Source organism: Paraplanobispora siamensis, from assembly GCF_016863175.1.
GTDB lineage: Bacteria > Actinomycetota > Actinomycetes > Streptosporangiales > Streptosporangiaceae > Planobispora > Planobispora siamensis.
Map to the genome: position 1 here is coordinate 1 of NZ_BOOJ01000022.1, position 112889 is coordinate 112889.

Here is a 112889-nt window from a genome sequence, read left to right on the forward strand (position 1 = left end):
GCCCCGACTCCCGCGACTCGACGAATGCCGAACGCCCAGGGCCGCCCTCGAACATGACCCGCAGCTGATCAAGCCGGTCACCGCCTTCGGAACCCGGCTCGACCTGGGGGTTCACGGTAGGCGCAGCCCGGGTGGGCAACACCCGCTCCACCGCGGACGCGCTCCACGGGTGGGCGCCTACCACCCGAACCGATCACGAGCCCATGAACGCCCTGATCCAGCCGCCATGAGGCGCAGCCCGGGTGGGCAACACCCGTCCTGCCACGGACGCGCCCCACGGGTGGGCGAACCCGCCCGGCATGCGCCGCCGTACCCGCGCCCCCAGTGCGAGAACCCACCCCTTTACTCCCGGGGCGACCAGTAATGGTCGGCGGCGAGGATGAGGGCGGCGGCGCCGACGAGGCCGGCCTCCTGACCCAGGGAGGCGGGGACGACGCGGACGCGGCGGGCGAAGTCCATCCTGGCGTGCGCGCGGAGGGTCTCCTCCAGGGGATCGAACAGCAGGGGTCCGGCCTGGGACAGGCCGCCGCCGACGGTGACGACGTCGAGGTCGCACAGGTGGGTGGCCGAGGCGATGGCCAGGCCGAGCGCCCGCCCGGCCCTGTGCATCGCGCTCAGGGCGATCGGGTCCCCCGCCGCGGCGTCCAGGGCGAGCTGCCGCCCGTTGGCCGGAGCGGCCTCGACGTACGCCGGAGCGACGCCGGACGTACCGGCGAAGGCTCCGCTTCCAGGAGCGTCATCCCCCGCCTCGTCGGCCCCCTCCGCCCTACCGGACCTCTCCGCCCCACCGGATCCCACCCCGCCCGGGACCCACCCCTGTTCGACCGCCCACGCCGCCAGCCCGGGTCCGCGGGCGATCGCCTCAAGGCAGCCGCGGCCGCCGCAGCCGCAGGGCGGCCCGTCCGGGTCGACGATGATGTGCCCGATGTGCCCGGCGTTGCCGCTGCCGCCGTCGATCAAACGGCCGCCGAGGATCAGGCCGCCGCCCACCCCGGTGGACACGACCATGCCGAGCATGTTGGCGCTGCCGCGCCCGGCGCCTCGCCAGTGTTCGGCGGCGGCCAGGCAGACGGCGTCGTTGTGGATGCGGACCGGGACCCCGGGGAAGCGCCGGGCCAGCCGTTCCCTCAGCGGGAAGTCGCGCCAGCCCGGCATGTTCAGCGGGGAGACCGATCCCTCCGGCCAGCTCATCGGCCCGCCGCAGCCGATGCCGACCCCGGCGACCGGGGAGTCCCCCGCGACAGAGGTGATCAGCTCGTCGAGGGTTTTCCACAGGATGCGGGCGTCGCCACCGGGGGGCGTCGCGATCCGCCCCGCCGTCCGGACGACGCCGTCGGGGCCGACCACGGCGACGGCGAACTTGGTCCCGCCGATGTCGACGGCCAGTACGGGTCCGGGCATTCAACGATCATAGAGTCGCTCGGTGGAAGGCTGCGAGGAGAAGACCAGCAGGCACGCGGTGAACCCGTGCACGTGGTTCTGGTTCCCGACCGGCCCGATCTCCCCCGCCGCGAAGAACCCGGCCACCCCGATCGGGCCCAGCGTGTCGCTGACGGCCATCGTGTCGTGGTCGGCGGTGCCGAACATGGCGGAGCCCCGGCCGTTGCACGAGAACAGCAGCGCGCCGTCCACCCGGCCGAACTGCTCGCGATGGGCGTCGAGCAGCTCGTAGAGGTCCTCGTCGGCGGTGGCGGCGTCGCGGACCTGGAAGCGGACCGTACGGCCGATCTCGACGATGTCGCCGATGGCCACGCCCTCCCGGTCGGGGTCGATGCCGAGCACCCCGCGGATCAGGAAGTCGCCGTGCTCGTGGCGCTCGGCGTACTCGTTCATGGCCAGGCCGATCTGCAGCCCCGAGGCGACCAGGTCGCGGTCCTCCTCGTCCAGCGCGCTGACGATCTCCTCCAGCCGGGCGAGGGCGGGCTGCCCGGCGAGTTCGAGCAGCAGGTTGTCCTCGACCTCGGTGACGGTCATGGACGGCCCGATCGGGCGGCAGCCCTGGCTCACCACGGTGCTGACGTTGACCTCACCGCCCAGGAGCACGCCGACGGCGCCCTCGGTGTAGACCTTGCCGTCGGCGAACAGCCGTACCGCGTCCCTGCCCTGCAAGGCGTTGGCCAGCCCCCCGACCAGCGGCAGATCACCCAGGACCTCTCCCGAGCGCTCGACGAAGCCGTCGGTCGGGAAGGTGTAGGGGTCGGCCAGCAGGATGGCCACCCGGTCGTCGGGGTTGCGCTCGGGCAGGCCGACGACGACGAACTGGTCGTCGGCCCGCAGGCTGTCCAGCGCGAAGGTGTTCAGCCGGGCCCCGTCGAGGGTGGCGGCCCAGGCGCTCACCGACGGGACCACCTCGATCCCCTGCCCGTCACCGATCACGCCGGTGGAGCTGCAGCCGATCACCGCGGCACCGGGGACCATGCTCATCGCGCGCATCCCCGCCCGGGAGACCGCGTCGGGGTCGTCACCGCAGACGAAGAAACAGATCAGATCCGGTGACCCGCTCAGCCCGCTCAGGGCCTGGCCGACCGCGGACTCCGCCGCCGCGACCAGGTCGGAGCCCACGGCGAGACCATCGGCGAAACGACTTGTCAACAACGCCACCCGCCTCGCCTCCCCTCTTGTCCGAAGCCTTACATCCCAATGTCTTCCCTGAATGCCGAAGCTTTTCCCTGAGCGATTCTCCCCACTGCGAGGGTCCGCACGCATGCTGATGTTCACGCGATGGTCAAGATCCGAAACCGGGATGAGTGTGATGAGGCTGCCGGTTTCGCCTCAGGCAACGTAGTCTCGATCCCGTGCCTCAGATTCCAGAGCCACGGACTCTGCGCGAGCTTCGCGCGAGCGGCCATATCCACCGTACGGTCAAGGCCGAGATCCGCGAGAACCTCCTCGCCCTCCTACGGGAGGGCAGACCGAGGTTCCCCGGCATCGTGGGTTTCGACGACACCGTCCTGCCCCAGTTGGAGCGGGCCCTGCTCGCCGGTCACGACCTGGTCCTGCTGGGCGAGCGCGGCCAGGGCAAGACCCGGCTCATCCGCACCGTGACCGCCCTGCTCGACGAGTGGACCCCGGTCGTGGACGGCTGCGAGATCAACGACCATCCCTACGCCCCCGCCTGCGTACGCTGCCGCCGGCTGGCCGCCTCCGCCGGCGACGACCTGCCGGTCTCCTGGAAGCACCGCGACGACCGCTACGGCGAGAAGCTCGCCACCCCCGACACCTCCGTCGGCGACCTGATCGGCGACATCGACCCCGTCCGGATCGCCGAGGGGCGCACGCTCGGCGACCCCGAGACCGTCCACTACGGCCTGGTCCCCCGCAGCAACCGGGGGGTCTTCTCGGTCAACGAGCTGCCCGACCTGGCCGAGCGGATCCAGGTGGCGCTGCTCAACGTGCTGGAGGAGCGCGACATCCAGGTCCGCGGCTACAACCTCCGGCTGCCGCTGGACATCCTGCTGATCGCCAGCGCCAACCCCGAGGACTACACCAACCGGGGCCGGATCATCACGCCGCTGAAGGACCGCTTCGGCGCCGAGATCCGCACCCACTACCCGCTCACCGTCGAGGCCGAGCTCACGCTCATCCGCCAGGAGGCCGCGCTCGACCACGTGGGCGCCGACCTGCCCGACCACCTGGTCGAGGTGATCGCCCGCTTCACCCGGCTGGTGCGCGAGTCCACGGCGGTGGACTCCCGCTCCGGGGTCTCGGCCCGCTTCTCCATCGCCGCGGCCGAGACGGTCGCCGCCTCCGCCCTGCGGCGGGCGGCGCTGACCGGCGAGGAGCACGCGGTGGCCCGGGTGGCCGACCTGCCGGGCATCGCGCACACGCTGCGCGGCAAGGTGGAGTTCGAGGTCAGCGAGGAGGGCCGGGAGACCGAGGTCCTCGCGCACCTGCTGCGCCGGGCCGTGGCCGAGACCTTCCGCGCCACGCTCGGCGGCATGGACCTGTCGGCACTGCTGGACAGGTTCTCCGAGGGCGTCCAGGTCGAGTCCGGTCCGCTGGTGCCCGCCTCGGAGCTGCTGCACCGGATCGGCCCGGTGAACGGCCTGGCGAAGATCATGTCGCGTCTCGGGATCGACGAGGAGTCCCCGGGGCACGCGGCCGCCGCGCTGGAGTTCGCCCTGGAGGGTCTGTACCTGCTGCGCCGCCTGTCCAAGGACGAGGTGGACGGCTCGGCGGTCTACCGCACCTGAACGGACGCGGACGTACGGCACGGCCTCCGGAACGCGGCAGGCAGTGCCGGCCTCGGAGACGTGGCCGACGGTGTGAGTTGTGGAAAGGCGGGACGGCATGAGCTATCGCTACGGCGAGTACCGGGACGGGCCCGACCCGCTCGCCCCGCCGTACGACGTCCGCTCGGCCCTCGACAGGATGGGCGACTCCATCCTGTCGGGGTCCAACCCGGGGCACGCCCTGCGCGACCTGCTCAAGCAGGGCCTGCCCGGCGCGGGTGACCGGCGCGGGCTGGACGACCTGCTGCGTGAGATACGGCGCCGCCGCCGTGAGCTGCGCGAGCGGGGCCGGCTGGACGGGACGCTGGAGCGCGCCCGGGCGCTGCTGGACAAGGCGATCGGCCAGGAGCGGGCGGAGCTGGAGGGCGAGCCGGGCGGCCCGCGCCCGACCGACGACGACACGCTGATCCGCCTGGCGGAGCTGGAGAGCGTGCCGGACGACCCGGCCAGCGCGATCCAGGCGCTGAGCGACTACCGGTGGCGCTCCGAGGCCGCGCGGCGGACCTTCGAGGAGCTGCGCGACCTGCTGCGCCGGGAGGTGCTCGACAGCCAGTTCCGCGGCATGAAGCAGGCGCTGTCCGACTCCGACCCGGCCGCGATGGAGCGGGTCCGGGAGATGATGTCGGACCTGAACGACATGCTCGAACGGGACGCCCGCGGTGAGCACACCCAGGATGATTTCGACCACTTCATGTCGAAATATGGGGACATGTTCCCGGAATCGCCGCGGAACCTGGAGGAGCTGGTCGACCAGCTCGCCCGCCGGGCCGCCGCGACCCAGCGCCTGCTGGCCTCGCTCACCCCGAGCCAGCGGGAGGAGCTCGCGGCCCTGATCAGCCAGACGCTGGAGCAGGCCGGACTGGCCGAGCAGATGCGCCGCCTGGGCGAGTCCCTCCAGGCCCGCCGTCCCGACCTGGCCTGGAACACCCCCGAGCGGCTGACCGGCGACGACCCGATGGGGATGGGCGACGCGGTGACCGCCCTGGACGAGCTGGCCGACCTGACCCAGCTGGAGGCCGCGCTCCGCCAGGACTACCCCGGCGCCAACCTCGACGACATCGACGAGGCGGCGATCCGGCGCGCACTCGGCCGCTCGGCCGTCGACGACATGGAGGCGCTCAAGCAGATCGAGCGCGAGCTGGAGCAGCAGGGCTACCTGCGCCGCCACCGGGGCAAGCTGGAGCTCACCCCCAAGGCCGTGCGCCGCCTGGGCGAGACCGCCCTGCGCCGCGTGTTCGCCTCCCTGGACGCCGGCCGCCGCGGCGACCACGACCAGACGGACGCGGGGTCGGCCGGGGAGTTCACCGGCTCCACCCGGCCCTGGCGCTTCGGCGACGAGCAGCCGATCGACGTGGTCCGCACGGTGGTCAACGGAGTACGGCGCGGCGCGAGCCGTACCGGCACCGTGAGCCTGTCGGTGGACGACTTCGAGGTGGCCGAGACCGAGCGGCGCACGGCCGCGGCGGTGTGCCTGCTGGTGGACCTGTCCTACTCGATGGCCCTGCGCGGCACCTGGGCGGCGGCCAAGCAGACCGCCATGGCGCTGCAGGCCCTGGTCAGCTCCAAGTTCCCGCAGGACTCGGTGCAGATCGTCGGCTTCTCCAACTACGCCCGCGTCCTGCAGCCCGACGAGCTGGCCGGTCTGGAGTGGGACATGGTCCAGGGCACGAACCTGCACCACGCCCTGCTGATCGCCGGCCGCCACCTGGACCGCCACCCCGACTTCGAGCCGGTCGTGCTGGTCGTCACCGACGGCGAGCCCACCTCGCACCTGCGCCGCAACGGCTCCTACGCCTTCGAGTGGCCGCCCACCGCCGAGACCCTGGAGCTGACCCTCGCCGAAGTGGACAAGATGACCCGCCGCAGGGCGACGCTCAACGTGTTCATGCTCGCCGAGGACGAGCGGCTGAAGGACTTCGTCGACGAGGTCGCCCGCCGCAACGGCGGCCGGGTCTTCTCCCCCAGCGCCGACCGTCTGGGGGAGTACGTCGTCAGCGACTTCCTGCGCACCCGTCGCGCCCGATAGGCCACCCGCCGGGCCGGTGGGCCGCCCACCGCGCCCGGCAGGCCACGGCGGCCCGACAGGTCACGGCGGCACGGCAGGTCACGGCATGGCAGGTCACACGGCGGCGAGAGCGCCCGCGTACGCGGCCAGGCGCGCGTCGAAGCCGTCGTGGAGGTCGCGGAAGGAACGGTAGGCCGGACGCCCGCGCCGCGTCCCCGTCAGCAGGCCCGGCACCAGCCGGGGCTCGGGGAGGACGCCGCCGCCCAGATAGCGGACGTCGTCGAGCACCGTGCGCTCGCCCTTGCGTCCGGCCACGAACCGGCCGCGCCGCCAGCCGCTCTCCTCGTCCCACACCATCGCGTCCCCGCCGGTCAGCAGGATCGTCGCGTCGCGCGGATCGAACGGGTCGTCCCACCAGTCGGCGACGGTCTCACCCAGGGCCTCGGCGACCCGCCGGACGTACGGCACCGGCAGCGCCAGCCACTGTGCGGAGTACGGCTCGATCATGGCGGGGGTCCCTTCTCGGATGGAAAGCAGAAAAAGGGACGACGCTGTCCTGGAGATTCTTTAGCCGTACCGGCAGATCTCTAAACCATCTTCCGCCAGAGCTCGGCGGGGTCGAAAGGCCCGCCCTCACCGCCGGGGATCCCCCGCTGCATCAGCACCGTGGAGGGGTACTCCGGAAACCCGAGATCACGCAGGACGTCGTCCGGGATCACCCCCGCCCGCGTGAAGCCCTGCCGGGAGTAGTAGGCCTCCAGCCCGTCGTTCCCCCGCCAGATGTCCACCCGCAGGAACTCCGCCCCCGACCTCCTGCCGCACTCGGACGCCCAGTCCAGGATCCGGGCCCCGACCTTCCGCCCCCGCCACGCGGCACCGACGATCATCCGCTGGAGATAGAGGGCCGGCGCGGAGGCCACGGCCGTACCGGTGCCGGAACGCCGGAGAGTGGGCTCCCAGAACCCGCCGCGGTCCTCGCCGAAGAAGGTGACGGTCGCGCCCGTCACCCCGCCCTCGCAGAACATCCAGGTGCCGCCCCGGGCGATGGCGGCGTCGATGCGCGCGTTCTGCTCGGCCTCGCTCGGCCAGGGCTTCTCCCACTGGCCGATCCCCTCGACCGCCAGCCACTCCGACGCCTCCCGCCGGAGAGCGACCACCACCTCCCGGTCGGCCGGGACCGCCCGGCGGATGTCCGGGTTCACGTGAGGTCTCCGGTGTTCCGGCCGGGACGGTGGACGGCGGGGGTCATGGACTGCCTTCTTTCCGGTTCTTTCGCATCGTCTGGTTCGTTCACGCGTGGTTCATGGGAGGTCGTCGACCTCGTAGGCGAGCCGGGTGCTCGCGCCGTCGTAGACGGTCACCGTCAGCCGGATCGGCCGCTCGGCCGAGCGGGCGACCCGGTTCAGCACCAGCACGGGCGCCTCGCTGCCCAGGAAGTCGGCCTCCTCCCGGGTGGGCATCCGGCACTCGACCTCGTCGCGGTAGGCGATCTGGGCGTGGCCGTGCCGCCGCAGCTCCTCGATCGTGCCGTGCTCGACGTTCTCCGGTGAGATGAGCTTCGTCCCCTGGGCGATCTCCATCGGGTAGAAGGACTCCTGCAGCGACCACGGACGCCCGTCGAGCATCCGCTGCACGCTCCTCACGACGACCGCCGCCCCCGGTTCGAGCTTCAGCCCGGCCGCCACCTCGGGGGACGCGACGCGGATGGCCGTCTGCAGGTTGCGCTGCTCGGCCTGCCGGCCGGCCACCCGCACCGCCGCCACGAACGCGTCCGTGCCCTCCCCCGGCCGCACCCCCTCCTCCCTGGAGGCCAGGACGATGAAGGTGCGCTGCTCCCTGACGAAGGAGCCGCGTCCCTGCCGCTTGTCGATCAGACCCTCGTTCTGCAGGGACGCCAGAGCCTGCCGGATGGTGTTGCGGGAGACCTTCCTGCCCTCCGGGTCCAGGTGGCTGTAGTCCTCCTCCAGCGTCGGCTCGGACGGCAGGAACGTGCCCGCCGGATACTCGCCCGCCAGGATCTTCGTCCGGAGGTCGTCGGCGACCTGTTGGTACAGCGGCTCCGTTGCCACTCCAGTCCCCTCCCCTTCGAGGGTTGCTTCCGGGTGATGGTCCTGTCTCCCGTTCCCCTACCCCTCATAGGAGAGGTTAGACCTAGCCTACTCATTGGTATGAGTGAGATGAGCATCACGACGGGCGTCAGAAGATCCAGGCCGACGGAGTCCCCTTCCGACCTCCTGTCCCAGGCAGTCGCCATAACTCCAGAGAGGCAGGAAAGAGGGGAGCAGACCGTGTGGGAACTACTCATCGCCGCCACACTGATCCTGATGGGCGTCACAGCGGGCGTCTTCGTGGTCGTCGTCATCGGCATCCGCATCGAGGACACCAGGGGATCCACCACGGGCCACGCGCCCGGCAGGATGACCGCCGGAGTACGGCGGGTGCTGGGCCTGCACGTCGACCACACCGGATGCCTGTACGTCAGCAATCCGGAGCACGCCTGCCCGAGGTGCCGCCGCGCCTTCTATCCGCCTCGGATGATGCGGTGATCCCGGACGATGCGGTGAGCCCGGACGGCCCGGCGAGGGCGCGGCCTCGGCGGGGCTCAGGCGTCGGCGTAGGCCACGTAACCGTTGAGCGCGAGGTCGAAGCCGTCGCGGTAGTGGCGGTAGGAGCGGTAGCAGGGGCGCCAGGCCGTACTGCCGCCGACTCCGGCCCTGGCCTCGCGGACGGCGTCGGGGACCCGGTCGGGACGCAGCAGCAGCCCGCCGCAGAGGTAGCGCGCCTCGGCCAGGACGGTGCAGGCGCCGGGGTCACCGGAGACGAAACGCCCGTGGCGCCAGCCGCTCTCCTCATCCCACACCAGCGCCTCGCCGCCGGTCAGGCGGATGGTGCCGGCCCGCGGGTCGCACGGCCCCGCCCACCAGTCCTCGACCTCGGCGCCCAGCGCCTCCACGACGCGGCGCAGATAGAAGACGGGCTGGTGGCGCCACTCGGCGGTGTACGGCTCGACATGCTTCACAGCCACAACGGGCACTCCTTTGTGCCTTCGCGCACGATCTCGGATCAGGTGCCCGCCCGGCACGGCCGCGGTCCGATCGCCGACGGCCCCCTCACACGGGAACGAGCACTCAGTGATCCTACTCACACCACCCGGATGCTCAGGCACAAACGGGAAGATCCGCTCCGGCGCGTCACAGGGGCCCGTTTGTTCGCTGAAATGTAATCCCCCGGTGACAACATATTCCGCCCGCCCTCCGTCTTTCTTATCAAGAACCTTCCCCGCCGGCGAGCCGAAGGGAGTGAGTCGGATGATCGCGGTGATTCTCATCGTGTTGATGGTCGTCACCGTTGTGGGTTTCGAGCTGCTCCTCGGCTCGTACCCCCGGGCCGGTCAGGACGTCCCCGAGCAGGAGCGATCCGGCCTGTCTTGAAACGCGGCGATATCCGGGGAAGGGTTGAACAAGCCTTCCCCGGAGGAGCGCATGTGGATCGCGGCCGTGATAACAGCCGGAATCGTGCTCATCGTTTTTCTCGTCGTCCTCGTGCTTGTCGTGATCAGTATTCACGTCGAGGACAACCGCGCCTCGATCACGGGCCGCGCCCCGGGCTTCACGACGGCGGGCGCCCGGCGCCTGCTCGGAGTGAAGGTCGATCACAGCACCTGCCGCAGAAGACCCCGGGACGCGTGCCCGCTCTGCCTTCACCTCATGCGGCAGACGGAGCAGCCGGACACTCCCGACCCGCGCGGGTTCCCGAAGGCACAGCCGGACGAGATCATCGGGGACTAATCTCAGGCGCATGACAGACCTGCTGCTCTGGCTGCACATCGGCTTTGCGATCTTCGCCCTGGGACCGGTCACCGCCGCGACCGTGTCCACCCCGCGGTTCATCCGCGCCCAGAACGTCGACGTCCTGCGCTATCTGCACAGGACGACGCGTGCCTACGCCATCGCCGGCGTCGGCGTCTTCCTGTTCGGCGCGCTCCTCGGCCGGGAGTATCTCGGCAGGCCGTACCTGTCGGTCTCCATGACCCTCTTCATCGTCGCCGCCGTGCTCCTGTTCATCGTGGAACGCGACCAGCGCACCGCCATCCGGGTCCTCTCCAACGAGAACCCGGACGACGACGCCAAGGTCCAGACCGGCCGCATCGCCATGCTCTCCGGACTGATCTCCCTGATCTGGCTGGTCATCCTCGTGCTGATGGTCTGGGGCGACCCCGTTTAACCGCGTTTTCCGCCGTCACGGCCCCCCGCGAGGGGGCGCCGGGGAACCAGCCGAGGAACGCCCGCAGCCCCGTGACGGGGGCGGGAGCCGGACCAAGCCGCCTCCGAACCGCGACGCGCCAGCGTCGCCTAAGACAAAGCCTGGGTGAGGTCCGCCAGGAGGTCGTCGATCGACTCGATGCCGACCGACAGGCGGACCAGGTCGCCGGGGACCTCCAGGGGCGAGCCGGCGGCCGAGGCGTGGGTCATGCGCCCGGGGTGCTCGATCAGCGACTCCACGCCGCCGAGCGACTCGCCCAGCGTGAAGAGCTTGGCCCGGTTGCAGATCTCGACCGCCTGGGCCTCACCGCCCGCGACCCGGAAGGAGACCATGCCGCCGAAGCGCCTCATCTGCTTGGCCGCGATCTCGTGACCCGGGTGCTCGGGCATGCCCGGGTAGAGCACCGAGATCACCTTGGGGTGGGCGAGCAGGAGGTCGACCACCCGCTCGGCGTTGTCGCAGTGGCGCTCCATCCGCACCGCCAGCGTCTTGAGGCCGCGCAGCGTCAGCCACGCGTCGAACGGGCCGGCCACCGCGCCCATCGCGTTCTGGTGGAAGGCGAGCTGCTCGCCCAGCTCCGGGTCCGCCGCGACGAGCGCGCCGCCGACCACGTCGGAGTGGCCGCCCACGTACTTCGTGGTGGAGTGGACCACGATGTCGGCGCCCAGCGCCAGCGGCTGCTGGAGGTACGGCGAGGCGAAGGTGTTGTCCACCACCAGCAGGGCCCCGCAGTCGTGGGCGAGCTCGGCCAGGGCCGCGATGTCGGAGACGCCGAGCAGCGGGTTGGTGGGCGTCTCCACCCAGATGATCTTCGTCTTCGGCGTGATGGCGGCGCCCACCGCGTTCATGTTGTCCAGCGCCACGGGGTCGTAGTGCAGCCCCCAGCGCTCGTGCACCTTGGCGAACAGCCGGTAGGTGCCGCCGTAGGCGTCGTTCGGGATGATCACGTGGTCGCCCGGCTTGCAGACCGTGCGCAGCACGGTGTCCTCGGCCGCCAGACCCGAGGCGAAGGCCAGGCCCCGGGCGCCGCCCTCGACGGCGGCCATGGCCTCCTCCAGGGCGGTCCTGGTCGGGTTGGCCGACCGGCTGTACTCGTAACCGGAACGCAGCCCGCCCACGCCGTCCTGCTTGTATGTGGACACCGCGTAGATCGGGGGCACGACGGCCCCGGTGTGGGGGTCGGCCTCCTGACCGGCGTGGATGGCCAGGGTCTCGAATCCTTCAGTCATACGGCCAACGCTACTCCGCCCCGCGCCCCGTGGAGGTGGGGCGCCCCGCGGCACGGCCCCGGACCGCGGCGCCCGCCGCATCCCCCGCCGCATCCCCCGCCGCATGCATCCCCGTCCCGGCGTCAGGCGGCCTGCGAGCGGCGCTGCCCGCCGTGGTCCGGCCGCAGCGGCACCACGTCGGCCTCCGCGGCCTCCGCGGCGCCGTTCCCGGCCGGTACCCGCGGGACCCGGATGTGGCGGCCGCTGCCGCCCCGGGCGTCCTCCCCGTTGATGCGCGACAGCAGAACCGGGTCGGCGAGCGTCAGAGACACCACGACGACGAGCCCGACGGCCAGGAGCACGATCCCGATGACAGTCATTTCCCTCTCCCCTTCGACGTGTCCAGCATCGCTCCCGGGGCCCTCGCCGTACCTCCGCTGAACGACCGGTTCGGAACCGGACGACTCAGCCGATCGGCTGATATACCGCCTCAACCGTGGGGATTAGGCTCAACTGCCGTGGGGGAAACGAACCGGCTCGTCTACTGGATCCAGCGGCTCAGCGAGATCGCTCTGATCGGCTGGCTCGGACTGCTGTTCCTGCTGGACGTGGCGGTGACCGTCTCGCTCAACTCGGCGGGCGCGCAGTTCCTGGCCCTGATCCCCGGAGGTTACGGGATCTACGCGGTGCTGCGCCGCCGCCGCAGCCGCGTCCGGCCCTTCGTGATCACGCTGGCGCTGTCGTTCACGGCCACCGTCGCCATCGGGATGACCGGCGGCGGCGTCCCCGGATTCGCCGAGACGGGAGCCCTGCTCATCCTGACCATCGGCGGCCTGCGCTGGATCGAGCCGATCAGGAACGCCGCGCTGTTCTCCCTGGTCTCGATGTTCGTCCTGGAGTCGGCCGCCGCCCGGATCGGTGAGAGCGAGGGCGCCCTCGCCGCCAGCTTCCTCGTCTTCATCGGCTGGTCCGTCGCCGCCGGCATCGGCGCCTACCTCCGCTTCCAGCTGGAGCGCCGCAAGGAGGCCGTCGACTCGGTACGGCGCACCGAGCGCCTGGAGCTGGCCAGGGAGCTGCACGACCTCGTCGCCCACCACATCACCGGGATCGTGGTCCAGGCCCAGGCCGCCCGGGTCGTCGCCGAGCAGAAGCCCGAGGCCGTCCTGCCCGCGCTCGACGCGATCGCCGGCGCCGGGGCCGACGCCCTGACCTCGATGCGCCGCCTGGTGAGCGTCCTGCGGGCCGAGGACGAGGCGGCGCGCTCCCCGGGCACGCGCCTGTCGGACATGCGCCTGCTCGTGGAGCGCTTCTCGGCCGGCGGCCCGCAGGTGGCCTTCGACGTCGGCCAGGGCATCACCGACGACACCCTGGACCCGGAGGTGCTGACCACCCTGCACCGCGTCCTGCAGGAGTCCCTGACGAACGTGCGCCGCCACGCCCCGGGCACCGGCTGGGTGGAGGCCGACCTCCACCTGCTGGAGGGCAGCGTACGGCTGCGCGTGCGCAACTACGGCTCGGCCTCCGACTCCAGGATCTCCAGCCTCGGCGGCGGCTTCGGGCTGGTCGGCATGGCCGAGCGCGTCCAGGCGCTCGGCGGCCGCCTCATCGCCGGTCCCACCCCCGAGGGGGCGTGGGAGGTCTTCGCCGAACTGCCCGTCAAGGACGGCCGCCCCGCCTCCTGAGCGTCAGTGGTTCGCCAGGAAGGCCAGCAGGTCCTGGCGGGTGAGCAGGCCGACGGGCTTGCCGTCGTCGAGGACCACCGCGGCGTCGGCCTTCTCCAGGGCCTCCACCGCGTTGGCGATGGGCTCGCCCGCGCCGATCATGGGAAGCGGCTGGGACATGTGGTCGGACAGCGGGTCCTGCGGGCGCACCCGGCCCCGGTAGAGGGCGTCGAGCAGGTCGCGTTCCACGATCGAGCCGACCACCTCGGCCGCCATGACCGGCGGCTCCTCCTTCATCACCGGCAGCTGCGAGACGCCGTACTCGCGCATGATCGAGATGGCCGTGTCCACCGACTCGTGCGGGTGGGTGTGCACGAACTCCGGCAGGCCCGAGCCCTTGCGGCTCAGCACGTCCTTGACCAGGCCCTCCTCGGAGGAGGTGGTCAGGAAGCCGTAGTCGGCCATCCACTCGTCGTTGAAGATCTTCGACAGGTAGCCGCGGCCGCCGTCGGGCAGCAGCACCACGACCACGTCGTCCGGCCCGGCCTTCTGAGCCACGCGCAGGGCGGCGACCGTGGCCATGCCGCAGGAGCCGCCCACCAGCAGCGCCTCCTCGCGGGCCAGCCGCCGGGTCATGCCGAAGGAGTCCTTGTCGGAGACCGCGATGATCTCGTCGCAGATCGTGGTGTCGTAGGTGGCCGGCCAGATGTCCTCGCCGACGCCCTCGACCAGGTACGGCCGGCCGCTCCCGCCGGAGTAGACCGAGCCCTCCGGGTCGGCGCCGATGACCTTCACCCGGCCGTCGGAGACCTCCTTGAGATAGCGGCCGGCGCCGCTGATCGTGCCGCCGGTGCCGACGCCCGCGACGAAGTGGGTGATCCGCCCCTCGGTCTGCTCCCAGATCTCCGGACCGGTGGAGTAATAGTGACTCTCCGGGTTATTGGGATTGGAATACTGGTCGGGCTTCCAGGCGTTCGGCGTCTCCCTGGCCAGCCGGTCGGAGACCGAATAGTAGGAGTTCGGATGGTCGGGGGAGACGGCGGTGGGGCAGACCACGACCTCGGCGCCGTAGGCCCGCAGTACCGCGATCTTGTCCTGGGCGACCTTGTCCGGTACGACGAACAGGCACTTGTACCCGCGCTGCTGGGCCACGATGGCCAGCCCGACGCCGGTGTTGCCGGAGGTCGGCTCCACGATCGTGCCGCCCGGGCGCAGCTCGCCCGACTTCTCCGCCGCGTCGATCATCCGGACCGCGATGCGGTCCTTCACCGAGCCGCCGGGGTTGAAGTACTCGACCTTGGCGAGCACCTGGGCGGGGGTTCCCGCCGTCACCTTGCGCAGTCTGACGAGCGGGGTGTTGCCCATCAGATCCACGAGCGAGTCATATACGCGCATCGCGACGATCACCTCGAATTACCAAAGCTGGGTCAGCTTGTCGTGTGCGAAGCCACGGTCTCCCGAAGGTCGCCGGGACGCGGCTGGTTCTGTATAACAAACGCTACCGCCGAGCCGCAGTGACGAAGATGATCCGGTCGATCCCTGACGAACCGAGAAAGGTGACACGACGTGATCTGGACACCCGGGGTGGCCCGGACCGCGCGGCGCATCGCGGCCGCCGCGGCCCTGGGGGGCGGCGGGATAACCATGCTCGGTGTGGCGACCTACGGGCTCCTGTACGCCGAGGGCATGATGGCCCGCCGGACGATCGGGCGCCCGCACGGCATGGAGGGGCCGCCCTCCGACGGTGTCTACGGCGACTTCGAGGGCGAGCCGATCGGGCTGGCCATGCTCGGTGACTCGACCTCCGTGGGACTGGGCATGACCGACCCCGCCGACACCCCGGGCGTGCTCATCGCGTGCGGCCTGGCCGCCGTGGCCGAGCGTCCGGTGCGGCTCACCGTGGCCGGCGTGTCGGGGGCGTCCTCGGCCGAGCTCGGCGACCAGGTGGACAAGGCGCTCAGGGCCCGGCCGGACGTCGCGGTCGTCTTCGTCGGCAGCAACGACATCACCACCCAGACTCCCCCGGCGCAGGCCGTACGACACCTGCAGAAGGCCGTGCGGCGGTTGCGGGAGGGCGGGGCGGAGGTGGTCGTGGGCACCTGCCCGGACCTCGGCTCGGTCCGGCCGATCGCGCAGCCGCTGCGCTGGGTGACCCGCCGCTGGAGCCGGCAGCTGGCCGCCGCGCAGACCGTCGGGGTCATCGAGGCGGGCGGGCGGACGGTGGCGTTCGCGGACCTGCTGGGGCCCGAATTCGAGACGAACCCGGGCGAGATGTTCGGACCCGACCGTTACCACCCATCTCGCCAAGGTTACCTACAGGCCGCTTACGCGGTGCTACCGTCTGTTTGCATCGCGTTGGAGTTGTGGCCCCAGCAGCAGCCCGTGCGCGGTGAATCGATCTACATTGCGGCGGCCAGAGCCGCGGAGGAGCCCGGCGCCGAGGTGTCCGCGACCCGCGTCGCCGGTCGAGCAACGGGGCCCCACGGACGGTGGGTGACGCTGCTCCGCCGGCGGACCGGGGCGCTGCCTCACGACGTCTGAGTTCGACCACACTCCGCGGTGACGCCGTCACGCCTCGCCTCATTGGAGTGCAATGCCTGCGATCCGGCCCCACGCGAAACCGGCCCTGGTGCTCGCCGGAGCCCTGGCCATGGCCGGCTGCTCCGGCAGCGAAGCGGCCACCCAGGAGTACCCCACCTGGCACAACACCGACGTGAGCACGGTCAGCCGCACCGTCACCGGGGGCGGCGTCGCCATGGCGACGTCCATGAAGCCCGACGGGACGCTGGAAGCCGTGGCCCTCGACCTCGACTCCGGCAAGAAGCTGTGGGCCGCCCCCACGACCATGGTCGGCCGCCTGCCCGGGATGGGGGTGCCCGCCCCGGCGATCGTCGAGACCGGCGGGGGCCGGGCCGTCGCGGCCTCCGTCGACCCGTTCCGCAAGGGCCGCTGGCACGGCAGGCTCGTCGCCAGGGACGCCAGGACCGGCGCCCGCAAGTGGACCCGCCCGGTCCACTCCACCTTCGGGCCGCAGCAGTGCGGCGCGTTCGTCTGCATGTCCGAGCACACCGCGCTCTCGGCCGCCCGCGTCGTCGTGCTCGACCCGGCCACCGGAGAGGTCCGGTGGAAGATCCCGGGCATCGCGGAGGTGCAGTGGTCCGACGCCTCGCGCGTGGTGTTCCTGCGGCTGGCCCGCAACCCCGTCCTGGAGGCCTACGAGCTGAAGACCGGCAAGGTCGTCTGGCAGCAGCGGGTCGAGCGCGCCCTCGGCGCCGGGGTGGACATGTCGGGCGGCTGGGCCTTCGGCGCCACCGGCGAGGACCTCGTCGGCTACGTCGCGCCGTACACCAACCCCAGGACGAAGAAGGTCTCCGCCTTCGGGATGTTCTCCCTCAAGCTCTCCGACGGCACCGTCAACTGGATGCGCCCCTCGGTGGTGCGCGTCTATCCCAGCGGCAGCCCCGGCTACGCCCCGGTGGTCCGCCCGGTGGACCAGCAGGGCCGCTACGGCGGGTTCGCCCGCCTCGACCCCGGGACCGGCCGCGTCATCGGCCAGATCCCCGCGGGCCAGGTACCGGTCTCCGGATGGTGGCTGGCCTTCCCCTCGCGGATGGAGAAGATCGGTTTCCTGCGGCACAGCGGCTCCGGGACCACCTTCGACCTGGTCACCGGCCGGGAGCTGCCGATCGAGGAGGAGCGGGGCTGGTCCTTCTGCGTCACCGACCCCAAGCCGCTCGCGCTCAGGGGGCAGAGTCCCGGCTTCTACTCGGTGGCCTCGCTGTGCGAGTTCGACCTCGCCAAGGGCAAGCGGCTGCCCGGCTCGGCCACCCCGCCCGGGTGGTTCACCGGCAGCCACGGCGGCTGGCGGATCTGGCGCGACGAGAAGGGCGGGCTGCACGGCGTCAACGACGCCACCATCACCTCCCCCGGCATGTACGGCTAGCGGAGGGCCTCACTTGTGCCACGGTCCCGCCGTACGGTGGGACCTTTTGGCATTCCGTAACAAAGTTCTGTTTCTTCCACCCCCGGGTCGTGGCTTCGGACCTACCGCGCGGTAATCTCCGCAAAGGAGCGATTACCGAAGATCACAGGAGACCACATGCCCGAGGCAGTCATCGTCGCGACCGCGCGCTCGCCCATCGGACGCGCCTTCAAGGGGTCGCTCAAGGACATCCGTCCGGACGACCTGACCGTACAGATGATCAAGGCCGCGCTGGCCAAGGTCCCCCAGCTCGACCCCGCCACCATCGACGACCTGATGCTGGGCTGCGGCCTGCCGGGTGGCGAGCAGGGCTTCAACATGGCGCGCGTGGTGTCCACCCTCCTCGGCCTGGACGGCGTGCCGGGCACCACCGTCACCCGTTACTGCTCGTCCTCGCTGCAGACCACCCGGATGGCCTTCCACGCCATCAAGGCCGGCGAGGGCGACGTCTTCGTCTCGGCGGGCGTGGAGTGCGTCTCGCGCTTCGTCAAGGGCAACTCCGACGCCCTGCCCGAGACGCAGAACCCGCTCTTCGACACCGCGCACGCCCGCTCCAAGCAGGCGGCCGAGGGCGGCGCCGCCGCCTGGCACGACCCCCGCGAGGACGGCGAGCTGCCCGACGTCTACATCGCGATGGGCCAGACCGCGGAGAACCTGGCCGGGATCAAGGGCGTCTCCCGCCAGGAGCAGGACGAGTTCGGCGTCCGCTCCCAGAACCTCGCCGAGAAGGCCATCGCCAACGGCTTCTGGGAGAAGGACATCACCCCGGTGACCCTGCCGGACGGCACCGTGGTCAGCAAGGACGACGGCCCCCGCGCCGGCACCACCTACGAGGCGGTATCCCAGCTCAAGCCGGTCTTCCGCCCCGACGGCACGGTCACCGCGGGCAACTGCTGTCCGCTGAACGACGGCGCCGCCGCGGTCATCGTGATGAGCGACACCAAGGCCGCCGAGCTGGGCATCACCCCGCTGGCCCGGATCGTCTCCACCGGCGTCACCGGCCTGTCCCCCGAGATCATGGGCCTGGGCCCGGTCGAGGCCAGCAAGCAGGCCCTGGCCCGGGCGGGCATGTCCATCGGCGACGTGGACCTCGTCGAGATCAACGAGGCCTTCGCCGCCCAGGTCATCCCGTCCTACAAGGACCTGGGCATCGACCTCGACCGGCTGAACGTCAACGGCGGCGCCATCGCGGTGGGCCACCCGTTCGGCATGACCGGCGCCCGGATCACCTCCACGCTGATCAACAGCCTCCGGTTCCACGACAAGTCGATCGGCCTGGAGACCATGTGCGTGGGCGGCGGTCAGGGCATGGCCATGGTCCTGGAGCGCCTGAGCTAGCCGTCAGCCGTGGACGTCGGGACCGGCCCGGGTGATGTCGAAGCGCACGATCACCCGCCGGTCCCGCTCCATGGCGGCCCGGTAGTCGTCCCAGTCGGGGTGCTCGCCGGAGATGTCGCGGTAGTAGTTCACCAGGAGGTCCATCGCCTCCGGAAGCGAGACGATCTCCGCCGTCCCCTCGATCTGGATCCAGCCGCCGAAGAAGGCGTCCGTGGTCACGCAGAGGGCCACCCGGGAGTCCCTGCGCAGGTTGCGGACCTTCGCCGCGGTCTCCCTGGTGCTGATGATCGCCCGCCCCTCGGCGTCGAGACCCACGGTCACCGGGGAGAGCTGGGGCCGCCCGTCGGCGTGCCAGGTCAGCATGACCGCTCGGTGGTTGTCGCGAATGAAGGCGCGCGCCTTGTCGAGATCCATGATCCCATCATCTCCGGACATACGAAGGCCCGCACCCCCGGATGGCGGCGCGGGCTCTCGACGGAGAGGGGGGGTGTCTAGAAGTGGTGGCGGCGGCGCCGCTCGTGCTCGTGCACGATAGCGGCGGCGTAGCCGTGGGTCAGCCCGTGCTCATCCGCGAGCCAGTTGGCGCGCTCGTCGCAGCGGAGGAACGACGGACCGTTGTCGATGGCTTGAAACCACTCTGGGAGGGCGCGTCCCGTGATGTCCGGGACCCTTGCGATCAGCTTGCTATGCGTCTCCGGTGAGTGGTTCAACGACATGGGCACCTCCACGGATAGGCTCCTTTGCTCGACAGTGCATCACGAACTCGCAGATAGCAAGACCCGACAGTCATGTTCTGGTGACACTTCGTCGATCTTCAGTTGCTTTTCGTCCACCGTCGTCCCGGCTCTTTCCAAGAAAAAACCCCGCCGGGCCAGGCCCGGCGGGGTGCTTTCTCCTGACGATCAGTCGTCGCCCGAGAAGTAGCTCAGCAGGCGCAGGATCTCCAGGTAGATCCAGACCAGGGTCACGGTCAGGCCGAAGGCCATGAGCCAGGAGTACTTCGCCGGCGCGCCGGCCTTCACGCCCCGCTCGACCTCGTCGAAGTCCAGGAGCAGGAAGAAGCAGCCGAGCAGGATCGCGGCGATGCTGACCAGGTAGCCGATCGGGCCGGCCTCACGCAGGCCGAAACCGCCCGGGATGAAGAAGCTCGCGACGAGGTTGACGAGCAGCGCGGCCATCAGGCCGAGTGCCGCCGCGACCACGAACTTGGTGAACTTCGGCGTCACCCGGACGATCCGCAGGGAGTAGACCGTCAGCATCGCGCCGAAGGCGAGAGCCGTACCGAGCACTGCCTGGATGACGATGCCCGGGTAGTAGCTCTCCATGATGTGGCTGATCACGCCGACGGCGACGCCGTAGGCGACCGAGTAGCCCAGGATGAGCACCGGGTTCGCGCTCTGCTTGAAGCTGATGACCAGGGCCAGGACCAGGCCGACGAGCATGCCGGCGATCGCCGCGCCCCAGCCGAGGTTGAGCGTCCAGGCCGCGGCGGCCGAGACCACCAGCGTGCCCAGGGTGATGAAGCCACGCACGACCACGTCGTCGATCGTCATGGTCCGCTGCGCGGGCGGTGCGTACGACGGAGCGTCGTACATCCCCTGCAGCTGCTCGGGGCTCGGGGTCGGCTGTCCCCAGGGCTGCTGCCCCTTGGCCGGGGACACTCTGCTGAATACGGGGTTCTTACTTTCCATCGCTGCCTCCACGCTGCGACCTACGCGATCAGGGTATTAGATCGGTCGTCGTACGGCCGTATCGTGCTCATATCTATATTTTTGTACGCGGGGCTTCCGGGACGGCTGCCGCCGTCCCTTCCAACGCGCGGCCCGTGCCGCTAGTTCCCGCCTTTCCCGCTGATCTCATCTCGTCCCGCATCACGACGCTCCCGACCCTGAACGGGGCAGCAGATGGGGCGCGTGCTTCCACCTGCCTGACAGAACGGTAGACCGCCCGGCGGAGTTCCTCCACCACAGCGACCGCTTCACCCGATTCGTGGCGAAGATCCGGTAAAGGACCGTCACAGTTGGATAACCACCGTTTCCCGCACCCCGTCTATCCCGGAACGGACCCGCGTCCGTCCCCGGAGAGCCGGGGACCTCCGGGGGGCGGCTCCGCGCGGCCGGTCCGGGGAAGCCGATCCGCGTTCACATCACCGCTGGTCGGAGCCGGTTTCCGATGGAGAGACATGAGTGCCCCCGGCGGGACTCGAACCCGCACTACGACCCTTTTAAGGGGTATGCCTCTGCCATTGGGCTACGGGGGCGCCGCAATCATACGTAACGGAACACTCGTGCGTAACTAGTCATGTCACCTGTCGCAGCGTTCTCGAGCCCCATGGTGGACAGATCGGGTGCCGGTGACGTGGTCCAGGAAGAGTACGCCGTCGAGGTGGTCGAGCTGGTGCTGGATGCAGCGGGCCTCGAAGGCGTCGGCGTGGACGGTGACGGGGGCGCCGCTGCCGGGGTGCTCCCCGCGGACGGTGATCCGGGTCGCGCGGGAGACGTCGCCGGTGATGCCGGGGACGGACAGACAGCCCTCCCTGGCCCGCTCCCAGCGGGAGGCCGACACCAGGCGGGGGTTGGCCATCACGAACTCCCCCGCGCACGAGCGGGTCCGGGGGTGCCGGGAGACGTCGACGGACAGCAGCCGCCAGCCCAGCCCGATCTGGGGGGCGGCCAGGCCCATGCAGTGGCCGGACCGGCGCATGGTGGCGAGCAGGTCGGCCGCGGCGGCGACGACGCCGGGGTCGACGGGGTCGACGGGGAGCGCCCGGGTGGTGAGCACGGGGTGCGGGGCGCCGATCAGCTGGCGGGAGACGCCGCTGGCCAGCACGCCGAGCAGCTGGGCCGTACCGAACATCAGAGCACCTCCGCCTCGGCGGGGCGGAAGGTGATCTCGCAGCCGAGCCCGGCGCCTGCGGCGGCCAGGCGGCGCATCGCCTCGGCCACGTCCGCCTCCGGGGGCAGCCGCACGTCGGCGATCATGACGTACAGCGCCCCGCACAGGCGGGTGGTCATGCCGGTGATGACGCCGCCGGCGGCGGTCAGCACCCCGCTGACGGCCGAGACGATGCCGGGCCGGTCGGGGCCGTGCGCGGTGAGGACGTAGCCGAGACCCGACTGCTCGCACCCGTGTCCGCGACCGGCCTCGGCCGCGGTGACGGTCATGCCGGGGAAGGCCGAGGCGGGCGGGACCCGCCCGGAGACCAGCAGCATCATCGCGACGTGCCCGCCCAGGAGCGTCATCGCCGAGTCCTCGATGTTCGCCCCGTAACGGGTGAACACCGACGTCACCTCGGCGACCACCCCCGGTCTGGCGGCTCCCAGCACGGTGATCGCGGACAAGCCCATCCCCCGGCCCCCTTCCGGCTCCGGCCGGGGACTCAAGGGGGTGGGCGCGAGATCAGCCGCGAACCCCGAGGAGACCCCGGCGACTCCCTACCGTCGGGTGCCCGGGACTCAGGACGCGGCCGCCGCGCGGAACTCCGCGCGAGGCTCCTCGATCTCTCCGAGCGAGACGGTCTCCCGCTTGAAGAACAGCGCCAGAGTCCAGTCGGCCATGACGCGGACCTTGCGGTTCACGGTGGGCACCCGCGACAGATGGTAGGTGCGGTGCATGAACCATGCAGGCAATCCGCGAAGCTTGACGCCGTAGACGTTCGCCACGCCCTTGTGCAGGCCCAGTCCGGCAACCGATCCGACGTACTTGTGGCGGTAATCGGCCAGTTCCTGCCCGCGGAGGTGGCGGGTGATGTTGTCGGCGAGCACCTTGGCCTGGCGGACCGCGTGCTGGGCGTTGGGCGCGCAGTACTGGCCCGGGTTGGTCACGTCGGGCACCCCGGCGACGTCGCCGGCGGCGAAGGCGTCCTTGACGCCGACCACGGTCAGGCGGGTGCTCGTCTTGATCCGGCCGCGCTCGTCCAAGGGGAGGTCACCGGCGTTCACGACCGGGCTGGCCTTCACCCCGGCGGTCCACACGATGGTGGCCGACTGGAACTCCTCGCCGTCGGAGAGCTTGACGTGGCCGCCCACGCAGGACTCCAGGCGGGTGTTCATCTTGACCTCGATGCCGCGCTCGCGCAGCTGCTCGGCGGTCCACCTGCCCATCTCCGGGCCGACCTCGGGCAGGATGCGGTCGGTGGCCTCCACCAGCACCCAGCGCATGTCCTCGCGCCTGATGTTGCGGTAGTAGCGGATCGCGTCGATCGCCATGTCCTCCAGCTCGGCGAGCGCCTCGATGCCGGCGAAGCCGCCGCCGACCACGACGAACGTCAGCGCCCTGCGGCGCAGCTCCTCGTCGTCGTCGGTCTCGGCCCGGTCGAGCAGGCCGAGCACCCGGTTGCGCAGCGCGATCGCCTCGCCGACGGTCTTGAAGCCGATGGCCGCGTCGGCCAGGCCGGGGATCGGCAGGGTGCGGGAGACCGAGCCGGCGGCCATCACCACGAGGTCGTACTCGATCTCGTGGGGGGTGCCGACGTTCGGCTCGAAGTGCACGGTCTTGGACGCGTGGTTGACCTTGGTGACCTTGCCGTTGAGGATCGTCGCCTTCTTCAGGACCCGCCGCAGGGGGACCACCACGTGGCGCGGTGAGAGGTTGCCCGCCGCGGCCTCGGGAAGGAAGGGCTGGTAGGTCATGTGGGATTCGGGAGTGAGGACGGTGATTCGCACGCTGCCGTCGCGCAGCTCCCGACGGAGCGTGCGCTGGAGTCGCAGCACCGTGTAGAGGCCGACGTAGCCCCCACCGACGACCACGATGTGCTTGGAGTTGCGGTTCACTTCGGCGCCCCTTCGGTCCGAGTAAGGTCCGAGACTTTGTGAAATCTTTCACAAGCATACGTCCCCACCTCCGGTTCGCGCCAGGCGACCCCCTGATAAGTACGTCACTTTTTCCCGTTGAGAGCAGAACCGCCTCATATTTCAGAGGAAAATTCGGGAAAAATTTCTCTTTGTGATGGAGTTCACAGTTCTCGAAGTGTGTTTGCCCTGGTGAAGACGTCGTCGAGCATCTGGGCGGTCACCCGGCCGGTGAAGGTGTTCTGCTGGCTGGGGTGGTAGCAGCCGAGAAGATATGTGGGACTTTCGCCTCTGGTGATCTCGACCTCGGCGCCGTGCCCGAAGGCGGGACGGGGGCGGGGCAGCACGTATCCGGCCTCCTTCAGCGCGGGCCACACGGCCTGCCAGGCGAAACCTCCCAGCGCCACCACCACCCGCAGGCCGTCGGCCACCATCGCGATCTCCCGGGCCAGCCACGGGAAGCAGGCCGCCCGCTCCCCGGGCGCCGGCTTGTTGTCGGGCGGCGCGCACCTGACCGCGGCCACCATCCGCGCCCCGAGGAGGCGCTGCCCGTCCCCGGCGTGGACGCTGGTCTCCTGTACGGCGAGGCCGGTGCGGTACAGCGAGGCGAACAGCCAGTCCCCGCTGCGGTCGCCGGTGAAGATCCGCCCCGTGCGGTTGCCGCCGTGCGCGGCCGGGGCCAGCCCCACGATGAGGACCTCCGGCTTCTCGTCCCCCCAGCCGGCGATCGGCCTGCCCCAGTAGGTCTCCTGCGCGAACGCCCGCCGCCTGACCGTGGCGACCTCCTCGCGCCAGGCCACCAGACGGGGACAGGCCCGGCAGACCGACTGCCGGGCGGTGAGCTCGGCGAGCACGGGGCTCGCGGCGGCCAGCTCGGCCACCTGCGCGGGGTCGTGCGCGACGGGCGTGTCCGGCCGGGCGGGATCGTCCGGCCAGCCGGACCCGGGAGGAACGAAGGTCATGCCCCCGATCGTGCCACCCCGCCGTCCCGCGACCGGCGCCGGTCCCGGACGGGCCCGTGCGGGAGGGGTACGGCGGCGCATGCCGGGCGCCGTACCCGCTTTCAGTCCCAGGGCCTACCCCCGTCGAGGGCGGGACAGCGCGGAGAGGGGGACGGAACGGGCCGAAGCGGAACGGGGCCGGAGACGCGAGAGGCGGCGCCCGCCTGGAGCGGGCGCCGCCTGTCACTTCAGATGGGACCGGGAATCAGGTGGTCCCGGCCTCGGGCGGAACGGGGAATCAGGCGTTCTCCGCCTTCTTCTCCTCCTCCTTGGGCGCGGGGGCCGGGCAGGAGTAGTCCCAGGTGACCGTCTTGGAGGCCGAGCCCGGGTCGAGGACGGTCAGAGTGAACGCACCCTTGGGCTTGACGAACAGCTCGCCCACCGAGAACGTGCCGCCACCGTGGCCGACGTGCTTGATGACAGTGGTGGGGGCCTCGCCCGCGAGGGCGTAGCGGTACACCAGCTTGGTCGCGCCGGAGACGGTGATGGTGCCGGTCACCTTGGCCGAGGGCTTGCCGACCACGCCGCCGCAGGTGCTGTTGTCCTGCTCGACGTTGAGGGAGACCTCAGCCGTGACGGGGGCCTTGCAGAACACCTTGCCCCAGACGGTGCCGGTGGTCGGGCCGTTGTAGATCTCCAGGGCGCGGGAGGCCTTGCCGGTCTCCGTCGCCTGCCAGGAGTCGGTCACCGTGGTGGAACCCTTGACGTAGACGGTCTCCCAGGAGCCGGCCACGCCGTTGCGGATCCAGCGGTACTTCACGTGGTCACGACCGTGCGAGAGGCTGATCGTGCCGCTGAAGGTGCGGGTGACCGGGCAGCTGCCCACGTAGGTGTCGGGCTCGCTGACCGAGGCGCTCACCTTCGGCGACCAGTCCTTGCACCAGATCTTGAAGCCGACCTTGTTGGAGGCGGTGCGGACCGGGTCCACGATCTCCAGGACGGCCCAGCCGCGCAGGCTCCTGTCCGGGCGGATCACGTGGACGACCTTGCGGGAGTCGTGCACCTTGACCGCGTCGCGCTCGACGACGTGGCCGTTGACGACCCAGCGGTAGTGCACCCAGCGCGGGCTGGAGGCGGTGATGCGGCCGATCAGGGCGGCCTCACACTTGCCCTCGTCCACCCACGCCTGCGCGCCGATCACCGGGCGGATGACGTGCTTGCCGCCGTCCTCGCCGCAGGAGACCTTGAAGTAGCCCTTCTTGGAGGTCACCGGGCGGGGCGACAGGACCTGCAGGGCCTGCCAGCCCTTGACGTCACTCTTGAAGGTGCTCGTCTCCTTCACCGTGACGCTCTTGACGCCCTTGCCCACGACGAAGGTCTTGACCTTGCTCTTGGACCCGTCCCCGTGCAGCCAGCGGTAGGCCACCGTGGTCTTGGACTTGACGGCCTTCACCTTGATGCTCGCGGAGAAGGTGACCCGTACCGGGCACTCACCCTTGTGGTTGGAGGGGGAGGCCTTCGGGGTGCCCGCCGAGACGGCGGGCTTCTTCGCCTGAGCCGATCCGCTGGCCGCGGCTGCGGGCGAGGCCAGCAGACCGGTCGCCATGGTCGCCAGCATGGCCGCGCCGGCTCCCATCGCAGCTAATCTGCGTACTAATCCGGACTTCATGAGGGGGTGTGCTCCGTTTCGTTAGGAAGCGATAAGCGCTCCGGAGACGGTTGCCGCCCCGACAACAGCTGTGCCGGGCCCCACGGCAAAGCCTCACTAAAGCCTCTTTACCTAACCATAAAACGGAACGATCTCTCAATACTCCCTAGACGGGTGCTTTGTCCAGATCCAGTTACACCCCGGCCACGGACCACGCGATCCCGTCGAGGATGTCGCGCTCGCTGACGACGACGTCGGCGAAGCCGTACCTGTCGAGGATCCGGTCCAGGATGAGCGCCCCGGCCCCGATGACGTCGACCCGCCCGGGGTGCATGACGGGGATCGCCGCCCTTTCCGACTGGGCGGTCTCCAGCAGGCGACGGGAAACGGCATGCACCTGATTTACCGGAATTCGCGAGTGGTGAATTTTATGCGGATCATATTCGTCCAGCTCAAGCGCTATTCCGGCGACCGTCGTCACCGATCCCGCGAGCCCGACCAGGGTCAGCGCCCGCTCCACCGGAACCTCCTGCGCGACCCGGTCGAGCGCGTCGTCGATGTCGGCGGTCATCGCCTCGACGGCCTGCGCGGACGGCGGGTCGCCCGCCCCGCGCAGGTGCCGCTCGGTCAGCCGGACGCAGCCGATGTCCACCGAGATCGCCGCGTCCACGTGGGTGGAGCCGACCACGAACTCGGTGGAGCCGCCGCCGATGTCCACCACGAGGTACGGCGGGCAGGTGCCGTCGGGGGCGGGCAGGCCCGTCTCCGGCGACAGGCGCACCAGGCCCCGGGTGGCCCCGGTGAAGGACAGCTCGGCCTCCTCGCCGCCGGTGACCACCTCGGGCCCGACGCCGAAGATCTCCTGGACGCCGTCGACGAAGTCCTGGCGGTTGGCGGCGTCCCTGGTGGCGCTGGTTGCCACCACACGGACCGCGGAGGCCCCGTGCCGGTCGATCAGCTTGGCGTACTCCCGCATCGCGGTGAAGGTGCGTTCCAGGGCCTCCGGGGCCAGCCTGCCGGTCTCGTCCACCCCCTGGCCGAGCCGGACGATCTCCATGCGCCGTTCGACGTCGTGCAGGGAGTCGTGCGAGATGTCCGCCACCAGCAGGCGGACGGAGTTGGTCCCGCAGTCGATCGCGGCGACGCGCTTCACCGGTCGTCCTCCTCCGAGGTGGTCGTGTCGTTCGTCCCGGCCCCGGTCGCGGCCCCGGAGGGATCGTCCACCAGGCAGCACGGGCCGTCGGCCCACCACTCGCCGAGCAGGTCGAGCGCCTCGCGGCCGAAGGGGTTGACGCCGGGCACCGCGAGCTCGTGCCCGACCAGGGCGTGCAGGCACTTGACCCGCTCCGGCATGCCGCCGGCGCTCTGCATGCCCCGGGGCAGCGGCTCCAGGCCGTCCTCGGCCGCCGCCTTGTCGCGGCGCGCGACGTAGTCCTCGTGCGCGGCCCGATAGGCCGCGGCCAGCTCGGGGTCGGCGTCGAGCCTGGCACGCATCTCCCGCATCAGTCCCGAGGTCTCCAGGGTGCCGATGGCGGAGTTGGCCTTGGGGCAGGTCAGGTAGAACAGCGTCGGGAACGGCGTGCCGTCGGGCAGCCGCGGCGCGGTCTCCACCACGTCGGGCAGCCCGCACGGGCAGCGGTGCGCCACCGCCCGCAGTCCTCGGGGCGTACGGCCGAGCTGCAGCTCCACCGCCGCCACGTCGCGGTCATCCACCATCTGCGGCATCCTCCGGCACCTCTTCGCGAAACGGCGTCCAGGCTATCGGTCGTCAGCCCCCGTCCGCTTTCCTGCCCTTCCCGGTGTCGGCGGCCTCAACCGACTCCCAGAGCGTCTGGTACCAGGGCGGTTTGACGGCGACCGGCTTCTGCGGGGTCGCCTCCTTGCCCTGGGCGGGGGTGTCGTCCATGACGACGTAGCACTTCTGGCCGGGCTCGCAGTAGAACAGCCGCTCCCTGGCCTGCCGCTTGACGAAGGCGGGATCCTGCAGCTGCCTGCGCCGCTCCTCCTCCTTCTTGATCTCCGCCAGGAGCTTGTCGCGCTGCTCGGTGAGCTCGGTGATGCTGCGGCGCTGCGCGATGTACTCCCTGACGGGGTAGGCCAGGCTCATCGCGATGGCGCACACCACGACCGCCAGCACCGCCGCCCGACCCGTCAACTGCGGCCGTCTGCCCACACGCCCTCCTGCTCTCGCGTTCCGCCCCGCGGCGCTCCCGCCGTACGGCCGGCGCCCGCGGGTGAGCGCGGGCGCGGGCCGTACGGTGCGAAAACTACCGCCGGAAGCGCGGGAACGCGGCGCGACCCGCGTAACGGGCGGCGTCGTCGAGCATCTCCTCGATGCGCAGCAGCTGGTTGTACTTGGCCACCCGGTCGGACCTGGCCGGGGCACCGGTCTTGATCTGACCGCAGTTGGTGGCCACGGCGAGGTCGGCGATCGTGGTGTCCTCGGTCTCGCCGGAGCGGTGGCTCATCATGCAGCGGTAACCGTTGCGGTGGGCCAGATCCACGGCGTCGAAGGTCTCGGTCAGGGTGCCGATCTGGTTGACCTTGACCAGCAGCGCGTTGGCCGTGCCCTCGGCGACGCCGCGGGCCAGGCGCTCGGGGTTGGTCACGAACAGGTCGTCGCCGACGAGCTGGACCTTGTCGCCGAGGGCCCGGGTGATGGCGTTCCAGCCCTCCCAGTCCTCCTCGTTCAGCGGGTCCTCGATGGAGACCAGCGGGTAGTTGGCGACCAGGTCCTCGTAGAAGGCGATCAGCTCGGCGGAGGAGTGGCCCTTGCCGTCGATGGTGTAGACGCCGTCCTTGTGGAACTCGGAGGCGGCCACGTCCAGGGCCAGCGCGACGTCCTCGCCCGGCGTGTAGCCGGCCTTCTCGATGGCGACCAGGATCAGGTCCAGCGCGTCGCGGTTGGAGGGCAGGTTGGGCGCGAAGCCGCCCTCGTCGCCCAGGCCGGTGGCGTAGCCCTTCTCCTTCAGCACGGACTTGAGCGCGTGGTAGACCTCGGTGCCCATGCGCACGGCCTCACGGAAGCTCTCCGCGCCGATCGGCGCGATCATGAACTCCTGGATGTCCACGTTGGTGTCGGCGTGCGCGCCGCCGTTGAGGATGTTCATCATCGGGACCGGCAGCACGTGCGCGTTCGGCCCGCCGAGGTAACGGAACAGCGGGAGCTCGGCGCTCTGCGCGGCGGCCTTGGCCACCGCCAGGGAGACGCCGAGGATGGCGTTGGCGCCCAGGCGGGCCTTGTTCGGCGTGCCGTCCAGGTCGATCATGACCTGGTCGATGCTGCGCTGCTCGGCGGCGTCGAATCCCAGGATCTCGTCGGCGATCTCGTCGGTCACGCCGAGGACGGCCTTCTCCACGCCCTTGCCGGCGTACCGCTCGTCGCCGTCGCGCAGCTCGACGGCCTCGAACTGGCCCGTGGAGGCCCCGCTCGGCACCGCGGCGCGGCCCTCGCTGCCGTCGTCCAGAAGGATGTCGACCTCGACCGTCGGGTTGCCCCGGGAGTCAAGGATCTCGCGGGCGGTGACGCCCTCGATGGAAGCCACGAAGCGCTCCTAAAGTCGCAGGACAGTTTGCCGCAAAAGCCTATCGAGACCTACTTCTCAGTACGGCTACCGCCCTGGATCGGCGTTTCCCGGCGCGGCGTCCGGGGCGTCCTGAATGCCCGTTGCATCAGGGGTGTACGCGCGGATCCGCTCGCGGTAGGCGCGGGCGGCGGCGCGCAGTTCGGCCTCGGGGTCGAGCCCCTCCGCGTGCGCCTGCCGTACCAGCTCGAACAGGCGCCCGCCCAGACCCTCGGCGGGAGGCTCGACGGGGACGCCCACCCGTTCGGCGCGGCGCAGCAGCTGGGCGGCCAGGGAGAGGGCGGGCTGGCCCATCGGCACCCCGTCCACCACCGAACCCGCGTCACCGCCGTTCTTGGCCGCACGCTCGGCGGCCTTGATGGTCTCCCAGTTGTCGCTGACCTCTTCGGCGCCGCTGACCGCGACGGCCGCGAAGACGTGCGGGTGGCGGCGGACCAGCTTGTCCACGATGCCCCCGGCCACGTCGTCGACGTCGAAGCCGCTCCCGGCGCGGTCCTGCGCGACGCGGGCGTGGAAGACCACCTGCAGCAGCAGGTCGCCCAGCTCCTCGCGCAGCGCGCCGTGGTCGCCCTCCTCGATGCTCTCCAGCACCTCGTAGGCCTCTTCGATGAGGTACGGCGCCAGCGACTCGTGGGTCTGCCTGGCGTCCCACGGGCAGGAGGTGCGCAGGCGGTCCATCACCGCCACGAGGTCGAGCAGCCGCGCGCCCGGCAGGTCGTAGGAGCCGGGCACGATCTCGATCACCGGCGGGTCCTCCAGGGACACCGCGGCGTGGCCGATCGCGCGCATCAGCGCCTCGTCGGCCTCCAGCCACACCACCGTCCCAGCCTGGGCCTGGCGGACCAGGGAGACCGGGTCGGGCTGCACGACCTCGACGTCGACACCGGCCTCGGCCAGGTAGGGCAGGTGCGGGTGGTCCGGCGAGGCGGTGCGCACCGGGCCCTCCGACAGGGCCTGCCAGGCGCGGTGGCTGAGCAGGCCCGGGGCGACCCGGGGCGAGGTGGTGACGACGATCAGCGGCATGCCGGGGTCACTGGGCGCCGGCGGAACCGGACAGGGCGCCGAAGCGGCTGTTCTCGATGAAGAAGTCGGAACCGTCCTGGGCCTGCGGCTGCGGGTTGTTCTCGCCGTAGCGCGGGTTGCGGGTGACCGGGACGGCCTTGGCCTCCTCGCTCAGCTTCTGCGCCGCCGCCTGCTGGGAGGCCTCGTCCTGGCCCGCGCCCAGCTTGGTCATCAGCTTCTGCTCGACCAGGGAGGCGCGCACCAGCTCGTCCAGGTCGGAGGGGGGCACGCCGATGGAGACGGCCAGCTGCTCGCGGGTGCTGCCCTGGCGCTGCTGCAGGACCTGGGCGAGGAACGACTCGACCTCCGCCTGGGTCACCGTGACGCCGTGCCGCGCGCCGAGCTGGTCGAACTGGCTGATGACGATCAGGTTCGCCAGCACCGCCTGCGGGATCGACCCGCGGATCTGCAGCTGCTGACGGGTGATGCCCGCCGTGGTGAGGGCCTTCTCGTACTCCTTGACGTCGGCGTTCAGCTCGCTGTTGCTGATCCGCTGGTCGCCGACGATGGCGGCGGCGCCGACCTGCGACGGCGAGCAGGCGGTCAGCGCGGCACCGGCGGCCACGACCGCCAGGATGACGCGCACTCGAGTCGACTTCACATGCGATCCCTTCACGACAAACGCCGTATCACTTTACCGGCACGGCTTCCAGGAACATCGCCTCGACCAGGTCGCCGCACCATTTGAGCAGGTCGAGATCGCGCAACGGCTGCCCACCGAGCGGCTTGGTCTTGGGCACGGGCACCAGCAGTATGTCGGCCGCCTGCTTCAGCAGCGCCTTCGGGTAGAGCCGCTGGAGCCTGACCTGCTGGGAGTCCTTCAGGTTGACCGGGGAGAACCTGATGTTCTGGCCCTGCAGGGTGACGTCGGTGAGCCCGGCCTTGCGCGCCCTGATCCGGAAACGGGCGACCGCCAGCAGGTTCTCCACCTCCTGGGGCGGCCGGCCGTACCGGTCGGTGAGCTCCTCGCGCACGGCCGCGATGTCGTCGTCGGTGCAGATCGCCGCGATGCGCTTGTAGGCCTCCAGGCGCAGCCGCTCGGAGGTCACGTAGTCGTGCGGGATGTGCGCGTTGATCGGCAGCTCGACCTTGACGTCGGGGCGCTCCTCCTGCTCGGCGCCGCCGGTCAGCTTGGCCTTCTGCTCCTGTACGGCCTCCGCCATCATCCGCACGTACAGGTCGAAGCCGACGCCCGCGATGAAGCCCGACTGCTCGGCGCCCAGGATGTTGCCCGCGCCGCGGATCTCCAGGTCCTTCATCGCGACGTACATGCCCGCGCCCATCTCGGTGTGCTGGGAGATGGTGGCCAGGCGCTCGTGGGCGGTCTCGGTGAGCGGCTTCTCCGGCGGGTACAGGAAGTAGGCGTAACCGCGCTCGCGGCCCCGGCCGACGCGCCCGCGCAGCTGGTGCAGCTGCGACAGGCCGTAGTTGTCGGCCCGGTCCACGATCAGCGTGTTGGCGTTGGGCACGTCGAGACCGGACTCGACGATCGTGGTGGAGACCAGCACGTCGAACTCGCGCTCCCAGAAGCCCACCATGATCTTTTCGAGCTGCTGCTCGTTCATCTGCCCGTGGGCGACGGCGACGCGGGCCTCGGGGACCAGTTCGCGGATGCGGGCCGCGACCTTGTTGATGCTCGCCACCCGGTTGTGCACGAAGAAGATCTGGCCGTCGCGCATCAGCTCGCGGCGGACGGCGGCGGCGATCTGCTTCTCGTCGTACGGCCCGACGAAGGTGAGGATCGGGTGGCGCTCCTCCGGCGGGGTCAGGATCGTCGACATCTCGCGGATGCCGGTCAGGCCCATCTCCAGCGTGCGCGGGATCGGCGTGGCGGACATGGCCAGCACGTCGACCTGGGTGCGCAGGTGCTTCATGGCCTCCTTGTGCTCGACGCCGAAGCGCTGCTCCTCGTCGATGATGATCAGGCCGAGGTTCTTGAAGCGCACCTCCGGGGAGAGCAGCCGGTGGGTGCCGATCACCACGTCCACCGCGCCCTCGCGCAGGCCCTCCAGCGTCGCCTTGACCTCGGCGTCGGTCTGGAAGCGCGACATGGGCCGCACGTTCAGCGGGAAGCCGGAGAAGCGCTCGGTGAAGGTGGACAGGTGCTGCTGGACCAGCAGCGTGGTCGGCACCAGCACCGCCACCTGCTTGCCGTCCTGCACGGCCTTGAACGCCGCGCGCACCGCGATCTCGGTCTTGCCGTAGCCCACGTCGCCGCAGATCAGCCGGTCCATCGGGATGGGGCGCTCCATGTCGCGCTTGACCTCGTCGATGGCCTCCAGCTGGTCGCCGGTCTCGGCGTAGGGGAAGGCGTCCTCCATCTCCCGCTGCCACGGCGTGTCGGCCCCGAAGGCGTGTCCCGGCGAGGCCATCCGCGCGCTGTAGAGGCGGATGAGCTCCCCGGCGATCTCCTTGACCGCCTTCTTGGCCCGGGTCTTGGCCTTGGCCCAGTCGGCGCCGCCCATCCGGTTGAGGGTCGGCGACTCGCCGCCGACGTAGCGGGTGACCTCGTCGAGCTGGTCGGTCGGCACGTAGAGCCGGTCGCCCTTGGCGTACTCGATCACGAGGTACTCGCGGGTCGCGCCCTGCACGGTCCGCTGCACCATCTCGACGTAGCGGCCCACGCCGTGCTGCTCGTGCACCACGTGGTCGCCGACCTTGAGCTGGAGCGGGTCCACCATGTTGCGGCGGCGGCTGGGCAGCCGGCGCATGTCCTTGGTGGAGGCCTTCTGCCCGACCAGGTCCAGGTGGGTCAGCACGGCCAGGCGCGGGCTCACGAAGCCGTGGTCGACCAGGCCGGTGGTGACGTGCACGACCTTGGGGTCCGGCACCCGGTCCAGGTCCGCCGTCAGGCGCGCGGGCAGGTCGACGCCCTTGAGCAGCTCGACCATCCGCTCGGCGGGGCCGTGGCCCTCGCTGAGCAGCACGACGACCTTGTCGTCCAGCCAGCCCTTGATGTCGCCCAGCGCCCGCTGGGTGTCGCCCCGGTAGGCCTCCGCCTCCTGGGCGTCCAGGACCAGCGCCCCGCCCGGGTAACCGCCGTCCAGACCGTCGCCGTCCAGACCGTCGCCGGCCGGACCGTCGCCGCTCAGGTCGCTCCCGCCGAAGGGGGCGATGGACCACCACGGCTGCCCGAGCTCCCGCGCGTGGTCGCGCACGTCCTCCAGCGAGCGGAACGCCGCCGCCCCCAGGTCGATCGGCGCCTCTCCGCCGGCCGCGGCGTTGATCCAGGAGGCCTCCAGGAACTCCTGGCTGGTGCGCACGAGCTCGTCGGCCCGGCTGCGGATGCGCTCGGGATCGCAGACGAAGATCGCCGACTGCACGGGCAGGTGGTCGATCAGCAGGTCCATCTCCCCGGCGAGCACCGGCGCGAACGCCTCCATGCCCTCCACCGGCACGCCCTCGGCGAGCTGGTCCAGGATCTCGGCCAGCGCCGGGTGGTCGGCGGCCAGCGCCGCCGCCCTGGCCCTGACCTCCTCGGTCAGCAGCAGCTCGCGGCAGGGCGCGGCGAACAGCCCGTCCTCGGCGACCTCCAGCGAGCGCTGGTCGGCCACCTTGAACCAGCGGATCTCCTCGACCGTGTCGCCCCAGAACTCCAGGCGCAGCGGGTGCTCCTCGGTCGGCGGGAAGACGTCGAGCAGCCCGCCCCTGACCGCCACCTCGCCGCGCTTCTCCACCATGTCCACGCGGTGGTAGCCGTTCTCCACAAGCCTGTGGACGACGGCGTCCAGGTCGGCGTCGTCGCCCGCGCGCAGCCGGATCGGCGCCAGGTCGCCCAGGCCCCGCACGATCGGCTGGAGCACCGCGCGGATCGGGGTGACGACCACCCGCAGCGGGCCGGCCGCCGCGTCGCCCGCGACCGGGTGGGCCAGGCGGCGCAGTACGGCCAGGCGCTGGCCGACGGTGTCGCTGCGCGGCGACAGGCGCTCGTGCGGCAGGGTCTCCCAGGCGGGGAAGACGGCGACCGTGCTCTCGCCGAGCAGGCTGGACAGCGCCGCCGCCAGGTCCTCGGCCTCGCGTCCGGTGGCCGTCACCGCCAGCACGGTCCGCCCGGCCGGTCCCCCGTCCCTGGCCAGCGCGGCCACGGCGAAGGGCCGCAGCGCCGCGGGCGCGATGAGCGGGACGTCGGAGACGTCTCCCCCGCGCACGTCCGCCAGGACGGAGGCCAGCTTCGGCTCGCCCACGACAAGGTCAAGCAGTCCGGAAAGGCTCATCAGAATTCGCCCACAGCCCCACGACGGCAACACGACAGGCCCCCGGCCGGCACAGGACGGGGGTCACCGGTCCAGGGTACTTCGCCCGCGCCGCCGATCCGCAGGAACCGAGCCCTCTGAGAGATTTGTAACGGATCGACTACTCTTGGTGAGTATGACTGACGTGCGGTCGATTGCGACAAGAAGCGACCTGTTCACCCGGCGGATCCTGGAGCACCGGACCGACAGGCCGGGCCGCCGGCTCGACATCCTGATCGCCGGGTGCGGCATGCCCCACCCTCTCGGCCTCGACCGGGCGCGGGCCCGCGTCGTCGGGATCGACGAGGACATCCCGGCCGTGCGGGCCGCCATGGCCTCCCGCACCGACCTCGACTCGTGGGCGCTGGGCGACCTGAGGACGGTGCCCGTGCCGCCGCGGGCCTTCGACATCGTCTACGTGCCGTTCCTGCTGGAGCGCATCCTGCACCCCGAGCTCGTGCTCGACCGGCTGCTGGCCGGGCTGCGGCCGGGCGGCCTGGCGATGCTGCGGATACGCGACCGGGCCTCGGCGTACGGCATGTGCGTCCGGATGACCCCCTCCCCGCTGCGCCGGCTGCTGTGGCGCAGGCTCGTCCCCGAGGGCACGGTCGGCCCGCTGCCCGCGGTGTACGGCGAGGCCACCTCCCGGGAGGGCGTCCACTCCTTCTGCCTGGCCCGCGGGCTGATCGTCACCGAGGAGACGCTGGAGTCCAGCGGCCCGGCGGCGAGCAGGCCACTGGGGCGGGTGGCGTGCTCGGCGGTGCAGACCGCCTCCGGCGGCCGCTTCCCGGCCTCCCACGACACGATCAGCATGATCGTCCGCAAGCCGCACAACCATTTCGCGCGACTGATCTGACGCGACAGGTTTGATGTGGGACAACTTGAATGGCTACAGTGGTGATATCCGACTAATTCGATCGGAATTGTGGAGCAGATGACGGCGCCCTTCGAGTGGACCCCCGACGCCCGTGAACTGGCCGACCTTGAGCTGCTGCTCTCCGGCGCCTACCGGCCGCTGACCGGCTTCATGGGCGCGGCCGACGCGCACGCGGTCGAGGAACACGGCAGGATGGGCGACGGCACGTCCTGGCCCGCGCCCGTCACGCTCGCGCTTCCCGACGACCACCCGGCCGCTCCCGGCGACCGGATCACGTTGCGCGACCCCGAGGGCGCCCCGCTGGCCGTCCTGACCGTCACCGAGCACTCGCACGGCCTGGTCGCGGGCCCGGTCGAGGCGCTGGGCGCCCCCGAGCACGGGCCGTTCGCCCGGCTCCGGCGCAGCCCCGCGGAGATCCGCGGCGAGCTGGCCGGCCGGGAGACCCTGGCCGTCACCATGCGCGGGCCGCTGGACGACCTGGACGAGATCGTCGCCACCGCCGAGGAGCTGGAGGCGACGATCCTGCTGCTCCCGCTGGCGTTCGGCGAGGGCGGGCCCGCCGTGGTCCGCGCCGCGCTGAAGGCCCGCGACAAGCTCGGCGGGGACACGCGCATCGCGGTGGTGCCCCTCGCCCCCCGCGACGACCACGCCGTCGACCTGGAGCTGCGCGACCGCGTGGCCGAGGCGTACGGCGCGACCGAGCACCTGGCCGGTCCCGAGCCCGTCACCCTCCCCGGGCCCCCGCACCGGCGCGGCCTGGTCGTCTTCTTCACCGGCCTGTCCGGCTCCGGCAAGTCGACCGTCGCCAGGGGCCTGCGGGACGCGCTGCTGGAGCGCGGCAGCCGTACGGTCACCTACCTCGACGGCGACGTCGTGCGCCACCTGCTCTCGGCGGGGCTGGGCTTCTCCCGGGAGGACCGCGACCTCAACATCCGGCGGATCGGCTTCGTCGCGGCCGAGGCGGCCCGGCACGGCGGGCTGGCGATCTGCGCGCCCATCGCGCCGTTCGCCTCCACCCGCGAGGAGGTCAGGGCGATGGTCGAGGCCGTGGGGGCCGACTTCCTGCTGGTCCACGTGGCCACCCCGCTGGCCGAGTGCGAGCGCCGCGACCGCAAGGGGCTCTACGCCAAGGCCCGCGCCGGATTGATCCCGGAGTTCACGGGCATCTCCTCCCCCTACGAGGAGCCCGAGGACGCGGACCTGACCGTCGACACCACCGGCGTCTCCGTCGAGCGGGCCGTCGATGCAGTGCTGAACCCACTCATTCAGGGAGGTTGGGTGCGTTGAGGACGGACTCCACCAGCGGACGGGAAGCGGTGAGCGGCTGATGGATCTCGATCTCCCCCTGATCGGCGGGTCGTTCCTCGTCGCGATCATCGTCGGGCTGACCGGCATGGGCGGCGGCGCCCTGATGACGCCGATGATGATGCTGTTCTTCAACGTGCCGCCGCTGGCGGCGGTCTCCAGCGACCTGGTCGCCTCGGCCGTGATGAAGCCGGTGGGCGGGGTCGTCCACATGCGGCGGGGAACGGTCAACCTGCGCCTGGTCGGCTGGCTGTGCGTGGGCTCGGTGCCCGCCGCGTTCTGCGGGGTGCTGCTGATCCGGGCGTTCGGCGAGGGCGAGCAGGTCCAGCAGGCCGTGAAGTACGCCCTCGGCGTGGCCCTGCTGCTGGCCGTCGTGGGCCTGGTCGCCAAGGCCTATCTGGCCGGGCGCGAAGGACCCGTCTCGGCGGAGGTCGGCGAGATCGCCGTGCGCCCGATTCCGACCGTACTGATCGGTATAGTCGGCGGCATCGTCGTGGGCATCTCCTCCGTGGGCTCGGGCTCCCTGATGATCGTGGCCCTGCTCATGCTCTATCCCGCGCTGAAGGCCAACCAGCTCGTCGGCACCGACCTGGTCCAGGCGGTCCCGCTGGTCACCTCGGCCGCCCTCGGCCACCTGCTGTTCGGCGACTTCCAGCTCGACGTCACCGCCTCGCTGCTGGTGGGGGCGATCCCCGGCGTCTATCTCGGGGCGCGGATCTCCTCGCGGGCGCACGGCGACGTCATCCGCGTGCTGCTCGCGGTGGTGCTGCTGGCCTCGTCCCTCAAGCTGCTGGGCGTGGGCAACGCGGCCATGCTGTGGATCCTGGGCGGCGCGGTGCTCGCCGGGGCGGTCGTGTTCCGGTCACTCGCGCGGAACCGCCGTAGAGCGCAGGTAGGGGTCGTGGGCGAGGGCGCGGAAGGCGGCCGCGGCACCGGGAGTGGTGTCGAAACGGGTGTCCCCTCGCGGGGCACGCGGTGAGTCGAAGTAGACCAGCGCCTTGATCTGCGGATAGCGGCGCATCTGCCGGCGGACCGAGGCGTAGAAGGACTCCTTGAACCGGCGCTGGTCGTAGCGCTCGAAGGCGCCCCACTCGGCGAGCATGAGCGGCTTGCCGGGGAAGCGCCACTGCATCCAGCGGTAGAACCCGGGCCACTGGGCGAAGTCGTCGCGCGTCTTGTTGATCAGCTGCTCGAAGGTCTGCACCCGGTCGTCGGCGTAGGGGTCCATGGCGACCCAGTCGACCACGTCGTCACCCGGGTACAGCTGCTCGAACCAGGTCTTGGCGGCCCAGTTGGGCGCCCCCATGTAGGTCATCACGGTGACCGCGTTCCCGACGCCCTTCTCCCGCAGGCGCAGCACCACGTGGCGGTACATCTCCGCGTAGTCCCGGGCGGTCATGCCCGAGGCCGGGTCCTCCCGCACGTCGTTCTCCGGCTCGTGGTGCACGGTCAGGAAGAACCGCTCGGGGAAGGTCCGGCGGATGTGCGCGGCCAGCCGGTCGATCCGCCGGTCCAGGGCGCCCCCGGCGATCTGGGCCCAGGTGTGGTCGAAGGACGGCTTCCAGTTGATCAGCAGGAGCCTGCGGCCGTCGGGGTCGCGGGCGATCCCCCGCTCCTCGCGCGTCGGGAAGAGCTCGGCGCCCCGGTGGTAGACGTGCATGATGTCGGCCCGGCGCCCCATGCGCGCCTCGGCCCTGCGCAGCCCCACCCCGGGCCGTCGGCCCGTGAACACCTCCGGCGTCATCCCCCACCAGGCCCCGCAGGAGGGGATGAGCCTGGCGCTGACCTCGCAGCCGGGCGCGGAGGAGTCGAGCCCCAGCAGACCGCTCGACGGGACGTGGTGCGTCGTGTCCCGCGCGACGCCCGACGCCTGGGTGCACGCGCCCAGCCCCAGCATCAGGACGACACAGGAACCGGCGATTCCCGACATCTTTAGCGCTGACATTAAATCGGCATTTGTCCGATACAACGATGCCTCACACATGATCCACTTGCGCGTTTCCTGACTTTCCGCGAACCACACCTTCCCACCTACCGGACCTGCCGTGCCGCATACTTTGCCGCTCCGTTCCGCAGGGGCGGGGTGGCGAGGAGGAAATAACGGATAAACCATCGTTATCTCGCCGTGATTGCCGCGTCCGGCGTGAAGAAATCTTGCGTATTCGATCGGGAAAATGGCAACCCGGCCTATAGTTCCTAGGGTTTCCAGAGCCGTCGTCCCCGCCTCGCGGGGCCGGCCCGAGTCGTCCTCACCGCCCGAGGCCCGCCCGAGAGGGACCCGCATACCCATGAGCCTGTCGCCGGACCCGTCGCCGGACACCGCCGTCCGCCGCTCCGGCGGAGAGCTGGGGGATTACGCGGCCCTGCTCCGCCGCCGCTGGCCGATCCTCCTGCTGTGCCTGCTGGCGGGCACCGGCGGGGGCGTCGCCCTGCTGGGCTCCACCCCGCCGTCCTACACCGCCGCCGCCCACGTCCTGGTCACCGCGACCGGCGTCCAGGAGCCGACCAACCAGGTGACCAGCCGCCAGCGGGAGGCGCTCAACCTCGACACCGAGGCGCAGATCGCCCAGTCGGCGGTGGTCGCCAGGAAGGCCGAGAAGGCCCTCAAGGGCGACCTCGACCCCGTCGAGGTCTCCGTGCCGCCCAACACCTCGGTGCTGGAGATCTCCTACACCGCCGCCGACCCCAACAGCGCCGCCGCGGGGGCCAGCGCCTACGCCCAGGCCTACCTCGCCCACCGCCGGGAGGCCGCCTCCCAGGCGCTGAGCGTCCAGCTGGAGAGCCTCCACGACAAGCTGAAGCAGCTCAACGAGAGCATGACCGAGGTCGTGGCCGAGCTCCCCGGACTGGCCAGGGGCGGCGCGGAGCGCACCATCGCCCTGCAGCGGCGCAGCGTGCTCAGCCGCCAGATCTACAACCTCACCGTCAAATACGACGAGCTCAGGACCATCGCGGTCACCCCCGGCTCGGTGATCAGCGAGCCGGTCGCCCCGGACGCCCCCAGCGCCCCCAGCCCGCCCCTGTACGTCGGCAGCGGCCTCATGCTGGGCCTGCTGTCCGGGGTCGCCCTGGCCTGGCTCCGCGACCGTCTCGACCCCAGGATCCGCACGGTTCCCGACGTCATGCGCCTGACCGGGCTCGACGTCGTCAGCGGCGAGCGGGTGCGCGACCTGTCCGGTACGGCGGGCGCGGTGGTGCTGGTCCCGCTTCCCGGCGCCTCCGCCCGCGAGGTCAGGCGGGCCCTGCGCGAGCTGCGCGGCGGGCACGTGCCGGTGGTCGGCGCGGTCGTCACCGCCCGCGACAAGCGCCCCGGCAGGCGCCCCCGCAAGGACGGCCGTCGCCCCGACCCGGCCCCGGCCGCGCCCGGCCGGTCCGCCGACGCCCGGGTGGCCGCCGCGATCGAGAGCGCCGCGATCGAGAGCGCCGCGATCGAGAGCGCCGTGACATCGGCCGCCATGTCCCCGAACGCCGTGACCTCCAACGCCATGCCCCCGGACGTCGTGACCTCCGACGTCGTGACCTCCGACGCCGTGACGTCGGCCGCCACGACCTCGAACCCCGCGGCTCCGAACGCCGCAGCTCCGAACGCCGTGACCTCCGGCCCTTCGCGCGCCATCGGCTCCGGCTCGGCCACCGGCCCCTCCCCGGCCCCGGGCCGCCGCACGCCCCCCAAGCCCGCGCCTCCCGGCCACCCCGTGCTCCCCGGCTCCCCGGTCGTCGGCCATCCGGCCCTCTCCGACCCCGCCCCTGCCACCGGACGTTCCACACCCCCCGAACCCCCGCCGGCCATCGGCCGCCACACCTCCCCGGGTCCCGCATCCGCCGGACGCTCCACGTCCCCCGAGACCGCGCCCGTCGCCGGGCGGCGGGCGGGCCCCGAGCCGGCGCGCGGCTCCGGCACGGGCGCCCGGCCGGGCGGGGCCGTCGATGCCGGGGCCGGGGCCCCCACCACGGAGATCTCCGTCGACGACGTCCGGGCCGCCATGCGCAGGACCGGGCTGCCCTCCGCCGGGCTGCCCTCCGCCGGGCTGGCCGTACCCTCCGCCCAGAGTGAGCCCGTGGAGGGTTCGCCGGAGACCACGCCGCTGGTGCAGTTCCCGATGATCGGCAAGAAGGTCTTCCCGCAGTGAGGCTTCCGAGCCGGGCGGCCTGGCCGATCGCCGCGTTCCTGGTGGGCTACCCCGTGTGGTGGGCGCTGGGCTTCGGCGGGCTGGCGGTGGTCGTGCTGGCCCCGCCGATGGCCGTCATCCTGTGGCGCCGGCGGCCGATCAGGGTGCCGCGCGGCTTCGGGCTGTGGCTGCTGCTGCTGGCCGGATACCTCGTCAGCGCCGGCATGCTCGGCGAGATGCCGCCGGGCACCTACGGCGAGTTCGGCGCGGGCCGACTCATCGGCTACCTCATGCGCCTGTGCCTCTACCTCTCTCTGACGATCATGGTGCTCTACCTGGGCAACCTGACCGAGGAGGAGCTCCCGCAGCTCACGCTGGTGCGCATGCTCGGCGCGCTGTTCGTCACGACCGTCGCCGGCGGCCTGCTCGGCGTGTTCGCCCCGCGCGTGGAGTTCACCTCCCCGGTGGAGCGGCTGCTGCCCGACTGGATCGGCGGCAACTCCTTCGTCCAGAACCTCATCCATCCCACCGCCGCCCAGATGCAGAAGGTCCTCGGGCACGCCTCCCCGCGCCCCGAGGCCCCCTTCGAGTGGGCCAACGCCTGGGGCAGCAACCTGTCGGTGCTGCTGATCTGGTTCGTGGTCGGCTGGTGGGTGTACGGCGGGCGGCGCAGGCGGCCGGCGGTGGTCCCGATGCTCGCGCTGGCCGCCGTCCCGGCGGTCTACTCGCTCAACCGCGGACTGTGGATCGGGCTGGGCGTCGCGGCCGCCTACCTGGTGCTGCGCCTGAACGCGCGCAGCCGCGTCATGGTCTGCTCGGCCGTCGCCGCCGGGGCGCTCGCCTTCTTCCTCAGCCCGCTGCAGCCGCTGGTCGCCAAGCGCCTGGACAGCCCGCACAGCAACGACATCCGCTCCTTCACCGTGTCGGCCACCGTCGCCGCCGCGGGCACCTCGCCCTTCATCGGCTACGGCAACACCCGCAACGCGACGGGCAACCACAAGACGATCACCACCGGCAAGAGCGACTGGTGCGACACCTGCGGCCACCCGCCGCTGGGCAGCGACGGCCAGCTCTGGCACCTGATGATCACCCAGGGGTTCGTCGGCGCCGGGCTCTACGTCGCCTTCTTCGCCGGCGCGATCCGCCGCCACTGGAGCGACCGCTCGCCGATCGGCATGGCCGGCGTCCTGGTGATGATCCTCACGCTTCTCTACATGTTCGTCTACGACGGGCTGGTCACACCGCTCAGCCTCTATTTGATCTCCTTCGCGCTGCTCTGGAGGAACACGCGGCATGAACGACGCACGAGTCCGTCTGCGCTACCTTCGCCAGACGATCAGCCTGTTGTTTCCCGGTCCGGGTGAGTCCCGCCCCTACAGCCTGCTCCCGCACCCGCTGCTGCCCCGCAGGCTCGCCCCGCGGGCCTGGTGGCACCCCTGCGGGAAGGTCATGGTCCCCTCCGGGCAGGACACCATCGAGACCCATCTGAGCCAGGCGCTGGGCGTCCCGATCCGCGCGGTGCTCCACGTCCGCCCGGCCCGGCGGGTCAACCGCAAGCCCATCCTGGAGGCGCACGGCCCCGACGGCCTGGTCGCGTTCGTGAAGATCGGCGACACCGCCCGCACCCGCGAGCTCGTCGCCAACGAGGCGCGCACGCTCGACATGCTCACCGGGGCGCCGCTGAAGACGGTCGTGCCGCCGGTCGTGCTGCACCACGGCTCCTGGCACGGCCTGTCGGTGCTCGCGCTGTCCCCGCTCCCGGTGCCCGACCGGGCCCGGCTCCGCGGCCGGCGCGGCGCGGTCCCGGCGGACCTGCTCACCGAGGCGATCCGCGAGATCAGCGCCGTCTCCGGAGAGCGGTTCGCCTGGCACGGCGACCTGTGCCCGTGGAACATCGCGCGCGGTCCCGACGGCCGGCTCCTGGTGTGGGACTGGGAGCGGTTCTCCGTCGGGGTCCCGCTCGGCTTCGACGCCCTGCACCACTTCTTCCAGCGGGCCCTGCGCCGGATGAAGCCCGCCGTCGCGGCCCAGGCGTGCCTGGCGCAGGCGCTGCCGATCCTCGCCCCCTTCGGCCTGTCCGCCGCCGAGGCTCGGCTCACCGCGGTCCACTACCTGATCGTGCTGGCCGAGCGGCACGCCGCCGACGGCCACGAGCCGCTCGGTCCGCCCGCCCAGTGGCTCAGCCCCGTCGTCGACGGCCAGGAGGTCTTAGCGTGACGCCCCCCGCACTGAAGCGTTCCGCCCATGCCGTGTCGCTGACCACGGGCCGCCTCACCGCGGGGAGCCGGGTGCTGCCCTCCTTCCTGATCGTCGGGGCGCAGCGCTCGGGCACGACCTCGCTCTACCGGGCGCTCGCGCAGCACCCGCTGACGCTCAAGCCCGTCCTGCGCAAGGGCGTGCACTACTTCGACGTCGCCTACCACCGCGGCATCTCCTGGTACCGCGCCCACTTCCCGCTGATGGCCTCGGCTTCCCGGCTGTCGCGGCGGTACGGCCGGCGGCCGATGGCCTTCGAGTCGGCGCCCTACTATCTGTTCCACCCGCTGGCCGCCGCCCGGATCGCCGAGGACCTGCCGGGGGTGAAGCTGATCGTGCTGGTCCGCGACCCGGTCGAGCGCGCCTTCTCCGCCCACGCCCACGAGCTGGCCCGGGGCTTCGAGACCGAGCCCTCCTTCGCCAGGGCCGTCGAGCTGGAGGAGGAGCGGCTGGCCGGGGCGGTGCGCGCGCTGACCCGCTCCCCGCACGCCGTCAGCCATGCCCACCGCCACCACGCCTACCTGGCCAGGGGCCGCTACGCCGAACAGCTCTCCCGGGTGGAGCGGCTGATCGGCCGCGACCGCGTCCTCGTCGTGGACAGCGGGAGGTTCTTCTCCCACCCCGAGGCCGTCTACGACCGCGTACTGGAGTTCCTCGGCCTGCCGCACATCGGCGACCCGCTCTTCGAGCGCCACAACGCCCGTTCCCGTCCCGCGCCCATGCCCTCCGGCCTGCGCCGGGAGCTGAGCGAGCACTTCGAGCGATCCGACGCCCTGCTGACCCCCTGGCTCGGCGCCGTCCCCTCATGGCGGCGCTGAACGATCCGGCGTCCCACCGCGGACTGGTCAGGCACGGGCTGGCGGGGCTGGCCGGGGCCGCGGTCTCCGCGGCCGCGCAGTTCCTCACCGTCGTGCTGCTCACCCGGTTCACCGGCCCGGAGACGGCGGGCGCGTTCTTCACGGCGACCGCGCTCTGCCTGATGGCCGCCGGGATCCTCCGGCTGGACACCGGCAACGCCCTGGTGCACTTCCTCTCCCGCTCCCGCCGGACCGGTTCCCCGCAGACCGCCGCCTACCTCCGCGCCGCGCTCGTCCCGGTCCTCGTCCTCTCGGCGGTCGTCGCGGCCGCCGTGGCCGTCGTGGCCGTCGTGGCCGTCGTGGCCGTCGTCGCGACCGCGCCCGCCGGAGGCGTCCTTCCGGCGGGCGCGTCCGGCGCCGTCCTCGTGGCCGCCCTCGCGCTCCCCGTCATCGTGTGCTCCGACGTCCTGGTCGCGGCGACCAGGGGGTTCGGCACGATGCGGCCCACCGTGCTCCTGGACGGCGTCCTGCGGCCGCTGGGCCAGCTGGTCCTCCTCGCCCTGGTGCTCTCGGCCGTCCTCGGAGACGTCTCCGCCGCTTCCGGCCCGGCCGCCCTGCTGGCGGCGTGGGCGCTGCCGTACCTGCCGGTCCTGCTGCTGGCCGCGTTCTGGCTGCGCCGCAGAGCGTCCGCCGGGACTCCGTCGGTGCGGTACGGCGCCGCCCGCGAGCTGTGGCGGCACACCTGGCCGAGGTCGGCGGCGGCGGCCGTGCAGGCGGTGTTCCAGCGGCTCGACATCGTGATCGTCGCGGCGCTGGCCGGGCCCGCGGAGGCGGCCGTCTACACCGCCGCCACCCGCTTCAAGGTCGTGGGCCAGCTCGCCGGGCAGGGCCTGGCGCAGGCGGCGCAGCCCCGGCTGGTCCGCGCGTTGTCGGAGGGCGACCTGCCCCGGGCCCGCCGGCTCTACCAGACCACCACGGCCTGGCTGGTCCTGCTGACCTGGCCGATCTGGGCGGGCTACGCCGCGCTCGCGCCGTGGCTGCTCGGCCTGTTCGGCGACGGCGGGAGCGGAGACGGCGGCGGGGACTACACCGCGGGCGTCCCGGTCGCGCTCGTGCTCGCCGCCACCATGATGGCCGCCACCGCCTGCGGCATGGCCGATGTGGCCCTGACCGCCGCCGGGCACACCCGCGCCGGGCTGGCGAACCTGCTCACCGCCGTGGCCGTGACCGTGGCGCTCGACGTGGCGCTGATCCCCTCACTCGGCACGCTCGGCGCGGCCCTCGGCTGGGCGGGGGGCGTGCTGACCAAGAACCTGCTGCCGCTGTGGCGGCTGCACCGCCGGTACGGCCTGCGCCCCTTCGGCCGCCACACCCTGCCCGCGTGCACGCCCTGGCGGCGCGGCGGTGACAGCACCGCCGGGCACGACGACACCGATCCCGGCGGCCACGGCGGCGACGGTCCCGGCGCGGCCCTTCCCCTCGCGTTCAGGAGGTCATGATGACGCCCGTACTGGTGACCGGACTGCCCAGGAGCGGCACGAGCTGGGCCGGGAAGATGCTCGCGGCGAGCGGCGAGCTGGTCTACGTCAACGAGCCGCTCAACCCCTCACACCGGCCCGGCCGCTCCCCCGGCGTGCTCGACGCCGAGGTCACCCACCGCTTCCAGTACATCAGCGCCGACGAGGACGCGACCTGGCTGCGGGCCTTCACCGACACCGTGGCGCTGCGCTATCGCTTCCTGGCCGAGCTGCGCCGCAACCGCGCGCCGTACGATCTGGCCCGGATGGTCCGCTACGGCACCGCGTTCACCTTCGGGCGGCTGACCGGCCGCCGGGCGCTGCTCGACGACCCGTTCGCGCTGTTGTCGGCGGGCTGGTTCGCCGAGCGGCTGGGCTGCCGGGTGATCGTCCTGGTCCGTGACCCGGTGGCGTTCGCCGGCAGCTGGCGGCGGCTCGGCTGGACGGTCTACTTCCACGAGCTGCTGGAGCAGCCCCTGCTGGTACGCGACCATCCCCGGGTGGAGGAGCTGCGCCCCCTGGTGGGCTCCCAGGACCGCCTGGCCAAGGCCGCCGCGCTCTGGCGGGTCACCACCGCCGTCGCCGCCGACCTGGCCGCCCGGCATCCGGAGATCCTGCTGGTCTCCTACGAGGAGCTGGCCACCGACCCCCTGGCGGGCTTCCGCCGCCTGTACGACTGGGCGGGACTGACCTGGACGCCCACCGCCGAGTCCCGCATCTGCCGGGCCTGTACGGCCCCGGCCTCCCCCGGCCGCGGCTTCGCCTGGCACGGCCTGTCCCGCACGGCCTTCCGCCCGACGGACTCCCGCCGCGCCGTGACCGAGGCACGCTATCGCCTGACCCCGGCCGAGGCCCGCCGGGTCCTGGAGCTGGCCCACGCCTGAACCGGACCGGCGCATCCCGCGCCGGCCCGGGACGACAGGCTCAGGAGAACAAGCGCCGGACGAGGCAGACGGTCAGGAGCTTGATCGCGAACGGCAGGTCCCCGGCCAGATAGCGGCGGGCCAGCCGGCCGGGCTCGCTGTACAGCCGGAACAGCCACTCCAGGCCGGTGCGCCGCATCCACTTCGGGGCACGGCGCACCGCGCCCGCGGCGAAGGAGATGGCCGAGCCGCAGCCGACGAACCAGGTGCCGGGCATGTCCTCGCGCAGCGCCGCGATGAGGCGGTCCTGCTTGGGGAAGCCGAGACCGACGAAGACCAGGCGGGGGGCGGCGGCCAGCACCGCCTCCTTGACCCTGGCGTAGTCGTCGGGGCAGTCCTCGAAGCCGTACGGCGGGGCGTCGACCCCGGCGACGATCAGCGCGGGGTTGCGGGCGATGAGCCGGCCCGCCGCCTGCCGGGCCACCCCCGGGGGCCCGCCCAGCAGATAGACCGGATGGCGGTAGAAGGCCGCCGCCTCCGACAGGGACCAGATCAGGTCGGCGCCGGTGACCCGGCCGGGGACCGGGGTGCGCAGCAGCCTCGCCGCCCACACCAGCGGCATGCCGTCGGCGACCGCGAGGTCGGCCCCCTCGACGAGCTCGCGCAGGGCGGCGTCGCGGGAGACGGCCCGGCTGATGTCGATGTTCGGGGTGACGATGTGGCCGCCCTCGCCGCGTTTGAGCGCGGCCACGACGTGATCGACGACCTCGCTCTCGGTCATCGGGTCGATCGCGACCCCCGCCACGCGCACCCGGCGGCGCAGCCGCCTGCGGGTGGCCTTGTCCGGGCGCGGGCGCGGGCGCGGCCGCTGCCGCGGGACCGGCGGCGCCTGCGACGATGACGGCATCGACGACGCCGCCGGCACCGCGGTGGAGTCGTGTCCGGTGACCCGCATCTTGCGGACGAGGATCCGGGAGCGGGCGCCGACGGCGGTGAGGCCGCGGCCGATCTCCGCCCGCATCAGATGCCGTGTCCGTAGTGGTGCAGCCGGGCGAGCACGACGCCCGCCGGCAGCAGCCCCATGGCCACGGCCAGCGCCAGCGGCGCGCGGGGTTCGGTGAGCCTGGTGGTCAGCGCCCGCCAGGCCCAGCGGCCCGCCTCGCGGCGGTGGCCGAGCGCCGCGTGGTGGAAGGCGAGCTGACCGTAGATCCGGCCCGCGCCGCGCGCGTCGGCGGCCAGGCCGGGGTGGCGGGCGAGCATCCACTCGAGCCCGGCGATCCGGTCGGCCCAGCGGGTCGCGTAGGCCGAGCCTCCCCAGCCGACGCGGACCAGCGGGCGGTCGACGTGCACGATCGGGTGGCGGCCCGCGGCGCGCAGCGCCAGGTCCCAGTCCTCGTTCTGGCCGCGGGGGGCGCTCTCGTCCACCCACAGCGTCCCCCGGCGGAACAGGAACGTCGAGGAGTGGACCATCATCATGCGCGAGCGCACGAGGTGGCCGTGGGTCACCCGGTCGGTGCCCGCCAGGCGGGGGGTACGGCGGGAGCCGTACTCGACCTCGATGGCGCAGCTGGCGAACTCCGCCCCCGGCTCGGCCTCCAGCGCGGCTATCTGGGCGGTCAGCTTGTCCGGCAGCCACCGGTCGTCGTCGTCGCAGAAGGCCACCAGGTCGGTGCCCAGGGCGGCGATCCCGGTGTTGCGCGCGCCCGGCAGGCCGGGGCTGAGCCGGTTGGCCAGGACGCGGACCCGGCGCGGCGCCGGCGCCTCCTCACGCACCGCCATCGCCCGGCCGGCCAGGAGATCCGCCACCTGGTCGGCCACCGGGGCCGGGTCGCCGCCGTCGACGACGATGACGACCTCGACCGGGCCGGGATGGTCCTGCGCCATCGCGGAGCGCGCGGCCGTGCGCAGTTGCTCGGGCCGACATCCTCGCGTGGGGATGACCACACCCACCGATGGACTCACATGAGCCTCCCGCAGTAGTCATATCTGATCATGAGTGGCCAGGTCAGTGCGGTGACCAGGCGCCGGTGACGTGACGGCGCGGCGGCGCGCCATCCGTCGTCGCGGGTCAGCGCGATGCGGCCGACCCTGAAACGCATGGGGTTGCCCGAGGCGGTGTGCGCCGTCGACAGCTCGGCCTCCCCCTCGCCGAGGAAGTCCAGGCGCGGATGGACGCCGAGCCCGGCGACCAGGCGCCTGAGCGTCCGGGAGGGATCGGCCAGCAGGTCCTCGTAGCGGACCCGGGTGACCGGGATGCCCCGCCGCGCCAGCAGTTCGAGGCCGAGGTTCTGCACCAGCCAGTGCAGCGAGGTGCGGGCGGGCGACCAGTGGGTCATGGGGGCGCCGTCCTCGGGGCGGGTGACCCGCCGCTGCCAGGAGTGCGCGACCGCGCGGGGGTCGCGCACGACGTGCACGACGTGCACGTCGGCCCCGGCCGCCGCCAGGCAGAAGGCCAGGGAGGCGTGTTTGCTGGAGTCGACGACGACCTGACGGCCGGCGACCTCGCCGGCCGCGGCGTAGAGGCGGCGGTAGGCGGCGACGTACTCGCCCAGTTCGGTGATCAGCTCGCGCTGCCGCGCGCCGGTGCCCGGCTCGGTCGTCACCGGCGGCCACGCCCCGAAACCGGCCCCCTCCCGGGCCAGCAGGCGTGCCAGCGCGGGGATGTGGCGGGTGCGGTCGACCCGGTCCCGCAGGGCGAGCATCCGCCCGGCCCGCTCCGTGGACCACCCGCCGAACGCCCGCTCGCCGACCGCCCGCCAGAAGGGGCACGCGCCGAACGGCGCACCGCATCCGCAGGCCTCGTCGGCCAGGACGCCGCGGGTCCAGAGGTGGACCACCTCACCCAGAGCGACGACGCCGGGGACCTCGCCCAGAAGGCGCTCAAGCAGGGTGGTCCCGCTGCGGCCCAGCCCTCCCAGGAAGACGACCCGGACAGGGGCGGGGCTGGTAGGCACAGGTGCGAATCCTCACCGCGGTGGATACGGAACGTGCCGAGATTAGCGCGGAGAGTAACCTGCCAGTTAGCGAACGGTCAAACAATCTACCTACGCTCTGTAACCGGATTCGCGGCTCGCCGTACGCAGGGCCCGCCTCGGTAATCCACGTCCCAGCGCGCCGTACAGACCGCACTGCCGGTCCCCCGGACCTGGTACGGCGAAGCGCCCGCCCCCGTCGTCCGCGGGCGGGCGGACGACGGGAACGGGCGCCGGGAGATCCTCGGGGGGCCGTCTATCGTGCCTCGACGACCATGCCCGCGCCGACGGTGTTGTTGGTGGCCTCGTCGACGAGGATGAAGCCGCCGGTGAGGCGGTTGCGCGCGTAGTCGTCGACGAACAGCGGCTGGGTGACGCGCAGGGAGACACGGCCGATCTCGTTCAGGCCGAGCGCCTGCGCCGACTCGTCACGGTGCAGGGTGTTGACGTCCAGCCGGTAGTGCAGGTCGCGCACCAGCGCCCGCGCCGTCCTGGTGGTGTGCTTGATGGTCAGCTTGGTACGCGGCCCGAGCTTGCTCGCGTCGGTCATCCAGCAGACCATCGCCTCCAGCTCCTGGGCGGCGTGCGGCTGGTTGTTCGGGCGGCAGATCATGTCGCCGCGCGAGATGTCGATGTCGTCCTCCAGGCGGAGGGTGACCGACATGGGCGGGAACGCCTCCTCCACCGGGCCGTCGTAGGTGTCGATCGACGCGATGCGGGTGGTCAGGCCGGAGGGCAGGTGCATGACCTCGTCACCGGGCTTGAGCACGCCGCCGGCGACCTGCCCGGCGTAGCCGCGGTAGTCGTGCAGGGCCGGGTCGGTGGCGCGCTGGGGGCGGATGACGTACTGGACCGGGAAGCGCACGTCGACCAGGTTGCGGTCGGAGGCGATGTGCACGTTCTCCAGGTGGTGCAGGAGCGAGGACCCGTTGTACCAGGGCATGTTCTCCGAGCGGGACACCACGTTGTCGCCGTGCAGCGCCGAGATCGGGATGAACGTCAGGTCGGGGGCGTTCAGCTTGGAGGCGAAGGAGGTGAACTCCTCGCGGATCTCCTCGAACCGCTCCTCGGAGTAGTCGACGAGGTCCATCTTGTTGACCGCCAGCACCAGGTGCGGCACCCGCAGCAGCGTGGTCAGGAAGGCGTGGCGCCGCGACTGCTCCAGCACGCCCTTGCGCGCGTCGATCAGGATGATCGCCAGGTCGGCGGTGGAGGCGCCGGTGACCATGTTGCGGGTGTACTGGATGTGGCCGGGGGTGTCGGCGATGATGAACTTGCGCCGCGGGGTGGCGAAGTAGCGGTAGGCCACGTCGATCGTGATGCCCTGCTCGCGCTCGGCCCGCAGGCCGTCGGTGAGCAGCGACAGGTCGGTGTATTCGGTGCCGCGGTCGCGGGAGGTGCGCTCGACCGCCTCCAGCTGGTCCTCGAAGATCGCCTTGGAGTCGAAGAGCAGCCGTCCGATCAGGGTCGACTTTCCGTCGTCGACGCTTCCCGCCGTGGCAAAGCGAAGAATGTCCATCAGAAGTAGCCTTCCCTCTTGCGGTCTTCCATCGCGGCCTCGGAGGCGCGGTCGTCGGCGCGGGTGGCGCCGCGCTCGGTGATCCGGGTGGCTGCGATCTCTTCGATGATCTCCTCGACCGTCGCGGCGTTCGACTGCACCGCCCCGGTGCAGGTGGCGTCGCCCACCGTGCGATAGCGCACGACGGCCTCGAAGACCGGCTCGTCGTCGCCGCGGGTGATCCACGGGTTGTCCGCCAGCAGCATGCCGTCGCGCTCGAACACCTTGCGGGTGTGCGCGTAGTAGATCGACGGGATCTCGATGCCCTCGCGGCGGATGTAGTCCCAGATGTCCAGCTCGGTCCAGTTGGACAGCGGGAACACCCGGATGTGCTCACCCTTGCGGATCTTGGCGTTGTAGAGGTTCCACAGCTCGGGGCGCTGGTTCTTCGGGTCCCACTGGCCGAAGTCGTCGCGGAAGGAGAACACCCGCTCCTTGGCGCGGGCCTTCTCCTCGTCGCGCCGGGCGCCGCCGAACACGGCGTCGAACTCGTTGTCCTCGATGGCGTCCAGCAGCGTGGTCGTCTGCAGCCGGTTGCGGGAGGCCCTGCGCCCGGTCTCCTCCACCACGCGCCCGGCGTCGATGGACTCCTGGACGCTGGCCACGATCAGGCGCGCGCCCAGCTCCTCGGCCCGGCGGTCGCGGAACTCGATGACCTCGGGGAAGTTGTGCCCGGTGTCCACGTGCATCAGCGGGAACGGGATGGGGGCGGGCCAGAACGCCTTCTCCGCGATGCGGAGCATGACGATCGAGTCCTTTCCGCCGGAGAAGAGCAGACAGGGACGCTCGAACTCCGCCGCCACCTCACGCATGATGTGGATGGCCTCTGCTTCGAGGACATCGAGCTGCGACGTGGTGTAGTCGCGCTGAAGCATCTGACTCTCCTAGCGGGGGATGAGGGTCTTCTCCCTCTATCGGTGCAGGTCCCGGATGCCGGCGAGCAACGTTGGCGCCAAGCCCGGTAGGGAAACAAGAATATCGGGTAACGACGGGTCACCCTGGTTGTAGGTCAACGGGGAGCCGTCGATCCTGCTGGCGTGCGCTCCACAGGCCAGGGCGACGGCGACCGGCGCGGCGGAGTCCCATTCGTACTGACCGCCGGCGTGCACGTAGGCCTCGACCTCTCCGGTCAGCACCGCGGAGATCTTCGCCCCCGCCGAGCCGATCGGCACCAGGTCGGCCCCGATCAGATAAGCGAGCTTCTGCACGAACTCCGGCGGCCGGGTCCGGCTGACCGCGATCCGCGGCCTGGCCTCCTGCCGCAGCGGCGGCAGCGCGGGCGGCGCGCCGGTGGTGAGCGTGCGGCCCTGGGCGGGCAGCGCCACGGCCCCGGCGGTCAGCTCGCCGCGTTCCCACAGCGCCACGTGCACGGCCCAGTCGGCCCGGCCCTCCTCGGCGAACTCCCGGGTGCCGTCCAGCGGGTCGACGATCCAGACCCGGTCGGCCCGCAGCCGCCGGGGGTCGAGGCGCTCCTGCTGGGTGGCCTCCTCCGACAGCACGCTGTCACTGGGGCGCAGACGGGCCAGGGCGTCCATCAGGAACCGGTGGGAGGCGGCGTCGCCCTCCTTGCGCAGCGCGGACGGGTCGCCGAACCCCTCCCGCTCCCGGAGGGCCAGCAACCTCTCACCCGCCTCCGTCGCCAGGTCACCGGCGAGGGAGTGATCGTCGCGGATCGTCATCAGTATGCTCCAGCCCCTCGCGCGACAGCCGACCAAGTCTTCCACAGGATCTGCAGGTCCAGAGTGAGGGACCAGTTCTCCACGTAACGCAGGTCGAGGCGGACCGATTCCTCCCAGGTCAGGTCGGACCTCCCGCTCACCTGCCACAGACCCGTCATGCCCGGCTTGACCAGCAGCCTGCGCCGGACGTCGTCACCATACCGGGCCACTTCCTCCGGGAGCGGCGGCCGGGGCCCGACCAGCGACATGTGCCCGGCCACCACGTTGATCAGCTGGGGCAGCTCGTCCAGGGAGTAACGGCGCAGCCAGGCGCCGAGCGGGGTCACCCGGGGATCGTGCCGGAGCTTGAACAGCACGCCCCCGTCGTCGCCGACGAGAGCGATCTTCCGCTCTTCGGCGTCGACCCCCATGGTCCGGAACTTGTAGATCGTGAACTCGGCGCCGTCGCGGCCCACCCGCCGCTGCCGGAACAGCGCGGGCCCCGGGCTGGAGGCGCGCACCGCCAGCGCCAGGCCCGCCAGCAGCGGCAGCAGCGCGACCAGCAGCAGCCCGGCGCCGAGCCGGTCGAAGAGGTTCTTGACCGCCTGGCGCACCCCGGCCAGCTCGGGATGGTCGACGTGCAGGAGCGGCAGGCCGGCCACCGGGCGGATCGTGGTCCGCGGCCCGGCGACCTCCATCAGCGCCGGGGCGACCACCAGCTCGGTGTGCGTCTCCTCCAGGCGCCAGGCCAGCCGCCGCAGCGCCACGCCGTCCATCTCCGGGCAGGCCAGCACCGCCACGGTGTCGGCCGCGATCTGGCCGGCCGCCACCGGCGCGTCGGAGAAGCCGCCCAGGATCGGGACCCCCTCGACCGCGCCCCTGCCGGAGTACGGAGTGCAGACCCCCACCACGTGCATGCCGTGGTAGGGCTCCCGGCGCAGCCGCCCGATCAGCTCGGCGACGGCCGTACGGTGACCCACCGCGACGACGCGCCGCATGCACCGCCCGCGCGCCCGCATCCGGTGCAGCGAGCGGCGCAGGCTGTAGCGGGCCGCGAGGGTGAGGACGGTGGCCAGCGGGACGGCCAGCACGACGTAACCGCGCGCCACGTCGGTCTTGGTCACGTAGGCGCCGACCGCGAGGGCCGCGGTGAGCATGAAGCCGCACTGGAGGATCCGCTGGAACTCCTCCGGCCCCAGGCCGATGAGGCGGGGCTCGTAGGCGCGGTTCAGGGCGATGGCGCAGACCCACACCAGCGGCAGGCAGGCGCTCAGCACGGCGTAGGGGACGACGTAGGGGGTGACCTCGCCGAAGCGGGCGAACAGCGCGACGGCGCCGGCCGTGAAGGCGCACCCCAGGTCGCACGCGACGGCGCGCACCCGGTGCCCGCGCACCCATTCCGGCACACGCGGACGGGCTGCCGTCACGGACCGGGTCGCCACCCGGACGGCGGTCACGTCACGCACCCGCTTCCCTCCATGTAACCGTTCGTCTACGGACAGTCATGGAATGGTATCCGCGAGGGGAGAGTCCCGGGAGTTGAAGGCAGAAACGTCCATGGCTGTGACGGTTGGGAGCGATGCCCCACTTCACGGCACGCCGGCGGACGGTTACCGGGGCGGGCCGGAGATCTTCAGGTCGCCCGAGTGGAAGGCGTTCTGCGTCGGCTCCAGACCGACCTTGACCAGCGACTCCACGATGTCGGCGGCGCGGTCGACCAGGAAGGCCAGATCCTTGCGCTCGGCGGTGGCGAAGTCCTTCAGCACGAAGGAGGCCGGGTCCATCCGGCCGGGCGGGCGGCCGATGCCGAAGCGCACCCGCAGGTAGTCCCGGGTGCCCAGGGACTTGGTGATCGACTTCAGCCCGTTGTGGCCGTTGTCGCCCCCGCCCAGCTTCGCCCGCAGCGCGCCGTACGGGATGTCCAGCTCGTCGTGGACGACGATCACGTGGGCCGGGTCGATCTTGTAGAAGTCGGCGACCGCCTTGACCGGGCCGCCGGAGAGGTTCATGAACGACAGGGGCTTGAGCAGCACCGCCGGGGCGCCCGAGACGCGGCCCGTCAGCACCTCGGCGCGCGCCTTGTGGACCTTGAAGCGGTCGCCGGCCCGCGCGGCCAGCTCGTCCAGCACCATGAACCCGGCGTTGTGCCGGTTCCCGGCGTACTCCGGCCCGGGGTTCCCCAGGCCCACGACCAGCCAGCGGTCCACGGTCGGCATCCCTTCGGTCTCGGGCCGCGCACGCGCGCCCTCACATGCGCCTCAGGGCAGCCCGGCGCCGGGCTGCCCTGAGGAGTGGTGGAGCAGTCGGAACTACTCGGCGGCCTCGGCGTCGGCGGCCTCGTTCTCGGTGGCGGCCTCGGCGACCTCGCCCTCGGTGGCCGCGGCCCCCTCCTCGACCTCGGCGGTCGGGGCGGCGGAGACGATCAGCACCATCGCCTCGGGGTCGGCGGCCAGGGTGGCGCCCTTGGGCAGCTTCAGGTCACCGGCGGTGATGTGGGTGCCGACCTCCAGGCCCTCGACGCTGACCTCGACGCCCTCGGGGATGTGGGTCGCCTCGGCCTCGACGGAGACCGACACCAGCTGCTGGTCGAGGATGCCGTCGGCGACCTCGCCCACGACGGTGACGGGGATGTCCACGGTGACCTTCTCGCCGCGCTTGACCAGCAGCAGGTCGACGTGCTCGAGGAAGCCCTTGAGCGGGTCGCGCTGGACGCCCTTGGGCAGGGCGAGCTCGGTCACCGCGCCCTCCAGGCGGATCAGGACGTTCGGCGTGCGCAGGGCGAGCAGCAGCTCGTGGCCCGGCAGGGTCAGGTGCTGGGGAGCCGTGCCGTGCCCGTAGAGGACGACGGGCACCTTGTTCTCGCGGCGGATCTTGCGGGCGGCGCCCTTGCCGAAGTCGTTGCGCGACTCGGCCTTGATGACTACCTCGGACACGGCAGATCTCCTAGGGATCTTCGATGGTGGAAAGCGCGCTCCCCCTCACCCGCCCTAGCGGAAGGCGTTACGAGCGCGCGCAACCTCAACAGCCTATCGTGCCTCGCGCGGGCTTCGCCCGGCGGCGCGGTCGGCGCCACCGGGCGGAGGCCCCGCAAGGTCAGGAATCGCCCTCGAACATGCTGGTCACCGAGCCGTCGCTGAACACCTCGGTGATCGCCCGGGCGATCAGCGGCGCAATCGACAGCACGGTGAGGCTGTCGAACTTCTTCTCCTCGGGGATGGGCAGCGTGTTGGTGACGATGACCTCGGAGACGCGCGAGTTCTTCAGCCGGTCCACCGCGGGGTCGGAGAAGACGGCGTGGGTGGCGGCCACGACCACGTCGGTGGCGCCCTGCTCGTACAGCGCCTCGGCGGCCTTGCAGATCGTGCCCGCCGTGTCGATCATGTCGTCGATCAGCACGCAGGTGCGGCCGCGCACCTTTCCGACGACCTCGTTCACCTTCACCTGGTTGGCCACGTCGAGGTCGCGGCGCTTGTGGATGAAGGCCAGCGGGGTGCCCAGCGTGTCGGCCCAGCGCTCGGACAGCCGCACGCGGCCGGTGTCGGGGGAGACGACCGTGGTGTTGGCCAGGTCGAGCTTGTCCTTGAGGTAGTTGACCAGCACCGGCATGGCGAACAGGTGGTCCACCGGGCCGTCGAAGAAGCCCTGGATCTGCGAGGTGTGCAGGTCGATCGACATCAGCCGGTCGGCGCCGGCGGTCTTGAACAGGTCGGCCATCAGCCGCGCCGTGATGGGCTCGCGGCCGCGGCCCTTCTTGTCCTGGCGGGAGTAGCCGAAGAAGGGCATGATCACGGTGATCCGCTTGGCGGAGGCGCGCTTGAGCGCGTCCACCATGATCAGCTGCTCCATGATCCACTGGTTGATGGGCTCGGTGTGGCTCTGGATGATGAACGCGTCACTGCCGCGGACCGACTCCTGGTAGCGGGCGTAGATCTCACCGTTGGCGAAGTCGCGCAGCGTGGTCGGGCTCGTCTCGATCCCCAGGTGGGTGGCCACCTCCTCCGCCAGCTCCGGATACGCGCGCCCGGAGAAGAACATCAGTTTCTTCTCGCCGGTCTGCTTGATGCTGTTCATTCGGAGGTGCTCCCCTGCTGATCTCCGGCCTCGGCGGCCCGCTGCGCCGCCTGCGCCGATTTGGTGCCCGGCCGCTTGCGCACCGTCCACCCCTCAATGTTGCGCTGCCGCGCACGGGCCACACCGATCGCTCCGGGGGGAACGTCGCTGTCGATGACCGAGCCCGCGGCCGTGTAGGCGCCGTCGCCGATGTTCACCGGCGCGACGAGCATGGTGTCGCAGCCCACGAAGGCGTGGTCGCCCACGGTCGTGTGGTGCTTGTTGACGCCGTCGTAGTTGACGAAGACCGAGGAGGCGCCGATGTTCACCCCGGCGCCGAGCGTGGCGTCGCCCACATAGGTGAGATGGGGCACCTTCGACCCCTCGCCCACCCGGGCGTTCTTCATCTCGACGTAGGTGCCGGCCTTGGCCTTGCGTCCCAGGACGCTGCCCGGGCGCAGGTAGGCGTACGGCCCGACCACGGCCTCGGGGCCGATCTCCGCCTCGACGCACACGGCGTTGCGCACGACCGCGCCCTCGCCGACCACCGTGTCCGTCAGCGTGCAGGCCGGTCCCACCTCCGCGCCCTCGGCGACCGTCGTACGGCCGTGCAGCTGCGTGCCGGGGTGGATCACGACGTCGCGCTCGAGGGTGACCTCGACGTCCACCCAGGTGCTGTCCGGGTCGATCACCGTGACGCCCGCCCGCATGTGCTCCTCCAGCAGCCGGGAGTTGAGCACCTTGCGCGCGAAGGCGAGCTGGACGCGGTCGTTGACGCCCTCGACCTCGACGTAGTCGGCGGCGACGTGCGCGCCGACCCGGTGGCCGTCCTCCCGCAGGATGGACAGGACGTCGGTGAGATACTCCTCACCCTGGGCGTTGGAGGCCGAGACCCGCTTGACCGCGTCGGCCAGCAGCGCCCCGTCGAAGGCGTAGACGCCGGAGTTCATCTCCTTGATCGCCCGCTGCTCCGGGGTGGCGTCCTTCTCCTCCACGATCTCCAGCACGGCCCCGCCGGCGTCGCGGATGATCCGCCCGTATCCGTGGGGGTCGGGGACCTCGGCGGTGAGCACCGTCACGGCGTTGCCGTCCTGCGCGTGCCGCTCCAGCAGCCCGGCGAGCGTGCCCGTGCGCAGCATCGGCGTGTCGCCGTAGGTCACCAGGACCGTGCCGTCGACGGCGCCGACCGCCTCCAGGACGACTCTGACCGCGTGCCCGGTGCCCTTCTGCTCGGCCTGCACGACGGTCTGCGCGTCGGGGCTGGTCTGCGCCAGGTGGGCGCCGACCCGTTCCCTCTCGTGGCCGATGACAACAATGAGCCGCTCGGGTTCGAGACCTCGAGCGGCGGTGAGCATGTGGTCGACAAGGGTGCGACCGCACAGCTCGTGCAGGATCTTCGGTGTTTTCGACTTCATCCGGGTTCCCTCGCCTGCGGCGAGGACGATGACGGCGGCCGGGCGCGGCACACTCACGGACGAGGCTCCCTCGGCATCGCGGCTGAGACATGACGAAACGGGATGACGTACGGCTACCGCAGGGGCACCGCACCGTCACCCGCTCGACAACGTGAGGATACCTTCCCCTTGGAGAACCCACCCAGTCGGCCAGTCGCCCGCCAAACCGGACACAAGCATCAGCTCCGGCACCAGGACTCGAACCTGGACAACAAGGACCAAAACCTTGGGGGCTGCCAATTACCCAATGCCGGATCACATGGGCGGCTCGGCGAGACCCTGCTCACAGATCGCGACCGCGGATCACGACCTCAGGCCGCGGCGGCAGAGCACGACCACGGAGCATGACCACAGAGCCACCTCACCTCCTACCTTACCGACAAGCCGGGCGCCTCGCCGCTCCATGGATCAACGTGTCCGCGACGGCCACCCTCCCGGGACGCACGCCGTTCACGCAGCCGACACCAAGCACTACCCACCGCAATGGATTAGGGATCGCCCACCCGGGCAGGCGTAGACAAGAGGGTTCTCATCGCAGGTCAGGAGAATCGTGCCGGAGTCGCGCCCGCGTCATGCAAGACGCCGCAATCAGCCATCCGATTCACCACTGGCGCCTTAGGTATTCCTAACTTACCCTAGCGTAGGTTACGGTTGCGTAGCCAGACAAAAAGCCCACACCGTCCCGAGTCTCAGAGGTAGCGCATGACGATCATCACGGAACGTCCCTCTCCCGGACCCAAGCCCGACATCGACCCGGAGCCCAAGACCACTCCCGAACTCATCACCTTCGGTGTGGTCGTGGGAGCGCCGCTGGTCGCCCTGGCCGCCGCAGTCCCCCTCGCCTGGGGATGGGGGCTGCTGGGCTGGACCGACGTCGCGATCGCCGCCGTCTTCTACGTGGTCTCCGGGATGGGCGTCACCGTCGGGTTCCACCGTTACTTCACCCACGGTTCGTTCAAGGCCAAGCGCCCGCTGAAGCTCGCCCTGGGCATCGCGGGCAGCCTCTCCCTGGAGATGTCGGTGCTGGACTGGGTGGCCACCCACCGCAAGCACCACAAGTTCTCCGACAAGGAGGGCGACCCGCACTCGCCGTGGCGCTTCGGGCCCGGCTTCTGGTCGATGGCCAAGGGCCTGCTCTGGGCGCACATGGGCTGGCTGTTCGAGCCCACCCGCGCCAACCGTGAGAAGTACGCCCCCGACCTGGTCAAGGACCCGGACATCATCAAGCTGCACAAGTGGTTCCCGGCTCTGGCGATCTTCTCGCTGACCGCTCCCGCCGTGCTGGGCGGCCTGCTGACCTGGTCGTGGCAGGGCGCGGCGACCGGTTTCTTCTGGGGCACGCTGATCCGCATCGGCCTGCTCCACCACGTGACCTGGTCGATCAACTCCATCTGCCACGTCTTCGGCGAGGAGACCTTCGAGTCGCGCGACAAGTCGCGCAACGTGTGGTGGCTGGCCATCCCGTCCTTCGGCGAGTCCTGGCACAACCTGCACCACTCCGACCCGACGTGCGCCCGCCACGGCGCGCTGAAGGGCCAGATCGACCTCAGCGCCGGCATGATCCGCTGGTTCGAGAAGCTCGGCTGGGCCTACAACGTACGGTGGCCCACGCCCGAGCGGCTGGCGGCGAAGCGCATCAACAATGCCTGACGGCCCATCCGCGGGGGCCGCTCCGGCGGCCCGCGTCACCCCCACACTCCCCGCACCCCCCGGCCGGAGCACGACCGCCCCGGCGGTCCCGGCCGGTGTCATCGCGATCCCGCCGGCGAAAGTCGTTGCCGTTCCGTCGGCGGGAAACGTCATTATTAGACCTGTGAGTGAACCCCGACGACGTATGTCCGGCAAGGAACGCCGCGAACAGCTGATCCAGATCAGCCGGACCCTGTTCGCGGAGAAAGGGTTCGACGGCACGTCGGTCGAGGAGATAGCGGCCACGGCCAACGTCTCCAAGCCCGTCGTCTACGAGCACTTCGGCGGCAAGGAAGGCGTCTACGCGGTCGTGGTCGACCGGGAGATGCAGAAACTGCTCGGCATGGTGACCGAGGCGCTGTCGGCCTCGCACGCGCTGGTCAAGCTGGAGCGCGCCGCGCTGGCGCTGCTGGCCTACGTGGAGGAGAACAGCGAGGGCTTCCGGATCCTGGTCCGCGACTCCCACGCGGCCTCGGGCACCGGCACCTTCGCGAGCCTGATCAACGACATCGCCAGCCAGGTCGAGGACGTCATGGTCGACGAGTTCGTCATGCGCGGCTACGACCCGAAGCTAGCGCCGATGTACTCCCAGATGCTGGTCGGCATGGTCGCGCTGACCGGCCAGTGGTGGCTGGACGTGCGCAGGCCCGCCCGCGAGGAGGTCGCCGCGCACCTGGTCAACCTCGCCTGGAACGGGCTGACCGGCCTGGACCCGCGTCCCCGGCTGACCGCCGGCTCCCGGGCCGCCGAGGAACGGCGTCCCCCTCCCGCCCCGCGCCCGACGGAGAAGGAGCTGCGCGAGCGCGAGAAGGCCCGCGAGCGCGAGCTCAAGGAGCAGGAGAAGATCCGCGAGCGCGAGCAGCGGGAGGCCGAGAAGCTCGCCCGCGAACAGGAGAAGGCCCGCCTGCGCGAGCTCAAGGAGCAGGAGAAGATCCGCGAGCGCGAGCAGCGGGAGCTGGAGAAGGCCCGCGCGCAGGAGGCCAGGGCGGCCGCGCGGCAGGTCAGACCCCCTGCGGATCATGAAGAAGTTCACTCACTCGAGTAAGCAACAGCACCCGTTGAGACAAAATTAACGTTCCGTTCAACGAAAGCGGGCATTGTGGTCATATGTCCGCCGAACCTGCGCACTCCGCCCCCGAAGGGCCGCCCCTCCCCCAGGAACGCTTCCTCAACCGCGAGGAGAGCTGGCTCCAGTTCAACCAACGTGTCCTGGAGATGGCGGAGGACCCGGCCCTGCCGCTGCTCGAACGGGTCAGATTCCTGGCGATCTTCGCCAGCAACCTGGACGAGTTCTTCCGGGTCCGGGTGGCGGGACTGAAACGGCGCATGGCCACCGGCCTGCTGCTGCGCACCAAGAACGGCATGAAGCCGCGCGAGGAGCTGGCCAGGATCGCCGCGATCGCCGACGAGCTGGCGCAGCGGCACGCCGCCTGCTTCCACGAGCGGGTCTGCCCCCAGCTGGCCTCCGAGGGCATCGCGATCGTCCGGTGGGACGACCTGGGCCGCGAGGAGCGCACGGAGATGCGCAAGCTCTTCCGCGAGCGGATCCGGCCGGTGCTGACGCCCCTGGCCGTCGACCCCGCCCACCCCTTCCCCTACATCTCCGGCCTGTCCCTCAACCTGGCCGTGACGGTCCGCAACCCCTCGACCGGTCACACGGTGTTCGCGCGGGTGAAGGTCCCCAGCCGGCTCCCCCGCTTCGTCACCGCCTCCAAGGACCGGTTCGTCCCCCTGGAGGACGTGATCGCGGCCCACCTCGGGCAGCTGTTCAAGGGCATGGAGATCGTCGAGCACCACGTCTTCCGCGTCACCCGCAACGAGGACCTGGACGTCGACGAGGACGTCACCGAGAACCTCATGCAGGCGCTGGAGAAGGAGCTGCTCAAGCGGCGCTTCGGCCCGCCGGTCCGGCTGGAGGTCGAGGACACCATCACCTCCGAGGTGCTCGACCTGCTGGTGGAGGAGCTCGGGGTGGCCGAGCACGAGATCTACCGGCTGCCCGGGCCGCTGGACCTGACGGGGCTGCACGCGATCGCCGACCTGGACCGGGGGGAGCTGAGCTTCCGCCCCTTCGTGCCCGCGGAGGTCGTCCACGTCGAGGACGACATCTTCGCGGTGCTGCGGGAGCGCGACGTGCTCCTGCACCACCCCTACGACTCCTTCTCCACGAGCGTGCAGCGCTTCATCGAGCAGGCCGCCGCCGACCCCAGCGTGCTGGCCATCAAGCAGACGCTGTACCGGACCAGCGGCGACTCCCCCATCGTGGACGCCCTGATCGACGCGGCCGAGGCGGGCAAGCAGGTCGTCGTGGTGGTGGAGATCAAGGCGCGCTTCGACGAGCACGCCAACATCAGCTGGGCGCGCAAGCTGGAGCGGGCCGGCTGCCACGTGGTCTACGGCGTGCTCGGGCTCAAGACGCACTGCAAGCTGGCCCTGGTGGTCCGCCAGGAGTCCTCGGGCGAGCTGCGCACCTACTGCCACATCGGCACGGGGAACTACAACCCCAAGACGGCCAGGCTGTACGAGGACCTGGGGCTGCTGACCGCCGACCCGCTGGTCGGCGAGGACGTCACGGACCTGTTCATCCACCTGACCGGTTACTCCAACCACTCGGCCTACCGGCGGCTGCTGGTCGCCCCGCACTCGCTGCGGGGCGGGCTGCTGGCCAGGATCGAGCGGGAGATCTCCCACCAGGAGGCGGGCCGCCCCGCCAGGATCCGCATCAAGACCAACTCCCTGGTGGACCAGCCGGTCATCGACGCGCTCTACCGGGCCTCGCAGGCGGGCGTGCCGGTGGACCTGTGGGTGCGCGGGGTGTGCACGCTGCGGCCGGGCATCCCGGGGCTGTCGGACAACATCAGGGTCAGGAGCGTGCTGGGCCGCTTCCTGGAGCACTCGCGGATCTACGAGTTCGGCCACGGCCGCCGGCCGGAGATCTGGATCGGCAGCGCCGACCTGATGCGCCGCAACCTGGACCGCCGGGTGGAGGCTCTGGTTAAGGTCGTCAGCCAGCAGCAGCGGGTATATCTCAGTGAGCTGCTCGACCGTGCGATGGCGGAGAGCACGACCACATGGTGGCTGAACTCGGACGGGACCTGGACCCGGCACGGCGGTGAGGACCTGCAGAGCCACCTGATCGGCACCCGCCGGTGGAGGACGATCGATGACTGAGCTGGACGTCCATCCCACGGACATGATCCGTGCGGCCGGGGCGGTGGTGTGGCGCGGCGAGGAGAGCTCCCCCGAGCTCGCCCTCGTCCACCGGCCCAAGTACGACGACTGGACCTTTCCCAAGGGCAAGCTGCGGCCGGGCGAGCACGTGATCAGCGGCGCGCTGCGCGAGGTGGCCGAGGAGACCGGTGTCACCGCGGTCCTGGGCCGGTCGCTGCCGCCGATCCACTACATGAAGGGCAGGCGGCTCAAGCGGGTCGACTACTGGGTGGCCCGGGCGGTCGCCGAGGAGTCGCACACCGCGCTCGACGAGGTGGACAAGATCGTCTGGCTGCCGCTGGAGGAGGCCCGCAGACGGCTGACCTTCGAGTGGGACGCCGGGCTGATCCGCGCGCTCACCGCGGTCCCGCTGAGCACCGTGCCGCTCATCCTGGTCCGGCACGGGGTGGCCGGCTCGCGCCAGGAGTGGGAGGGCGACGACGACCTGCGCCCGCTGGACCACGTCGGCGAGCTGCAGGCCGAGGTGCTGGCCGACGCGCTGTACGGCTACCGCCCGGCCGAGCTGGTCAGCTCGCCGAGCAGCCGGTGCGTGCAGACGCTGGAGCCGTACGCCGACCGGACCGGCCTGGAGATCCGCCGCGATCCCCTGCTGTCGGAGACCGGCTACGACTCGCGCGCCTCGCTCCGGATGGTCTCCAAGGTGCTGACCTCGGACCGGGCGGCGGTGCTGTGCAGCCACGGCAAGGTGCTGCCCGAGCTGATCACCGGGCTCATCGGCCGGCCCGGGGACGTGCACCTGCGCAAGGGCGCGTTCATGGTGCTGCACCGCGCGGACGGCCGGATCGTCGGCGTGGACCGTTACACCACCTGAGCGCCGCCGGGGACGCGCGAGAGCACGCAGGCGCGGCCCCCGGCGGGACGCGGCCTCACAGGAGCTTGGCCACCGCCTTCGTCGTCTTCTTCCACACCCTGGGGAAGTCCTCGAAGGCCCGATCGGCCCCGGCCCGCTCAAGTCCCGTCAGGACGCCGTAGGTGAAGGTGTCCTCCCCGGCCTTCCTGGCCCGTTCGGCCTCGGCGCCCAGCCGTTCCTGGGCCACCACGCCGTCCTGGTGGAGGCCGAGCACCTCCTGTACGGCCTCGGCCCGCTTGGCCAGCTTGGTCATGCCGAGCGCCTCGGCCGTGTAGCGGGCCCGCTTGGCGGCCTTGCGCACCTCGTGCATGGCGGTCTCGCGCTCGCCGGCGTCCTCGATCACCCGGGCGGCGTCGTAGGCGCGGGTGACCCGGCGCCAGCTCTTGGCGGCGACGGCCCCGAGCGTCCCGGCGGGCTTGGCGGCGGCCTTGGTGAGCGAGGGGGCGGCGGCCAGGTCGTCGAGGGCGTCGAGCAGGGCGAAGTAGCGTTCGCCGCCCAGCGCCTCCCGGATCCGCTCGTAGGCCTCCTGCTCCTCGTCGAGCAGGTCGGAGCCCAGCCTGGCCCGGATCGGCCCCATGATCAGCTCGTTGTCCAGCTCGTCGAGGGCGTGGGAGAACCGCTCCCTGATGACCTCCAGGTCCCGTGCGTCGCCGAGGATCGCCCCCAGCCACTTGAGCTCGTCCTGGAGGTTGTCGGTGTTCTCGACGATCGTCCTGAAGGACTTGAGCGCGCTGCGCAGCCGGCGGCAGGCGACGCGCATCTGGTGCACGGCGTCCTCCTCGGCCCGCCGTACCCGGGGGTCCTGGGAGAGCAGGGCGGCGATCTGGGAGGTGAGATAGCCCAGGACGACCTCTCCCGCGCTGCCCTTGCCGGTCCGCGCGATCTTCGGACGGGGGATCTCCCGGGCGGCGCCCAGGAGGCGGGCCAGCTTGCTGGCCGAGTCGGCCGGGTTCGCCCCGGCCTTGCACAGCCGCTTGCCGACCTTCTCCAGGAACTTCTCGTCGCCTTCGACCAGCTCGGCCTCGACCTCGCGCCAGCGCTCCACGTGCGGCTCGTCGCCGAGCACGGTGCCCTTGACCCGGTCGTCGGCGATCTCCGCCAGCCGCACGCCCGCGCCGTTGCGCAGCTGGGTCACCGAGCGGCGCGTGTCGAGCTCGGCGACCGGCACCAGAGGGGCGCCCCGGGTGTAGGCCAGGACGAGACCGGCCAGCTCGGGCGGGACGATCCTGATGCTCCGGGTCAGCGGGTGGGTGATCTCCTGCCGGACCCCCTTGGCCTTGGGCAGCTTGAGATGCCAGCCGGGATCCATGCCGCCCCTGCGCCGGCGCAGGGTGATGCCGCGGGCGGCGAGCCGCAGGTCGGCGGTGTCGAAGTAGATCGCGACGAGCTGGTGGGACCGGGGACCGACGACTTCCTCGCAGCCCGGCAGGCCCTCCATGCTCGGAATCTCGTAGTCCTCAGGGACGTCGAACTTGTCCTCGATCTCCATCGCCACAAGCCCACCCCATTTGACCAGGTGCCCACCGCGTTATCGCAGTATTCAGTGATCCTCCCCTACCCGTCCAGGGTCAGGTTTCTGCGCCACGACGAAGATTCGCCGAAATGGGAAGACCGTGCCGTATCTCTTGCGCGGGTAGGCGTCCCTGAGCAGGAGCGCGTAGTCGGCGAGGAACTCCTCGCGCTCAGGCGGCGGCAGGCGATCGAGCATGGGCCGCAGGGCGGTGCCGCTGACCCAGCCGAGCACGGGGTCGTCCCCCTCCAGGACGTGCATGTAGACCGTCTCCCAGGCGTCCACCCGGCAGCCGAGCGCGGCCAGCCGCTCCAGGTACTCACCGGGGGTGCCCACCGGCTCGTGCCGGACCAGGTCGCCGAGCCAGTCGAGCCACTTCGTCCGGCACAGGTCGCGCAGCAGCACGTGGCTGGGGGCGTCGAAGTTGGCCGGCACCTGGAAGGCGAGCCACCCTCCGGGGGCGAGCGCCTCGACCCAGCGCGGCAGCAGGTCTCGGTGGTCGGGCACCCACTGCAGGACGGCGTTGCTCACCAGGACGTCCACCGGGCGCCCGGGACGCCAGTCGGCGACGTCGCCGACGGAGAAGGTCAGCCGCTCCCCCGCCACGGCCTTTTCGATCATGGCGGGGGAGGAGTCGAAGCCGTGCACCTCGGCCTGCGGCCACCGCCTGGCCAGCTCCGCGGTCAGCTCGCCGGTGCCGCATCCCGCGTCGACGACGTGGGAGGGATTCTCGGCGGCTATCCTGCCGACGAGATCGAAGAACGGGCGCGACCGCTCGTCGGCGTAACGGCCGTAGGTCGCAGGGTCCCACATATCTCTTGACATCAAGATAATTGATATCCGGCGAGATATCTCGATGTCAAGAAAGATAGACTGCGTGTCATGACCCCGCAGCACCCCGAGCGGACCGAGGACGAAGTCGATCGTCTGGTCGCGGCGTGGCGACAGGAACGCCTGGATCTCGACGTCGAGCCGCTCCAGGTGCTCAGCCGCGTCTCCAGGCTCGCCCGCCATCTCGACCGCGCCCGCCGGGCCGCCTTCGCCGAGCACGGCCTGGAGACCTGGGAGTTCGACGTGCTCACCGCCCTGCGCCGGGCCGGCTCGCCGTACGAGCTGAGCCCGGGGACGCTGCTGCGCGCGACCCTGGTGACCTCCGGGACGATGACCAACCGGATCGACCGCCTGACCGCGGCCGCTCTCGTACGGCGCCGCCCGGACCCCGAGGACCGGCGCGGCGTCCTGGTCTCCCTGACCGAGGCCGGGCGCAAGCGGGTGGACGACGCCTTCGCCGACCTGCTGCGCCGCGAGCGCGAACTGCTGGCCGGTCTCGGACAGCATGAACAGCAGACCCTCGCGAGCCTGCTGCGCACGCTACTCATCCCCTTTGACGCGACCGACAACGGAACGCATTGACCCCTCCTGCCCGCTGACCCCGCCCTAAACACGAGCGGGGCCGGGAAAACCAGCGGGGGCGGTCACTCGCCGAGGCGGTCGGCGGCCTCCAGCCACTCGGCCTCGACGGACTCCTTCTCCGCCTGCACGGCCTTGAGGTCGGCGTCCAGTTCGGCCAGGCGGCCGTAGTCGGCGGCGGCCTCGGCCATGGCGTCGTGCAGCTTCGCCTCCCGGCCGCTCAGCTTGTCGAGCTGGCGTTCCAGGCGGGACAGCTCCTTGCGCAGCTCGCGCTCCTCCTTGGCCGACAGGCCGGGCTCGGCCGCGGGGGCGGCCGCGGCGGAGGCGGCGGCCGTGCCCGAGGAGGCCGGTCCCGAGGCCGCGCGGGCGGACAGGGCGCCGCCGGCGGCACGCCGCTGGAGGTATTCGTCCACGCCGCCGGGGAGCATCGACAGCCTGCCGTCGCCCAGCAGGGCCACGCACCGGTCGGCCACCCGCTCCAGGAAGTAGCGGTCGTGGCTGACCAGGATCAGCGTGCCGGGCCAGCCGTCGAGCAGGTCCTCCAGCTCGTTCAGCGTCTCGATGTCGAGGTCGTTGGTCGGCTCGTCCAGCAGCAGCACGTTCGGGTCGTCCATGAGCAGCCGGAGCAGCTGCAGGCGGCGGCGCTCGCCGCCCGACAGGTCGCCGACGACCTTCCACTGCGCCTCGCCCTTGAAGCCCAGGCGCTCCAGCAGCTGGGAGGCGGTCCACTCTCTCTTGCCGACCTGGATGAACTTGCGGATCTCCTCCACCGTCTCCAGGACCCGGCGATTCGGGTCGAGCTCGGCCAGCTCCTGCGACAGGTGCGCCAGCCGGACCGTCTTGCCCCGCACGACCTTGCCGGAGTCGGGCTGCACGGTGCCGGCCAGCAGGCGCAGCACCGAGGACTTGCCCGAGCCGTTCACGCCGATCAGGCCGATGCGGTCGCCGGGCCCGAACTGCCAGGTGCAGCGGTCCAGGACCTGCGGGCCCCGGCCGGGCCCCCCGGCGTGCAGGGTCACATCCTCCAGGTCGTAGACCGTACGGCCCAGCCGGGCGGTGGCGAACTTCACCAGCTCGACGCTCTCGCGGGCCGGCGGCTCGTCGGCGATCAGGGCCTGGGCCGCCTCGATGCGGAACTTCGGCTTGGAGGTGCGGGCGGGCGGGCCGCGCCGCAGCCAGGCGATCTCCTTGCGCATCAGGTTCTGGCGGCGGGCCTCGGAGGCCGCGGCGATCCGGGCGCGCTCGGCCTTGGCCAGCACGTAGGCGGCGTAACCGCCCTCGTAGCGCTCGACCGAGCCGTCGACGACCTCCCAGGTGCGGGTGGAGACCGCGTCCAGGAACCACCGGTCGTGGGTGACGACCAGCAGCGCGCTCTTTCGCGCCGACAGGTGCCGGGCCAGCCAGTCGATGGCCTCGATGTCGAGGTGGTTGGTCGGCTCGTCGAGGATGATCAGGTCGTGCTCGCCGATGAGCAGCCTGGCCAGCGCCGTACGGCGGCGCTCACCGCCCGACAGGCTCCCGGCCGGGGCCGACAGGTCGACGTCGCCGAGCAGGTTGGCGAGGATCTCGCGGACGCCGGCGTCACCGGCCCACTCGTGCTCGGCCCTGCCGTCCAGGACGATGTCGCCGACCGAGCGCGCCGGGTCCAGGTCGTCGCCCTGGGACAGCACGCCGACGTGCAGGCCCCGGTTGTGCGTGACCCGCCCGGCATGGGGCTTGAGGTTCCCGGCGATCACCGAGATCAGCGTCGTCTTGCCGCCGCCGTTGCGGCCCACCACGCCGATCCGGTCGCCCGCCTCGATGCCGAGGGAGACGTCCTTCAGCAGCGGCTTGGGACCGTAGGAGTGGGAGACCGACTCAAGGTTGACCAGATTCATCGTCCGACAAGGGTATCCGGTGCCGTACGGCTCCCGCCCCGCGCCGGGACCCCGCCGGGCGCGGGCCGTACCGCGCCGTCGCGGAGCCCGCGGCGGGCCGGGCTACACCACCGTGGGACCCGGGACCGGGCCGTAGGCGGTCAGGACGTCGCGGGCGACTCCCGCCCCCTTCAGCGAGGCGGCCAGCTCGGTGGCGTGCGCCTCGGACTCGGCCAGGAAGGCGCAGGTCGGGCCGGAGCCGGAGACCAGGCCGCCCAGGGCGCCGCAGGCGCGGCCTGCCTGGAGGGTGCGGCCCAGGGACTCGCGCAGCGACAGCGCCGCCGGCTGCAGGTCGTTGGTCAGCTCGGCGCCCAGCGCCCTGGCGTCGCCCGCACGCAGCGCGGCCAGCAGCGCCTCGCTGGTGCGGGGCAGCGGGACCCCCTGCCCGTCCGCCTCGCGGACGCGGTCGCACTCGCCGTAGACGGTGGCGGTGGACAGGCCGCCGTCGGCGAGGGCGAACACCCAGTGGAACGTTCCGCCGACCTCCACCGGGGTCAGCCGCTCGCCCCGGCCGGTGCCCACGGCGGTGCCGCCCAGCAGCGCGAACGGCACGTCGCTGCCGAGATCGGCGGCGATCTCCATCAGGTCCTCGGTCGGCAGGCCCAGGCCCCACAGCTCGTTGCAGGCCACCAGGGCCGCCGCGGCGTCGGCGCTGCCGCCCGCCATGCCGCCGGCCACCGGGATCGCCTTGCGGATGGCCAGGCTCACCCCGTAGGAGCGGCCCGCGTGCCGGGCCAGCGCGACGGCGGCCTGGATGGCGAGGTTGTCGCCGTCCTCCGGCACCTGGTCGGCGGACTCGCCCTCGACCCGGACGCTCATCCCGGTCTCCGCGACGGCCGTGACCTCGTCGAAGACGGAGACGGCGTGGAAGACGTTCACCAGGTCGTGGTAGCCGTCGTCCCGGAGCGGGCCGACCGCGAGTTGCAGGTTGACCTTGGCCGGGACGCGTACGGTCACGGAGTTCATGCGTCCCCCAACGGCACGCTCGCTGTTCACGGTGTCCGATCGTAATGGGATCGCCCTCGCACCCACGCCAACCCCACGACAAATCCCGCTATACGCGGTTCTCTGCGATCCGGGCGAAGTCCTGGACCGTGAGCTGCTCACCCCGCGCCGACGGGTCGACCCCGGCCGCGCGCAGGGCCTGCTCGGCGGCGGCGGCCGTACCGGCCCAGGAGGCCAGGGCGGCGCGCAGCGTCTTGCGGCGCTGGGCGAAGGCGGCGTCCACGACGGCGAAGACCTCCTCGCGGGTGGCCCGGGTGGACGGGGGCTCGCGGCGGGTCATCGCGACCAGGCCGGAGTCGACGTTGGGCACCGGCCAGAAGACCGTACGGCCCACCGGACCGGCCCGGCGCACGTCGGCGTACCAGGCCGCCTTGACCGAGGGGACGCCGTAGATCTTCGAGCCCGGTGCGGCGGCCAGCCGGTCGGCGACCTCGGACTGGACCATGACCAGGATGTTGCGGAGCGAGGGCAGGGTCTCCAGCAGGTGCAGCACGACCGGCACCGAGACGTTGTAGGGCAGGTTGGCCACCAGCGCGGTCGGCTTGTCCTCTGGCAGCTCCTCCGGCCGGACGCGCATGGCGTCGGCGGGCACCACGGTGAGCCGGTCGGCCAGCTCGGGGGCGCGCTCGGCGACGGTCAGCGGGAGCTGCGCGGCGAGGACCGGGTCGATCTCCACCGCGACCACCGCCCGGACCTCGGGCAACAGCGCCAGGGTGAGCGAGCCCAGGCCGGGCCCGACCTCGATGACCACGTCGTCGGGGCGGAGTTCGGCCACTCTGACGATCCGGCGGACCGTGCCGCCGTCGATCACGAAGTTCTGGCCGAGCTTCTTTGTCGGACGAATGTCGAGCTTGTCCGCCAAATTACGTATTTCTACCGGCCCCAGAAGGCTCATGCTTGTTCCTCGTCCACCGGCGCGAAACCCGTCCCCGACCGGTCCCCGCACTCCCGGTCCCGTTCCTCGACCATCTTCTCCCCCCAAGCCATCCAACAAGTTTCGCGCATCGAACGCCATGTGACGACGCATCATGGACACGGGAGGTTCCGTTATGGATACCGTTACCCCACGGGGGATGACCGGAGAGGAAGGGGAATTCCCCGGTGGACAGAACGTGAACCAGCCCGGTGTCGGGGGACTGCGCGCCGGCGATCCCGAGCAGATCGGGCCGTATCGCCTGCTGGGCCGCCTCGGTGAGGGCGGCATGGGCACCGTCTACCTCGCCCTGGCCCCCACGGGGCGGCCGGTGGCGGTCAAGGTGGTCAAGGCGGAGTTCGCCGTCGAAGAGGGCTTCGCGGCGCGCTTCCACGCGGAGGTCGACAACGCCCGCCGCGTGGCCTCCTTCTGCACGGCCCAGGTGCTCGACAACGGCAACGACGACAGCGGCCGCCCCTACATGGTGACCGAGTACATCGCGGGCACCCCGCTGTCCCGCCAGATCTCCCAGCACGGCGCGCTCGAACCCGGGCCGCTGCACGGCGTGGCCCTCGGGGTGGCCGCCGCGCTGGCCGCGATCCACGTGGCCGGGCTGGTCCACCGGGACCTCAAACCCGCCAACGTGATCCTGTCCATGTCCGGGCCGCGGGTGATCGACTTCGGCATCGCCCGGGCGCTGGACTCCACCTCCGGCTTCACCAAGTCGGGCGAGGTGCTCGGCAGCCCCGGCTGGTGGGCACCCGAGCAGGTGCGCGGCCAGGAGATCAGCCCGGCCGCCGACGTGTTCGCCTGGGGCTGCCTGGTCGCCTACGCCGGCAACGGCCGCCACCCCTACGGCCGGGGCGACATGATCACCATGGCCACCCGGCTGCTCAACAGCCCGCCCGACCTGGGCGCGCTGCCCGCGCCGCTGAACGACCTGGCCCGCCGGGCCACCGCGATGGACCCCTACCAGCGCCCCACCGCCCAGGACCTGCTGATCGCCCTCGTCGGCGGCGGGATAGCCGCCCCGTCGGCGCAGCAGCCCGCCAACCCGCCGACGCTGGTCGCCACCGAGGTGCTCAACGAGTCGTGGCAGCCCCCGCCCAACGTCGAGCCCGACTCCACCCAGACGCTCGGCACCCTCGGCGCCCTGGGCCCCGACACCGTCCCGCCGCCCCCGTACCCCTGGACCGGCCCCACCCCCGCCCCCTCCGGATCCGGAGGCTCTCAGGCCACCCCCGCTCCCCCGGCCGAGGTCTCCCCCGCGACCCCCGTCCCCGGCTCCGGCGCCTTCGCCGTCCCGGCCGGTCCCGGCGCTCCGGCGGAGCACGACTCGCTGCCCCCGTCCGCGCCCCCGCGGGGGACCTCCTCCGGCCCGCGGGCCCTGTCCTTCTCCGACACCTCGCCGGGCTCGGTGCGCCCGTCCGGTCCCCGGGGCCGGGCCCCGGCGCCCGGGATCCCGCCCGACATCCTGCCGGGCATCCCCGCCACGATCCCGCCCGGCCCGCCCGCCCGGCAGAGCAGGCGGAGCTGGATCATCGCCGGGGTCGCCGCGGTGCTCGCGCTGGCGGTGACCGCGGTCGTGCTGCTCAACATCGGCCGCGATCGCGGGGGCCGGCAACCCCCGCCGCCCACCTCGACCGGCGTCACCGACATCGGCCGCCCGGTCGCGCTCGGCCTGCCCATCGGGGATCCGCAGCTGCTGATCCCCCGCTCCCCGGCCTGCGGCCTGGTCTCCTACCAGGGCGCCAGGCCGTCGCAGGGCCAGTTCTGCGTGGTCCGCTGGACCCTGATCAACACCGGCGGGAAGCTGGTCGCGCTCGGCCGCGACCCTCTCGTGCTCATCGACGACCGGGGACAGTCCCACACGCCCAAGCCGGTCGCCGAGGGCCTGCCCAGCGCCCTGGTCCCCGGCGAGAGAGTGGACGGCGTGCTCGTCTACGACCTGCCCCCGGTCCGCAAGCCGGTCAAGCTGACCGGCCGGGTGATCGAGGGCGGCGAGCAGATCGAGGTGAAGCTGTCATGAGGTCCCTGCTCTCCCTCCTGCTCGCCGCCGCGCTCCCGCTGACCGCCTCGGCCCCGTCCTCCCCCGCTTCCGCGAACGCCCCCGCGCACCTCTCCACCCCGGCCTCCGCCGCCTGCACCTCGGCCGAGGGCAGCGACTTCGACGGCGACGGGGTGGACGACAGCGCGGTCGGCGACCCGTTCGCGGACACGGTGCGGGCCGAGAGCTCCGGGGCCGTGCACGTGCTGTCGGGCCGCAGCGGCGGCGGCACGGTGGTGACCGCCCCCGAGCCCACCGCGGGCGACGGCTTCGGCTGGTCGGTACGGCTGGCCCACCTCGACGACGACCGCTGCGCCGACCTGCTGGTCGGCGCCCCCTACGCCGACGTGCAGGGCCGCGAGGACGCCGGCGCCGTCTACGCGATCTACGGCGGGGGGTCGCAGCGCAAGCCCGAGCGCCTGATCGCCCCCGAGCCCGAGGCCGACGCCCACTTCGGCTGGTCGCTGGCCGCGCGCGGCCCCCTGGTCGCCATCGGGGCGCCGCACGAGAACGACGGCGGGGTGGCCGACGCCGGCGCGGTCTACCTGGCCGGGACCGGCGCGCTGACCACCCTGCGGCGCGTCTCCCAGAACACCGACGGCGTCACCGGCAACCCGGAGGTCGGCGACATGTTCGGCTGGGCGGTGGAGCTCGGCAAGCTGGGCGGGGAGGCCGGGGAGCTCGACCTCGCGATCGGCCTGCCGTACGAGAACGACGACGGGACGGGCGTGCAGGTCGACGAGGGCGAGCTCGACTCCGGAGCGATCGGGATCCTGTTCGACGTGGCCGAGAACACCGGCAAGCAGGTCAGCAAGAAGTGGGACCTGCGGGAGATCACCGAGGCCGAGGCCGGTGACCGGTTCGGCTACGCCCTGGCCTACGGTGAGGAGGGCGACACCTCCTACCTCGCGGTGGGCGCGCCCCTGGGCGACGGCGGGCCGGTGAAGGACTCCGGCCTGGTCCAGCTCTTCCAGGCCTCCAGCACCGCGGAGATCACCCCGGCGGCCACCTTCCACCGCGACCGCGAGGGGGCCGAGGGTGACGGCTACGGCTACGCCGTGGCGTTCAGCGAGGGCGAGGGACTGCGGCTGGCGGTGGGGATCCCCTTCGCCGGGTCCGATAAGACCGGTGCCGTGAGCCTGATCTCCGTGGGCGATCCCGGCGAGGCCCGGCTGGTGTCCGGGGAGAGCGCCGGCGAGCGCTTCGGCTGGTCGGTGGCCTCCGCCGGGAACAAGCTGGTCGTCGGCGCCCCCGACCGCAAGGGCTCGGGAGGCGCGGCGCTGCTGGGCCGCAACGACGGCGCCGTCACCCCGGCCGCGCCGGGCGCGGGGCAGCTGCCCGTCCTCGACGGCGGGGCCTCGGTCGACTTCGGGGCGGCCGTCGGCTAGCTCCCCTCAAGACCCCCTGTCCTCCGGTGATGCGTCGTCGGCGGAGGACAGGGTTCCACCTGGGGCGCCCGCCCCGCCGCGGTTCTCCGGAGCCGGGCGGGGCGGGGCGCCGCAGGGACATCGGACGGGTCGCCGGACTGGTCACCAGGCGCCGAAGACGGCCTCCCCGTTGGCGCGGATCGCCGAGGCCAGCTCGTCGGGGTCCATCCCCTTGACCTCGGCCAGGCAGCGCACGATCAGCGGGATGAGATAGGGCGCGTTCGGCTTGCCCCGGTGCGGGACCGGCGGCAGGTAGGGCGCGTCGGTCTCGACGAGGATCAGCTCCTTGGGCGCCGTCTCGGCCGCCTCGCGCAGATAACCGGCGTTCTTGTAGGTGACCGGGCCGGAGAAGGACATGAAGTAACCGGCCTCGGCGCACTTGGCGGCCATCTCGGCGTCGCCGGAGAAGCTGTGGAAGACCACGGCGTCCGGGGCCCCCTGGTCGGCGAGCACGCGCAGCACGTCGTCGTGGGCGTCCCGGTCGTGGATCACCAGCGCCTTGCCGGTCCGCTTGGCGATCTCGATGTGCGCCCGGAAGGAGGCGTGCTGGTCGTCCTTGGAGGCCCAGTCGCGGTAGTAGTCGAGGCCGGTCTCGCCCACCGCCCTGACCTGCGGTTCGCCTGCCAGCTCCTCGATCTCGGCCAGCACCTCGGGGGTGGCGGCGTGCGCCTCGTTGGGGTGGATCGCCACCCCGGCGTAGACGTCGCGGTGGATGCGGGCGACGTCGGCGTTCCACCGCGAGGAGGCCAGGTCGTAGCCGATCGTGACCAGCCGGGTCACCCCGACGCCCCGGGCCTGCTCGACGATCCGCTCCACGCTGGCCTGGGCGGCCTGGGCCGCCAGCGCGACGGGGTCGCCGGAGGAGGCCTGGCGGTCGCCCACCATGATGTCGAGATGGCAGTGGCTGTCGAACACTTCGCCGGTCAACGGCTCCGGCGCGGTTGGCATCGTGGTCACACGGCCCAACCTACCGCCAGCCGGTCGGGCGGCGTCCTGAGAGCCCGTCGCCGCCGCCGGAGAGCGCGCCGCCGTACGGCCGCCGCCCCGAACCGGGAAGAACCGGCCGCCCCTGACCGGGAAGAGCCGACCGCCCGAACCGAGAAGAGCAGGCCGCCCGAACCGGAAGAGCCGACCGCCCGAACCGGAAGAGCCGACCGCCCGAACCGGAAGAGCCGACCGCCCGGACCGGGAGGACCCGGGCGGTCGCGTCCGGACGGGCCGGGCCGAGGCTACTCGCCCAGGCGGGCGAGCTCCTCGTCGACGATCTTGGGGTCGAGCTTGCGGAACAGCGGGGTCGGCGGGGCCAGCGGGGTGCCGGGCCTGATCGGGGCGGACTCCCAGCGGGCGGCGCCCTCGTCGTAGGAGCCGGTGATGACCGGGTAGCCGCGACCGGTCTCCTCGGCGCCCTCCTCGACCTCGCGCAGCTCGGGCATGCCGGACCAGACGCCGGTGCCGCCGAGCATCGAGTAGATCTTGTTGGAGGAGTTGGGCAGGAACGGCGTCAGCAGGGTCTTGGCGTCGTCGACCACCTGCAGGGCGACGTGCAGGATGGACTTGACCCGCTCGGGGTCGTCCTTGAGCTTCCAGGGCTCCTGCTCGGCGAGGTACTTGTTCGCCTCGCGGACGACGTCGAAGGCGCCGGTGATCGCGTTCTTGAACCGGGAGCGGTTCAGGTCGGCGCCCACCGGGGCGAAGGCCGCGCGGGAGCGTTCGAGCAGCGCCCGGTCGGCGTCGGTCAGCTCGCCCGCCTCGGGGATCGCGCCGAAGTTCTTGGCGGCCATCGAGATCGAGCGGTTGACCAGGTTGCCCCAGGCCGCCACCAGCTCGCCGTTGTTGCGGTTGAGGAACTCCGACCAGGTGAAGTCGGTGTCCTGGTTCTCGGGGCCGGCGACCGCGATGTAGTAGCGCAGGGCGTCGGCGTCGTAGCGCTCCAGGAAGTCGCGCACGTAGATGACGACCTGGCGGGAGGAGGAGAACTTGCGCCCCTCCATGGTCAGGAACTCGCTGGAGACGACCTCGGAGGGCAGGTTCAGCGCGCCCAGCGATCCGGGCTTGCCGTCGCGCGCGCCCTGGCCGTTGTAGCCGAGCAGCAGGGCGGGCCAGATCTCGGCGTGGAAGACGATGTTGTCCTTGCCCATGAAGTAGTAGCCGCGGGCGTCGGGGTTCTGCCACCACTGCCGCCAGGCGTCCGGGTCGCCGGAGCGCCGGGCCCACTCGATGGAGGCGCTGAGGTAGCCGATGACCGCGTCGAACCAGACGTACAGCCGCTTGTTGGCCTGCTCGCTCCAGCCCTCCAGCGGGATCGGCACGCCCCAGTCGAGGTCGCGGGTGATCGCCCGGGGCTGCATGTCGCCGAGCAGGTTGAGGGCGAACTTCAGCACGTTCGGCCGCCACTGGCCCTGCTTGGACTGCAGCCACGACCCGAGCACCTCGGAGAAGGCCGGCAGGTCGAGCATGAAGTGCTCGGTCTCCACGAAGACCGGCTTCTCGCCGTTGATCCGGCTGACCGGGTTGATCAGCTCGATCGGGTCGAGCTGGTTGCCGCAGTTGTCGCACTGGTCCCCGCGGGCGCCGTCGTAGCCGCAGATCGGGCAGGTGCCCTCGATGTAGCGGTCGGGCAGGGTCCGGCCGGTGGACGGCGAGATGGCGCCCATCGTGGTCTTGGGGAAGATGTAGCCGTTGTCGTACAGGCCCTTGAAGACCTCCTGGACGACGGCGTAGTGGTTGCTCGTCGTCGTCCGGGTGAACAGGTCGTAGGACAGGCCCAGGGCCGTGAGGTCCTCGGCGATCACCCGGTTGTAGCGGTCGGCGACCTCGCGGACGCCCAGGCCCTCCTTGTCGGCCTGCACCTGGATGGGCGTGCCGTGCTCGTCGGTCCCGGAGACCATCAGGACCTTGTTGCCCGCCATCCGCTGGTAACGGCTGAAGACGTCGGACGGCACGCCGAATCCGGAGACGTGCCCGATGTGGCGGGGGCCGTTGGCGTAGGGCCATGCGACCGCGGTCAGGATGTGCTGGGACATGCCCCTAAGCCTAGGGCCTGTCGCCTGTGAATCTTGTGCCTACCCGCCAGACACCCGGGCTCCGGATCAGGCCGTGCTGCTCTTGCGGCTGCCGTCGCTCTCCCGGCCGCTCTCGCCCTCCAGGGCCGCGACCTCGCTCTCCAGGGCCGCCACCACCTCGTTCTCCAGGTTCACGGCCTCGGCCGCCTCCTCCGCGGCGGAGGCCGCCACGTCGATCGGCGTCTCCTTGGTACGGCGGATGCCCAGGATGCTGATGAACAGCGCCGCGAAGATGGTCTGGAAGCTCATGATGAGGGCGGTCGCCGAGGGCACGACGATGCGCAGCGACTCCGAGGGGATCAGCGGGCCGAAGCTGCGCGTCTGCCAGTGCACCAGCGAGGCCACCAGGCCGCCCAGACCGGCCAGGGCCAGCAGGCCGCCGACGACCAGGCCCTTCTCCAGGGAGACGATGTCGACGAGCTTGCGCACCCGCCGGTCCTCCGGCAGGAAGCCCTCCTCGGCCGCGTACACCTTCGTGAACAGGGCGAACAGCACCGCCTGGAAGCCGATCACCACCATGGCGGAGGCGCCGACCAGGGTGTCGACGTCGAAGGCGAGCTTGCCGATGTAGACCGGGCCGAAGGTCAGGGCGGTGCCCGCGACCAGGCCGAGGGTCATCAGGACCAGGCCGGGGATGAAGAACAGCCAGCGGGGGCTGTACAGCAGCAGGAAGCGCAGGTGGCGCCAGCCGTCGCGCCAGGAGCGCAGGTGCGGGGGCCGGCTGCGCCCGTCGGGCGACAGCGTGGTGGGCACCTCGCGCACGTCCAGCCCGGACAGCGTCGAGCGCACCACCATCTCGCTGGCGAACTCCATGCCGCCGGTCTGGAGCCCCAGCTTCAGGATCGAGTCGCGCCGGAAGCCCCGCAGGCCGCAGTGGAAGTCGCCGATGGCGCTGGGGAAGAACAGCCGGCCGATGAAGGACAGCACCGGGTTGCCGAGGTAGCGGTGGAGCGGGGGCATCGCGCCCGGCGCGATCCCGCCCTTGAAGCGGTTGCCCATCACCAGGTCGGCGCCGTCGCGCAGCTGCTCCACGAACGGCAGCAGCGCGGTGAAGTCGTAGGAGTCGTCGGCGTCGCCCATGATGACGTACTTGCCGCGGGCGGCGCGGATGCCGCCCATGAGGGCGTTGCCGTATCCCTTGGCGTCGACGTGCACGACCCTGGCCCCGGCGTCGCGGGCGAGCTGCTGCGATCCGTCGGTGCTGCCGTTGTCGGCGATGAGCACCTCTCCGTCGATTCCATGTTCGCGCATGCAGGCCAGGGCCTTGCGCACGCAGGTCTCCACGGTCTCCGCCTCGTTGAGGCAGGGCATGACCACGGTCAGTTCCACGTCTCGAACCCTTCGATCACGGCACGGGGCAATCCCACCATCATGCCCTCTATCACCAGGTGCCCGCGTCGTGACCGCCAAACGACTGGCATTCTGTAATGCATGGTGACCGTCGCGGATCGACCACGCCTGGACACGCCCCCGGCCGGCAGGAAAGCCCGGTTGCTGGCGTTTCTGCAGCGTCATCGGCTGTTCGCCGCCGTTCTCGCGGCGGCGTTCGCGCTCCGGGTGATCACCATGCTCGGGTACGGCCCCGCTCTGTGGTTCAACGACTCCTACGAGTACGTCTCGGGGGCGATCCACCCCGAGCGGCCCAGCGCGCTGCGCCCGAACGGCTACTCCTTCTGGCTGCTGATCCTGCGGCCCCTGCACAGCTTCGCCGTCGTGGCCTTCACCCAGCACCTGATGGGGCTGGGCGTCGGCGTGCTGATCTACGCGCTGTTACGCAGGAAGTTCGGGCTGCCGGGCTGGGGGGCGACGCTGGCCGCGGTGCCGGCGCTGTTCGACGCCTACCAGATCCAGCTCGAACACATGATCATGTCCGACACCATGTTCACGCTGCTGGTCGTGGGCGTGATCACACTGGTCCTGTGGCACCGCACGGTGTCGTGGAAGCTGGGCGCGGTGATCGGGCTGCTGCTGGCGCTCACCGCGCTCACCCGGTCGATCGGGCTGCCGATCCTCGCCCTGGTCGTGGTCTACCTGCTGGTCAAGCGCACCGGCTGGAAGCCGATCGCGGCCATGGTGACCGCGTGCGCGATCCCGGTGGCCGGCTACATGGCCTGGTTCTCCTCGGCGCACGGGCCCTTCGCGATGACCAACAGCGACGGCGCGATCCTCTACATGCGGACCTCCCTGTTCGCCGACTGCAACAAGATGAGGATCGACAAGCGGGAGGAGCTGGAGCTGGCGCTGCTGTGCATCAGCGAGCCGGTGGACCAGCGTCACTTCTCCGGGCAGAAGTACCTGTGGTGGGCCAACAACGGCCAGCGCTTCCACGCCTTCGGGGTGGGGTCCACCTTCACCCCCGAGGTGAACCGGACCGCCGGCGACTTCGCCAAGCGGGCCATCCTGTCCCAGCCCGGCGACTATCTGGGACTGGTGGCCACCGACTTCTTCCGCGCCTTCCACTGGGGCCGGCCGAGGTTCCCCGACGCCAAGACCTACCTGCAGTACGAGTACCCGGCCACCGACAAGGTGCTGCCCGGCTGGTCCTCGCCCAAGGGCGGCACCACCGACAGGGACGCCCAGACCTACGACCCGAGCCTGCGGACGGTGGAGATCGACGAGAAGCCACGGGTGATCGGCACCGCCGTGCACGATCCGTGGGCGGCCTTCATGCAGGGCTACCAGCGGATCGTGCGGCTGCCCGGCATCGTGCTGGGCTTCCTGCTGCTGATCGGCCTGGCCGGGGTGGTCGCGCGCTGGCGCAAGCTGGGCGGGCCCGTCCTGCTCCCGTGGCTGGCCGCCTTCGGCCTCCTGCTGGCCCCGGCGGCGACCGCCGAGTTCGACTACCGCTACGTGCTGCCCGCGGTGCCGCTGGCCTGCCTGGCCGCGGCGATCACACTGCGCCGCGGGGTGGCCCTCCCGCGCTGGGCGGCCCGGATCAGATCCACCTCCCCAGCAGCATCCGCCTCGACCACTCCTGATAGGGCATGAGCTCGGCCGACAGCACCGGGTGCAGCCACCAGAAGTTGGCCAGCGCCAGCAGCGCGAACGTGCCCACCAGCGCGGCGCCCAGCGCCCTGCGGTTGGGCGGGACGCCCGCCGGGCCGATGACGAGCCCGGCCGCGAGCACGATTGCCAGGATCATGAACGGGACCGCCGGCAGCATGTAGAACAAGTACATCGTCCGGTTGTCGGCCACGGCGTAGTAGAGCCAGGGCAGCCAGCCCGCGGCGTAGGCCAGCAGCACGGCCCCGGCCCGCCAGTCTCGGGTGGCCACGTACCAGACGACCGTCGCGATGAGCGCGGCGAGCGCGCCGTACCAGATGACCGGGGTGCCGACCCCGAGCACCTCGCGGGCGCACCGGCCGGCGTCGCAGCCAGGCGCGGAGCCCTCCCAGTGGAAGGCCACCGGGCGCAGCAGCAGCGGCCACTCCCACGGCTCCGACTGGTAGCTGTGGGAGCCGTTCAGGCCGGTGTGGAAGCCCAGGACCTGGAAGTGGTAGGACAGCCAGGACCTGACCGAGTCGAAGACGAAGAAGAACGGCCCCTGCGAGGTGGCCTGCTCCCAGCCCCTGCCCCAGCCCAGCGGGGAGGCGAACCAGCCCGCCCAGGAGGCCGTGTAGACGGCGGCGGGGACCAGGCCCATCGCCAGCAGCGCGGTGGGGGCGTCCTTGTCCAGCGCCCCGCGGTACGGGCTGCGCAGGCCGATCGCCCGGCGCGCCCCGGCGTCCCAGACCAGCGACATGATCGCGAAGGCGGCCAGGAAGAAGATCCCCGACCACTTGACCGCGCAGGCGGCGCCCAGGCACGCCCCCGCGGCGAGCCGCCAGGGCCGCAGGCCCAGCCAGGGCCCCCGCTCGCTCAGCGGCGAGGAGTCGTACCAGTCCACCAGCGCGGCCCGCATGCGGTCGCGGTCGACCACCAGGCAGGCGAACCCGGCGAGCACGAAGAACATCAGGAAGATGTCCAGCAGCGCGGTCCGTGAGAGCACGAAGTGCAGCCCGTCCACCGCCAGCAGCATCCCCGCCAGGCAGCCCAGGAGGGTGGATCGGGTCATCCGGCGGGCCACCCGGGCCAGGATGAGGATCGACAGCGTGCCGATCACCAGCGAGGCGAAGCGCCAGCCGAAGGGCGTCATCCCGAACAGCTGCTCGCCGGCGGCGATCATCCACTTGCCCAGCGGCGGGTGGGCGACGTACAGCGGGCAGGGGTCGGCCGTCGGCGGCGAGCAGGTCTCCCAGATGCGGGTGTCTCCGGCGATGAGCATCCGGTCGGCGACCGGGTTCTCGACGTCGCCGAAGGCCTTGCGCTCGACGCCGAAGGTGAGAAGCGCGTAGGCGTCCTTGGCGTAGTACGTCTCGTCGAACATGACCGCGTGGGGGCGGCCGAGATCGGGCAGGCGCAGGATGGCGCCGAATCCGGCGACCAGCAGCGGGCCGAGCCAGCCCCACAGCACGTTTTCCGGCATGGCGGGCAGAAGCCGCTCCCGCATCGATCCCATTCAGGAGATTATGGTGACGAATCAGGCTCGATGGACAGCGTCATAAAGATCGCGTTTGGGAATTCCCGCGGCCTTGGCCACGTCCACGATCGCCTGCTTGCGCGGCACGCCCGCCTCGGTCCGCCGCTCCACCTCGGCGACCAGGTCCTCGATGACCGGCTCCGTCTCCTGCTCCACGTGCCCGGCGACCACGACGGTGATCTCGCCCTTGACCCCCTCGGCGGCCCACTCGGCCAGCTCCCGCAGGCCGCCGCGCCGTACCTCCTCGTAGGTCTTGGTGAGCTCCCTGCACACCACCGCGGGCCGGTCGTCGCCGAAGGCCTCGGCCATCGCCGACAGGGCCGTCGCCAGGCGGTGCGGCGCCTCGAAGAAGACCATCGTGCGCTCCTCGGCGGCCAGGGCGGCCAGCCTGCGCGCCCGCTCGCCGGGCTTGCGCGGCGGGAAGCCCTCGAAGCAGAACCGGTCGCTGGGCAGGCCGGAGACCGCCAGGGCGGTGGTGACCGCGGACGGGCCGGGCAGCGAGGTGACCGTGACCCCGGCCTCGACGGCCAGGCTGGTCAGGCGGTAGCCGGGGTCGGAGACGCCGGGCATGCCCGCGTCGGTGATGACCAGGACGGTGTAACCGGCCAGCAGCACCTCCAGCAGCTCGGCGGCCCGGCCGGTCTCGTTGGCGTCGTAGTAGGAGACGATCCGCCCGCCGATCTCGGCGCCCAACTCGGAGGCCAGGCGGCGCAGGCGGCGGGTGTCCTCGGCGGCCACCACGTCGGCCTTCTCCAGCGCCTCGCGCAGCCGCGGCGAGGCGTCGCCCGCCTGCCCGATCGGGGCTCCCGCCAGAATCAGCCTGCCGCCGCCGTCACCGCTGTCCGTCACGCTTCCATCCTCTCTCATCCCGGTCGTCTCCCACTCCATGTCCCCTGCGGGGGCGTCCCCCGTGGAGGCGGCGCCCCAATTAGGTGCCTACGCGGTGTTTCCCGGGTGGCGTGCCCCGATGGGCCCGTACGATGTCCGGGTGGCCGTGACCGATTACCCCGACCAGGCGTTCGACCAGCCGGAGCCGGAGCCCTCCCGACGCGGGCCCGAGGACTCCGTGCACGACCGGCTGGTGCCGCCCATGCCGGGCGGCATCCTGTGGGGCTGGCTCGGCCCGCTGCTGGTCACCGCGCTCGGCGCGATCCTGCGCTTCGTCAACCTCGGCCGCCCCGACGCGGTCATGTTCGACGAGACGTACTACGCCAAGGACTCCTTCGCGCTGCTGCTGTTCGGCGCCGAGCGCAACACCGTCAAGGACGCCGACAAGCTCCTGATGCAGGACAACCTGAACATCTGGCAGCAGTGCGCGCCCGCCGAGATCGACAAGTGCGCCTCGTACGTCGTCCACCCGCCGCTGGGCAAGTGGATGATCGCCGCCGGTGAGCAGCTGTTCGGGATGACGCCCTTCGGCTGGCGCTTCGCGGCGGCGGTGATCGGCACGCTGTCGATCCTCATCCTGGCCCGGGTGGCCCGCCGGATGACCCGCTCCACCCTCCTGGGCTGCCTGGCCGGCCTGCTGCTGGCCCTGGACGGGCTGCACCTGGTGCTCTCGCGCACCGGGCTGCTGGACATCTTCCTGATGTTCTTCGTGCTCGCCGGGTTCGCCTGCCTGGTGGTCGACCGCGACCGGGCACGCGCCCGCCTCGCCGACTGGTACGTCTCCTCGCCGCTGAGCGGCCAGGGTCCGTGGCTGGGCCTGCGGCCCTGGCGGATCGCCGCCGGAGTCATGCTGGGCGCCGCCTGCGCGGTCAAGTGGTCGGGCGTCTTCTTCCTGGCCGCCTTCGCGATCATGTCGCTGGTCTGGGACGCCGGAGCCCGCCGCGCCGTCGGCCTGCGCAACCCCTACGGCGGTGCCCTGAACAAGGACGCCCCCACCGCGCTGCTGGCGATGGGCCTGATCCCCGCGGTCACCTACATCGCCTCCTGGACGGGCTGGTTCGCCTCGGCCGGCGGCTGGGGCCGCAACTGGGAGCAGGCCACCTCCCAGGGGCCGTTCTTCTTCGTCTTCGACTCGGCCCGCTCCTGGCTGGCCTACCACTTCCAGGTCCTCAGCTTCCACACCGACCTGGCCACCCCGCACGCCTACCAGTCCAGGCCGTGGGAGTGGCCGCTGCTGCTGCGCCCGGTGGCCTTCCACTACGAGTCGGTCAAGCCCGGCTGCGGCGACGCCAACGGCTGTTCCGAGGCGGTCCTCGGGGTCGGCACCCCGGTCATCTGGTACGGCGCGCTCGCCGCGCTCATCGCGATGATCGCCTGGTACGTGGCCACCCGCGACTGGCGGGCCGGGGCCGTGCTGCTGGCCTACGCCGTGGGCTGGCTGCCCTGGTTCTACTGGTCGATCGCCGACAACCGGACGATGTTCCTGTTCTACGCGCTGCCGATGCTCCCCTTCATGATCCTGGCGATCGTGCTCGCGGCCGGGCTCATCATCGGCCCGGCGGGCGCCCCGCCGCGCAGACGCATGATCGGCGCGGGGATCACCGGCGCGTTCACGCTGCTCGCCCTGGCCAACTTCTGGTGGCTTTACCCGGTGCTGACCGCGGAGGCCATCCCCTACGGCGACTGGTACGCGCGGATGCTCCTCAAGAAGGGCTGGATCTGACCGTTCGCATACGAGCCGCTTAGAGCTGATTTCGTAGGGTAGGCGACGTGCGCGATCCACTACGTCACGTTCATCGTCAGGGCAGGCCGTCATACGGCAGACTTCGGAGCATGCCTGCACCGGACGTGGCTGCGCTGCTCACCGAGATGGAGCGGTCTGAACCCGACTACGCCGAACACGCCCGGAGCGCGATCGAGTGGCTCACCGGTGGTGAGCCGCTGGAGACGATCACCGAGCTCAACGTGTGCGAGTTCCTGTGGTACACCCTGCCCACCAAGGTGAGCGGCGACCGCACCGCGATCGCCCGGGCACTGGGCCGCCTGCTGCTCCGGGGCGGCCTGGAGCGCTACGCCGCGCTCTGCGTCTCCCCGGTGACCGCGCGGATCCTGCGCACCTACGCCCGCTCCGGCGAGGACGCCGGGGTGGCCGCCTACCAGGCGGCCCTGGACGAGACCGGGGTGCTCCCGCCCGACGTGCCCGAACTGGAGTGGAGCTCCATCATGGGTCCGGAGGAGCTGGGCGCCCACGGTGCCTGCTCGGCCGCGCTGGAGCTGGCCATCGTCTCCGGTGAGCTCGACCCCGGCCGCACCGCCGACCGCGAGCGGCTGACCCGGCACTGGCTGACCACGCCCCGCACCGAGCTCGGCGGGGACAACTGGCTGCACCGGGTCCAGGGCGAGCGGCTGAACCGCTGGGTGCTCGGCCGCGGCACGGCCTGGCGCGAGCTGGCCCAGCCCTTCGAGGTGCGCCTGCACGCGCCCATCCCGCCTCCGCCGGGACCGCACCTGGAGGCCCTGCGGCGGCTGCTGCGCCTGGGCCGCCTGCCCGGCGGGATCCGGCTGACGCCGCAGGGCGGCCCCGGCCACCCCGCGCTCGCCGAGAGCCGGTGGGACGAGGCCGGGCTGGAGACCGTCCTGGAGGCCGCGCAGGAGATGGGGGCGCTGCGGCGCACCGGCGACGAGCTGGTGATCACCGCCACCGGCCGGAGCCTGCTGGACGACCCCACCCTGCTGTGGGAGGCCGCCGCGGCCACGCTGCTGGCCCCGGCCTCCCGCGAGCACGACTTCGGGGTCTCCGCCAGGGAGGTGGCGCTGATGCTCCTGGCCGACGGCCGCCCCGCCGACCGCGAGAGCGTCATCGAGGTGATCGGCTGCGAGGAGTGGCGGCACCCGGACGTCGCGGCCTCCCTGAACGAGCTGACCCACCGCCTGGACGCGTTCGGCCTGCGCGTGGAGGGGACGCTCACCCCCGCCGGCCGCTCCGCCGCCCTGACGGCCCTGCGCGCCCACGCCCTGCGCCCCCGCCGCTACGTCAGCATGAGCTGACCTCCAGCCGGAGTACGGCGCCACGCCGGCACGGACCGGTCCCGCCCGGACGCGGTCGCGGCGGACGCGGCGCCGCCCCGGCAGAGGCCGTACGGCGTTCCCGACCTGCCCGGGCCCGACTACTCGCCCCCGTCGGGGGCAGTGGCATGGGGTGCCCGAACCAACCGCTCCCGACGGCGTCCCCGTCTCAGGACCGTCACCGGCCGGGCCGGCTCCCGATCCGGTCCTGACCTCTGCCGGTCCCCTCCACGCGCCCGGCGTCGGCTCCGCCCCGCCGGCCGCGGACTCCGTGCGCCCCTCCGGCACCGAACCCGTCCCCTCGGCCTCGATCCCCCGGCATCTCTCCGGCGCCGAACCCCTTCTGACCTCGGCGGGCCCGCTGCGCGATCCCGACGAGCCCGCCGTCGACATCACCGTCGCCGACACGCCCTTCGGCAGGCCCGGCCGGTCGATGCGCGGCAACCCGTTCGTCTTCGGCTTCACCGCGGCCCTGGGCGTGCTGACCGCCTGGTGGCTGGTGCAGGCCGTGGTGAGCGCGGGCTCGGTGATCATCCTCATCGTGGTCTCGCTGTTCCTGGCCGTCGGCCTGAACCCGGCCGTCGAGGCCCTCCAGCGGCGCAACCTGTCGCGGCTGCTGGCGATCACCGTGGTCTTCCTCGGTGTCATCTCGGTCTTCGTCGCCTTCGGCCTGGCGGTCGTGCCGCCGCTGACCACGCAGTCCACCGAGTTCGTGGGCAACGTCCCGCAGTACGTCCAGGAGCTGCAGAACAGCCCCGTCATCCGCGACCTCGACCAGCGCTTCCAGATCCTGGAGAAACTCCAGCAGTACGTCGTCAGCGGCGACTTCGGCACCCAGATGTTCGGCGGCGTCCTGGGCCTGGGCACGGTCCTGCTCGGCGCGGTCTTCAACTCCCTGACCGTCCTGGTCCTGACGCTCTACTTCCTCGGCTCGATCAACTCGATCAAGGAGATGGGCTACCGCCTGGTGCCCCGCTCCCGCCGTACCCGCGCCCGCCTGCTCGGCAACGAGATCATCCAGCGCATCGGCGGCTACGTCGCGGGAAACCTGATCGTCTCGCTGATCGCCGGAGTGACGACCTTCCTGTTCCTGAGCATCATGAAGGTGCCCTACGCCATGGCCCTGGCGATGATCGTGGCGCTGACCGACCTCATCCCCCTGGTCGGCGCCTTCATCGGCGCGGGCGTGGCCTCGATCGTCGGCTTCTTCGTCTCCCCCACGGTGGGCATCGTCTGCATCGTCTTCTTCACCCTCTACCAGCAGGTCGAGAACTATGTGATCGTCCCGAAGGTGATGAAGAGCTCGGTGGACGTCGCCCCGCTGGCCACGATCGTGGCCGCCCTCCTGGGTGGCGCGCTGCTCGGCGTGGTCGGCGCGCTGCTCGCCATCCCGATAGCCGCGGCGATCCAGCTCATCGTGCGAGAGGTGGTCGTACCCCGTCAGGAACGCCTCTGAGCCGGGAACGCCTCCGGCCCGCCCGCGAGCGCGGCGCGAGACCTACCCGCGGGCGGTTATCTGCTGTACGGCCCAGCGGTTGCCGTCCGGGTCGGCGAAGAAGACGAACCCGACGTTGTTGAGGTCGTCCTCCTCGGCGGCCGGACGGGCCCCCTGCGGCCCGAGCACCTGGATCTCGCCGACCTCCACCCCGTTCGCGACGAGCTGGGCGCGCGCCGCGCGGAGATCCGAGACCACCAGCTGAAGGCCCTGCAGGGATCCCGGCTCCATCTCCACCAGGCTCGTGCCCACCACGATCGAGCACCCGGATCCCGGAGGGGTCAGCTGGGCGAAGCGCGCCGGCCCGGTCCCGGTGTCGTGGTCCACGTTGAACCCGAGCTGCCCGGCGTAGAAGGCCATGGCGCGGTCGACGTCCGAGACCGGGACCACCACCACTTCCAGCGTCCAGTTCACGGCGCCTCCTGTTCGGCCGCGGGGCCGGCGGTGCGGGAAGACCATTGATCATCGCACGCGGGAGGCGGGGGCGGAAGGAGCCCGCCGGGGACCCGGTCACCCCGCCCGTTCGATGACCACCACCGGGATGTCCCGGTCGGTCCTGTCCCGGTACTCCTGGTAGACCGGCATGACCTCGACCATGAGCCGCCACAACCGGGGCTTCTCCTCCGAGCCGGCCGTCCGCGCGTGCGCGGCGAACGTCTCCGTCCCGACCTGCACGACGACCCGGGGGTCGTGGGTCAGGTTGAGATACCAGGCGGGGTGCTCGTCCGCGCCCCCGTTGGAGGCGGTGACGACGTAGCGGTCGCCGTCCCGCGCGTAGACGAGCACGGTACGGCGCAGCCTGCCCGACCTCCGGCCGCGGGTCGTCAGCAGCAGGTCGGGCACGCCGGGCCTGGCCACGCCTCCCGTCTCGACGTAGTCGCGGATGTGCCGGGCCACCCACGGGTTCGGGCTGTCGAAGACCTCCTCGGCCATCAGCCCTCCTCGACGCCGAGGTGGACGCGGTGGTGCCGGGGCGCGTCGATCTCGTCCAGCAGCGCGATCGCGAAGTCGGCGTAGGAGATCCGGCTGTCCGCCCTCGCGGCGGCCGTCCGGTATCCGCCGGTACGGCCGCCGCCGTGGTCGAAGTCACCGGCCGGGCTGAGCACCACCCAGTCGAGGCCGCCGCCGGCCGAGCGCAGCACGTCCGTCCCGGCCGCGTGCCCCAGGTAGAAGGCGCGGTACTCCTGCGGGTAGCCGGGCGTGTCCATCAGGAGCCTCCCGGACTCCGTCTCCAGCACCGATGCCAGGCCGACCGCCACGAGGCGGCCCGTCCCGGCCCGCGCCAGCCCGTCGAGCAGCGCACGCGCGGCGCCGGTGAAGAAGACCCGGGGCTCGGCGCCCAGGTCGGCGGCGGCGTTGATCGCGGCGTCGTGCCCCTCGGCGAGCCGGGCCACGCTCCCGGCGTCGGTGACGTCACCGGCGACGACGCGCACCCCGCCCGCCGCCGGCCCGCCGTACTGCGCCACGTCCCGCTGCTTCACTGGCCCGCCGTACTCCGCCAGGTCACCGCGCTTCACCGGCCCGCCGTGCTTCGCCAGGTCGCCGTGCTTCGCCAGGTCGCCGTGCTTCGCCAGGTCGCCGTGCCTCGCCGGGTCCCGGACGACCGCGGTGACCCGGTGGCCGCGCCGCAGGGCCTCCGCCACGGCGGCCCGGCCCGCCCTGCCGCCCGCGCCGAAAACCACGATCTCGCTCATCCGCTCACCTCACGTTCCCGGGGCCGGGCCCGTTCGCCGGCCGGTGCCGGGGACGATACGGGGACGGGTGGTTACCGGCGGGATACCGGCCGGGACAGCGGTTACGGTGGAACCGTGAGACCACCGCTTGATCCGGACATGTTCGACCCGGTCTGCCCGTCCGGCCTGTCGCCGATCCGCGTCGGCGACAAGTGGGCAGGCATGATCATCCGCTGTCTCGAACAGGGCCCGCGGCGCTTCTCCGAGCTCCGGGTCCCCCTGCGGGGCATCACCGCGAAGGTGCTCACGCAGTCGCTGCGCGGGCTCGAACGCAGCGGCCTGGTCGTCCGCACGGTCCACGCCGGCCCGCCCCGCCAGGTGGAGTACGGGCTGACCCCGCTGGGCCGCAGCCTCCTGGAACCGATGGCCGCGCTCTGCGCCTGGACCGAGGAGCACTGGGACGAGCTCCTCGACGCGCGGGAGGCGGAGACGGCTATTTGACGCGGTCGAGGAAGCCGAGCACGCGCTCCGTCAGCAGCGCGGCGGCGCCCTCGTCGTAGTCGGGCAGGCTGCTGTCGGCGAACAGGTGCCCGTCGCCGGGATAGAGGAACAGCTCGGCGTCCGCGGCCGTCCCGACGAGCTCCCGGGCGGCGTCGAGGTCGCCCTCCTCGACGAAGAGCTCGTCGGCGTCCATCCCGTGGATCTGGACCGGGACCCCCTCGGGCCACGCGCCGAACTCGGAGACCGGGATGCACGAGTGGAACAGCAGCGCTGCCCCGGCCCCGGCCCGCGTCTGGGCCAGCATCTGCGCCGGAAGGACGCCGAGCGAGAATCCGGCGTAGACGAGCTCGCCGGGCAGCCCCGCGGCGGCGGCCCGGCCGCGCTCGATGATCACGTCGAACCCGATCTCCCGGGCGTACGCGGAGCCCTCCTGACGGTCGTCGTAGACCCGTCCCTCGTACAGGTCGGGGACGTGGACGGTGTGACCGGCCCGCCTGAGCGTCTCGGCGAACTCGCGGACGCCGGACGTCAGCCCCTGCGCGTGATGGAACAGCAGCACCTCGGCCATATCGCTCCTTTCACCGGCGGCGCCCCACGGCTCCGCCGGGGCGATTGTGCCCGGGGTCACCGACATTTCCGCGGCGGCGTCAGGGGCTGACGTACTGGCCGGCGTAGGCCTCGGTGGGCGCGATGGGCGTGATCACGTCGATCAGGACCCCGTTGGGGTCGGCCACGATGAAGTGCCGCTGCCCGAAGTCCTCATCGCGCAGCTCCAGCTCGGCCCGCAGCCCCGCGCGGACGACGAGCCGCTCCCACTCCGTGTCCACGTCCTCCACCTCGAAGTTGAGCAGCAGCCCCCGCGCGGGGGCCCCGCGGTAGGCCGCGGGCAGCGTCGGATGGTCGCAGTCGAGGAGGGCGAGCTCGTACGGCTGCGCTCCGGGACGCCGCAGGCTCACGTACCACTCGGCCTCGAACGTCGGCTCGAAGCCCAGCAGCCCGGTGTAGAAGTCACGGGACTCCCGGAGCCTCGGGGTGCAGATGACCGGATAGAAGCTGGTCAGCTTCATGCGTACTCCTTCACATACCGTTGGTATGTGAAGGTAATGTATTGGCGTACCATCGGTATGTCAATGGCGGCAGGTCAACGGACGGGAACGCGATGACGAACGGCGGCAGGGCGCAGCAGAAGGAACAGACCAGGCGGACGCTCATCCGCGAGGCCAGGCGCCTGTTCGCCACCCTCGGGTACGGCGCGGTGGGCCTGTCGGAGATCGTCGGCGCGGCCGGGGTCACCAAGGGCGCGCTCTACCACCACTTCGACGGCAAGGCCGCCCTGTTCCGCGCCGTCCTGGAGGAGGTGCAGCAGCAGGTCGCCCGGACCGTGGCCGCGGCCGGTGACGCCCGGGACGACCCCTGGGAGCAGTTCACCGCCGGATGCCGGGCCTTCCTCACCGCCGCCACCGACCCGGACGTGCAGCGCATCATGCTCGTCGACGGCCCCGCCGTACTGGGCTGGAACGAATGGCGCGCGCTGGACGAGGCCGCCTCGGCCCGCCACCTGGCCGAGGCGCTCACAACTCTGATCGAGGAGGGAGTGATCGCCCGGCAGCCGGTCGAGCCGCTGACCCGTCTGCTGTCGGGGGCGATGAACGAAGCGGCCCTGTGGCTGGCCGGGTCGGAGGACCCCGGCGCCCTGGCCGGCGTCTGGGCGCCCCTGTCGCAGATGCTGGAGGCGCTGCGCGTCCGATGAGCCCGCCGGATCCCTCAGGGCGTCAGCGGAGGTTCTCCAGGATGAGCGCGTTGGCCAGGCCGCCCGCCTCGCACATGGTCTGCAGGCCGTAACGGGCGCCGCGCTGCCGCATGGCGTTGACCAGCGTGGTCGTGATGCGCGCGCCGCTGGCGCCGAGGGGGTGGCCCAGCGCGAGGGCGCCGCCGTTGACGTTGACCTTGGCGGGGTCGGCGCCCGTCTCCTGCAGCCAGGCCAATACGACACTGGCGAAGGCCTCGTTGACCTCGAACAGGTCGATGTCGTCCGGGGTCAGCCCGGCGCGGCGCAGGACCTTCTCGGTGGCGGGGATGACGCCGGTGAGCATGAGCAGCGGGTCGGAGCCGGTGACGGCGAAGGAGTGCAGCCTGGCCAGCGGGCGCAGGCCGAGCCTGGCGGCCGTCTCACCGGTGGTGATCAGTACGGCCGCCGCGCCGTCGTTGGTCGGACTGGAGTTGCCCGCGGTGACCGACCAGTCGATCTGCGGGAAGCGCTCGGCGTAGGCGGGGTTGACGAAGGCCGGCTTCAGCCCGGCGAGGATCTCCGTCGTCGTGCCCGGCCGTACCGACTCGTCGGTGGAGAATCCGCCCACGGGCACGATCTCCCCGGAGAAGTCAGCGGCGGCGGCCTTGGCGTGGGAGCCGGCCGCGAAGGCGTCCATCCGCTCGCGGGTGAGCGACCACTTGGCCGCGATCAGCTCGGCGCTGACGCCCTGCGGGATGAGCCCCTCGGGGAACCGCGCGGCGACGCCGGGGCCGAAGGGGTCGCTGCCGGGCAGGACGTTGGAGCCCATCGGGACCCGGCTCATCGACTCGACGCCGCAGGCGACGACCAGGTCGTAGGCACCGGAGATGACGCCCTGGGCGGCGAAGTGCACGGCCTGCTGGGAGGAACCACACTGCCGGTCCACGGTGACGGCGGGGACCGAGTCGGGCAGGCCGGCCGACAGCCAGGCGTAGCGGGTGGTGTTCATGGCCTGCTCGCCGACCTGGCTGACGCAGCCGCCGATCACGTCGTCGACCAGGGCGGGGTCCACCCCGCTGCGGTCCACCAGCGCGCGCAGGGTGTGTGCGAGGAGTTCCACGGGATGGGTCCCGGCCAGCGCTCCGTTCGGTTTCCCCTTGCCGATCGGGGTCCGTACGGCCTGCACGATGACGGCGTCACGCATCGGTTCCTCCAGTGGGTTGGAAAACTGGACTCACTGTAGACGAGTGAGTTTGTTTTTCCAATGCACTGCCGTACCCTGACCGCATGACAGCGGCACGCCCCTGCTCGATCGCCGACGCCCTGAGTGTGGTCGGCGAGAAGTACTCCCTGCTCGTCCTGCGCGAGGTCTTCCTCGGCGTGCGCCGCTTCGACGCGATGGTCCGCGCCGTCGGCGTCCCCCGGGACGTCCTGGCGGCCCGGCTGCGGCACCTGATCGAGGCGGGGGTGCTGGAGAAGGTGCCCTACAGCGAGCGGCCGCCGCGGTACGAATACCGCCCGACCGAGGCGGGACTGGAGCTGCGGGGAGTCCTGCAGCTGCTGCAGCGGTGGGGAGACCGGCACCTGGCCGACCGTCCGCCGGTGGTGTTCGAGCACTCCTGCGGCGAGGTGCTCGACCCCGTCGTGACCTGCCGCTCCTGCGAGCGCCCCGTCGCCCCCGACGACGTGAGGGTCCGTTCCGCGATCCCGGAGTGGGACGCGGCCGGCGCCAGGCCGTGATACGGGAGCCGGTCACGGCCGACGCCACCTCGGTCGCCGCGCCGTTCCGTCTTCAAAGGACAGAAGACGCGCTGCTCGCGGAGGCCGTACGGCCTGAGCGCCCTCGCAGGACGCCCGCCGCCCAGAGCGCGACGCCGATATAGAGGACCTGCTCGGGGATGCGCTGCCACAGCGGCGTCGCAGCCTCGCCGGCGAGGGTCACTCCGGCCAGCGCGGCGTGGATGTTGGCCGGAAGCATGAACACGAACAGCAGTGCCAGGCAGATCCCGGCCGGTCGGCGGGTGGCCGGGATCACGAGCCCCACCGCCCCGGCCAGTTCCAGCACGCCGGTCAGATAGACCACCGAAGCGGGGAACGGGACGAACGGCGGAACCATGGCCACCATGTCGGCATGGTTCGGCATGAAGGTCACGCCCGACGGGACGAAATGGGCGCTTGCCGTCATCACGAGCATGACGGCCAGGCCGTGCGCGGCACTCACCCGCCGGGTGGCGAAGCGGGCCGCACCGAGCACCGCACCCGACAGGCGGAAGCACAGCGTGGCCACGACAAGAACGATCACGGTCATAGGGCTCACCCTCCTTTGGATAGCTAGACTATCCAATATTGGGTAGTAGCGCTATCTAATTCGCGGCCGTCATTCTCACTCCGTTGACCTGGGCACGGAAGCGGTTCCCGGAACCGGGCAGCTCGGTGAACCAGAGCAGGACGTAGCGGCCTCTCTGCGGGGAGCTGAAGGTGAACGTCTGCGGGCCCCCGGGCCCGGACACCTTTCCCACGACGCGCAACTCCTCCAGAACCTCGGCATCGCCCACCCGCAGCTCGGCGACACCGCCCGGGGCGGCTCCGAAGTCGACGGGGACCTCACCTCATAGACGACCGTCGAGGGAGCCGCCGAGGGAGCGGCGGAGGGAGCGGCAGGCGACGCGGCGGGAACCGGGGCGGTCTCCTGCGCCGAGGGGACGCGCCCCGCCTGGAGGAGCGCCGCCGTGATGACCACGATCCCGGTGCCCACGGCCGCCGCGACCGCGGCGGTCCGCCCGGTCCGCCCGGTCCGTCACGTCCGAAGGGCCCGCGGGATCCGCTCCCTGCGAACCCGCCCGGCCGGCCCGCCGTCATCGGGAGCGCCGCCCGGCAACCACGGAAGGACGGCCCCGGCGGGCACGTCGGCCCTGCGCCGCCAGGCGACGGCGAACTCTCGCTGACCACCTCCTCGGCGAGCTGGCGTCCGCATCGGCTCGCCGCGTACGCGAACACCCGGGGGTGAAGCGCGTCGTACAGCGCGGCGAACTCCTCCTCATTCAGCCCACGGGCTCCCGCGACGACCCTTCACCGTGTACTGATCGCAGCGGCCCGGCGAAGACCACGATCTCGTCGATGTCGCCGTTGGCCGTCAGGTGCACCACGTCGGTGCCCGACAGGACGGTGTCACCGTCGGCGGTCTCGAAGCGCCAGCCGAACCTGGCCCACTCATGGGGCGCGTCGACGGAGGTCGTACGGACCATCCGGCCCCCGCCGGTCCCGTGGCTCCGCACCACCTCGGTGATGAAGTCCGTGACCGCGTCCCGGCCCACCCCGCGTCCGAGAGGCCCGTGGAACACCACGTCCGCGGCGAGCGCCCGGCTCAGCAGCCCGGCCCGGTGCTCGGGATCCGTGGAGTTGGCCGCGGCGATGAAGGCGTCGATCGCGTCGGCGTGCGCATGCTGATCTGACCGCCCCGGCGCAGGGGAACCGCTCGTTGTCATGCCGTCCTCTCCGGGCTCACCTGTGGTCATGTGCCCCGTTCTCCTAGGCGTCCGTTCCGGCGCCGGTGTGCCGTGCCGCCGCCTGCGCGCCGTACCGCTCACGCCAGTCGGTCGCCGACAGCCGGTACAGCACGTGCCTGCGCAGCCGGTGCCCGGGCGGCAGGGCCGGGTGGTCGAAGTCTCCGGCAGGATCGTGGGTCATGCCGAGGCGTCGCATGACGGCGCTGGAACGCAGGTTGACCGTGGCGGTGAAGGACACCACCTCGTCCAGTCCCAGGTGGTCGAAGGCGAAGCCGAGCGCGGCACGGGCCGCCTCGGTGGCGTAACCCTGACCCCAGGAGCGGCGGCCCAGCCGCCAGGCGATCTCCGTGGCGGGCATGAACGGGGCTTCGAACGTCGGCCGGTGCAGGCCGGTGAAGCCGATGAACTCGCCGGTCTCGATGACCTCCAGGGCCCAGCGGCCCCATCCCTGACGGCTGATGGCCTCGTTGCTCGCGGTGGCGAACGCGTCGCTTTCCTCCCGGCTGAGCACCGCCGGGAAGTGCTCCATGACCTGCGGATCGGCGTTGAGGGCGGCGAACGGCTCCAGATCCGAGGGGAGCCAGGGACGCAGCAGGAGCCGCGGAGTGCGCAGTGTGCCCGCGCCGGGGTTCGTCTCAGTCGTCACTGTCCCGCATCCTACGATCCCGCCGCGGCGGCGGGCACGTAGGAGGTCTGGCTGAAATCACCCTTCGCGAAGGCGAGGACCTTGGCCGGCCCGACCGCGAAGACGAGCGCCCGGCCTCCGCCGTCGTGGGCGAAACCGGTGTCGGTCACCCGGTACCGCCACTGGCCGTCCCACTTGGCCGCCCACGCGGTGGCGAGCCGTTCGAGGGCGGCCCGGCCGGTGACGCGCCGCGCCTCACCCTCCACCGTCACGTCCAGTCCCCGGTCCCATTCGTTGCGGCCGGTGGTCAGGACCACGTGGGGGTTGCCTGCGAGATTCACGGCTTTCTGCTCGTCCGGGCCGGTGCTGAAATGGAGAACTTCGTCGAGCCACACGGCCACGAGAGGCGTGACATGGGGCCGCCCGTCGGAGCGGACGGTCGTGAGCCAGAACAGCTGCGCCTCCTCCAGCGCCCGGCGGGTGACCGCCCATGGCGTGGCCCGGGCGCCGGGGTCGCTGAACCGCTCATCGAGCCGGGGTACGAAAGTGTCCATCATCACTCCTCATCGCTCCTGTCGAGGCCGGGCGGGGAACGCGTCGGTCAGGATGCGGTCGATCTCCGAGATGACCGTCATGTCGGAGTCGAAGCGGTTGCGCATCACCGCCACCGCCACGCCGGAGTCGATGTCGGCGTAGGCCGCCGAGCCGTTCATCCCTATCATGCCGAAGGTCGATCCCGGCCGGGCCTGCACACCGCCGGGGCGGTAGGTGCTGAAGCCGAAGGCCCACGTGCTCGGCACGCCCATGACCTCGTCCACGCCCTGGACGTGCACGGCGGCCATGTCGGCCCGCCGTACGGGCGAGACGAGATCGACGCCCTCGACGTGGCCGAGCAGCGCGGCGTAGATCCGGGCCGCTCCGCGGGCGGTCATGGCGCCGAACGAGAGGGACTCCGCGGTCAGGACGTCGGGTCGGTTGGCCGTACCGGCGTCATGGCGGATTCCGGGGGGATTCGCACGGTCGGCCCGCGACCCGGGTTCGGGGGCCGGCGGCGTCCCGACCGGCGGCTCGTGACGCGCGACCCGGCCGAGCAGAGCCCCGGGGACCGCGAAGTGCACCTCGTCCTCGATGCCCAGCGGGCGGGTGACGAGCTCCCGCAGCCACCACGACACGGTACGGCCCGTGGCCCGCCGTACGATCTCGCCGAGCAGGAAGCCGAACGTCTGCGCGTGGTACCCGTAACGGGTGCCCGGCTCCCACCAGGGCTCGGCCGCGGCGAGCAGGGCGCACATGCGGTCCCAGTCGCGCAGGTCGTCGAACGTGACGTCGTACGGCGGGGCGGGCACCCCGGCGGTGTGCAACAGCACGTGGCGGAGCGTGACCCGGTCCTTGCCATGGGCGCCGAACTCCGGCCAGACCTCGACCGCCCGCATGTCGTAGTCGAGCTCACCGCGTTCCACGAGCACATGAGCCACCGCCGAGGCCGGCCCCTTGGCGGTGGATGCGGCGAAGAACAACGTGTCCGGAGCCACGGCGATCCCCAGCCGGGAGTCGGCCGACCCCCCGACGACATCCGCCACCACCCGGCCCTTCTCCACCACCGCGACCTGCACCCCGACCTCGGCCCCGGCCGCCACCAGCCCGTCGACCGCCGCCTGGATCCGCCCACCCACCTCATCAGCGCCCATGACGTCCGTACTGACCCTCCGTGTCTCCCCCGACCCGTCACTCCACGCGTTCCCCCTACCCATCGGCCTCCACGCTCACCGGCTCGTCATCGGCCAGGCCGACCGTGAGCTCCCCGTCGAACTCCTGGCGGCGATGCGTACCGGCCGAAAGACCCACCCGTGGGGCACGTCCATGGCCGGCCGGGTGCTGCCCACCCATCTGCCTTATGGTCAGCCCGTGACCGCTCCCGCCTGGGAACAGATCGAGCCGGAACACTACGAAGATCTCTGGTCCCCCTTCGATGCCCGGTTCGACTTCCGCCCCCGTTACCAGCCCAGCTATGAGCTGTACGACGAGCCCGCGATCAACGAACCGACTCCGTCGGTGACCATCGATCCGTCCCCCGTCTTCGCCACCAGTGGATCGGCTCAGTTCGCTGCGGCACAGGACGCCGTCAACATCCTCGGTCTGCTGGCCATGACCCGTACCTTCACCGTGTCACAACGATTGCTCGTGCTCGACTGGCAGCACCCAAGCTGGTGGTTCTGGCCTCACCGTCAGGCCCTCACCGACAATCCCCGTTGGCTCGTCGAGATCTTCCCTGACGGGGACTACTACGTCTTCACTTCCGAGGACATGACGAACGGCACCTTCGGCCACCCTTGGAAGCAGACCCTCTGCGTCTCTGCCCTCCATCAGCCGGAAGGCCGGCGCTGCCCGGCGGCGTGGCCGGGCAGCGCCTGTCGGTCACCCGTTCGGCTCGTGCACCGTGACGACCTGGCCGGCCTGCGCCGGCCCGATCGCGGGGTTGCCGGACCACCGCACGGTGTAGGTGTACTCACCCGCATCCGGCGTGTCGGTGAACCTGTACGACCCGTCGTTGTTGATCCTCGCCGACCATGCGACGGTGCCACCGCCATCGGCGTTGAGGGTGCGCTGAACGATGACCCGGGAGTTGCGCGGCACAGCGGTGCCCTGGGGCTGCAAGACGCCGCTGAACACCAGTGGCTTGCCGACAACCTCGCTCGTCGGTCCTGTCAGCGTCAGCACGGCCCCATGCCTGACCGCAGCGGTGACCGAAGCGTTGCTCCACCGGTGTTCCTCGTTGCCCTTCCAGCGCGCGGTGTAGGTGATCAGTCCGCCCACCGGCGGCGTATCCGTGATCGCGAAGTCTCCGTCGGCCGCGGTCGTCACGCCGGGCAGTTCCGCACTGGTTCCGTCGGGCAGGGTACGGGTCACGACGAGCGGATGCGTGCCCGGAGCCGTCCCGTCGGCGAACGCCAGCCGTCCCGTCATGGTGAGCGGCTGATGCGCGGTCCCGCCGGGTTCGGACGTCAACGTCAGTGTGGACTCCGGCAGGGTCACGTCGTGGAGCCGCCACAGGTAGAGCCGGTCCGTGGACGACTTCAGCAGGCTGAAGACGTCCCGGCCCGAGAACGCGACACTCCCGCTGACCACTTCCCCCACAGGGGTGTCCTCGGCGTAGATCTTCGCCCCCGAGGCCGCGTCGTACAGCGTCATCTCCAGACCGGTATGACGTCCGCCCGCGATGTGGGCACCGTCCGAGCTGATGGCGACGGCCACTGGCCACCCATCGAACTCGGGTCCTTCATGACCTCGTACCCTCGTCAAAGTGGTGGCGTCCCACACGTCGAACGAGTACGGCACCGCGAACGCCGAGACGATGTGCTGGCCGTCCGAGGTGACGGCGACATCCTCCAGCCGGTGGTTACCGTAAGCGTGGCCGTCGATCTCGCCTCGCAGAACGGGAGCGGAGCCGCTCACGTCGTAGACGAACAGGTCGGCCGGGCTGCCCGCCCCTTCGCCGACCACCAGCGTGTTCCCGGCTGCCGCGAGGTACGGGCCCGCCTTGAGGGGGACCTCGAACGGCGACGGCTCCGGCGCCGCCACCGACAGGTCGAGGCCGAGGACGCCGTCCGCTCCGCAACCGCTGTAGCCAACCCACAGTCGCTCACCGGTGAGCGCCAAGGTCGATGGGCACGGGTGGGCCGCGAGGTCGAAGCGCCGGGTGATCTGCCGCGTGGCGGTGTCGATCTCGGCCACCTCGTTCGAGCCCCGCAGCGCCGTATACAGATGTGTGCCGTCGGGCGTCATGGCCAGGCCGATTGCACCGGACAGACCGGTGACGGTGCCTTGGATCTCGCCGGTGGTGCCGGTGATGACGATGCGGTCGTCGATGGAGACGGCGACTCTGTCGCCACCGACGACCAGGTCACCGCCGTAGGCGAAGGCGCCGAGGTCGGTCATGGAGTCCTCGGCCGAGGCCGTGGGCACCAGAGCGACGAGGAAGCCGGCGGCTATGGCCAGGACACCACCGAGCGCGGCCGACCATGATGCGGCGGATCCGCGACGTTCCGGGAGAAAAAAGCGCACGTGAATCTCCGCTTACTGAAAGATGAAAAGAGACGAAAACAGCGCGATCGATCCAGATAGTCGCATTTCAAGCCAATATCTGTGATCAGCAGTCACTAGGGATCATTGATCATAAGCCGGTCATCTACGATGATCAACAGTAGGCCGGATGCCCGGTAAGTGACAGCTGGTTTTTGCTGACATCGGCACGGCCGCCTGGTGGAGCCCATCGCGGCGGGAGCAATCTGTTCCGATGCCGTTTCCCGGACGGTCTCCGTCGGCTTCCCATTCACCTGCAGAGGTCTCGACGTGGAGATCGACGCAGCCGAAAGCCGATGACATGAGGGCACAGCAGGCCTTCAACCCTTCCTGCGCATCGATCAGCCTGCCGAGCAGTCGCAGTACGCACTCTGATGCGATCATTGAACCGTGCCGCATGCCGATCTCGTAGCTCATTACCGGCATCTACTCGATGTCGCCCAGTGGCTGGACCATGCGATGTCCTGGACTGTCATCCAGCCGCTCGTTGAATCGATGGACATCACCGACATAGCCGAACTGGTCGCAGGACCCGGCTACGAGATCCAAGAGGCGGAGGTGGAGGGCCTGGACCTCTTCATTGACGAGTCCGACCCGTCGATCATGCTGCTGGACCCCGAAGGCGACTTTCACCTACCGCAGGAACTGGAACGGTTGAGCATCGGTGCTCGCTTATGGGATCTGTCCTGGAGTGTCAACGGGCATTCCAGCCTTGTCTACGCGGCTGACGGACGCATTCGTCTCACCATGCCCGACCTGGACCCGCAGAGGATCCACGGCCCGGATCCACAGGCTTTGGATCACCTTCTGCGCCTGCTCCTGGAGCCGTTCATCCGGTTGCCGAAGGCGAGTGCCATGGCTCTCGTCCAGATGGACAGCGGTGCTCACCTGGATCTGGCGTGGTTGGACGAGCGACAACGCAAGGTGATCTTCAAGCCGGACATGTGAGTCACCGCCCATTGGCAGATCAGCGTCGAATCAAAGCTGCCAGCGTCGATGAGGGGACATCAGGAACGTTCCCGACGCTGCTCGCAGGGTGCCGTCGCAGACGAGACTGCGTACCCCAGTACTCGCCGCCCCAGTCGTCGCGAGCCCTAAAACTCGCGAGCTCTGAAACTCGTTCTGCATCAGCTCCCAGAAAGACCTGTAGCGGTTGGCGCCCGGCAACCAAGGTGCGAGAGACCAGGCTTCCCACTCGCCTTCGGGAGTCTTGACGTGAGGATTGAGGAGAGTCATTCCGTCATTCCGATGCCCGGCCAGAAGGGTGCCGGGCAGATACTCCTCTCTCAGGTTGATGCAGTCCTGCTCCTTGCCGTACACGAAGTAGAGGTCGTCGGGCACGCTCCGAGGCGTCTCGCCCTCAGGTAAGCACCCCTCGACGTACCAGGGCTCGAGGTCACGAAGCCAGCCGACCGTCGCGACAGACCGTATGCAGAGCTCATCATCCTCGGCGCCCCAGCCGTCGGCGAACAAGAGGAACTGCCGGTAACTGGGCGGCAGTTCCAGGCCCAACCGCTCTTCAAGCCGGCGGACCTCCGACTCACCGGCCGGGAAGAGCAGACACCCCTCTGGATCCCCCGGCGGGTGGTCAGGACCTTCGGTCACGAAGTGCGCTGCCGGAAAGAGATCCGACCATGCGTACCGGGCGCTCATGGTCGATGAAGATATCCGTCACAGCTGACATTCACCGGTCCCGCTCAGCCCCTTGCCAGACGGTATGACCATGCCGCGAAGGACGTCGCCCTCTCGTGGTGACGACTGCGGCACCGGCTCGGCCCTGTCGGCCGCGTACGACATGATCGGCATTCATATGGTCTGTACGTCCCTCAAGGAGTGCCATGGCTGCCACCGAAGATGTCAGATGGTGGGGCATCAACAACTGGACGGATCTCGACTTGGTCCGCGCCGAGCTCGCCGCGGGTGCCGATCCGAACTACGGCGCGTTCTTCTTCGAAAAGCCGCTGCACGCCGCGGCCGATCGCGGCTCGCCTGAGGTGATCGCCGAGCTGGCCGGGCTCGTCGACGACGTCGACGCGAAACGCGAGGGCCGTACCGCACTGTGGACGGCCGTCTTCGAAGGCCGCACGGACAACGCCCGAGCCCTCGTCTCCGTCGGGGCGGACCCATGGCGTCCCATGATGAGCGGCTGGTCCCCCGGCCGCCTCAGTCTGGCCGGCCCCACTCCCGATCTCTTCCCCCTCCTCTCACCGGAGGCCGGCCTGTCCGAGGCCGAGGCCGCCGCCGTGGCGGAAGCCGGACGTCTGATCCCCGCGCTGGGAGAGTACGACTACTACGACGGCTTGAGCTTGGCCTGCGTGGCCGACATCAGCGCAGCCGAGGCGACGGCACGGCTGGAAGCCGCACCTGCTGATGACGTGGACATCAATGCGCTTTACGAGGCCCCGTGGAACAACCCGGACGCCGATCGGATCGTCGGCGTCACGGATGTGCCCGGTGGCTGCGTCATCATCCAACCCTGGGGACACACCCCGAGGACGCCCGGTGCCGCCAAGCGACTCTCGCCCGGCACGGTCTGCTACAGCATGTACGCCAATCCCAAAGGTGGCATTTCAGGGTGTGTCGCCCGAGACGGCACGGTGTTGGCCTGGGAGCCCCACAGCGCCTGCACCATGCCCGCTGACGCCCTCGCCGAGGAGATCCTCGCCGCCCACCTCTATCGCGACCACCCTGTGGCGTTCTGCTGCGCCGGCGCAGGCTTGCGCCTTACCAATGCCGGGCCGACCATCCGCTCCGACATGTGGCTCAGACTGCCCGAACGAGACTGGCGGACCTGACCGGCGACACAGCGGAGAGACCCGGGGCTCCATGTTCTGGAGCCGGGCCTCCAGTCCTGGTGGGGATGAGGGGATTCAAACCCCTGGCCCCTTCGATGCGAAGCCCGGTGGAAGGAGTGCCGTGGCAGAGATCATCAAGGTACTGATCACGCACAGAATACAGCGGTACCCGGAGTGGATTGCAGACGTCGAAGACGATGAGCGGCGTATTCGACGCCTCAAGGCCACCGAGGAGACCTGGGCCGTCAGCAGACCCGACGCCATCGCGCTCAACGCCATCCACTGGGACGAGATTCTCATCAAGTGCGAGTTCTGGGACGGCGAGCCTCTCTCCGCCTCGGACTGGCATGAGAGCCGTTCGGGAAGCGTCCACCTGGCTTCCGGGAAGATCCGCGCGATCAGCTCCCGTTCGGGATACACCAGTGACCATGAGGAGTTTCGATCTCGGTCGTCGAGATCATGAGTGGCGGTTCAGAATCCACCGCAAGCTCCTCAGCCGCGAGAAGTTCCCGACCGGCATCATCAGCCTGGCCCCGCTCAAGATCCAATTCTGGTCACCGGGAGAGGAAACAACCACATGACCGCCTTCGAGCAGTTCACGCTCCAGCCGAGTCCGGAAGAGTGGCAGGCCGCACGGATCGCCCGCGGAGAACTCCGCGATCAGCGGTTCGATCTGCCTGCTGGAGCGTCCGAGGTGGCCTTCGATCGGGCACGGCTGATGGACGTGGACTTCTCCGAGATGCGATTCACCGACTTCAGCGTCCACAACAGCACGTTCGAAAACTGCGACTTCTCCGATACCGCCTTCGAACAGCTGTCGCTGGGACGCATCGGCATGCATGGGTCACGAGACCGCATCGGCTGGCCGCAGTCGGTCTTCCGCGACTGCATCTTCCGGCGCACCCGCTTCGCACCCCGCACCTTCTTCGGCAATGTCCGCTTCGAAAGATGCCTGTTCGACCGTTCGCGGCTACGCGGACAGACGGCCACGTCCGAAGCCGAGTTCGTCGACTGCGTTTTCCTCGGCCGTGTACGGGAGGTCAACTTCTGGGGCCGCCCGAATGACCACGACCAGGCCGCGCTGGGCCGGAATCGCAATGACTTCACCGGCAACGACTTCACCGGCGCGGAACTTGAGTACGTCGCCTTCCATCACATCGACCTGCAGACCCAGCACTTGCCCGGCTTGCCAGGATATGCACTCCTTGACCGGATCAACGAGCGAGTGAATGCGGTACTGCCCTTGATAGAGCGCTGGCCGGACCCGCGTCACCGGCAGGTGGCCCGCTTCAGCCTGGAGTTCCTCGCGGACACAGCCGTGGAGCAAAACGACGACCACGCGCTGGTGAGTCCGTTGAACATGGGCCGGAAGCTTCCGCCCGCGCTCCGCGAGGAGCTGTTCGAGGCGCTCAGACGCACACCCAGCGATACATCCCCTGCTTGAGCCGTACCGCCTCGCGGGCCAGGTCCCGCAGGGCGGTGAGGCGTTCGAGCTCGAACTCCTCGAGCAGTTCCTCCTCGGCGTATTCGTGCAACCGCGCGTCGTCCACGGCGGCGAGAGCGGCCACGGTCTCAGGTGCCGCTCGGTCCACGCTCACCGACTCACCATCGTCGGCGAGGACCTCGCTGTCACCGAACTCGCTGGAGTCGCGTCCGCTGAGTTCAGCTGCCAGCGCGTCGAGCCCGTCGACCCACCCCTTGCAGTCGACATACGGCAGATCCACGGCTCCCGGCCCTCTCAACAGACTCAGCAGGGCGGTCTGCTCGGAGTCCGCCGTGAAGTAGTCGACGAGAACACCCATGAAGGACCACTCTACTGAGCGGCCAAAGGACCGTCTCAAGCCTGTGAGGTCTGCTCGGCTGGCCACTCGGCAACGCAGAAGGCCGCTCCCGATCTCTCGGAAGCGGCCTCTGACCTGGGTGGAGATGAGGGGATTCGAACCCCTGGCCCCTTCGATGCGAACGAAGTGCGCTACCGGACTGCGCTACATCCCCAAGACGTGGACTAGGTTAGCAAACTTCTCGGGGCGTTCGCGCCACCGGCCCGCCGATCAGTCGCCCACCGCTCGGGCCGGGTTCTCGGCGTACTGGTCGAAGATCTCGTCGCGGACCGTGGTGAGGTCGATGATCTCGGCCACGGGGCGGCGGGCTTCGCGTTCGGCGGCGAGGCGGCGGGCGCGTCTGGCACGTTCCGCACGGGCCTGGGCGGCTCTGCGGCGTTCGGCGTCCATCCGGACCGACACCCGCAGGATGGACAGGTAGCCGACCAGGAGGACCGCCGAGGGCGCCACGCCCCACCAGGGGATCACCCGCACGGCCGCCGTCACGGTCGAGGCCAGGACCAGCAGCGTGCACCAGAACGTCAGCCGCCTGCGCTTGGCCACCTGGCGCGCACGGCGGCGCTGGGCGGCGCGGCGGCGCTCCATGCGCAGGGACGCGGCCGTGGGCATGGGGCCGGTCTCCGGCAGGGGTTCGTCCTCGGGAGCGCCCTCCGGTCTCGCGCCCTCCTGCAGTGCCGCCTCCGCGGCCGTGGGCATGGGGCCGGTCTCCGGGCCCGCCAGGGGGTCGTAGCCCTCCATGGGGCGGTCGTACGGCTCGGCGCTGTCGTGGGCGTCGACGAAAGTGGTACGGTCTCGGCGCAGCCACATGGGCACGAGCACGCAAAGCCACATCACGACGATGGCCAGATACAGGACGACGCTGCTCACGGCCACCTCCGGGCAGCACGAAGGCGCACGTGGTCGACCGGCGCCCTCGATGTGCTCACGTCACGCACCGTAAGACGGCGTGTCACTATTTGACGAGCATTCAATGCGGTGTGTCGCGAGATCTTCAAACCTCTTCGTGAGAGGCGCCACCGCTGGAAGCGGCCTCGCGAGAGCGCCGCCACCGCACGAGCAGCCCTCTGGGCGCGTCCTCGACCGTGAGGGCGTAACAGATGTGGTCGCGCCACGCGCCATCGATATGCAGATGTCGACGTCGGATGCCTTCTTCCCGGAAGCCGAGCTTCTCAACCACCCGGCGGCTGGCGTGGTTCTCCGGCCTGATGTTGGCCTCGACCCGGTGCAGGCCCGTGGTGAAGAAGCAGTGGTCGACGGCCATCGCCACGGCGGTCGGGGTGATCCCCCGGCCGGCCAGCGCGCCGTCCACCCAGTAACCGATCTGCGCGGACCTGGCCGAGCCCCAGACGATGGCGCCCACGGTGAGCTGACCGGCGAAGGCGCCCTCGTAGGTCACCACCCAGGGCAGCGCGAGCCCCTGCCTGGCCTCCCGGCGCAGGGAGGCCGCCATCGCGACGTAGGGGCCGAGGCCGGTGCGGAACAGGGGGGTCTCGGGATTGCTGGGCTCCCACGGACGCAGCCAGTTGGCGTTGCGCAGCCGCGTCTCCCGCCAGACGCGAACGTCCCGCAGACGTAGCGGCCGTAGTCCCACCGGGCCTTCCGTCAGGGTCACCGGCCAGCCACGAAGTCGATCCACGTTTCCCATCATCCCCCGAAGACGCACCCGTGTGCCACGGGGTGCGTCACCGTCGATGGTCTCCGCCGCGGATCTGGTCGACGGCATGTCCGAGAACGGGTGACAGCACGGCCATGCCGTCACGGACCCCGCCGGAGGAGCCGGGGAGGTTGACGATCAGAGTGCCGCCGGCCTGGCCGGCCAGGCCCCGGGACAGGATCGAGGTCGGCACCTCGTCGCGGTTGGCCTGGCGGATGGCCTCGGCGATGCCGGGGATCTCCCGGTCGATCACCCGGCGGGTCATCTCCGGGGTCAGGTCGGCGGGGGTGAGACCGGTGCCGCCGGTGGTGACGATCACGTCGTAGCCCTCGGCCACCCCCGCCCTGAGCGCCTGCTCGACGGGCTCCCCGTCGGGCACCACGCGCGGGCCGTCCACGTCGCATCCGGCCTCGGTGAGCAGCTCGGCCAGCAGCTTTCCCGACTTGTCCTCGTATATCCCGGCGGAGGCCCGATTGGACGCCGTGATCACCAGAGCTCGCATGCGACCGATCCTCCCAGTCCTTCCTGACCGGATGCCCGGGACACCCCTACGGCCGGGTCCAGACCCCGGTCTTGCCGCCGGTCTTCTCCTCGACCCGGACATCCGTGATCACGGCGGCCGGGTCCACCGCCTTCACCATGTCGATCAACGCGAGCGCCGCCACCGTGACCGAGGTCAGCGCCTCCATCTCGACACCGGTGCGGTCGGCGGTCTTCACCCTGGCGGTGATCTCGACCCCGTCGTCGGCCACGGAGAGCTCGACCTTCACCCCGTGCAGCGCGATCGGGTGGCAGAGCGGGATCAGGTCGGGCGTGCGCTTGGCGCCCATGATCCCGGCGATCCGCGCGGTGCCGATCGCGTCGCCCTTGGGGACCTCGCCCGACCGCAGCAGGGACACCGCCTCGGCGGACAGCAGCACCTTCCCGGTGGCGGTGGCCGTACGGACGGAGACGTCCTTGGCGGAGACGTCGACCATGCGCGCCGCGCCGGTCTCGTCGATGTGCGTGAACCCGCTCACAGGGGGATGACCTCCACGGTCGTGCCTTCGGGCAGTTCGGTGACGTTCTCGGGGACGATGATCAGGGCGTCGGCCCCGGCCAGGGCGGCGAGCTGGTGGGAACCCTGGCGCAGGACCGGGGCGACGGTCCCCTTCTCGCCGAGCACGCCGCGCAGGTAGGAGCGCTTGCCCTCCGGCGAGCGCACGGGCGCGGTGGTCACCGCCCGCACCGTCTCCGGAGGCCCCGCGGGCAGCCCCTGCATCCTGCGCAGCGCCGGGCGGACGAACAGCACGAAGGACACGAAGGACGACACGGGGTTGCCCGGCAGCGTGAAGATCGGCACCTGGTCCTCGCCCACGACGCCGAACCCCTGCGGCATGCCCGGCTGCATGGCGACGCGCTCGAAGCGGACCGTGCCGAGCCGGGCGAGGGCCTCCTTGACCGGCTCGTACGCGCCCATCGACACGCCGCCACTGGTGATCACCAGGTCGGCCCGCAGGAGCTGGGCGTCGAGCTGGTCGATGAACCGCGCGGCGTCGTCCTCGACGATCCCGGCCCGGTAGCCCTCGCCGCCCGCCTCCCGGACCGCGGCGATCAGGGTGTAGCTGTTGGACTCCCAGATCTGCCCCGGAGCCAGCGGCGTGCCCGGCTCGGCCAGCTCGGCTCCGGTGGAGATCACCACGACCCGGGGGCGGGGCCGTACCAGCACGCGACGCCGGCCGACGCCCGCCAGGATGCCGAGCTGGGCGGGGCCGATCCGGGTGCCCGCGGGCAGCACCACCTCGCCCGCGCCCACGTCCTCGCCCGCCGCGCGTACCGCGTTGCCCTTCGGGGCGGGGCGGTCGATCGCGACCCGCGCGGTGCCGCCGTCGGTCCACTCGACCGGGACCACCGTGTCGGCCCCCGCCGGCATCGGCGCACCGGTCATGATCCGTACGGCCATGCCGGGCCCGAGCGCGTGCATGCGCCCGTCGCCGGCCGGGATGTCGTCGATGACCGGCAGGGTCACCGGGGCGCCGGCGACGTCGTCGGCGCGTACGGCGTAGCCGTCCATGGCCGAGTTGTCGAACGGCGGCAGCGGGACCGGAGAGGTCACGTCCTCGGCCAGCGTCGTGCCGTGCGCCTGGTCCAGGTCCACCTCCAGCGGGGCGAGCGCCCGCACGGTGAGCAGGACGTCGGCGAGGTGGTCGTCGACCGACCGCATCGGGCTCACCTCGTTCATCGCGAGGCCAGGAATTCCTTCAGCCAGGGCAGGAACTCCGGCGCCAGGTCCGGGCGGTCCGCGGCGAACTGCACGACCGTGCGCAGGTAGTCGAGCTTGTTGCCGGTGTCGTAGCGGCGGCCCCGGAACAGCACGCCGTGGACCGGGCCGCCCCCGTCGACGTCGCGGCCGGCCAGGGTGCGCAGGGCGTCGGTGAGCTGGATCTCGCCGCCCCGGCCCGGAGGGGTGTTCTCCAGGACCTCGAAGACGGCCGGGTCGATCACGTAGCGGCCGATGATCGCCCAGTTGGACGGCGCCTCGTCCGCCGGGGGCTTCTCCACCAGGTCGGTCACCCGGACCACGTCGTCCTCGGCGGTGGGCTCGATGGCGGCGCAGCCGTACAGCGAGGCCTGCTCCCTGGGCACCTCCATCAGCGCGATGACGCTGCCGCCGTGGTTCGCGCGCACCTCGATCATCCGCTTGAGCAGCTCGTCGCGGGGGTCGATCAGGTCGTCGCCGAGCAGACAGGCGAACGGGCTGTCGCCCACGTGCTGCTTGGCGCACAGGACCGCGTGGCCGAGACCGCGCGGCTCGCCCTGCCGTACGTAGTGCAGCGTCGCCAGGTCGGCGGGCTCGCGTACCTGGGAGAGACGCTCGTCGTCGCCCTTGGCCTCCAGCACGTCCTCGAGCTCGATGGCCCGGTCGAAGTGGTCCTCGATGGATCGCTTGTTCTTGCCTGTCACCATGAGCACGTCGAGCAGTCCGGCGGAGACGGCCTCCTCGACGACATACTGGATCGCGGGCTTGTCGACGATCGGCAGCATCTCCTTGGGGGTCGCTTTGGTCGCCGGAAGGAAGCGGGTGCCCAGACCCGCCGCCGGAACGACGGCTTTCGTCACGGGATCGAAGTCGGCCATGACCGAAACCATAACGGAGGGACCTGTGGACAAGGTGAAGCTGCGCTCCGGGATCGCCGCCGCGCGTGCCGCGATATCCGAGGAGGACAGGCACGCGGCTTCCGTCCAGATCAGGGAGTCGCTGCTGGACCGGCCGTGGGTGCAGATGGCCGGGCTGGTCGCCTGCTACTGGTCGGCCGGGACCGAGCCCGCCACGCACGGGCTGGTGTTCGCGCTGTGGAAGCACGGCGCGACGGTGATCCTCCCGGTCCTGCGGCCGGACAACGATCTTGACTGGGCGGTGTACGACGGGCCCGACACGCTGGCCCCCGGCCGCTTCGGGATCATGGAGCCGGTGGACACCCGGCGCGGCGTCGACGCGATCAGGACCGCGGCCCTGGTGATCGTCCCGGCGCTCGCGGTGGGCCGGTCCACGGGGGTACGGCTCGGCCGCGGCGGCGGCTCCTATGACCGGGCCCTGGCGAGGGTAGGACCCAACGTGCCGACGGTCGCGCTCCTGCACGAGGGCGAACTGCTCGACGACGTCCCCGCCGAGCCCCATGACCGATCGGTCCGCTACGCTGCGTTACCCAGTGGCATCGTCCAGGTGGGGACGAGAGGTCCTGCCGAATAGGACACAATGGTTCCCAAAGTGAGAGAGGGGGCCAGATGGACTGGAACATCTGGCTGCTTCTCGGCGCGGGCATCGTCATCGCCGCCATCGTCGCTGTGCGTGTCGCCCACTGGAGCGGGCTCCCCAGCCTGTTGATCTTCCTCGGCTTCGGTCTGCTCATGGGCGAGTCCGGGTTCGGCTTCGAGTTCGAGAACGCCGAGCTCGCCCAGCAGCTGGGCATGATCGCACTGGCGATCATCCTGGCCGAGGGAGGCCTGACCACGACGTGGAGCCACGTCAAGGACTCCATCCCGATCGCTCTGGTGCTGGCCACCGCGGGCGTCGGGGTGAGCATCGCCGCCGTCGCCGTGCCGGTGCACTATCTGCTGGATGTGGAGTGGCGCACCGCGTTCCTGCTCGGCGCGATCCTGGCCTCCACCGACGCGGCGGCGGTGTTCTCCGTACTGCGCCGCCTGCCCCTGCCCCGGCGCCTGTCGGGCACGCTGGAGGCCGAGTCCGGCTTCAACGACGCCCCGGTCGTCATCGCCGTGATGCTGCTGAGCACCAGCGCCTCACCCAGCATCTTCAGCGCTCTCGGCCAGGTCGTCTTCGAGCTGGCGGTGGGCGCGGCCGTGGGGCTCGCCGTCGGCCCGCTGGGCGTGTACGCGCTGCGCAGGGTCGCGCTGCCGGCCTCCGGCCTGTACCCCATCGCGGTCATCGCGCTCGCCTTCGTCGCCTACGCCGGGGCCGTACAGCTGCACGGCAGCGGTTTCCTCGCGGTCTACCTCGCCGCGCTGGTCATGGGCAACGGCCAGATGCCGCACCGCGCCGCCAGCCGGGGCTTCGCCGAGGGCATCGCCTGGCTGGCCCAGATCGGCCTGTTCGTCATGCTCGGGCTGCTGGCCAGCCCCTCGGAGATGCCCTCGGCGATCGTCCCCGGCCTGGTGGCGGGCCTGATCCTCGTCGCGGTCGCCCGGCCGCTGTCCATCATGGTCTCCGCCCTCCTGCTGCGCCTGGGCAGGATCGACCGGCTGAGCTGGCGGGAGCAGACCTTCCTGTCGTGGGCCGGGCTGCGCGGCGCGGTGCCGATCGTGCTCGCCACCATCCCCTGGGCCGCCACCTCGATCGACGACGAGGTCGCCAGGTTCGTGTTCAACGAGGTCTTCGTCATCGTGGTCGTCTACACCCTGCTCCAGGGGCCCACGCTGCCGTGGGTGGCGAGGGTCCTCGGGGTCTCGGCCCTCGACGAGGCGCGCGACCTGGAGGTGGAGTCGGCGCCGCTGGAGGAGCTCAAGGCCGACCTGCTGCAGATCAAGGTGCCGCCGGGCTCCAAGCTCCACGGCGTGGAGATCTTCGAGCTCCGGCTGCCGTCCGACGCGCAGGTCACGCTCATCGTCCGGGACGGCAGGACGTTCGTGCCCTCGGACACCACCCGGATCAGGACCGACGACCAGCTCCTGGTGGTGGCCACCGCCGCCTGCCGGGAGCTCACCGAACGGCGGATGCGCGCGATCAGCCGCAGGGGCAAGCTCGCGGGGTGGTTCGGCGAACGGGGCACGGTCTGAGCAGTCCGCCGGAACTCGACGGCACCGTTTGAGCTGCCTGCCGGAATGCGACGGCTCCGACTCGCGTTTATCCTTGTCGACGCCTTACCATTAGCAGTCGCGCCAGCCGAGTGCCAATCGGCGCGGACCGAATGAGGAGGAGAGCGTGCCCACCTACCAGTACGCCTGCACCGCCTGTGACAACCAGTTCGAAATCGTTCAGAAGTTCACGGACGACGCGCTCACCGTGTGCCCGAGCTGCCAGGGCGAGCTGCGCAAGGTGTTCTCCGCGGTCGGCATCGTCTTCAAGGGTTCCGGCTTCTACCGGACCGACAGCCGGTCGAGCTCGTCCAGCACGGTGAGCTCCACCTCGTCCTCTTCGTCGACCTCTTCGTCGTCCTCGACGTCGACGGAGTCCAAGTCCGCCCCGGCCCCCGCCGCCGCGCCCGCCGCCTCCTCCTGAGCCCGCGGGTCAGCGGTCCGCGGGACGGTCGGCCGTCGCGCCGAGCAGTTCCCGGGGGAGCCGGTTAAGCAGCTCACGCAGGGCGGGATGCTCCTCGGGCCTCCAGTCCTCGACCAGCCGGGCCAGGCTGTCCCTGGCCTCGGCGACCAGGCGGTCGGCCGCCCGCTCGCCCTCCGGGGTGAGCTCCAGGGTGCTCCGGTCGTCCACGAGCCGGATCAGGCCGCTCTCCTCCAGGCGTCTGGCGTGCGGCAGGCCCTCCTCGATCGTCACGCCCGCGCGCTCGGCCAGCTCCGCCCCGCTCTGGCGCCCCCGTGTGCCCAGCCGCGTGAGCAGCCACACCGACCCGGCCGACAGATCGTGCAGGCCGGCCGTGGCGCCGAGCCGGCGATAGTAGTCGCGGCGCATCTCGACGTCGGCCAGCCGCCACAGTCCCATCTCCACCTCGTCGAGCGACGACCGCTCGGTGGGCACGGCGCCGTACCCCTCCCCTAGGTCGGGGGCCTTGGTGGTCTCGTGCAGCGGGACCTCGGGCAGCAGCCACGAGATCGCGAAGGCCACCAGCGCCACCGGCGCCCCGAACAGGAACACCCGGGCGATCGCGTCGGAGTAGGCGTCCAGGAACGCCGCGGCGGTCTCCGGCGACAGCCTCTGGATGGCCGTCGGGTCCGCCTGGACGGCGTCGGTGAAGCCCTGCGGGAGCCGTACGGCCTGCGACAGCCGCGTCAGGTCCTCGGCGAGCTGTGAGGTGAAGATCGATCCGGCGATGGCCACGCCGAACGATCCGCCGATGGAGCGGAAGAACGTCGCCCCCGAGGTGGCCACTCCCAGGTCCTGGAAGCCCACGGCGTTCTGCACCACGATCACCAGCACCTGCATGACCATGCCCAGCCCGACGCCCAGGACGAGCAGATAGGCGCTCAGTTCGAGGGTGGAGATGTCGGCGTGGATCCTCGAGAGCAGATAGAGCCCGAGCGCCGCCACCGCGCTGCCCGCGATCGGGAAGACCCGGTACTTGCCGGTCCTGGCGATGATGTTCCCGCTGATGATCGAGGTGGTGAGCATGCCGGCCATCATCGGCAGCAGGTGCAGACCCGAGAGCGTGGGTGAGACCCCCTGCACCACCTGCAGGAACAGCGGCATGTACGTGAGCGAGCCGAACATCGCCACACCCACGATGAACCCCATCAGCGACGCCACGTTGAAGACCCGCAGCTTGAACAGGCGCAGCGGGAGCACGGGCTCCTCGGCCCGCCTCTCCGCCAGCCACCACAGCACCAGCAGCACCGCCGCGCCGACCCCGAGCCCGATGATGACGGGGTCGCCCCAGGGGTAGGTCCCCCCGCCCCAGGTCGTCATCAGCACCAGGCAGGCCGCGGCGC

Annotated in this window: 108 protein-coding genes, 3 tRNA genes and 1 pseudogene (1 of these 112 running past the window's edge); 41 read left to right on the top strand and 71 right to left on the bottom strand. The window is 71.3% G+C overall.

All coding sequences use genetic code 11. The annotated features are described in order from the left end of the window. Positions 1-342 precede the first annotated feature (342 nt). Both Psi01_RS10855 and Psi01_RS10860 read right to left on the bottom strand, forming a co-directional pair. Positions 343-1401, bottom strand: coding sequence for an ROK family protein (locus Psi01_RS10855; protein ID WP_204063839.1), 1059 nt, complete (start codon positions 1399-1401; stop codon positions 343-345). Then, entirely contained in the window at positions 1402-2562 is a 1161-nt protein-coding gene (locus tag Psi01_RS10860) for an FIST signal transduction protein (protein WP_239127465.1), read from the bottom strand. A 233-nt stretch (positions 2563-2795) separates the two neighbouring features. Between Psi01_RS10860 and Psi01_RS10865 the strand changes: the two genes are divergently transcribed. Further along, positions 2796-4193, top strand: coding sequence for a sigma 54-interacting transcriptional regulator (locus Psi01_RS10865; protein ID WP_204063840.1), 1398 nt, complete (start codon positions 2796-2798; stop codon positions 4191-4193). A gap of 97 nt (positions 4194-4290) precedes the next feature. Further along, on the top strand, positions 4291-6258 hold the full coding sequence (locus Psi01_RS10870; RefSeq protein ID WP_204063841.1) for a vWA domain-containing protein: 1968 nt from the start codon (positions 4291-4293) through the stop codon (positions 6256-6258). A gap of 93 nt (positions 6259-6351) precedes the next feature. Here Psi01_RS10870 and Psi01_RS10875 read toward each other — a convergent pair whose 3' ends face one another. The 3 genes from Psi01_RS10875 to Psi01_RS10885 form a co-directional block, all read right to left on the bottom strand. Beyond that, positions 6352-6744, bottom strand: a complete 393-nt coding sequence (locus tag Psi01_RS10875) for a DUF6292 family protein (protein WP_204063842.1) — start codon at positions 6742-6744, stop codon at positions 6352-6354. 80 nt (positions 6745-6824) lie between these two features. Continuing rightward, on the bottom strand, positions 6825-7439 hold the full coding sequence (locus tag Psi01_RS10880; protein WP_204063843.1) for a GNAT family N-acetyltransferase: 615 nt from the start codon (positions 7437-7439) through the stop codon (positions 6825-6827). Positions 7440-7538: 99 nt separating this feature from the next. Next, the gene (locus Psi01_RS10885; RefSeq protein ID WP_204063844.1) at positions 7539-8306 is read right to left on the bottom strand and encodes a GntR family transcriptional regulator; all 768 of its coding nucleotides are present in this window, start codon (positions 8304-8306) and stop codon (positions 7539-7541) included. A gap of 219 nt (positions 8307-8525) precedes the next feature. On the opposite strand from Psi01_RS10885, the gene Psi01_RS10890 reads away from it, so the two are divergent. After that, a complete protein-coding gene (locus Psi01_RS10890; protein WP_204063845.1) occupies positions 8526-8783 on the top strand; it encodes a hypothetical protein in 258 nt (85 codons plus the stop codon). Positions 8784-8839: 56 nt separating this feature from the next. On the opposite strand, the gene Psi01_RS10895 is transcribed toward Psi01_RS10890, so the two are convergent. Next, positions 8840-9262, bottom strand: a complete 423-nt coding sequence (locus Psi01_RS10895) for a DUF6292 family protein (RefSeq protein ID WP_204063846.1) — start codon at positions 9260-9262, stop codon at positions 8840-8842. Positions 9263-9545: 283 nt separating this feature from the next. Here Psi01_RS10895 and Psi01_RS44075 point away from each other — a divergent pair, with 283 nt between their 5' ends. From Psi01_RS44075 to Psi01_RS10905, 3 genes are read left to right on the top strand one after another with little or no spacing between them, the layout of a single operon-like run. After that, entirely contained in the window at positions 9546-9668 is a 123-nt protein-coding gene (locus tag Psi01_RS44075) for a hypothetical protein (RefSeq protein ID WP_275424516.1), read from the top strand. A 51-nt stretch (positions 9669-9719) separates the two neighbouring features. After that, on the top strand, positions 9720-10025 hold the full coding sequence (locus Psi01_RS10900; protein WP_204063847.1) for a hypothetical protein: 306 nt from the start codon (positions 9720-9722) through the stop codon (positions 10023-10025). A gap of 10 nt (positions 10026-10035) precedes the next feature. Continuing rightward, on the top strand, positions 10036-10461 hold the full coding sequence (locus Psi01_RS10905) for a hypothetical protein (RefSeq protein WP_204063848.1): 426 nt from the start codon (positions 10036-10038) through the stop codon (positions 10459-10461). A gap of 128 nt (positions 10462-10589) precedes the next feature. Here Psi01_RS10905 and Psi01_RS10910 read toward each other — a convergent pair whose 3' ends face one another. Both Psi01_RS10910 and Psi01_RS10915 read right to left on the bottom strand, forming a co-directional pair. Next, positions 10590-11729, bottom strand: a complete 1140-nt coding sequence (locus tag Psi01_RS10910; protein WP_204063849.1) for a cystathionine gamma-synthase — start codon at positions 11727-11729, stop codon at positions 10590-10592. A 122-nt stretch (positions 11730-11851) separates the two neighbouring features. Next, a complete protein-coding gene (locus Psi01_RS10915; RefSeq protein ID WP_204063850.1) occupies positions 11852-12088 on the bottom strand; it encodes a hypothetical protein in 237 nt (78 codons plus the stop codon). 138 nt (positions 12089-12226) lie between these two features. On the opposite strand from Psi01_RS10915, the gene Psi01_RS10920 reads away from it, so the two are divergent. Beyond that, the gene (locus tag Psi01_RS10920; protein ID WP_204063851.1) at positions 12227-13390 is read left to right on the top strand and encodes a sensor histidine kinase; all 1164 of its coding nucleotides are present in this window, start codon (positions 12227-12229) and stop codon (positions 13388-13390) included. Between the two features lie 3 nt (positions 13391-13393). Here Psi01_RS10920 and Psi01_RS10925 read toward each other — a convergent pair whose 3' ends face one another. Next, complete coding sequence (locus Psi01_RS10925) at positions 13394-14764, bottom strand: cystathionine beta-synthase (protein WP_204063852.1); 1371 nt, start codon at positions 14762-14764, stop codon at positions 13394-13396. A 171-nt stretch (positions 14765-14935) separates the two neighbouring features. Between Psi01_RS10925 and Psi01_RS10930 the strand changes: the two genes are divergently transcribed. The 3 genes from Psi01_RS10930 to Psi01_RS10940 all read left to right on the top strand — a co-directional run bounded on the left by Psi01_RS10930 (position 14936) and on the right by Psi01_RS10940 (position 18689). Beyond that, positions 14936-15910 (top strand): SGNH/GDSL hydrolase family protein, encoded by a 975-nt coding sequence (locus tag Psi01_RS10930; RefSeq protein ID WP_239127467.1) that lies wholly within the window; start codon positions 14936-14938, stop codon positions 15908-15910. 52 nt (positions 15911-15962) lie between these two features. Then, on the top strand, positions 15963-17312 hold the full coding sequence (locus tag Psi01_RS10935; RefSeq protein ID WP_204063853.1) for an outer membrane protein assembly factor BamB family protein: 1350 nt from the start codon (positions 15963-15965) through the stop codon (positions 17310-17312). A 156-nt stretch (positions 17313-17468) separates the two neighbouring features. Next, entirely contained in the window at positions 17469-18689 is a 1221-nt protein-coding gene (locus Psi01_RS10940) for an acetyl-CoA C-acetyltransferase (RefSeq protein WP_204063854.1), read from the top strand. A gap of 3 nt (positions 18690-18692) precedes the next feature. Here the strand turns inward: Psi01_RS10940 and Psi01_RS10945 are convergent, their stop codons facing one another. From Psi01_RS10945 to mfd, 16 genes are all read right to left on the bottom strand, one after another. Then, positions 18693-19103: a PPOX class F420-dependent oxidoreductase gene (locus Psi01_RS10945; RefSeq protein ID WP_204063855.1), complete on the bottom strand. Its 411-nt coding sequence runs from the start codon at positions 19101-19103 to the stop codon at positions 18693-18695. Between the two features lie 77 nt (positions 19104-19180). After that, positions 19181-19405 carry a DUF4287 domain-containing protein gene (locus Psi01_RS10950; RefSeq protein WP_203873612.1) on the bottom strand — a complete coding sequence of 75 codons (225 nt, stop codon included), beginning with the start codon at positions 19403-19405 and terminating at the stop codon, positions 19181-19183. 186 nt (positions 19406-19591) lie between these two features. Then, positions 19592-20380, bottom strand: a complete 789-nt coding sequence (locus tag Psi01_RS10955) for a Bax inhibitor-1/YccA family protein (RefSeq protein ID WP_204063856.1) — start codon at positions 20378-20380, stop codon at positions 19592-19594. Between the two features lie 496 nt (positions 20381-20876). Beyond that, positions 20877-20949, bottom strand: a tRNA-Leu gene (locus Psi01_RS10960). Positions 20950-20993: 44 nt separating this feature from the next. Beyond that, positions 20994-21545: a peptide deformylase gene (gene def, locus Psi01_RS10965; protein WP_204063857.1), complete on the bottom strand. Its 552-nt coding sequence runs from the start codon at positions 21543-21545 to the stop codon at positions 20994-20996. After that, positions 21545-22036 carry a glycine cleavage system transcriptional repressor gene (locus Psi01_RS10970; protein WP_204063858.1) on the bottom strand — a complete coding sequence of 164 codons (492 nt, stop codon included), beginning with the start codon at positions 22034-22036 and terminating at the stop codon, positions 21545-21547. Before Psi01_RS10970 ends, def begins: the two co-directional genes overlap by 1 nt. Positions 22037-22144: 108 nt before the next feature. After that, positions 22145-23461: an NAD(P)/FAD-dependent oxidoreductase gene (locus tag Psi01_RS10975; RefSeq protein WP_204063859.1), complete on the bottom strand. Its 1317-nt coding sequence runs from the start codon at positions 23459-23461 to the stop codon at positions 22145-22147. Positions 23462-23643: 182 nt separating this feature from the next. Then, positions 23644-24441, bottom strand: a complete 798-nt coding sequence (locus Psi01_RS10980) for a uracil-DNA glycosylase (RefSeq protein WP_204063860.1) — start codon at positions 24439-24441, stop codon at positions 23644-23646. A gap of 277 nt (positions 24442-24718) precedes the next feature. Next, a complete protein-coding gene (locus tag Psi01_RS10985; protein ID WP_204063861.1) occupies positions 24719-26056 on the bottom strand; it encodes a hypothetical protein in 1338 nt (445 codons plus the stop codon). 205 nt (positions 26057-26261) lie between these two features. Further along, on the bottom strand, positions 26262-27221 hold the full coding sequence (locus Psi01_RS10990; protein ID WP_204063862.1) for a Ppx/GppA phosphatase family protein: 960 nt from the start codon (positions 27219-27221) through the stop codon (positions 26262-26264). Further along, on the bottom strand, positions 27218-27784 hold the full coding sequence (locus Psi01_RS10995; protein ID WP_204063863.1) for a DUF501 domain-containing protein: 567 nt from the start codon (positions 27782-27784) through the stop codon (positions 27218-27220). Before Psi01_RS10995 ends, Psi01_RS10990 begins: the two co-directional genes overlap by 4 nt. Before the next feature lie 52 nt (positions 27785-27836). After that, positions 27837-28241, bottom strand: coding sequence for an FtsB family cell division protein (locus tag Psi01_RS11000; protein ID WP_204063864.1), 405 nt, complete (start codon positions 28239-28241; stop codon positions 27837-27839). 94 nt (positions 28242-28335) lie between these two features. After that, a complete protein-coding gene (gene eno / locus Psi01_RS11005; RefSeq protein ID WP_204063865.1) occupies positions 28336-29613 on the bottom strand; it encodes a phosphopyruvate hydratase in 1278 nt (425 codons plus the stop codon). A gap of 66 nt (positions 29614-29679) precedes the next feature. Continuing rightward, the gene (locus tag Psi01_RS11010) at positions 29680-30675 is read right to left on the bottom strand and encodes a nucleoside triphosphate pyrophosphohydrolase (protein ID WP_204063866.1); all 996 of its coding nucleotides are present in this window, start codon (positions 30673-30675) and stop codon (positions 29680-29682) included. Positions 30676-30682: 7 nt separating this feature from the next. Further along, positions 30683-31315, bottom strand: a complete 633-nt coding sequence (locus tag Psi01_RS11015; protein ID WP_204063867.1) for a SurA N-terminal domain-containing protein — start codon at positions 31313-31315, stop codon at positions 30683-30685. A 28-nt stretch (positions 31316-31343) separates the two neighbouring features. Then, positions 31344-34928, bottom strand: coding sequence for a transcription-repair coupling factor (gene mfd / locus Psi01_RS11020; RefSeq protein WP_204063868.1), 3585 nt, complete (start codon positions 34926-34928; stop codon positions 31344-31346). A 154-nt stretch (positions 34929-35082) separates the two neighbouring features. Between mfd and Psi01_RS11025 the strand changes: the two genes are divergently transcribed. The 3 genes from Psi01_RS11025 to Psi01_RS11035 all read left to right on the top strand — a co-directional run bounded on the left by Psi01_RS11025 (position 35083) and on the right by Psi01_RS11035 (position 38107). After that, positions 35083-35802: a class I SAM-dependent methyltransferase gene (locus tag Psi01_RS11025; protein WP_204063869.1), complete on the top strand. Its 720-nt coding sequence runs from the start codon at positions 35083-35085 to the stop codon at positions 35800-35802. A 78-nt stretch (positions 35803-35880) separates the two neighbouring features. Further along, on the top strand, positions 35881-37110 hold the full coding sequence (gene cysC, locus Psi01_RS11030) for an adenylyl-sulfate kinase (protein ID WP_204064046.1): 1230 nt from the start codon (positions 35881-35883) through the stop codon (positions 37108-37110). 40 nt (positions 37111-37150) lie between these two features. Beyond that, positions 37151-38107, top strand: coding sequence for a sulfite exporter TauE/SafE family protein (locus Psi01_RS11035; RefSeq protein ID WP_204063870.1), 957 nt, complete (start codon positions 37151-37153; stop codon positions 38105-38107). On the opposite strand, the gene Psi01_RS11040 is transcribed toward Psi01_RS11035, so the two are convergent. Then, positions 37991-39058, bottom strand: a complete 1068-nt coding sequence (locus tag Psi01_RS11040; RefSeq protein WP_204063871.1) for a glycoside hydrolase family 26 protein — start codon at positions 39056-39058, stop codon at positions 37991-37993. The genes Psi01_RS11035 and Psi01_RS11040 overlap by 117 nt on opposite strands. A 358-nt stretch (positions 39059-39416) precedes the next feature. Between Psi01_RS11040 and Psi01_RS11045 the strand changes: the two genes are divergently transcribed. The 6 genes from Psi01_RS11045 to Psi01_RS11070 are packed head-to-tail and all read left to right on the top strand — an operon-like array spanning position 39417 to position 46691. After that, entirely contained in the window at positions 39417-41258 is a 1842-nt protein-coding gene (locus Psi01_RS11045) for a YveK family protein (protein WP_204063872.1), read from the top strand. Further along, positions 41255-42601, top strand: coding sequence for a hypothetical protein (locus tag Psi01_RS11050; RefSeq protein ID WP_239127469.1), 1347 nt, complete (start codon positions 41255-41257; stop codon positions 42599-42601). The genes Psi01_RS11045 and Psi01_RS11050 overlap by 4 nt, the downstream gene beginning before the upstream one ends. Then, complete coding sequence (locus tag Psi01_RS11055) at positions 42531-43454, top strand: hypothetical protein (protein ID WP_204063873.1); 924 nt, start codon at positions 42531-42533, stop codon at positions 43452-43454. Before Psi01_RS11050 ends, Psi01_RS11055 begins: the two co-directional genes overlap by 71 nt. Next, the gene (locus Psi01_RS11060) at positions 43451-44311 is read left to right on the top strand and encodes a sulfotransferase family protein (protein WP_204063874.1); all 861 of its coding nucleotides are present in this window, start codon (positions 43451-43453) and stop codon (positions 44309-44311) included. Before Psi01_RS11055 ends, Psi01_RS11060 begins: the two co-directional genes overlap by 4 nt. Further along, entirely contained in the window at positions 44299-45789 is a 1491-nt protein-coding gene (locus Psi01_RS11065) for a lipopolysaccharide biosynthesis protein (protein ID WP_204063875.1), read from the top strand. The genes Psi01_RS11060 and Psi01_RS11065 overlap by 13 nt, the downstream gene beginning before the upstream one ends. Continuing rightward, a complete protein-coding gene (locus Psi01_RS11070; protein WP_204063876.1) occupies positions 45789-46691 on the top strand; it encodes a sulfotransferase in 903 nt (300 codons plus the stop codon). Before Psi01_RS11065 ends, Psi01_RS11070 begins: the two co-directional genes overlap by 1 nt. Before the next feature lie 40 nt (positions 46692-46731). On the opposite strand, the gene Psi01_RS11075 is transcribed toward Psi01_RS11070, so the two are convergent. The 12 genes from Psi01_RS11075 to Psi01_RS11130 all read right to left on the bottom strand — a co-directional run bounded on the left by Psi01_RS11075 (position 46732) and on the right by Psi01_RS11130 (position 58617). Beyond that, positions 46732-47691, bottom strand: coding sequence for a WecB/TagA/CpsF family glycosyltransferase (locus Psi01_RS11075; RefSeq protein ID WP_239127470.1), 960 nt, complete (start codon positions 47689-47691; stop codon positions 46732-46734). Next, positions 47691-48632: a glycosyltransferase family 2 protein gene (locus tag Psi01_RS11080; RefSeq protein WP_204063877.1), complete on the bottom strand. Its 942-nt coding sequence runs from the start codon at positions 48630-48632 to the stop codon at positions 47691-47693. Before Psi01_RS11080 ends, Psi01_RS11075 begins: the two co-directional genes overlap by 1 nt. Next, on the bottom strand, positions 48629-49624 hold the full coding sequence (locus tag Psi01_RS11085) for a sulfotransferase (protein WP_239127473.1): 996 nt from the start codon (positions 49622-49624) through the stop codon (positions 48629-48631). The genes Psi01_RS11080 and Psi01_RS11085 overlap by 4 nt, the downstream gene beginning before the upstream one ends. A gap of 274 nt (positions 49625-49898) precedes the next feature. Then, positions 49899-51161 (bottom strand): sulfate adenylyltransferase subunit CysN, encoded by a 1263-nt coding sequence (cysN, locus tag Psi01_RS11090; protein ID WP_204063878.1) that lies wholly within the window; start codon positions 51159-51161, stop codon positions 49899-49901. After that, on the bottom strand, positions 51161-52075 hold the full coding sequence (cysD, locus tag Psi01_RS11095) for a sulfate adenylyltransferase subunit CysD (RefSeq protein ID WP_204063879.1): 915 nt from the start codon (positions 52073-52075) through the stop codon (positions 51161-51163). The genes cysN and cysD overlap by 1 nt, the downstream gene beginning before the upstream one ends. Positions 52076-52111: 36 nt before the next feature. Continuing rightward, complete coding sequence (locus Psi01_RS11100; RefSeq protein WP_204063880.1) at positions 52112-52879, bottom strand: 3'(2'),5'-bisphosphate nucleotidase CysQ; 768 nt, start codon at positions 52877-52879, stop codon at positions 52112-52114. Beyond that, a complete protein-coding gene (locus tag Psi01_RS11105; RefSeq protein ID WP_204064049.1) occupies positions 52879-54315 on the bottom strand; it encodes a sugar transferase in 1437 nt (478 codons plus the stop codon). The genes Psi01_RS11100 and Psi01_RS11105 overlap by 1 nt, the downstream gene beginning before the upstream one ends. A gap of 153 nt (positions 54316-54468) precedes the next feature. Further along, positions 54469-55074, bottom strand: a complete 606-nt coding sequence (gene pth, locus Psi01_RS11110) for an aminoacyl-tRNA hydrolase (protein ID WP_204063881.1) — start codon at positions 55072-55074, stop codon at positions 54469-54471. A 93-nt stretch (positions 55075-55167) separates the two neighbouring features. Next, positions 55168-55791, bottom strand: coding sequence for a 50S ribosomal protein L25/general stress protein Ctc (locus Psi01_RS11115; protein ID WP_204063882.1), 624 nt, complete (start codon positions 55789-55791; stop codon positions 55168-55170). Between the two features lie 160 nt (positions 55792-55951). Continuing rightward, positions 55952-56929, bottom strand: coding sequence for a ribose-phosphate diphosphokinase (locus tag Psi01_RS11120; protein WP_204063883.1), 978 nt, complete (start codon positions 56927-56929; stop codon positions 55952-55954). Continuing rightward, positions 56926-58380: a bifunctional UDP-N-acetylglucosamine diphosphorylase/glucosamine-1-phosphate N-acetyltransferase GlmU gene (gene glmU, locus Psi01_RS11125; RefSeq protein WP_204063884.1), complete on the bottom strand. Its 1455-nt coding sequence runs from the start codon at positions 58378-58380 to the stop codon at positions 56926-56928. The genes Psi01_RS11120 and glmU overlap by 4 nt, the downstream gene beginning before the upstream one ends. Positions 58381-58545: 165 nt before the next feature. After that, a tRNA-Gln gene (locus Psi01_RS11130) sits at positions 58546-58617 on the bottom strand. 447 nt (positions 58618-59064) lie between these two features. Here Psi01_RS11130 and Psi01_RS11135 point away from each other — a divergent pair. From Psi01_RS11135 to Psi01_RS11150, 4 genes are all read left to right on the top strand, one after another. Beyond that, positions 59065-60012 carry an acyl-CoA desaturase gene (locus Psi01_RS11135; protein ID WP_204063885.1) on the top strand — a complete coding sequence of 316 codons (948 nt, stop codon included), beginning with the start codon at positions 59065-59067 and terminating at the stop codon, positions 60010-60012. Positions 60013-60175: 163 nt separating this feature from the next. Further along, a complete protein-coding gene (locus Psi01_RS11140; RefSeq protein WP_239127475.1) occupies positions 60176-61096 on the top strand; it encodes a TetR/AcrR family transcriptional regulator in 921 nt (306 codons plus the stop codon). A 62-nt stretch (positions 61097-61158) separates the two neighbouring features. Beyond that, positions 61159-63222, top strand: coding sequence for an RNA degradosome polyphosphate kinase (locus tag Psi01_RS11145; RefSeq protein ID WP_203873551.1), 2064 nt, complete (start codon positions 61159-61161; stop codon positions 63220-63222). Continuing rightward, a complete protein-coding gene (locus Psi01_RS11150; protein WP_204063886.1) occupies positions 63215-64093 on the top strand; it encodes an NUDIX hydrolase in 879 nt (292 codons plus the stop codon). Before Psi01_RS11145 ends, Psi01_RS11150 begins: the two co-directional genes overlap by 8 nt. 55 nt (positions 64094-64148) lie before the next feature. Here Psi01_RS11150 and Psi01_RS11155 read toward each other — a convergent pair whose 3' ends face one another. Then, positions 64149-65621, bottom strand: coding sequence for a CYTH and CHAD domain-containing protein (locus Psi01_RS11155; RefSeq protein WP_239127476.1), 1473 nt, complete (start codon positions 65619-65621; stop codon positions 64149-64151). Between the two features lie 51 nt (positions 65622-65672). Continuing rightward, a complete protein-coding gene (locus Psi01_RS11160) occupies positions 65673-66467 on the bottom strand; it encodes a trans-aconitate 2-methyltransferase (RefSeq protein ID WP_239127478.1) in 795 nt (264 codons plus the stop codon). A 57-nt stretch (positions 66468-66524) separates the two neighbouring features. Here Psi01_RS11160 and Psi01_RS11165 point away from each other — a divergent pair, with 57 nt between their 5' ends. Next, positions 66525-67055 (top strand): MarR family winged helix-turn-helix transcriptional regulator, encoded by a 531-nt coding sequence (locus tag Psi01_RS11165; protein ID WP_204063888.1) that lies wholly within the window; start codon positions 66525-66527, stop codon positions 67053-67055. 62 nt (positions 67056-67117) lie between these two features. Here the strand turns inward: Psi01_RS11165 and Psi01_RS11170 are convergent, their stop codons facing one another. The 3 genes from Psi01_RS11170 to rsmA form a co-directional block, all read right to left on the bottom strand. Further along, positions 67118-68929 (bottom strand): ABC-F family ATP-binding cassette domain-containing protein, encoded by a 1812-nt coding sequence (locus tag Psi01_RS11170; protein ID WP_204063889.1) that lies wholly within the window; start codon positions 68927-68929, stop codon positions 67118-67120. A gap of 102 nt (positions 68930-69031) precedes the next feature. After that, on the bottom strand, positions 69032-69934 hold the full coding sequence (locus Psi01_RS11175; RefSeq protein ID WP_204063890.1) for a 4-(cytidine 5'-diphospho)-2-C-methyl-D-erythritol kinase: 903 nt from the start codon (positions 69932-69934) through the stop codon (positions 69032-69034). Positions 69935-70022: 88 nt separating this feature from the next. Beyond that, positions 70023-70868: a 16S rRNA (adenine(1518)-N(6)/adenine(1519)-N(6))-dimethyltransferase RsmA gene (rsmA, locus tag Psi01_RS11180; protein WP_204063891.1), complete on the bottom strand. Its 846-nt coding sequence runs from the start codon at positions 70866-70868 to the stop codon at positions 70023-70025. 217 nt (positions 70869-71085) lie between these two features. Between rsmA and Psi01_RS44080 the strand changes: the two genes are divergently transcribed. Together Psi01_RS44080 and Psi01_RS11190 are read left to right on the top strand one after the other, a co-directional pair. Further along, positions 71086-72915: a serine/threonine-protein kinase gene (locus Psi01_RS44080; protein WP_204063892.1), complete on the top strand. Its 1830-nt coding sequence runs from the start codon at positions 71086-71088 to the stop codon at positions 72913-72915. Further along, a complete protein-coding gene (locus Psi01_RS11190) occupies positions 72912-74321 on the top strand; it encodes a hypothetical protein (protein WP_204063893.1) in 1410 nt (469 codons plus the stop codon). Before Psi01_RS44080 ends, Psi01_RS11190 begins: the two co-directional genes overlap by 4 nt. 141 nt (positions 74322-74462) lie before the next feature. On the opposite strand, the gene Psi01_RS11195 is transcribed toward Psi01_RS11190, so the two are convergent. From Psi01_RS11195 to Psi01_RS11205, 3 genes are all read right to left on the bottom strand, one after another. Beyond that, positions 74463-75308 carry a TatD family hydrolase gene (locus Psi01_RS11195; protein WP_204064052.1) on the bottom strand — a complete coding sequence of 282 codons (846 nt, stop codon included), beginning with the start codon at positions 75306-75308 and terminating at the stop codon, positions 74463-74465. Positions 75309-75589: 281 nt separating this feature from the next. After that, positions 75590-77383: a methionine--tRNA ligase gene (gene metG, locus Psi01_RS11200; RefSeq protein WP_204063894.1), complete on the bottom strand. Its 1794-nt coding sequence runs from the start codon at positions 77381-77383 to the stop codon at positions 75590-75592. 66 nt (positions 77384-77449) lie between these two features. Further along, positions 77450-78751, bottom strand: a complete 1302-nt coding sequence (locus Psi01_RS11205; protein ID WP_204063895.1) for a glycosyltransferase — start codon at positions 78749-78751, stop codon at positions 77450-77452. A gap of 162 nt (positions 78752-78913) precedes the next feature. Here Psi01_RS11205 and Psi01_RS11210 point away from each other — a divergent pair, with 162 nt between their 5' ends. Continuing rightward, positions 78914-80410, top strand: a complete 1497-nt coding sequence (locus Psi01_RS11210; RefSeq protein ID WP_204063896.1) for a hypothetical protein — start codon at positions 78914-78916, stop codon at positions 80408-80410. On the opposite strand, the gene Psi01_RS11215 is transcribed toward Psi01_RS11210, so the two are convergent. Both Psi01_RS11215 and rsmI read right to left on the bottom strand, forming a co-directional pair. Beyond that, a complete protein-coding gene (locus Psi01_RS11215) occupies positions 80358-81920 on the bottom strand; it encodes a dolichyl-phosphate-mannose--protein mannosyltransferase (RefSeq protein WP_204063897.1) in 1563 nt (520 codons plus the stop codon). The two genes, Psi01_RS11210 and Psi01_RS11215, sit on opposite strands and share 53 nt — an antisense overlap. 21 nt (positions 81921-81941) lie before the next feature. After that, positions 81942-82790 carry a 16S rRNA (cytidine(1402)-2'-O)-methyltransferase gene (rsmI, locus tag Psi01_RS11220; protein ID WP_239127482.1) on the bottom strand — a complete coding sequence of 283 codons (849 nt, stop codon included), beginning with the start codon at positions 82788-82790 and terminating at the stop codon, positions 81942-81944. Between the two features lie 139 nt (positions 82791-82929). Here rsmI and Psi01_RS11225 point away from each other — a divergent pair, with 139 nt between their 5' ends. From Psi01_RS11225 to Psi01_RS11235, 3 genes are all read left to right on the top strand, one after another. After that, positions 82930-84552, top strand: coding sequence for a dolichyl-phosphate-mannose--protein mannosyltransferase (locus Psi01_RS11225; protein ID WP_373872480.1), 1623 nt, complete (start codon positions 82930-82932; stop codon positions 84550-84552). A 110-nt stretch (positions 84553-84662) separates the two neighbouring features. Further along, the gene (locus tag Psi01_RS11230; protein ID WP_204063900.1) at positions 84663-85877 is read left to right on the top strand and encodes a hypothetical protein; all 1215 of its coding nucleotides are present in this window, start codon (positions 84663-84665) and stop codon (positions 85875-85877) included. Positions 85878-86028: 151 nt separating this feature from the next. Continuing rightward, a complete protein-coding gene (locus tag Psi01_RS11235; protein WP_239127484.1) occupies positions 86029-87351 on the top strand; it encodes an AI-2E family transporter in 1323 nt (440 codons plus the stop codon). Positions 87352-87393: 42 nt separating this feature from the next. On the opposite strand, the gene Psi01_RS11240 is transcribed toward Psi01_RS11235, so the two are convergent. From Psi01_RS11240 to Psi01_RS11250, 3 genes are all read right to left on the bottom strand, one after another. Next, positions 87394-87804 (bottom strand): VOC family protein, encoded by a 411-nt coding sequence (locus Psi01_RS11240; protein ID WP_204063901.1) that lies wholly within the window; start codon positions 87802-87804, stop codon positions 87394-87396. A gap of 96 nt (positions 87805-87900) precedes the next feature. Next, on the bottom strand, positions 87901-88323 hold the full coding sequence (locus Psi01_RS11245) for a nitroreductase family deazaflavin-dependent oxidoreductase (RefSeq protein WP_204063902.1): 423 nt from the start codon (positions 88321-88323) through the stop codon (positions 87901-87903). Next, positions 88323-89084 carry an NAD(P)-dependent oxidoreductase gene (locus Psi01_RS11250; RefSeq protein ID WP_204063903.1) on the bottom strand — a complete coding sequence of 254 codons (762 nt, stop codon included), beginning with the start codon at positions 89082-89084 and terminating at the stop codon, positions 88323-88325. The genes Psi01_RS11245 and Psi01_RS11250 overlap by 1 nt, the downstream gene beginning before the upstream one ends. Before the next feature lie 114 nt (positions 89085-89198). Here Psi01_RS11250 and Psi01_RS11255 point away from each other — a divergent pair, with 114 nt between their 5' ends. After that, on the top strand, positions 89199-89564 hold the full coding sequence (locus Psi01_RS11255) for a winged helix-turn-helix transcriptional regulator (RefSeq protein WP_239127486.1): 366 nt from the start codon (positions 89199-89201) through the stop codon (positions 89562-89564). On the opposite strand, the gene Psi01_RS11260 is transcribed toward Psi01_RS11255, so the two are convergent. Together Psi01_RS11260 and Psi01_RS11265 are read right to left on the bottom strand one after the other, a co-directional pair. After that, positions 89557-90192 (bottom strand): dienelactone hydrolase family protein, encoded by a 636-nt coding sequence (locus tag Psi01_RS11260; protein WP_239127488.1) that lies wholly within the window; start codon positions 90190-90192, stop codon positions 89557-89559. The genes Psi01_RS11255 and Psi01_RS11260 overlap by 8 nt on opposite strands. Before the next feature lie 19 nt (positions 90193-90211). Beyond that, positions 90212-90631: a VOC family protein gene (locus Psi01_RS11265; protein ID WP_204063904.1), complete on the bottom strand. Its 420-nt coding sequence runs from the start codon at positions 90629-90631 to the stop codon at positions 90212-90214. Positions 90632-90723: 92 nt separating this feature from the next. On the opposite strand from Psi01_RS11265, the gene Psi01_RS11270 reads away from it, so the two are divergent. Beyond that, on the top strand, positions 90724-91314 hold the full coding sequence (locus tag Psi01_RS11270; RefSeq protein ID WP_204063905.1) for a TetR/AcrR family transcriptional regulator: 591 nt from the start codon (positions 90724-90726) through the stop codon (positions 91312-91314). A gap of 22 nt (positions 91315-91336) precedes the next feature. Here Psi01_RS11270 and Psi01_RS11275 read toward each other — a convergent pair whose 3' ends face one another. After that, positions 91337-92497 carry a thiolase family protein gene (locus Psi01_RS11275; RefSeq protein WP_204063906.1) on the bottom strand — a complete coding sequence of 387 codons (1161 nt, stop codon included), beginning with the start codon at positions 92495-92497 and terminating at the stop codon, positions 91337-91339. Between the two features lie 83 nt (positions 92498-92580). Between Psi01_RS11275 and Psi01_RS11280 the strand changes: the two genes are divergently transcribed. Next, complete coding sequence (locus tag Psi01_RS11280; RefSeq protein ID WP_204063907.1) at positions 92581-93033, top strand: winged helix-turn-helix transcriptional regulator; 453 nt, start codon at positions 92581-92583, stop codon at positions 93031-93033. A 52-nt stretch (positions 93034-93085) separates the two neighbouring features. Here the strand turns inward: Psi01_RS11280 and Psi01_RS11285 are convergent, their stop codons facing one another. The 6 genes from Psi01_RS11285 to Psi01_RS11310 all read right to left on the bottom strand — a co-directional run bounded on the left by Psi01_RS11285 (position 93086) and on the right by Psi01_RS11310 (position 97112). Then, positions 93086-93601, bottom strand: a complete 516-nt coding sequence (locus Psi01_RS11285) for a DoxX family protein (RefSeq protein ID WP_239127490.1) — start codon at positions 93599-93601, stop codon at positions 93086-93088. Between the two features lie 55 nt (positions 93602-93656). After that, entirely contained in the window at positions 93657-93812 is a 156-nt protein-coding gene (locus Psi01_RS11290) for a hypothetical protein (protein ID WP_204063908.1), read from the bottom strand. Between the two features lie 522 nt (positions 93813-94334). Next, entirely contained in the window at positions 94335-94808 is a 474-nt protein-coding gene (locus tag Psi01_RS11295) for a nuclear transport factor 2 family protein (protein ID WP_239127491.1), read from the bottom strand. Positions 94809-94821: 13 nt separating this feature from the next. Beyond that, on the bottom strand, positions 94822-95445 hold the full coding sequence (locus Psi01_RS11300; RefSeq protein WP_307819229.1) for a GNAT family N-acetyltransferase: 624 nt from the start codon (positions 95443-95445) through the stop codon (positions 94822-94824). Positions 95446-95456: 11 nt separating this feature from the next. Beyond that, positions 95457-95978, bottom strand: coding sequence for a pyridoxamine 5'-phosphate oxidase family protein (locus Psi01_RS11305; protein ID WP_204063909.1), 522 nt, complete (start codon positions 95976-95978; stop codon positions 95457-95459). Positions 95979-95987: 9 nt separating this feature from the next. Then, entirely contained in the window at positions 95988-97112 is a 1125-nt protein-coding gene (locus Psi01_RS11310) for a serine hydrolase domain-containing protein (RefSeq protein ID WP_204063910.1), read from the bottom strand. A gap of 172 nt (positions 97113-97284) precedes the next feature. Between Psi01_RS11310 and Psi01_RS44545 the strand changes: the two are divergent. After that, a pseudogene (locus tag Psi01_RS44545) lies at positions 97285-97764 on the top strand (DUF2716 domain-containing protein); the annotation flags it as partial. Between the two features lie 75 nt (positions 97765-97839). Here the strand turns inward: Psi01_RS44545 and Psi01_RS43275 are convergent. Further along, positions 97840-99360: a hypothetical protein gene (locus tag Psi01_RS43275; RefSeq protein ID WP_239127493.1), complete on the bottom strand. Its 1521-nt coding sequence runs from the start codon at positions 99358-99360 to the stop codon at positions 97840-97842. A 534-nt stretch (positions 99361-99894) separates the two neighbouring features. Between Psi01_RS43275 and Psi01_RS11320 the strand changes: the two genes are divergently transcribed. After that, positions 99895-100452 (top strand): hypothetical protein, encoded by a 558-nt coding sequence (locus tag Psi01_RS11320; RefSeq protein ID WP_204063912.1) that lies wholly within the window; start codon positions 99895-99897, stop codon positions 100450-100452. A 30-nt stretch (positions 100453-100482) separates the two neighbouring features. Here the strand turns inward: Psi01_RS11320 and Psi01_RS11325 are convergent, their stop codons facing one another. Then, positions 100483-101157 carry an SMI1/KNR4 family protein gene (locus tag Psi01_RS11325; protein ID WP_204063913.1) on the bottom strand — a complete coding sequence of 225 codons (675 nt, stop codon included), beginning with the start codon at positions 101155-101157 and terminating at the stop codon, positions 100483-100485. A gap of 185 nt (positions 101158-101342) precedes the next feature. Between Psi01_RS11325 and Psi01_RS11330 the strand changes: the two genes are divergently transcribed. The 3 genes from Psi01_RS11330 to Psi01_RS11340 all read left to right on the top strand — a co-directional run bounded on the left by Psi01_RS11330 (position 101343) and on the right by Psi01_RS11340 (position 103743). Further along, complete coding sequence (locus Psi01_RS11330) at positions 101343-102299, top strand: ankyrin repeat domain-containing protein (RefSeq protein ID WP_204063914.1); 957 nt, start codon at positions 101343-101345, stop codon at positions 102297-102299. Positions 102300-102420: 121 nt separating this feature from the next. Beyond that, positions 102421-102762, top strand: a complete 342-nt coding sequence (locus Psi01_RS11335) for a hypothetical protein (RefSeq protein WP_204063915.1) — start codon at positions 102421-102423, stop codon at positions 102760-102762. Between the two features lie 114 nt (positions 102763-102876). After that, complete coding sequence (locus Psi01_RS11340) at positions 102877-103743, top strand: pentapeptide repeat-containing protein (protein ID WP_204063916.1); 867 nt, start codon at positions 102877-102879, stop codon at positions 103741-103743. Here the strand turns inward: Psi01_RS11340 and Psi01_RS11345 are convergent. The 8 genes from Psi01_RS11345 to galU all read right to left on the bottom strand — a co-directional run bounded on the left by Psi01_RS11345 (position 103709) and on the right by galU (position 108911). After that, a complete protein-coding gene (locus Psi01_RS11345) occupies positions 103709-104101 on the bottom strand; it encodes a hypothetical protein (RefSeq protein ID WP_204063917.1) in 393 nt (130 codons plus the stop codon). The genes Psi01_RS11340 and Psi01_RS11345 overlap by 35 nt on opposite strands. Positions 104102-104220: 119 nt before the next feature. Further along, positions 104221-104294: transfer RNA gene (locus Psi01_RS11350), tRNA-Ala, on the bottom strand. Positions 104295-104350: 56 nt separating this feature from the next. Then, entirely contained in the window at positions 104351-105007 is a 657-nt protein-coding gene (gene sepX, locus Psi01_RS11355; protein WP_204063918.1) for a divisome protein SepX/GlpR, read from the bottom strand. A 124-nt stretch (positions 105008-105131) separates the two neighbouring features. Beyond that, on the bottom strand, positions 105132-105785 hold the full coding sequence (locus Psi01_RS11360; protein ID WP_204064058.1) for a GNAT family N-acetyltransferase: 654 nt from the start codon (positions 105783-105785) through the stop codon (positions 105132-105134). A 37-nt stretch (positions 105786-105822) separates the two neighbouring features. After that, positions 105823-106296, bottom strand: coding sequence for a MogA/MoaB family molybdenum cofactor biosynthesis protein (locus Psi01_RS11365; protein ID WP_204063919.1), 474 nt, complete (start codon positions 106294-106296; stop codon positions 105823-105825). Between the two features lie 46 nt (positions 106297-106342). Further along, the gene (gene moaC, locus Psi01_RS11370; RefSeq protein WP_204063920.1) at positions 106343-106813 is read right to left on the bottom strand and encodes a cyclic pyranopterin monophosphate synthase MoaC; all 471 of its coding nucleotides are present in this window, start codon (positions 106811-106813) and stop codon (positions 106343-106345) included. Beyond that, positions 106810-107997, bottom strand: a complete 1188-nt coding sequence (gene glp, locus Psi01_RS11375) for a molybdotransferase-like divisome protein Glp (protein WP_204064059.1) — start codon at positions 107995-107997, stop codon at positions 106810-106812. The genes moaC and glp overlap by 4 nt, the downstream gene beginning before the upstream one ends. Positions 107998-108011: 14 nt before the next feature. Then, the gene (galU, locus tag Psi01_RS11380; RefSeq protein ID WP_204063921.1) at positions 108012-108911 is read right to left on the bottom strand and encodes a UTP--glucose-1-phosphate uridylyltransferase GalU; all 900 of its coding nucleotides are present in this window, start codon (positions 108909-108911) and stop codon (positions 108012-108014) included. A 25-nt stretch (positions 108912-108936) separates the two neighbouring features. Between galU and Psi01_RS11385 the strand changes: the two genes are divergently transcribed. The 3 genes from Psi01_RS11385 (at position 108937) to Psi01_RS11395 (ending at position 111510) form a co-directional block, all read left to right on the top strand. Next, positions 108937-109524: a 5-formyltetrahydrofolate cyclo-ligase gene (locus Psi01_RS11385; protein WP_239127495.1), complete on the top strand. Its 588-nt coding sequence runs from the start codon at positions 108937-108939 to the stop codon at positions 109522-109524. 35 nt (positions 109525-109559) lie between these two features. Next, entirely contained in the window at positions 109560-111068 is a 1509-nt protein-coding gene (locus Psi01_RS11390) for a potassium/proton antiporter (protein ID WP_204063923.1), read from the top strand. Positions 111069-111213: 145 nt separating this feature from the next. Then, a complete protein-coding gene (locus tag Psi01_RS11395; protein WP_204063924.1) occupies positions 111214-111510 on the top strand; it encodes an FmdB family zinc ribbon protein in 297 nt (98 codons plus the stop codon). A gap of 9 nt (positions 111511-111519) precedes the next feature. Here the strand turns inward: Psi01_RS11395 and Psi01_RS11400 are convergent, their stop codons facing one another. Continuing rightward, positions 111520-112889, bottom strand: partial view of an MFS transporter gene (locus Psi01_RS11400; protein ID WP_204063925.1) — the 3' portion only. It continues 628 nt past the right edge of the window; only the last 1370 of its 1998 coding nucleotides appear in the window; the start codon falls outside the window, past its right edge; its stop codon occupies positions 111520-111522.

Coding starts and splice junctions, on each gene's coding strand:
- Psi01_RS10855 (WP_204063839.1), bottom strand. CDS start 1,401: ATGCCCGGACCCGTACTGGCCGTCGACATCGGCGGGACCAAGTTCGCC.
- Psi01_RS10870 (WP_204063841.1), top strand. CDS start 4,291: ATGAGCTATCGCTACGGCGAGTACCGGGACGGGCCCGACCCGCTCGCC.
- Psi01_RS10875 (WP_204063842.1), bottom strand. CDS start 6,744: ATGATCGAGCCGTACTCCGCACAGTGGCTGGCGCTGCCGGTGCCGTAC.
- Psi01_RS44075 (WP_275424516.1), top strand. CDS start 9,546: ATGATCGCGGTGATTCTCATCGTGTTGATGGTCGTCACCGTTGTGGGT.
- Psi01_RS10900 (WP_204063847.1), top strand. CDS start 9,720: ATGTGGATCGCGGCCGTGATAACAGCCGGAATCGTGCTCATCGTTTTT.
- Psi01_RS10905 (WP_204063848.1), top strand. CDS start 10,036: ATGACAGACCTGCTGCTCTGGCTGCACATCGGCTTTGCGATCTTCGCC.
- Psi01_RS10910 (WP_204063849.1), bottom strand. CDS start 11,729: ATGACTGAAGGATTCGAGACCCTGGCCATCCACGCCGGTCAGGAGGCC.
- Psi01_RS10915 (WP_204063850.1), bottom strand. CDS start 12,088: ATGACTGTCATCGGGATCGTGCTCCTGGCCGTCGGGCTCGTCGTCGTG.
- Psi01_RS10925 (WP_204063852.1), bottom strand. CDS start 14,764: ATGCGCGTATATGACTCGCTCGTGGATCTGATGGGCAACACCCCGCTC.
- Psi01_RS10935 (WP_204063853.1), top strand. CDS start 15,963: ATGCCTGCGATCCGGCCCCACGCGAAACCGGCCCTGGTGCTCGCCGGA.
- Psi01_RS10940 (WP_204063854.1), top strand. CDS start 17,469: ATGCCCGAGGCAGTCATCGTCGCGACCGCGCGCTCGCCCATCGGACGC.
- Psi01_RS10945 (WP_204063855.1), bottom strand. CDS start 19,103: ATGGATCTCGACAAGGCGCGCGCCTTCATTCGCGACAACCACCGAGCG.
- Psi01_RS10950 (WP_203873612.1), bottom strand. CDS start 19,405: ATGTCGTTGAACCACTCACCGGAGACGCATAGCAAGCTGATCGCAAGG.
- Psi01_RS10955 (WP_204063856.1), bottom strand. CDS start 20,380: ATGGAAAGTAAGAACCCCGTATTCAGCAGAGTGTCCCCGGCCAAGGGG.
- def (WP_204063857.1), bottom strand. CDS start 21,545: ATGTTCGGTACGGCCCAGCTGCTCGGCGTGCTGGCCAGCGGCGTCTCC.
- Psi01_RS10970 (WP_204063858.1), bottom strand. CDS start 22,036: ATGGGCTTGTCCGCGATCACCGTGCTGGGAGCCGCCAGACCGGGGGTG.
- Psi01_RS10980 (WP_204063860.1), bottom strand. CDS start 24,441: ATGACCTTCGTTCCTCCCGGGTCCGGCTGGCCGGACGATCCCGCCCGG.
- Psi01_RS10985 (WP_204063861.1), bottom strand. CDS start 26,056: ATGGGAGCCGGCGCGGCCATGCTGGCGACCATGGCGACCGGTCTGCTG.
- Psi01_RS10995 (WP_204063863.1), bottom strand. CDS start 27,784: ATGGTGGATGACCGCGACGTGGCGGCGGTGGAGCTGCAGCTCGGCCGT.
- Psi01_RS11010 (WP_204063866.1), bottom strand. CDS start 30,675: ATGCCGCTGATCGTCGTCACCACCTCGCCCCGGGTCGCCCCGGGCCTG.
- mfd (WP_204063868.1), bottom strand. CDS start 34,928: ATGAGCCTTTCCGGACTGCTTGACCTTGTCGTGGGCGAGCCGAAGCTG.
- Psi01_RS11025 (WP_204063869.1), top strand. CDS start 35,083: ATGACTGACGTGCGGTCGATTGCGACAAGAAGCGACCTGTTCACCCGG.
- cysC (WP_204064046.1), top strand. CDS start 35,881: ATGACGGCGCCCTTCGAGTGGACCCCCGACGCCCGTGAACTGGCCGAC.
- Psi01_RS11035 (WP_204063870.1), top strand. CDS start 37,151: ATGGATCTCGATCTCCCCCTGATCGGCGGGTCGTTCCTCGTCGCGATC.
- Psi01_RS11040 (WP_204063871.1), bottom strand. CDS start 39,058: ATGTCGGGAATCGCCGGTTCCTGTGTCGTCCTGATGCTGGGGCTGGGC.
- Psi01_RS11045 (WP_204063872.1), top strand. CDS start 39,417: ATGAGCCTGTCGCCGGACCCGTCGCCGGACACCGCCGTCCGCCGCTCC.
- Psi01_RS11055 (WP_204063873.1), top strand. CDS start 42,531: ATGAACGACGCACGAGTCCGTCTGCGCTACCTTCGCCAGACGATCAGC.
- Psi01_RS11065 (WP_204063875.1), top strand. CDS start 44,299: ATGGCGGCGCTGAACGATCCGGCGTCCCACCGCGGACTGGTCAGGCAC.
- Psi01_RS11070 (WP_204063876.1), top strand. CDS start 45,789: ATGACGCCCGTACTGGTGACCGGACTGCCCAGGAGCGGCACGAGCTGG.
- Psi01_RS11075 (WP_239127470.1), bottom strand. CDS start 47,691: ATGCGGGCGGAGATCGGCCGCGGCCTCACCGCCGTCGGCGCCCGCTCC.
- cysN (WP_204063878.1), bottom strand. CDS start 51,161: ATGGACATTCTTCGCTTTGCCACGGCGGGAAGCGTCGACGACGGAAAG.
- cysD (WP_204063879.1), bottom strand. CDS start 52,075: ATGCTTCAGCGCGACTACACCACGTCGCAGCTCGATGTCCTCGAAGCA.
- Psi01_RS11100 (WP_204063880.1), bottom strand. CDS start 52,879: ATGACGATCCGCGACGATCACTCCCTCGCCGGTGACCTGGCGACGGAG.
- pth (WP_204063881.1), bottom strand. CDS start 55,074: ATGCCGACCGTGGACCGCTGGCTGGTCGTGGGCCTGGGGAACCCCGGG.
- Psi01_RS11120 (WP_204063883.1), bottom strand. CDS start 56,929: ATGAACAGCATCAAGCAGACCGGCGAGAAGAAACTGATGTTCTTCTCC.
- Psi01_RS11135 (WP_204063885.1), top strand. CDS start 59,065: ATGACGATCATCACGGAACGTCCCTCTCCCGGACCCAAGCCCGACATC.
- Psi01_RS11145 (WP_203873551.1), top strand. CDS start 61,159: ATGTCCGCCGAACCTGCGCACTCCGCCCCCGAAGGGCCGCCCCTCCCC.
- Psi01_RS11150 (WP_204063886.1), top strand. CDS start 63,215: ATGACTGAGCTGGACGTCCATCCCACGGACATGATCCGTGCGGCCGGG.
- Psi01_RS11155 (WP_239127476.1), bottom strand. CDS start 65,621: ATGGAGATCGAGGACAAGTTCGACGTCCCTGAGGACTACGAGATTCCG.
- Psi01_RS11160 (WP_239127478.1), bottom strand. CDS start 66,467: ATGTCAAGAGATATGTGGGACCCTGCGACCTACGGCCGTTACGCCGAC.
- Psi01_RS11165 (WP_204063888.1), top strand. CDS start 66,525: ATGACCCCGCAGCACCCCGAGCGGACCGAGGACGAAGTCGATCGTCTG.
- Psi01_RS11170 (WP_204063889.1), bottom strand. CDS start 68,929: ATGAATCTGGTCAACCTTGAGTCGGTCTCCCACTCCTACGGTCCCAAG.
- Psi01_RS11175 (WP_204063890.1), bottom strand. CDS start 69,934: ATGAACTCCGTGACCGTACGCGTCCCGGCCAAGGTCAACCTGCAACTC.
- rsmA (WP_204063891.1), bottom strand. CDS start 70,868: ATGAGCCTTCTGGGGCCGGTAGAAATACGTAATTTGGCGGACAAGCTC.
- Psi01_RS11190 (WP_204063893.1), top strand. CDS start 72,912: ATGAGGTCCCTGCTCTCCCTCCTGCTCGCCGCCGCGCTCCCGCTGACC.
- Psi01_RS11195 (WP_204064052.1), bottom strand. CDS start 75,308: ATGCCAACCGCGCCGGAGCCGTTGACCGGCGAAGTGTTCGACAGCCAC.
- metG (WP_204063894.1), bottom strand. CDS start 77,383: ATGTCCCAGCACATCCTGACCGCGGTCGCATGGCCCTACGCCAACGGC.
- Psi01_RS11215 (WP_204063897.1), bottom strand. CDS start 81,920: ATGGGATCGATGCGGGAGCGGCTTCTGCCCGCCATGCCGGAAAACGTG.
- Psi01_RS11230 (WP_204063900.1), top strand. CDS start 84,663: ATGCCTGCACCGGACGTGGCTGCGCTGCTCACCGAGATGGAGCGGTCT.
- Psi01_RS11245 (WP_204063902.1), bottom strand. CDS start 88,323: ATGGCCGAGGAGGTCTTCGACAGCCCGAACCCGTGGGTGGCCCGGCAC.
- Psi01_RS11250 (WP_204063903.1), bottom strand. CDS start 89,084: ATGAGCGAGATCGTGGTTTTCGGCGCGGGCGGCAGGGCGGGCCGGGCC.
- Psi01_RS11265 (WP_204063904.1), bottom strand. CDS start 90,631: ATGAAGCTGACCAGCTTCTATCCGGTCATCTGCACCCCGAGGCTCCGG.
- Psi01_RS11270 (WP_204063905.1), top strand. CDS start 90,724: ATGACGAACGGCGGCAGGGCGCAGCAGAAGGAACAGACCAGGCGGACG.
- Psi01_RS11275 (WP_204063906.1), bottom strand. CDS start 92,497: ATGCGTGACGCCGTCATCGTGCAGGCCGTACGGACCCCGATCGGCAAG.
- Psi01_RS11280 (WP_204063907.1), top strand. CDS start 92,581: ATGACAGCGGCACGCCCCTGCTCGATCGCCGACGCCCTGAGTGTGGTC.
- Psi01_RS11285 (WP_239127490.1), bottom strand. CDS start 93,601: ATGACCGTGATCGTTCTTGTCGTGGCCACGCTGTGCTTCCGCCTGTCG.
- Psi01_RS11295 (WP_239127491.1), bottom strand. CDS start 94,808: ATGACCACAGGTGAGCCCGGAGAGGACGGCATGACAACGAGCGGTTCC.
- Psi01_RS11305 (WP_204063909.1), bottom strand. CDS start 95,978: ATGGACACTTTCGTACCCCGGCTCGATGAGCGGTTCAGCGACCCCGGC.
- Psi01_RS11310 (WP_204063910.1), bottom strand. CDS start 97,112: ATGGGCGCTGATGAGGTGGGTGGGCGGATCCAGGCGGCGGTCGACGGG.
- Psi01_RS43275 (WP_239127493.1), bottom strand. CDS start 99,360: ATGACCGACCTCGGCGCCTTCGCCTACGGCGGTGACCTGGTCGTCGGT.
- Psi01_RS11325 (WP_204063913.1), bottom strand. CDS start 101,157: ATGAGCGCCCGGTACGCATGGTCGGATCTCTTTCCGGCAGCGCACTTC.
- Psi01_RS11330 (WP_204063914.1), top strand. CDS start 101,343: ATGGCTGCCACCGAAGATGTCAGATGGTGGGGCATCAACAACTGGACG.
- Psi01_RS11340 (WP_204063916.1), top strand. CDS start 102,877: ATGACCGCCTTCGAGCAGTTCACGCTCCAGCCGAGTCCGGAAGAGTGG.
- Psi01_RS11345 (WP_204063917.1), bottom strand. CDS start 104,101: ATGGGTGTTCTCGTCGACTACTTCACGGCGGACTCCGAGCAGACCGCC.
- Psi01_RS11360 (WP_204064058.1), bottom strand. CDS start 105,785: ATGGGAAACGTGGATCGACTTCGTGGCTGGCCGGTGACCCTGACGGAA.
- Psi01_RS11365 (WP_204063919.1), bottom strand. CDS start 106,296: ATGCGAGCTCTGGTGATCACGGCGTCCAATCGGGCCTCCGCCGGGATA.
- glp (WP_204064059.1), bottom strand. CDS start 107,997: ATGCGGTCGGTCGACGACCACCTCGCCGACGTCCTGCTCACCGTGCGG.
- galU (WP_204063921.1), bottom strand. CDS start 108,911: ATGGCCGACTTCGATCCCGTGACGAAAGCCGTCGTTCCGGCGGCGGGT.
- Psi01_RS11390 (WP_204063923.1), top strand. CDS start 109,560: ATGGACTGGAACATCTGGCTGCTTCTCGGCGCGGGCATCGTCATCGCC.